Source organism: Ancylothrix sp. D3o (assembly GCF_025370775.1).
In the GTDB taxonomy this organism is placed as follows: domain Bacteria; phylum Cyanobacteriota; class Cyanobacteriia; order Cyanobacteriales; family Oscillatoriaceae; genus Ancylothrix.
Window position 1 is genome coordinate 1 of sequence record NZ_JAMXEX010000007.1, and the last position, 115,343, is coordinate 115,343.

Here is a 115,343-nt window from a genome sequence, read left to right on the forward strand (position 1 = left end):
TGCTTTTTGCAGTCGCTCTATCTGTTGGGAATTGAGATGATTTTGGGCTGGCATTTTTCTACAAAGTGACTAGACTATATTTTAATTATACCCTATTTAAATGTACAACAGCTTATCTCATCACTTATTTAGCCATTTCGCCGAATTCTACCCTTTCTTTTTTCTGGCAAAAACTTGCTAGAACCAGCAGTAAAAATGCGCCAAAAAATACGCAACCTTCAATATCACGCCGACGAAGAATTCAAACAATATAGCCCCCAAATCCCAAGTACAACCCAAAACCCCTGACCAAAACAGAAAACCCATCAGTGGAGCAGGCATCTTGCCTGCTTTATATCTGCGGTTTAAAAAAACCCCCCATCAAAGCCAACCGGCCCAGAGACCAAAAGATAAGCTAATCTTAAAACTAGACCCAAAAACAAACCGGCCAGCAAAAACAGCCGGTAAAAGAGTCTAAAAACCGGGAAAAAACAACCCCGGTGCCACTTACATGACCTATTGACGAGCGAACTCCCACTCATGTCATCACATACTCTGCCGGATAAAGCAGTAGCATGGCAAACCTTGCCAGTAGACAAAACCCTAGAACAACTTCAAACCGACAGCGAGGCCGGCCTAAGCGCCAGCCAAGTATCCGAACGCCAGACACGCTACGGCCCCAACGAACTCCAAGAAACAGCCGGACGTAGCGCATGGCAAATCCTCCTCGATCAGTTCACCAACATCATGCTACTGATGCTGATCGGAGTCGCCATAGTCTCAGGCGTTTTAGACTTCTTGGATCTTCAAGCCGGCAAACTCAAGCCCGGAGAAGTACCCTTCAAAGACACAGCCGCGATTTTGATCATCGTCATCCTCAACGGAGTCCTGGGCTACCTGCAAGAAAGCCGCGCTGAAAAAGCCCTCGCAGCCCTCAAAAAACTCTCCTCACCCCTAGTGCGAGTGATCCGCGACGGCAGAACCCAAGAAGTCGCAGCCAAAGAAATCGTCCCCGGAGATGTGATGCTCCTCGAAGCCGGAGTCCAAGTCGCAGCAGACGGACGCCTCATCGAAGCCTCCAACCTGCAAATTCGAGAAGCAGCCCTCACCGGCGAAGCCAACGCCGTCAACAAACAACCCCAACTGCAACTCAAAGAAGACACCCCCCTAGGCGACCGGCTAAACCTCGTTTTTCAAGGCACCGAAGTAGTACACGGACGCGGCAAAGTCATAGTCACCGGCACCGGAATGCAAACCGAACTCGGACGCATCGCCGCCCTCTTACAAGGCGTGGAATCCGAACCCACCCCATTGCAACAACGCATGGGCCAACTCGGCAACGTCCTCGTATCCGGCTCACTTGCCCTCGTCGCCATCGTCGTAGTTTTCGGCTTAATACAAAGCAACTGGAACCTCAACGTCCTCAAAGAACTTGTTGAAGTCTCCCTCAGCATGGCCGTAGCCGTCGTACCCGAAGGCTTACCCGCCGTTATTACCGTCACCCTCGCCCTGGGTACGCAAAGGATGGTGAAACGCAACGCCCTGATCCGCAAACTCCCCGCCGTCGAAACCCTTGGATCAGTCACCACCATTTGCTCCGACAAAACCGGCACCCTCACCCAAAACAAAATGGTGGTACAGCGCCTCGAAACCGCCAGCCACACCATCACCATCACCGGCGAAGGCTACGCGCCCGTCGGAGACTTCCGCACCTCCGACCTCACCATCAGCCCCGAACAATACACCGACCTGCAAACCCTCCTGCTCGCCTGCGTCCTGTGTAACGATGCCGTCTTGCAGATGGACAAAAATCAATGGAGCATTCTTGGCGACCCCACCGAAGGCTCCCTCCTCTCCCTCGCAGGCAAAGCCGGCCTCTACAAAGAAGAATGGGGCCGCAAACTCTCCCGCGTCGGCGAGTTTCCCTTCTCCTCAGAACGCAAACGGATGAGCACCATCTGCCAAAACGCCTCCACCGTTTTGCGTTCCCTCGCCTTTGACGGCCCCGATGGGGATGCCCCTTATATCATGTTCACCAAAGGCTCCCCCGAACTGATCCTCGAACGCTGCTCTCACATTCTCATCAACAATCAAGTACAAAATCTCACAAACGCCCAACGAGAAAGGATTCTCGAACAAAACAACCAAATGGCAGGGGCCGGTCTCCGCGTCCTCGGCTTTAGCTGCAAACCTCTTTACGAAGTCCCCCCAGAAAGCCAAGACGAAACCACCGAACAAAAGCTAGTCTGGCTTGGCTTAATCAGTATGCTCGACGCCCCGCGCCCGGAAGTCCGCGAAGCCGTCGCCAAATGTCGCGCCGCCGGCATCCGTCCCGTAATGATCACCGGCGACCACCAACTCACCGCCAGCGCCATCGCCCAAGACCTCGGCATCGCAGAGGCCGGTGCTCGTGTCCTGGTCGGCCAACAACTCGAAAAACTTTCCCAAAAAGAACTCGAAAAAGAAGTCGAGCACGTCAGCGTCTACGCCCGCGTCGCCCCCGAACATAAACTTAGAATTGTCCAAGCCCTCCAAACAAACGGCGAATTTGTCGCCATGACCGGCGACGGAGTAAACGACGCCCCAGCCCTCAAACAAGCCGACATCGGCATCGCAATGGGCATCACCGGCACAGACGTCAGCAAAGAAGCAAGCGACATGGTATTGCTTGATGACAACTTCGCCACCATCGTCGCCGCCACCGAAGAAGGCAGAACCGTTTACACCAATATCCGCCGGTTCATCAAATACATCCTCGGTAGCAACATCGGCGAAGTCATCACCATCGCCGCCGCCCCACTTCTAGGCTTAGGAGGCGTTCCCCTTTCCCCCCTCCAAATTTTGTGGATGAACCTCGTTACCGACGGCGTACCGGCCCTCGCCCTAGCAGTCGAGCCTGCCGAGCCAAACGTAATGAAACGCCCCCCCAACAACCCCAAAGAAAGCATCTTTGCGCGTGGTTTGGGTTCCTACATGGTGCGTATAGGCATCATTTTCGCCATCCTCACCATCGTCCTCATGCAATGGGCCTACTACCACACTACTCAACTGCCCTCCCCCGCCGGCCTCAGCCCGGAACGTTGGAAAACAATGGTCTTCACCACCCTTTGTTTAGCCCAAATGGGACACGCCCTCGCCATTCGTTCCAACACCCAACTGACGATAGAAATGAACCCCTTTACAAACTTATTTGTTTGGGGCGCTGTCATCGTCACCACCGCACTACAACTAGCACTGGTTTATGTCAAACCCCTCCAAGCCTTTTTTGGCACTCATGCTCTCAGCGGCATAGAATTATTAATTTGCATTGGTTTCAGTGCCTTAATGTTTGTCTGGATTGAGTTGGAAAAACTCTTTATCCGCTGGTATCGTTCCAGGAAATAACACCCAGATACAAAAATGATTGGTAATTGGAAAATCCCATAATAAACCCCTCCAATTACCATCACTACCAACACAAAAAAACCACCTATATAAACAAAAACCCATAACAAAACCGATAACCCATCTGCGTTTATATGCGTTTATCTGCGGTTTAAAAAATCCCCAAATATAAAATCGAATGTATCTCAAACATTTACACCTGCGGCAGTTCCGCAACTATCTTGACCAGGAGGTAAATTTTGCCGCCCCAAAAACAATTTTAGTAGGCGATAATGCCCAAGGAAAATCAAATTTATTAGAAGCCGTTGGCTTACTTTCAACACTCAAAAGTTATCGGGCCGGTCGGGATAAAGAATTGGTCAAAGATGGCGAAACCACCGGCCAAATTTATGCTAATCTTTACCGCCAAAACGGGCCGGTCGAACTTGCTTTAACCCTCCGTACCACCGGCCAGCGTACCTGCACCGTTAACGGCAATTCCCTACGCAGGAAACATGACTTTTTAGGAATTTTAAACGCCGTCCAATTTTCCAGTTTAGACTTAGATTTAGTCCGAGGAAGCCCCGAAAATAGACGCAATTGGCTAGACAGTTTATTAGTGCAACTCGAACCAATTTATGCCTATGTTTTACAACAATATAATCAAGTTTTACGTCAAAGAAATGCCTTATTAAAACAAATCCACAATTCCGAAATTCGCCGCGATCCCACCGAACTTGCCCTCTGGGACGCCCAACTAGCAACCACCGGCACCCGCGTCACCCGCCGCCGCGCCAGAGCAATTGAAAGACTCGCACCTATTGCCGAAATTTGGCACTCGGCCATCAGCGGCAGAATCGAAAATTTAGAAATAAAATATACCCCAAATTTAGGCGCAGTTTATGACAATTCTCTCCGTGATGACCCCGAAAAACTCAAACAAGCCTTTTTAGAACAAATACAACAAAAAGCCACCGCAGAATACCATCAAGGCACAAGTTTAGTAGGGCCACATCGAGATGAAATAGAACTAATTATCAATCAAACACCGGCCAGACAATACGGTTCTCAAGGTCAACAAAGAACCCTTGTTTTAGCCTTAAAATTAGCCGAATTAAAACTCATAGAAGAAGTTGTGGGAGAACCGCCGCTGTTATTGCTTGATGATGTTTTGGCAGAGTTAGACCCCCGCCGGCAAACGCAATTACTTGAAGCAATTCAAGAGCGTTTCCAAACCTTAATTACCACAACCCATTTAGGCACATTTGATACTTCTTGGTTGCAGGATTCTCAGGTGTTATCTGTACAGACCGGCCACATTTCTACTCCCTAGGCTGTTGCTTTGCCCAACAACAGAGAAAGCCCACCAGCATAATAATGGTGGGCAGAACAACAACCTAAAAATACCAATTGCCCAAATTAAAATCGTTCGGTTTCTGGTGGTGGAGCACCGGCACCCGGTTGATTTAAAAATAGGTTTTTAGCAGAGTCGTTTTGGTACACACAGTTAATTTCCGGTTGACTTTCTAAAACGCCGGTGAACCCAAAAGTATTCATCCGGTTTTTACATTCATTACTTTGTTGTTGAGTGATAAGCTTGCGCTGTTCCAAAACAAACCAGTTATTTGTCCGCAACACACAACCCGGTTTCATACTAGGCTGGGCAACATAAACATTAAAAGGATTTAATGTTACAAAAATCCGAGCATCCATAACCACCGCACTAGCACCAAATTGAATACATACATCGGGGTTAGGCGCACTGCGGTCAATAAATTCGCGGGAGGCGACATTTTCGGGGCCAACGTTTGCCGTAGAACTAAAGGCAATACCAATGCCAACACCTAAAATAAAAATGCCAGCAAACAGTGCCAAAGAAGTGTAATTAAAAAATGAATTACCAGATTTACGTTTCATATTCAGCAACTCGACTCCAGTTTATTATAAGAAAAAAGCGCGGTTTGCCTGTACTTTAAAATTTCCAGCCCCGGCCTATTCTGTTTCCCTGATACTATTTTAGATTTTAATTGTAAAGATTTAAGACACTTTCTCCCCTACGGGGGTAGGGGGGGAAAGAAAATCTAGCGCTTACTCAAACTCCCCGTTAGCTAAAACGCAAGGGTATAGGGGAGTGCCGGTGAATCAAAGTTCGCTTCGGACGGTTAAAACTTGGGGAGGCGTTGCATCGGGAGGATAGAGAAAGTCAACTTGCACTAAGCGGCGATCTCCGGGGGGCATTTTTAAAGTAACTAATGCTTGTCCTTCTTGTCCTCGCCGCTGCACTAAATGCACATAACGGGTTTGAGGCGTTCCGCGTTCGTCGTTGTAGCGCACTCGGACTGTGCCGCGAAAAAAGATTTGCCCATCGCGGGGTTGTAGATACAATAACCCATCTTTCAGTTGATCGGATTTTAAAGGAGTGGAAATCGAGACACTTACCGTCTGAGGCCGGTTTGTATTGTTGTATAAAGGCATTGTCAGGTTATACTCTATGGCATAATTGCCATGCGCTTGATAGGCTGTATCAGGATAACGCGCTAACATTTCGGCACTTTGTATCTGGCCGGTGCCAAGGGTAATTTCGTGAAGGGTACTCAATCCATAGGAAAACGCCTCGCCCCGTTCAGGCACACTTAAATAGGCACTATTGTTTTGATCAGTAATTTGGCTTACCCATCGGGAACCGACAGCAACACCGGCCACCCGACCATAGACAATATCCCCACTTGTGTCATTAAGCGGAGTCGGTCGTCTATCTCGCGGGCCGGCCAGTCCGCCATTAGTTAGCAAGCGCTGCCATTCCTGTAAAGTTGGGGCTCGTTCGCTGCCATCCGGGTTGAGGGGCGAAAACATGGCTAAATTCGCCACATAAACCGGCCCCGAAGAATTCAGACGCATCAAAGTTGACCGGCCATTAGACACCGGCGCCACTTTCCCCAAGGGTAGGGGCAAATTCATCAACATTCCCCACCCACCAGGGGCCAGGGTTATTGTGGCCGGCCAGTTGTTTTGCCGCACACCCCGCAAAACATCGCTCATTGCCCGACTCCCCGGCCCCGAAAATACCGTACCATTGGGGTTATCTATTGCATCAGCTAATTCGACAAACAAAGCATCAGGAGAAGTGAGATAACTTGCCCCCTGCAACACCTGAAAAGTTATCGGTTCAGGGTTTGGGTTATATAAAATTATTCCTTGATACAAAGTCCGTAATTCAGCGGCGGTGCGGGCGCGAGCAATGTGGTGAGAAAATAAATCAAACCGGCCCTCAAAAGGGTAATTTAAGTGCGCTTCAGGAACCCGCATTCCATTAGCAGGAAAAGTAGAAAGCAAAATACCTTCATTGAGAACTAACTCAGGACTATTGCTGTTAAACACCGGCACAGTGTCCAATTTTCCGGGTAAAGCGCGTATTTCCGTTGGTTCCACCACTTCTTGGGGCGGTACCCGTTCCATAGCCGGCAACTCATCAAGGGGTGGTAGCGCTTCCGGCGGTGGTAACGGCGGAGTCGGTGGGGGTGCCGGTTGAGGAACAGTCGGCTGAGGAACAGTCGGTTGAGGCGGCACCGACATTCCCCCTGGGGGGGCGGGTATAATTTGAGCAACCGTTACAACAGGCAAAAATGGCAGCATTTGTAGGCTTGAATAAACAGCAGGAAGTTTTTTATCAAAAATTCAGATATGATTGCTGAGCACCCGAATAAAAGCATAAAGCAATTGCAAATTTTATGCTTTGCTAGATTCAAAACTGCTGCAATTATTGTGCCAGCAGCAAGAATTTAAAATTTTTTGCTCTTGCATTTGTTTCTTTAATGGCTGCCGATATGTCTTGGAATTCACGATTCATTTTTTCTCAACAACTTTCTTCTCTCTCGACCGTTATTGCCGGTTTTGGTTTCCTCAGCGTTCTATATTTTGCCACACCGGCCACCGCCAACACCCCCACAAGTTATTGTCAAGGAGAAGGCAACTCAAAAGTAATCAACGGTCGAGGCGTTTGTAGTTTCCCTTCTGGCAACCGTTACAGCGGCGAATTTCGCAACGGTATCCGCGAAGGCCAAGGCGTTTTTACCTACATCAATGGTACCGACTGCGAAGGAGAATTTAGAGAAAATGCCCTCAACGGCAGAGGTACTTGTCTGTTTTCTTCGGGAAACCGTTATGAAGGCGAATTTAAAAATGGTTTGCCCCAAGGCCAAGGCGTTTTTACATCCTTAGATGGTGTTCGTTGTCAAGGTGAATTTCAAAACGGACAGCTTAATGGCAGAGGCGTTTGTCTCTTTCCTTCTGGCAACCGTTATGAAGGCGAATTTCTCAATAATAACCGGCATGGTCAAGGCGTTTTAACCTTTACAGATGGCACTCGCTGTCAAGGAGAATTTCGCAATGGGCAACTCAATGGCAGAGGCGTTTGTCTCTTTCCTTCTGGTAATCGTTATGAAGGCGAATTCCGCAATAATAACCGGCATGGTCAAGGCGTTTTCATCTACAGCAATGGCACTCGTTTACAGGGAATTTGGCAAAATGGAAATTTAGCAAGGCCCGCTCAACCGGCACCCAGAAGATAATTTGATTTTTGGGCAACTTCAAAAGTTGCCCCTACTGCCAGCTTGCTAACAATTTTCCAAAAATGTTATCATCAAATATGCAAATTAAATTAGAAAAGAGCAATATTATGAAAGCAACCGACATATCCAATGCACAGACATTAGGTGATTGGGCTTATTTAGCAATTGAAAAACATTTCCAAAAAACCTTAGACCACGAAGCGGCTGTTATGAAAGATACAGACCCAGAAGAACTGCATCAAATGCGAGTAGGAATGCGCCGGCTACGTTCCGCAATTACCGGCTTTTCCAGTGCTTTACAATTACCAAAAGCCGCCGCTGAAGAAAACATCGGAAAAATTGCTCGCCGGTTGGGAGAATTGCGAGATTTAGATGTTTTGATAGAAGCTCTACAAATGGAATATAAACCCCATTTACCAGAACAAGAACAAGAAAATCTTGATACAATTGTAGAAGTTTTGATAAAACAACGTCGCAAAGTATTTAACAAAGTCTATAAAACCCTCAATGGTAAAACCTATCAAAAATTAAAAAATCATTTAAAAAACTGGCTAGATAAACCGGCCTACTCAGGCGTTGCTGAGTTTCCAGTTCAGTTAGTGTTACCCGACTTACTCGCCCCACAAATCAGCCGGTTATTGTTACATCCGGGGTGGTTAGTGGGGGGAAGTTTAGGCGATTTTCATGCCGAACCTCTCAACGATGCAAAACCAACAACTATCGAGGCTGAACTTGCCCAACAAGGGCCGGTTTTGCACAGTCTTCGCAAGCAAGTTAAACGAGTCCGTTATCAAATGAGTTTGTTTACCAAACTTTATGGCGAAGAGTATGAAGAATATGTCGAAGATATGAAAGATGTTCAAGAAGTATTAGGAAACATTCAAGATAGTTTAGTTTTAGCAGAAATGCTTTCAGAAATTTTGGATAATCCCCTCGAAAACGAATTGCCAACTTTAGCAAAAAACCTCACTCAATCACGTCAAAAAGCTTGGGAAAAATGGCAACCTCTCCAGCAACGTTATTTAACCACAGAAACACGCAAAAGTTTCCATTTATCCCTAGTTAATTGTTCGTAGTCATTAGGCATTTCTGCTTGGGATGAATGCCTTTTTTTCCTGTGACTAATGACGAATGACCCATGCCAAGTGGCCATTACCCATATTTAGTTTATTGATTACCTTAGCTTAAGGTTCGCCGTTTAAACTAAAAGACGAGATTTGCAATCTCGTCCGTCTTTGCTGGGGTAAACAGGCATGGTTCCAATTTGCAATAGCCTTATAGAAATTGATAGCCCAGATGAAACCGAGACTCGCCGGTTACAGCTTTATGGAAAAGGTGAATTAATAGATACCACAACTCAACGCATTTGGCAAGTTTGTAAAGGAATTGTTCAGTTAAGTACCCTTTACCCCACCGGCGAAGAAGCATTACTAGGATGGGTTGGCCCTTCGATGTGTTTTGGCCCTTGGTTTACATACCTGGAAACTTATCAAGCAAAGGCGGTTTCTGATGTTTATCTGATGTGGTTTTCTCCAGCAGAAATTGAATCTTCTCCCCAACTTGCAGCCCAACTTTTGCCCCAAATGAATCACCGTTTACGGCAAATGGAAGCATTACTAGCAATTGGCGGTTTGCGTCGTGTGGAAGATCGTTTAAATCAGTTATTGTTATTACTTAAACAAGAAATGGGACAGCCCGTTTCAGACGGTACTTTGTTAAATATTCGTTTGACGCATCAAGATATTGCAGGCGCTATTGGTACTAGCCGGGTTACAATAACTCGTCTCATGGGACAGTTAAAGCAACAAGGTTTGATTGGTTTTGATTCTAAGCGTAAGATCATCTTAAAAGAACCGGCATTTTTGGCAGCAAGTCAGTGTTCTGTCTTACGCCGGTAGCAGAAGGGCTTTGATTTTTTTCCTTCTTTTTGGAGGGGCGGTTTTTGTCTAGTTAGGCCGGTGCCGGTGGAACGTCTGTACCCTGGAACGTCTGGCGGAACTACCCACACCGGCCCACCCACAACACTGTAAACTTATGTAAAGTGTTGTTTCAAATCGCCACCATGATTTCCCGTCGCAAATTTTTAAGCCTTGTTTTAGCAAGCTGTCTCGTATTCTTTAGCTGGATTGGCTATACTCCCGCAGCCTCAGCCTTGGGTGGAAAATTACCCCCCCTCAACGAACCGGCGCCCGAATTTACCCTTCCCACCAACACCGGCGATGGGGAAATTTCCTTAAACGACTATCGCGGTAAATGGTTGGTACTCTACTTTTACCCCAAAGACTTTACCTCTGGCTGCACCCTGGAAGCACGCCGGTTTCAGCAAGATTTATCAAAATATCAAGCAAAAGGCGCTGAAATTTTAGGCGTAAGCGCCGATGACATCGAATCTCACGCCGAATTTTGCGACTCCGAAGGCTTGAAATTTCCCCTCCTCGCAGACACCACCGGCAGCGTCAGCAAAGCTTATGGATCTTGGTTAGGCTTTTTCTCCCTGCGCCACAGCTTTATTATTGACCCTAAAGGCAATCTCCGCGAGATTTTCCTTAATGTTAGCCCCGCTGTTCACAGCAATGAAGTTTTAGCACGTCTCGACGAACTCCAAAAAGCTGATTCATAATATGGGGTAAATCTCAATCAAAAACCGGGTTTCTACAACCAACGCCAAACTTAGAAACCCGGTTTTTTTAAAAAAAATTGACGCATTTTTTATTGCCATGACAAACAACCAATTCGACCCGCAAAATTCACCCGAATTTGCTGAACCTGTCGCCCCCCAAAAGTTAGATTTACAGTTAAATCTTCCACCGGCCATCGATTTTGTAGAAGAAAAACCCAGCGAATTAGAAATCGAAAATCCTGCCTCTACCAGCAAAAATAAGCCGGTTTTGGGAGTAGGTTTTTTGCTCAGGGTTTCCACCGCCGCCAGTCATTTTTTCGCAGAAGCAGCCAAAATTGACCGCGATTCTATTACCGATTGGCAAATGAAACCGGCGCGCATTTATACAGGCTTGACATTTACCGGTTTTAGTGCATTAGGATTAGTTTTATTAATGTTTTATATCAGCCGGTTTCATCCAGAATTTGCCAGAACAGAGTGGGTTAAATATTTTTGGTATCAATATATTTTGCTAGTAAGTTTAGGAGTAGCAGGAATGAGTATGCTGGGGAGAGAAGCCCTACGCCGGCCACTAAAAGAGCAAAATTATCTTGATGAGCGAGTAGATTAAAACTATAATTTTGCCAACCCAAAAAAACAAAATAGGAGCGCCGGTCGCCAGAAAAGCGGTTTGGCGCTCTTGAAAAACAAAAAATGCGCTACGAAAAATGATTCTGTAAGCGGTCGGACTTTTAGCGCTGCAACTAAACTTTTTTCAAGTCTGGTAAACTGGCGTGTAACTTCAGACAATTTCGCCCATCAACTTGCAAACAATATTCAACACGATCCATAAGCCGGTTCATAATCAACCAGCCATAACCGCCATCTTGCAAATCTTCAGGCGAAGGAGCCATATAAGTTGATAAATCATAACCTTGACCGTGATCCCAAACTTCCAGAGCGATATCACGATCCTTGAGTTCTAAACGAAGAACCACCGGCAAATTTGGCCTATCCCTGTGAGCGTGACGCACCACATTAGAATAGGCTTCAGCGAGAACCAAGCGTAAACGATTGGATTGTCTAGGCCAATCCGTATGACCGCTCAGATCAAGCTCTAAACTGCCCAGCAGCCAGTTTTCAACAATGGTCAAAAACCGTAAATCGCTTGGCACATGAAGCTCACTTCTCATAGCTTACAGAACCTCCAGAGAAAGCATTGTTTGATCGTCTTCCTGCTCAACCGCTCTTTCACGAACGCGAGCCAGTAAATTATCGAGATCCAAAGGCGTCGGCTCAAGAAGCAACATTTCCCACAGCCCATCCTGTTGAAGCATAGCCCCCGCACGAGAGCCGATAGAGTTTTCTTCATTGATAGTGGCTTCTGTGATGCCATCGCTTGTCAGCAAAAACACATCACCACCTTTCAACTCTACGCTACCTCCTTTGCCTCTCCACACCGGCAGAATCCCCACCGGAATGCCCCGCGTTTTCAGAAAATTCGGCTCTACCGTTTCTTTAGCAGCCAGAGCAGTTTGCGACCACAGCAAGGGATAAATATGGCCGGCATTGGCATAGGCTAACTGCCCAGTAGACGGCGAATAGCGAGCCAAAACCATTGTAATAAAGCAGTTATTGCTCACTAAATCTTCCGACAAGATACTATTGAGGTTCTGCATAACCTGTTCTGGATCAAGCCTGGTTTCTTGAGACAATTCTCGCCGCATCACCGAAATGGCACTAGCCATAAACAACGCCGCCGGAACACCTTTTCCCGACACATCCCCCACAGCTACCCAAATATCCCCCTGCGGGTGAGCATAGACTTCAAAGAAATCTCCGCCAACCTCACGGGCTGGATAACAACAAGCCTGCACCTTGACGCTTTCGAGTTCTGGCCAGCTTTGCCGAAGCAAATTCATTTGAATTTGTCGCGCCACTTCTAGCTCAGCCCGCATTTGCTGTGCTTGCTCTTGGGAACGCTGATACAGTTTGGCTTGGGATAAAGCTAAGGCTGCTTGTTCGGCAACGCCTTCAATGAGTTGAATATCATCACTTGACCAAGCCTGAGCCTGAGCATCCTGAGCAAGGCACAAAACCGCCAGAAACTCTTTTTGGTAGTGTAGCGGCACCACCAATCTTGTGATGTGATCTTGGCTTTCTTCAGCTAAAGAAACTTGACGCTGGCGGCTATCTAGGGCGGCATGAATCATTTGCTCATCGGTTGAAATCGGCGTTTGCGCCTCAGATGCCTGATAACTAAACGATTCAGTAAGCAGCTTTTCTCCCTCAATGGCTCGCAACACACAGGTACTTGCCTGAAAGCTGCGTCCGACGGTTTCGGCAATCGTCCCCAGCATACTCCGGTAGTCCAAAGACTCCCGAATCGCACTCATCACCTCATTAAATAGCAATTCCCGCCGCAACGAACGCTGTAACTCGTTGGTGCGTTGTTTAATGACTTTATAGGTTTCTGAGGCTTGCTGGACTACTGCTTTAAGTTCGTCTGGCTGCCAGGGCTTTGTGATGTATTTAAAGACTTGGCCAGAGTTAATTGCTTCGACCAAATCTTCGACATCTGTGTAGCCGGTTAATAATATGCGGATGGTATCGGGATACCGTTCGACGGTTTTTCCCAAAAATTCTGTACCGTTCATCTCTGGCATTCTTTGGTCAGAGATAATGACGGCCATTTCTCCATGCTGATCGAGGGCTTCGAGGGCGGTAAAGGCACTGTCTGCCCGATATACTTGAAAATCCCGCCGAAATGTCCGATAAAGCAGGTCTAGGTTGTCTGCCTCGTCATCAACGACTAGGAGTTTTAGTTTGCTCCGATTTCCTTGGCTCATGCAAGACCCCACCCGGCTAATCCATCAATTCGCTTTTTAGGTGACGCTCCCAACATTAGATTTTTTCTCCCTAGCCCGAATTTGTCATGGTGTATGAATGAGCGCCCCTCAATTAAAATACAGCTTTCCGCATCTGCACAACTGCCAAACTTCCAACAAATTAAGAAAAATAACAGGTTTTTCGGTTTTACGAGACATTTGTTTTCAATTCGTATTTTTGTTTAGGCCAGGTATCTTGACATCGGATTTTAGATTTTGGATGCCTAGATTTTAGATTTTCAAAAGGCCGTGAGCCATGAAACTGACGCCGTTTAGGGCCGTTTTCGGGTGAGGGGTTTAACCCCCTATCCTATATATCACGGACTGCTTTTTTCCGCTATCCGCAGTTTGGCAGAGCGAGAGCGGGGGTTGGTTGCCTGTTCTTGTTCTTGGGGCAAGATCGGCTTTTTGGTGAGCACGCGCAATTGTTCATTTTCCCTTAGCCGGTGTTTTACAATCCGGTCTTCTAAGCTGTGAAAGCTGATAATACCTATTTTTCCCCCTGGTTTTAGCCAATTTGGCGCTACATCAATAAATTTTTCGAGGGAGGTTAATTCAGCGTTGACGGCTATCCTTAAGGCTTGAAATACTCGCGTTGCTGGGTGGATTCTACCATGTCGATATTTGGCCGGCACGCAAGAGGCTATGGCTTCGGCCAGTTGGGTTGTTGTGGAAAAGGGCCGGCTACTGACTATTGTGCGTGCGATCCTCCGCGAGAGTCTCTCTTCTCCGTAGGTGAAAAATATATCGGCGAGTTGTTTTTCTTGCCATTTGTTGATGATTTCGGCTGCTGTCAGGGGTTGTCGGTTGTCCATCCGCATATCGAGTGCGGCGGTGTGCCGAAAGCTAAACCCTCGTGCCGGTGTGTCTAGTTGCCCGGAACTTACGCCTAAATCGGCTATGATTCCATCAAATTGCTCGCTTTGCCCCGGATATTCACAAAAATTTCCGCGCCATATCTTGACATTTTCGCCGAATTGTGATAAATAAGTTTGAGCAGTGGCAATGGCTTGTTCGTCGCGGTCTATGGCGGTGACACGGACATCGGGGGAGGTGGCGAGGATGAGGCTGGTATGACCACCGGCCCCCAGGGTGGCATCAAGGTAGTGTCCGCCTGGGTGGATATTTAAAGCTTCGATGAGTTCTTTGGCAAGGACGGGGATATGGACAAAGGCCGGTGGAGTTGGAGAGTCTGTCATTTTTGGTAAATTAACGCCGCTTCTATTGTGCGTTGTTTGGAGGCTGTGAATACAAATTTGTCAATGGCGGCTATAAGCGATTAAAACTATCTTGCTCAAAGTGCTTTGCCTTCAGCCAATATAATGAGGAGAAGCTAAATAAAACTCAACATAAAGCTGAGACAGAACACCGGCGCTGTTTTTTGCCGTAGATGGGAAAATGGTGGGGCCGGTGCAAAAACTGATAAAGGGGAGAATGCAATAGCGATGCCGAGACTAGAGACAAGAACAGAACCCATGATTTTGAACATGGGGCCACACCATCCCTCAATGCACGGGGTGTTACGCTTGATTGTGACGTTGGATGGCGAAAATGTCCTCGACTGCGAGCCGGTAATTGGCTATTTGCACCGGGGAATGGAAAAAATCGCCGAGAATCGTACTAATGTGATGTACGTTCCCTATGTGAGCCGGTGGGACTATGCAGAGGGGATGTTTAACGAAGCGGTGACGGTGAATGCACCGGAAAAATTAGCCGATATCGCGGTGCCCAAACGTGCCAGTTATATCCGCATGGTTATGCTGGAGTTGAACCGCATTGCTAACCATTTGTTGTGGCTTGGCCCCTTCATGGCGGACGTTGGCGCACAAACTCCGTTCTTTTACATTTTCCGCGAACGCGAATTAATTTATGACCTCTGGGAAGCAGCAACCGGCTACCGGATGGTAAATAATAATTACTTCCGTATTGGCGGGGTGGCGGCTGATTTACCCTATGGTTGGGTAGATAAGTGTTATGACTTCTGTGATTACATGATGCCGAAAGTTGACGAGTATGAGCGGTTAATTACAGATAACCCAATTTTCCGCCGCCGCGTTGAAGGCATTGGTACTATCAGTCGTGAAGAGGCACTTAACTGGGCACTTTCTGGGCCGGTGTTGCGCGCTTCTGGGGTACAGTGGGATTTACGCAAGGTTGACCACTACGAATGTTATGACGAGTTAGACTGGGATGTGCAGTGGGAAACAGCGGGTGATTGTATGGCTCGCTATTTGGTGCGTATCCGCGAAATGCGTGAGTCTGTGAAAATTATCCGTCAAGCTTTAAAGGGTCTGCCTGGTGGCCCTTATGAAAATTTGGAAGCCAAACGGATGACCGAGGGGCCGAAGTCTGAGTGGAACAGTTTTGATTATCAGTTTATCGGTAAAAAGATTGCTCCTACTTTTAAGATTCCCAAAGGTGAACATTATGTGCGCGTTGAAAGCGGGAAAGGTGAGTTAGGAATTTTCATCATGGGGGATGATAATGTTTTCCCCTGGCGTTGGAAAATTCGGGCTGCTGATTTTGTCAATTTGCAAATTTTACCGCAGTTGTTGCGCGGGATGAAGGTTGCAGATATTGTGACGATTTTGGGCAGTATCGATGTGATTATGGGTTCGGTTGATCGTTAATTTTGAACCGCAGATGAACGCAGATGGACGCAGATAGGCTATTTGTGTGCATCTGTGGTTAACTTTTTTTAGAAGCAGAAAACCCATCCGCGTTTATCTGCGTTGATCTGCGGTTAATAAAAATATGCTCTCAGAAATAATTAGCCAAAAAATATCAGAAAACTCTCAGGGAAGAATTTCTTTTGCTGAGTATATGGAGTTGGTTTTATATCATCCTGAACAGGGGTATTATGCAACAAATAAGGTGAATATTGGAGCGGATGGAGATTTTGTGACTTCGCCGCATTTATGTAAGGATTTTGGGGAGTTGTTGGCGGTTCAGTTTGCCCAAATGTGGGAAGTTTTGGGGAAACCCGCTTGTTTTCAGTTGGTGGAAATGGGGGCCGGTCAAGGGTTATTGGCGGCGGATGTTTTGAAGTTTTTGCATAAGCATCATTTTGATTTTTTTGAGTGTTTGGAATATTTGATTGTTGAAAAGGCTGCCGGTTTGATTGCGGAACAAAAGCAGATTTTAGATAAGTTGTCAAGTAATTTTGGGGCTAAGATTCGTTGGTGTGGGTGGGATGAGATAGAGGAGAATTCGATTACCGGCTGCTTTTTTTCTAATGAGTTGGTGGATGCTTTGCCGGTGCATTTGGTGGCGGTAGAAAATCAAAAATTACGGGAAGTTTATGTGAGTTTTGAAGGGGGGGATTTCACGGAGGTGGTGGGGGATGTTTCGACACCGGCAATAGAGGATTATTTTAAGTTTGTTGGGGTTGATATTTGTGGTTATGAAGATGGGTATCGTACGGAGGTAAATTTGGCGGGGTTGGAGTGGATGAAGTTGGTGGGGAGCCGGCTTTGTCGGGGTTATGTTTTGACGATTGATTATGGTTATACTGCGGAAAGGTTTTATCATCCCCGCAGAAATGAAGGTACTTTACAATGTTATTTTAAGCATTCTCATCATAATGATCCGTATGTTAATGTGGGGTTTCAAGATATTACGGCTCATGTGGATTTTACGGCGTTGGAAAAACAGGGTTTTTTGTGTGGGTTGGATAAGGTTGGGTTTGTGCAGCAGGGGTTATTTTTGATGGCTTTGGGGTTGGGTGAAAGAATTGCTGCTTTGTCTTTTGTTGGCGAGGTTGAGGATATTGGGAATGTGTTGCGCCGGCGGGAGGTTTTGCATAGTTTAATGAATCCTATGGGGTTGGGAAATTTTGGGGTTTTGGTGCAGTGTAAAAGTTTGAATGAAAGCGAGATAAATGTGGGTTTGAAGGGGTTAATGATGCCGGTGATGTAGCGGGTTTGTTAGATTGGTAAATGCGGTTTTTTGTGAGGTTGAAAAAAAGGTTTTAAAAAAGCCGGGGTTTGGGGAAACCGGCTTTTTGGTAATGTTTTTATTTTAGTTAAATTCTTCGGAGTCTGGGAGATGATATCGTTTACGGAAGTGCTGGCAAACTTGATAAGATTTTGTTTGGAATGGCTGGTCGTTTAGCCAACAGTTTCCTACTTCTGGTTGTCGGCGACTCCAGAAAGCGCAGTGTTGACAGTTTTTTCGGTTTAAGGAGATTTTTGTTTCGGCTTGTCTGGTTTTAGAAAACATTGTTAATCGGGGGATTTTAAATAAGCTGGGACTACTTTTAGTGTGACGCACTCTTAGCGTCAATGGCCTATGGCAATTGGTATATCATTCTTTACTAGCTGAGATTGGCTACATCCGTATATTTTTTGATTGGGTGTGTCTTGAGGAGTATTACTTTTTGCGGATGTAGGAAATAGGATGAGGATAATTCAAAGATTTCTCAAGGCTTTACACTAGCTTTGAGTTAAGAAAATATTTATTAGGGGTTTTAATAATTGCTGTTATTATAAATACTTTTATTTAGCAAGATGATTTCAATATTATTTTTATTCAAAAAATATATCTCCCCTTTGCCAGAAAAAAGGGGAGTTTCTCATCTATTAATAGCGAATTCGCGGATCGATGTAGGCGTTTAAAATGTCGATTAAGATGCTGGCAATTACGACTATTGCTGCAAAAAATACGACAATTCCTTGTACGGTTGGATAGTCGCGGGAGGAGATGGCTTCATAAAGCCGGTTGGCTAATCCTGGCCATGAAAATGTGACTTCGGTTAAGATGGCTCCTCCGAGTAGGGAAGCTAGGGTTAATCCGAGTACGGTGATAACTGGAATTAAGGCGTTTTTTAGGGCGTGGGAAACTAAAATTCGCCCTTCTGGAATGCCTCTGGCTCTGGCGGCTTCTACATAGTCGGCTTGTAGGGTTTGCTTGAGGTTTACGCGGACAATTCTTTCAAAAATTCCGCTGATGAGAATTCCGAGGGTTATTGATGGTAAGGCGAGGTGATGAAGGGCGGTAAAAAATTGGGTGAGGTTGCCAGAAAGGAGGCTATCAAGGGTGTAAAGGCCGGTGATTGTTGGGGGTGGGGTGATGGTGACGGGGAAACGGGTTCCTAATGGAAACCAGCCTAATTGTACGCCGAATATTAGTTGTAAGATCATGCCGGCCCAAAAGGCGGGGACTGAGTAGGTGATGATGCCAAATAATCGGCCTCCAGCATCCCAGCCGGTGTTGGGTTTTGATGCTGACATCATGCCTATTCCTATGCCAACAGTTAGGGCAATTAGCATACTAAATACTGCTAATTCTACTGTGGCAGGAAAGTAGTCTGTGATGATTTTCCAGACGGTTTCTCCGCGTGTTGTTATTGAGGTTCCTAGGTCGAAGTTGAGTAGTTGTTTGAGGTAGTTTAGGTATTGTAGCCAGATGGGGCCGGCTAGTCCTAATTGTTCTCTCATTATTTCTTTGGCTTCTTGGGAGGCTTTTGGCCCTAATATTGCATCGATTGGATCTCCGGGGGTTGCTCTCAGTAATAAAAAGACTACTGTGATTATTGTGAAAAGCATTAGGGGGGCTAATAGTAGTCTGAGTATTATGTAGGATTGTAGGGCTTTTGATCTTGACATGGGGGTTTTTTTTGGATGCTGGGGTTTATATATTTAACCGCAGATAAACGCAGATAAACGCGGATGAATAGGATGGTTTTTGATGGGTATTTGGCTCTGCCTCCTCTGAAAAAGCGAGGCAGAGATTGGGGAGGAGAGGTTTATTTTTTCATTGTCCAGAATGGGATGCGTTGGGTGGGTTCGATTGTTATTCCTTGAATTTGTTTTTGGGCAAATAGGTATTCTTTACCTTGCCATAGGGGAATATAGGGGATGTCTTTGGCGACAATTTGTTGCAGTTCTTGGAATATTTGTTTGCGGGTTTGAGGGTTTTGTTCTTTTCTTTGTTTGTCTATGAGTTCGTTAGCGCGGGGGTTGTAGTAAAAGGAACCGGCTTGTTTTGTTTCTCCTTCTTCACAGCCTTTTTCTGCTGTTCCTTTGGTGCATTCCATGAAGGGTTGCAGGTAGTTGTCGGGGTCTAAAAAGTCGGGACTCCAATCTAAGATAAATAAGGGATAAATTCCTTTGGCTAGGTTATCGTAGGCGGTGGCTGATTCGACTCCGTTTAATTGCAGTTGTAAGATTCCTCCGAGTTTTCTTTCTATGTCGGCTTTGAGGGTGCTGGCTACTAGGCTGTCTGTGGTGAGGTTTGAACGATACCAAAGTTCGAGTTTTAATGGGTTTTGGGGGCTGTAACCGGCCTGTTTTAAGGCTTCGGTTGCTTTGTTTATATTGGTGTCTCCATTTTGTTCTTTAAACACCGGCTGATAGATGTCTTCCATTGTGACGGGAATGAGGCTATAAAGCGGTTCAATTTGACCGCGAAATACTCGGTTTTGCAATACGGGCCGGTCGATGACTGCGGCTAAGGCTTGTCTTACTGCGAGGTTATCTAGGGGTTTGCTTTGCAGGTTTAGGTTGAGGTAATAAATGCCGTTGCTGCGTTGGGAAAAAACTTGCCAGCCGGTGGAAGATGCTTGTTTTTCTAAGTTGGAAATTTGGTCTAAATCTAAGGTTTGATAAGCTACGTCAACGGCGCCTGTGCGGAAGGATGTAAAGAGGTTTGATGAATTGCTTAGGCGTTGGATATCTATGCCTTTGTTGAGGGGTTTTTCTCCCCAATATTTCTCAAAGGGTTCGAGTTTGATGTTGTCGGTTCCGTAGCTGGTTAATTTATAGGGGCCGGTGCCTACAAATGTGTCGGGTTTGAATTTGCCGGTGCCGGTTTCGTAGGCTTTTGGAGATACTGGACAGGCTCCAAAAAATGTTAGTAATGATGTGAATGCTGCAAAGGGTTTTTTGAGTTTGATGGTTAATTCGTAATCGCCGGTGGCTTTTATTGAATCTACTCTACCGGCAAATAATGAGGATGGCCGGCCTCCATTTTCTATTAGCCTATTGAGGGAAAATGCCATTGCTTCGGCATTAAATTCTGTGCCATCGTGGAATAATACGCCTTTTCTTAAGGGGATGGTGTAGGTTAATCCATCAGGGTTAATTTTGGGTAGTTCTGTGGCAAGTTGAGGGATGATTTCTGTGGTGCCGGTTTTGTAGGTGTAAAGCCGGTCTCCTAAGTTATAAAGTAGGGTGCCGGATGCTATTTCGTAAGCGTCTGCGGGGTCAATAGTTCGCAGTTTTGATGTCATTCCTATGGTGATTCTTCCTGGTTGGCCTGTTGTTGCTTGGGGGGTGGTTTGCCGGCCACAACTCACTGCTAATATGCAGCAGATGCTGAATAATGTTAGGAATTTGACAATTTTTTTTAGGGGTTTGTATGGATGAGGTAAGTTCATGGGTTTAAGGTTAGGGGATTTAACCGCAGATAAACGCTGATAAACGCAGATGTGTTTTTGGTTTGGCCAAAAAAGTCCATCTATGAATGTATCAGGTTTCACGCCTCAAGTTACACCTTTTCGTTAAAGTTTTCAGGAAACATTATCTAGTCCATATTTCTTGTAACTATTTCTTATCTACTGTTCGCACCAAGAGAAGGCTACGCTAACATCTGCGTCCATCTGCGTTCATCTGCGGTTAAATTTTTATCTTTTCTCAATTCCCCACAGTGGTAACTGTTGAGTTGGATCTAAAACCACTCCTTGAATATTCGCTTGGGCGAAGGCATGATCTTTGTTTTGGAACAGGGGAATATACGGCACATCTTCCGCTACTATTTCATCAATTTGTCTTAAAATCTGGTTGCGTTTTTCTGGATTTAATTCTTTTCGCTGCCGGTCTATTAACTGATTCATTTGTTGACTGTAATAAAATGATCCTAGGTTTTGACTTGCTCCATTTTTGCAGACATTCCCAACAGCTTGCCGGCAATCTAAAAAGGGTTGCACAAAGTTGTCTGCATCAAAAAAGTCTGCATACCAGTCTTGCAAAAATGTCTGATATATGCCTTTTCTCAAGTTGGCAAAGGCTACCGGCCTCTCTACTGTATTAATTTCCAGTTGTAGGATTCCATTTAATTTGTCTTGGGCGATGGCTTTGAGGGCGTTTCCTAATAACTCGCGGTTGGGTGATGGCGATGGATACCATACTTCTATTTTGAGGGGATTCTGTTGACTGTAACCGGCCTTTGTGAGGAGTTGTTTGGCTTTTTCGGCATTTTGGCTATAGCGTTCTTTAAAAACCGGCTTGCTTGCTTCAAATTTGCTGGGAATCATGCTATATAATGGCTCTGATTGCCCAAACCGGACTCGCTCTGCTAATAGTTCTCTGTCTACAATTAAGGCTAAGGCTTTGCGAATTTCGGGGTTATTTAAGGGTGCTTTGCTAATATTTAAGACCCAGTGTGTAACGTAATTTCCGCTGGCAGATGTTACTTGCCAATTTTTACTTTTTGCTTGTTGTTCGAGGGTGCGAATTTGTTGGCTGTCTAGTTCTTGGTAGGCTATATCTACTCCGCCGGTGCTAAAGGCGTTATACAGGTTGCCGGCGCTGTTATAAAATTGTACATCTACGCCTTGATTTTTGGGTTTTTCTCCCCAATATTTCTCAAATATATCTAATTTTAGGGAGTCGGGGGCATATTTTGTTAATTGATAGGGGCCGGTGCCTACAAAACTGGTGGGTTTGAATTTGCCGGCCCCAAGTTCATAAGCTTTTGGTGATACTGCACACATCCCATTAAATGTTAATAAAGCTGTGAAGGCTGAAAAAGGTTGCTTGAGTTTTATGGTGAGTTCGTAGGGTGCGGTGGCTTGTACAGAGGCGACAATATCTGTTAGTAAAACTGCTGGGTTTCCCTGATTTTCCATGAACCGGCGCAGGGAAAATTCCATTGCTTTTGCATTAAATTCTGTGCCGTCGTGAAAGATAACATTTTGACGCAATGGGATGGTATAAGTTAAGCCGTCTTTGCTAATTTTTGGTAATTCTGTTGCTAGTTGGGGGATGATTTTTGTGGTACCTACTTGGTAAGTATAAAGCCGGTCTCCAAGATTGTTTATCCAGGTGGCTGAGGCTTGTTCGTAGGAGTCGGCGGGGTCAAGAGTACGCAGTTTTAAGGTGGTGCCAATGCTGAGGCGTTGTGTTGTGGCGGTTTGGGGGGTTTGGGAGGCCGGTTTTGGCTGGCAACCGGCCACCACCAGAATGCAAGCACAAATACTCAAAAGCAAAAAGCTGAAGCGAAATAAGTTGATTTTTTGTTTTGCTTTTGATGGTTTCATTGTGGGGTAGGAGGTGGCTTAAGGGGTGAGCATTTTTCTAGTAAACCATAGTCAGCTTCTAAAAACCCCGTTTCTTTAAAAAAGCGGCTTTTTGCCGTCTCACAGTGAACTGAAAAACGTTCTAAAATATTAAGTATTGCGGTTTGATATCTTAAATCGGCCTCGCTACTGGGCCATCATCTCAACGAATCTGCCAGAGCCATTATTTGAGTTGGCTTTTATTCCTAAAGGTTTATCTTTATATGGTAATTTAATCAATTTGTTATTTAGTTTTCATCTAGCAAATCTATCTTTTGGGAGATACAAACAAGCAATCCTATCATTTAAAACTAATAGTAGGTGAGCAGGTTATTCAGGGTTGTAACTGAGTAAAAATCTGTTAAAAAGCCTATCACAATATCAAGGCATAAAATAGGAGAATTTCATTATGGCTACGAATTTCAAGCAATCCCTTTCCCGTTTCGCTCGTGTTTTCTTTGCTTTTTTTGCTTGTGCAATGTTGGTGTTTTCTGCGGTATCTCCCGCCTATGCTGTTACCAGCAACCCCCGCGATGGTGAATCCAACTTGATGGAAATTGAGAAGAAATCTCAAGAACTTGTTTTGTCTGATCCCTACGGCTTGGAAAAAACGAGCAAAGAAGCCAACAAAGGTATTAATGAAGTCCAAGGGGATGCCGACAAAGACAAGATGTTTAACCCCTCTAACTCTAAGTCTACCTCCTTTGAAAGCAAAGTTAAAGGATTGGTTGATAATATCACCAGCAAAGACTAATCAAGTTACCTCCCTGCTGGAATTTATATCTTAAAAAACCCTTTCCTAATCCCAGCTAAAAATCAATAAAAAACCCCGGTCTATTTTGGATGAGCGGGGTTATTTTATTTTTACTTTAACAAAAAATAAACAACGATTCTTCTATATTGCCTTGCCGGTACTTGACTTTTTTAAGAAATATGCTAAAATCATCCTTACAAATTAATAATTAGTCAGCCTAATCGTTTCCTGTGGTGGCTGTAATGTGGGCCTAACAGGACGCGAGCGGAGGAACCAATAACTATTTAGGGGCGTATCTCTTGTTTCATACAGAGAAGGGTATCTCTCAACTCTAGCCCGTCAGCTAACTTCGCCGGCATTGAGAGGAGACTGAAAAGAGAGCATTTATACAATCCCTATGCCGCTCGTCAGCTTTCCTCACTACATTTCTGTTTGCTGAAACCAGCTTAAATTACCCTCGCAAAGGAGAGGATTTTTATATTATCCCTAAAGCCAAGCTAGGGATAACTTCTCATAGAATTTTATCTTTGAAACTCGGCAAACTTTCACCTATTTAACTTAGAGGAATGCTGTGTTAACTCTACAAGCAATTTTAGCAACTTCTATCTTTGTGGCGGTCATATTTCTGGTAATGACAGAGTGGCTTCACCTGACAATTGCTGCTTTTTTAGGGGCATTGCTTTTGGTGTTTTTTAACATCCTTACTTTTCCAGAAGCAATTAACTATATCGGCCAAAGTCACGGTACTTTAGCTTTATTTTTTGGTGTCATGGTATTGGTTCGCGCTTTTGAACCAACGAAAATTTTTGATTATTTGGCAACGCAAATGGTGCTGCTGGCAAAGGGAAAAGGCAAGCGATTACTATTAGGAATAGTAGCAATTACTACGCCAATTTGTGCTGTTTTACCTAATGCGACAACGGTGATGCTTTTGGCTCCTTTAATTCCGCCAATGGCAGAAGAAATAGGCGTTGATTTTGTGCCGTTGCTGATTTTAATGGTGTTTGTTGCCAATAGTGCCGGTTTGCTGACTTTGGTGGGAGATCCAGCCACGTTTATTGTCGGAGATGCGATTAATATTAGCTTTACCGATTATTTGGCAAAATTAAGCTTAGGTGGAGTTCTTGCCGTTGCTACAATTACCCTGATGTTGCCTTGGTTATTTCCGCAAATTTGGCGAAAAAAATTAGACGATCTCGATCACTTACCCCACCCAAAAATTAATCATCCTAGAACTTTAACAGTTGGGGCGATTATTATTACTTTTGTCTTGGTGTTTTTTGTGGTGGGAGAGTCTTTGCCGGTGCCGGTGTCTCCCGCCGCTGTTGCTTTGTTGGGAGGTGCTTTAGCCTTAATGCTGGCTCATCACAGCAAAATTGATACTGTGAATAATATTTTACGCGATGTAGATTGGAGTACATTGCTGTTTTTTATGTCAATTTTTGTTTTGATTGGCGGGTTAGAAAAAACCGGTGTTATCAGTAGTATGTCCGGTGTTTTAGCTGTGTTGTTAGGCAAAAATATCTTGTTGGGTTCAATGGCATTACTGTTTTTTGTGGGTCTTCTTTCCAGCGTTATTCCCAACATTCCCTTGGTGGTGGCTATGGTTCCCCTCTTAAAACAATACGTTGTTAATGTTGGTTTAGCACCGGCTGCCGTCCTTGATCCAAACTTTTCTGGGCAATTTCCCCCCGAAGTTTTACCCCTATTTTATGCCATGATGTTCGGCGCTACTCTCGGTGGAAACGGTACGCTTGTTGGTGCTTCTTCTAACATTGTCGCTGCCGGTATTTCCGAACTACATGGCAAACGAATTTCTTTTCAAAATTTTCTGCGCTATGGTATTCCCGTGATGTTCATGCAGCTTTTGACCTCTGCATTATATGTTACATTACGTTTTTTAATCTAAGTAAAAATGCTGAATTTTGCAGTCGAAAGGTGGGCTAATTTCGCCAAAAAACCTATCTAAAGATAGGTTGACGCTCCTCAAAAGATCAGTTAGAATAAGCGAAATAAAAATAGTCAGCCTAATCTAACGTTTCATCCTTAATAGGGTGAACTTAGAGCGGAGGAACCAATTTTAGGGGTTAATCTCAAGCGAGTTTAGAAAAGGAAAAAATCTCAAATCTACAAGCTTTCTGTTTCCTTCTCTACACTCGCCAGAAGGGCATCTCTCAGCCCTAACCCGTCAGCTAACTTCGCAGGCATTGAGAGGAGACTGAACAGAGAAATTTCTATTAAAAATAGATAAATCTCGTCAGAGTCTCCGGTTGATATTGGTCAGGAAAATTCTGCCCCAGACTCAGAGGAGGAATGTATGGCATTTAATATTAGTTTATCCATGCTTGCGGTAGCGGGAAAAGTTGCTTGGAAAAAAGCAAAACCAATTGTGATGCGGGATGTATTTTTGCTTCCGTTGGCAGGTTTTACCGGCATTATTTTATTGTGGTGGATAGTTGCTCTTTTCAACAGTGAATTAATGCCTACTCCCCTCCAAGCATTAATTGCTAATTGGGATTATATCAGTAACCCATTCTATCAACGAGGGCCAGGCGATTTAGGCATTGGTTGGTTACTTATCGCCAGCATTCGCCGTGTTTTACTCGGATTTGGATTAGGGGCTCTTGTTGCTATCCCTTTAGGCTTTTTAATTGGAATGTCAAAAAAAGCCATGATGGCCTTAAATCCAATTATTCAAATCTTCAAGCCGGTTTCCCCCCTAGCATGGCTACCCATTGCCTTAGCTATCTTTAACCTTGCCGAGCCTTCAGCAATTTTTGTGATATTTATCACCTCCTTATGGCCGACAATTATTAACACCGCCTTGGGAGTTTCTAGCGTTTCCAAAGACTATTTAGACGTGGCGCAAGTCCTCGAAATGCCACGCTGGAGACAAATTACTAAAATCATTTGGCCGGCTAGTTTACCCTATATCTTCACCGGCCTGAGAATCAGCTTAGGAATAGCCTGGATAGTCATTGTTGCCGTCGAAATGCTCACCGGCGGAATTGGCATCGGATTTTTTGTCTGGGATGAATGGAGCCGGTTAAATTTAAGCTCCGTTTTTCTGGCCATATTTGTAATTGGATTAACCGGCCTAATTTTAGATTGGGGAGTAGGCAAACTTCAAGAACTCATCACCCACCGACGCACCGTAGCAAGCCGTTAAAAAATCCTCAAAAAATTAAAGCAAAAAAATGAATCAGCCTCCTCAATATAGCCGGCGAAAATTTCTCACAGGAATTACCGCAGCAACGGCAGGAATTGCCCTATCTTCCTGCGCCATAAACGCCGACCGCTCAGCCAAAGGAATCACCGACGAAGCAGCCGCAATAGAACCCGTAATCAAAGCTGAAGAACTCGAAAAACCAGACCTAACAATTGGCTATGTTCCTGTTAACGACTGCGCTCCCTTTGCTATTGCTTGGAAAAAAGGATTTTTCCGCAAATATGGCTTAAATGTTCGCCTCAACCGTGAAGCAAGCTGGGCCACATCCCGCGACGGAATTATCTTCGGACGCCTCGACGCTTCCCCCGTTGTCTCCGGCGCCGTCACCAACGCTCGCATCGGTGCAGAAGGCGCACGCCACGCTCCTTTATGTGCAGCAATGACGATTCACCGGCACGGAAATGCCATCACCATGAATCGAAAAATGTGGGATTTTGGCATTCGTCCCTGGTACGAATACAAACAAAAATATGGCGAGAGAGCCTTAGAAGAATTTGGCAAACAATTCCGCGCCTATTTTGACAGCCAAACCCCAGAAAATCGCGTTTGGGCTGTAGTTTTAAGCTCGTCGATTTATGAATACTTTATCCGCTATTTATCCGCAGCAGCCGGAGTAGATCCAATCAAAGAATTTCGGATCATTATTGTTCCGCCGCCGCAGATGGTAACAAACGTGCGAATAGGTGCCATGCAAGCTTATATGGTGGCCGAACCTTGGAACACTCGCGCTATTTATGAAAAAGCTTCTAACGGCGATGAAGGAATAGGATTTAGCTTTGCTCAAGGTAAAGAAATTTGGCTGGGGCACCCAGATAGACTTTTGGGGGTGATGGAATCTTTCATCGCAAATTATCCTAAAACTTACCGAAGTTTGCTCAAAGCAATGATCGAAGCTTGCCGGTATTGTGGCGATCCAAATAACCGCGCCGAAGTGGCAAAATTGCTCACAGAACGCTCCTTTACTGGGGCAAAACCGAAAAAGGGGCCGGTGGATAAATTCACTGCACCGGCCATTGTTGGCGATTATAACTACGGGGGTTTTGATGGACAAAAGCGGATTATTTCCTCTGATGATGGAACCATATTTTTTGACATTCCTGATAACATTCCTCACCTTCCCAACGAAAACTCAACCTTTATGTGGCGTTCTCGCAGTTTGTGGTTAATGACTCAAGCTGCTCGCTGGGGACAAATTAAAGAAATACCCAAAGATGCCGATAAAATTGCCGAAAAAGGTTGGAGAACCGATATTTACCGAGAAGTCACAAAAGAGATGGGAATTCCCTCGCCAGACGAAGACTTCAAAATCGAGTCTCCAGAGCTATTTATAGACAATAAAGGCTTTGATCCGAGCGATCCTGTTGGCTATCTCAAAAGCTTTGAAATTCGCGCTAACCGGCCCCAAAATTTCTTTTTTTCTTAATTTCACTTTATCTTAGCAAAAACCATGACTTCCTACACCTACAGCAACGTAAACGAACAAATCGGCTCTCAAAATGCTTTTCTGGAAATAGACAACGTTACCAAATCTTACACCAATGCAGAAGGCAAAGAATCTGTAATTTTAGATGGTGTGAGTTTAAATGTTGCTGAAAATGAATATATTTCGGTAATTGGACACTCTGGCTGCGGCAAATCTACGCTGTTAAAAATAGTGGCCGGTTTGGAAAAAGCCACAAGTGGATCAGTGCGATTAGATGGCAGAGAAATCCGCAAACCAGGGGCGGAAAGAATGATGGTTTTTCAACATTATGGATTGCTTCCTTGGCTGACGGTGCGCGAAAATATCCGCCTGGCAATTGATGAAGTTTTGAAAAATGCTACCAAAGCCGAAAAAATAAGTCTTGTCAATGAACACCTGGCAATGGTAAACTTAACACCAGCAGCCGATAAGTATCCCGATGAAATTTCTGGGGGCATGAAACAGCGGGTTGGAATTGCTCGCGCCTTAGCAATTCGCCCAAAAATGTTATTAATGGATGAACCTTTTGGCGCACTGGATGCACTGACACGCGGAAAGTTACAAAAACAGGTGCTAGATATTTGGGAAAACCATCGGCAAGCTGTAATGATGATTACCCACGATGTAGATGAGGCAATTTATATGTCAGACCGCATCGTAATGATGACCAATGGCCCCGCCGCCACAATTGGGGAGATATTAGAGGTGCCTTTTTCCCATCCCCGTGATCGCCATGAATTACGAGAATCAAAGGAATATTACGAACTTCGTAATCATGCCTTGGATTTTCTGGATCGCTACTTCAACTCAGAAGATTAAGCTAAAATAAAATTAGCTTCAATAAGTGAGCCTGTGTCTGCCCGCGTCGATGTAACTGAGACTACAAAAAACAGTTACTTTGATCTAGCCATACCATTTTGGAGTTTAGAGAAAAAAATCGAAAATCTAAAATCCAAAATTTAAAATACCCAGGCTCACATCGCCTCAGTCCATTCTTTGATTTGAGAGAGGTTAAAGCTGTGAAGATCAAGCCAATGTTAGCGCGTCTGGAAAGTGCAATGGGTTGCCGCGATTTAATCGAGCAAATGCTATTGTTACCAGAACCAGCTAACCCAATTTCAGACAAGGAAAAAAACCCAAAATCGATTAATTTAGTTGTTGGCTACAGCAGTTCGCCTCGCAGTCAAACGGCCCTTGATCTAACTTTGTGGATCGCCCATCAAACCCGCCTCGCCACACAAAAACAAGTAACTGTTCAAGTGGTTTATGTAGTTGATGAAAGCTTGTCTCCAGAATCGCCCAATTTTTTCAGTTCTAGCGATGAACTAGAGGCATTAAATGAAGAAAAATTTTTAGAAACTGAAGTCAGAAATGCGGCAATTTCTGCCAAGTCTGTAGCCGTGCAAAATAAAAATAAATGGCTGACGGCAAGCCGGCAAAAAGCAACTTCAGATCGGCGCAACTACAAAACCAAGTTTTTTGGCGGCAATTCCTTGGAACAAGCCGACAGAATTTTATGGCAAGCACGGTGTTTAGCTGAAGAGTGGCGAGGTTCATTTAAAGCTCATTTACGTTTTGGCAATCTTGCCGGTGAATTGCGAAAAGTTGTAGAGGAAGAAAGCGCAGAATTACTGTTTTTGGGTTGTGATTCTTCCACCCATGCAATTGTACAAAAATTGGGCAAAAACTTTCCCTGTGCCGTTTTAGGTATTCCTAAAAGCATGAATACGCAAGACCCCTTTGCTTCTTGTGCAAGCAATGCTTTGGTTTAAAAGATTGCCGGTCACATAACTGGGGTACACGAAAAGCCCGGTTTCTTTAAGTAGAAGCCGGGTTTTTGGCAGACCGCAATATCTCCTGTGGTTAACCTGTGGCAAGCAAGCAAAATTGTTAAAATTTAATAAACCTAGCCAAAAATAGACAAACTTGTGCCGATAATCTATGCACCTAAAATTCTCCAGAGACATTGAGAAACTGTTAAAACAACTTTCCGACAAACCCCTAACCGTCTCCGACATTCTGGCAGAAACATCAGAACGCGGATTTAGCCTCGTGATCGGCTTGTTGGTATTGCCGTTTTTATTCCCGATGCCGCCTGGTTTCACGGCGATTTTAGGGGCCGGTTCCCTGTTATTAGGGTTGCAAATGGCCTTGGGCCGGCGTACCCCTTGGTTGCCTAAAAAAATCGCCCGTTTTCGATTTCCCCACAAATTTGTTTTATTGTTATTAAGTAACCTCAAACGTGGCACCGGCTGGATAGAAAAGATCGCTAAACCCCGGTGGAAAAAACTCGCCGACCACCCTTATGCTTGGAGGTTTAACGGCATCTGCATTGCATGGCTAACCATCTTATTAATGTTGCCAATTCCCTTTACAAATCCCATTCCCACCCTTGCCATTTTATTATTTGTTATTGCCACAATGGAATCGGATGGTTTGCTCATTTGCTTTAGCTACATTCTAACCGGCTTAATTAGCTTGTTATTCATTTTAGCCGGTGACTTTTTGGTGCAACTTATCAACAGAATACCCAGTTTAATGCAATAAAATAATCTGGAGCTATGACCAATAAAACCTCGCCCTAAAAACTCTGGGGCGGGTTTATATAGCATTTTTCTATCTGCTGACCCCCCCTTGACCTCCCCCGGGGGGTTGTTTTTGTACTTGATGAGATTGAAAAACGCTATAAGGAATTCAGCCCAGGTCTAATTTTTGGATCAAGCTGATATCGATAATATCTGAGATTGATGGCGAATAGGAATCTGAATAGTAAACTCTGTCCCACTGCCTGGTACAGAAACACACTCCAAGATTCCCCCGTGTTTTTCCACTATAATTTGCCAACTAATTGACAATCCAATCCCCGTACCCTTACCAGGGGGTTTTGTCGTAAAAAACGGGTTAAATACATGGCGGCGAACTTCATCCGATATCCCTGGCCCATTGTCTTTAATTCGGATAGTTACGCCATTGTTACTGGTGACTTGTGTGCTAATACAAATAACACTGGGATTCTCTTCAATTTCTTTTGGTGATCTTTGTTTGTTCCACTCCTCAAGAGCATCAATTGCGTTTACCAGTATATTCATAAATACCTGATTCATTTCTCCTGCATAACACTCAACTTGTGGCAGGTTTGATGAATACTCACGCACTACTTTAATTGCGGGATAGTCTGACTTAAATTTCAGTCGGCTATGTAAAATCATCAGAGTGCTATCAATGCCTTCGTGAAGGTTAACAACACTCATTTCAAATGCTTCTTGCCGTGCGAAGTGGCGCAAAGATAAAACAATTTCCCGAATGCGATCAGCGCCTAATTGCATCGATTTGAACATCTTGGGAAAGTCGTTTTTAATAAAATCTATCTCCTTTACTTCGCTTTCTTCTTGTATCTCTTCAGGAGGATTGGGATAATATTTTTCGTAAAGCTCAAGGATATTGATTAAATTTTTTGAATATTCCAAGGCATAAGTAAGATTCCCATAAATAAAATTAACTGGATTATTTATTTCATGGGCAACACCGGCCACAAGCTGACCCAGAGCAGACATTTTTTCACTTTGAATAAGTTGGCGTTGAACCTGGCTGAGTTCGCGCAGGGAATTTTCAAGTTGTAGAGCCTTCTGGCGCTCGCGCGCTTCCGATGCTTGCAAAGCGGCTTCAGCAAGTTTGCGTTCAACAATCTCCTGTTTGAGCCATTCATTTGCTTGGGAAAGTTCAATTGTTCGGGCTTCTACTCGCGCCTCTAGTTCTTGTGCCAAAACTTGCAGATCCGCCTGCGCTCTCTCACGCTCAACAATTTGCGCCTGAAGCTTTTTAGTTAAATTACGCAGATTGAGGTGTGTGGTAGCTCGAGCTAAAACTTCTTCATGTTGGAGAGGTTTAGTAATATAATCAACAGCCCCTACATTAAAACCTTTGACTTTGCTTTCTGTATCGTCTAGCGCCGTCATAAAAATTACGGGGATATCTTTAGTTAACTCATTTGCTTTCAGGTGTTGACAAGTTTCAAATCCGTCCATTTCCGGCATCAAAACATCTAACAAAATTAAATCCGGCTGAGAATATTGAACTTTTTTTAAAGCGCTAGGCCCACTGCGAGCTACCCAAACAGTGAAGCCAGCACTACTCAAAAAATCTAATACTGAACCCAAATTAGTCGGCGTATCATCAACAATTAAAATGTTTCCTCGGTCTAAAGATTGGCTATTCATTATTATTCCTCATCTAAATTGTTGTACAAATTCTATTAACTTGTCTTCTTCAAAGCTTTTAGCTAATTCTATCAAGTGATTGGCAAAAGCTGCATAACGCCTATCCATTGCTTCCAGCTTCTTAGCGCGCTGCTCAATAGTGAGGAGTTCACCTTTCATAGCTAAATCGAACAAAACTGCAACTTCTTCGGAAGGGGGAGCAATTATTTCTTGGGGTTGGATTTGGGAAGGGGGCGCACTGAAGATTCCTTGAGAAGTAAAAGTTGTTTTATCCTCATAAATCCATTGCAAATTTAAATGGTGGCCCAAGCATTCTAATAACTCTTCTGCCCGAATTGGTTTAAGGAGAAAAGCGTTGCAACCAGCTAGACAACTTTCTTGGGCATCAGAAGATAAAATGCTCGCAGAAGTTCCAATCAAAATTACATTTTTTAAGTGAGTATTTTTTCTTATTTGCCTTACCGCTTCAAAGCCATCCATTACGGGCATTACTAAGTCTATTATAATACAGTCTGGCTGAAATAATAGCGCCTTATTCACGCCGTCTTGACCATCGCTGGCTTCCATCAATTCAAACCCAATAGGGGCTAAAAGATTTACGAGTACAGACCGGTTTTCCCAGCGATCATCAACGACTAAAACTTTCTTTTTAGGGCCAGAAAAACTCTTGATAACTTTTTCAGTTTCTTTTTGATCATCTTCCCAGTTTTCAGGAATAGGCAACTCTAAATCAAACCAGAAAATACTGCCTTTCCCTGGAGAGCTTTTAACTTTCAGTTCACTACCCATCATCTCAACTAATTGCCGACTAATTGCTAACCCTAATCCTGTGCCCTCTGTTTGGCGAAATGACCCGCTGGTTTGCTCGAAGGGCAAAAATATTTTTGATAATTCTTCAGGTTCAATGCCAATCCCTGTGTCTTCTACTTGAAAACGAATTTTTGCAGTTAGGGCTTGCTGCTCGGCGATTGGTGATGACAAAGATTGCCCAGTTTCCAATCTTTCTACTTTAAAAGTAACGCCTCCTTTATCCGTGAATTTGACGCCATTGCCGAGTAAATTGATGATAATTTGCCGTAATCTTTTTTCATCGGCGCGGACGCAAATGGGAAGTGTAGTGAGCGGTTCGTAAATTAAAGAAATCCCCTTTTGTTGAGCGCGGACGTGGCAGATTTCAGCAATACCTTGAAGGAAGTCAGACAAATGTAAATCGCTGAGGTAGAGTTCCATTTTCCCAGCTTCGATTTTGGAAAGATCGAGAACATCATTAATCAGAGTTAACAAATGTTCGCCACATCGGTGAATAATTTCAACTCCTTTATTTTGCTGTTGATTTAAGTTTTGATCGCGTTTAAGGATTTGAGCATAACCCAAAATACCGTTGAGGGGGGTGCGAAGTTCGTGGCTCATGTTGGCAAGAAATTGGCTTTTAGCACGGTTTGCCGTTTCTGCTGCTTGTTCGGCTCGCTGGCGCTCTTTTATTTCTACTTCTAGGCGGGCATTTTTTTCTTGTAATTCCTGCGTTCGTTCTTCTACTTTTCCCTCTAAATTGTGGTTATATTCGGCTAATTGTTGGTTAGCTTTTTCTAAATTTGCATAGAGTTGGGCATTTTCTAGGGCAATAGCAGCCTGTGCTGACAGCATCCGTAACACTTCCACTCGCTTCTGGGTAAAAGCGCCCGCCGTCAGATTATTTTCTAGGTAAAGAATTGCGGTAAGTTTGCCTTGATAGATAATCGGCGTACACAGGATAGATTTTGGTTTTTGTTGGGTAATGTAGGAATCGGTATTAAATATTTCTTCGCGGCTGGCATCGTTTAGCACTACATCTTTTTGAGTTCTAGCAACATAATTTAGCACTGAGAGAGGTAATTTTTGAGTCGTGGAAACAGGCAAAGATTGCAGCACTTGGACTTCATCTTTATTCCCCGCTGCTTCGATGACAAATTGACCTTCTTTTGGCAAAATCAGCGCACCCGTTTGAGCACCGGCATTTTCGATCAAAATTTTCATTAACTTATCGAGCAAGTTTGGGAGAATAATTTCGCCAGAAATTGCCTGTGAAGCTTTCATTACGGTTGCTAAGTCTAAAGCCTCGGAAATCCCCGCGCCTGTAGCCGTAATCGTTCCCTGGAGGGTTTTGAGCGTCGCCTCGCCTGTGTTGCTGCTGAGCTTTTGGTTGAGGATGCTGGCGAGTAATTGCGGATATCGTTCCTCTAAATCTTCGACTTTAGCTTTAGCACCCCAGCGAATATAGCCATAGTAAGCATCCGTCATATAAGTTTTAGCAATCTTTTCTCTGCCAAGGAATAACTGAAACTCTGCTGCCAATTCATTCGCTAAAGCTTCTTCTTGAATATATTCCTGCTCTTTTGCTCCTTTAATTGCTCGTTCGTAATAATCAATTGCTTTTTCATTCTGCCCCAACACCCGCGCTTTTTCTGCTACAACTAAGTCATGCTTATGCTGGCAATTCATCGGAGCATGAATTGCCCATTGTTCCATTTTTTCTTGATTTTTATCCACAATATTTAAGTATTGTTCTCGTTCGCGCTCTGAAACATTGGGAGATTGAGCTAAAACTGCAAGAGAATAGTAGAAATTGTGTTCCGCATCTATTATCAAACCGCGCACGCCATCTATATACTTTTCTGCTAAAGCGACGTTGACAACAGATTGCTCGTAATCTTTAAACAAATAAAATCGCATCGCTTTGGACAGATAAATCATAAAAATAAACATATAATTATTGGTGGCAAGCGTCGATTGCAAAATCTCTTCTTCATTCAGTATTTCGCCATTACTGAGGCGGTATTCTTCCTGGGATGCGTCGAGTAAATGTAATGTGATTATTCGCAACGACTTGACGTAAAGACTGTGCAAGCTTTGTTTCAATTTCAGCATTGAATCGAGGTGTTGCGCTTGCTTCTGATTTACAAAGTCTAGCGGTTCCCCAGTAAAAAATATGTGCTGACAGTAGTATAAAGAGTTATAGCCATTCCACTCTATATCTCCGTTTTCCAGCGCGGTTTGAGCCGCCTCCAACATTGGGGCTACGGTTTCCCTAGCGTGTTCTTTCCAGTGTCTGACATGACCGTTAAAGAGAAGGCAAACTTTACCATAAATCGAGCGAGCGTTAAATTGATCGACTAGCTTCATCCCTAGTTTCCCAAATCGATATCCAGCCTCAACGCCTGTCGGCGAACTGCACAACAGAACACCATTAAGCGCATATCCAACTGCGGCGCTCGCAGAGTTCCCGTATTGAATACTCAGCTTGAGCATTGTAAATGGAAACTTTGGAAATAAATCAGGCTTTACAGTATAAGCCGCCGGAGCAGTTATCATTAGTATCCTCATCGCCGCTAGGAGTTCGGGAGAGGTCATTTCTGGCAGATCGGCCAACTCCTCAAAATCGATTTCTCCAGGTGGTTCTTCAGCAAGGGATACGCCCAGCATATCGAGAACTCGCAGCGCGATATCTACTGTTTTTAGCTGCTGGTTTTGCTGGGTACAAAACAGCATTTGCAGTTCTTGAACCCTGACGCGATCAAGAACAGTTTTTGCGTGCTCTAGCACTACTTCAGAAAGAATTTCTGCCCGCTCGAAATTGATGTTTAGGTATTCCGCAGCCGCCGCTTCTACATACAAGTCTAAAGTCAAATCGTACTTGGTTTCCCAGCTATTTTTCTCTAGGAGTTCTAGCCCCACAGTTAAATACTTAACGGCAGTTTCATACGCCGTTGCTGCTTTGGCTTTCTGTCCGGCTATAAGATTGAGCGACGCCAGTTCATATTTTTCTGAAACAGTGGTCAGTAAGTTCGTGCCGTAATTCAGTTGGTTGACTAAAGCAAAGATATTTTCTTTTCGCTCTTCTGCTGTCGTATTTTGCAGCAAGAGTTGACCGATTTTTAGGTGGGTCTGTTTTTTCTGGTCATCGGGAATCAAAGAATAAGCAGCTTGCTGCACTCGGTCATGTAAAAACTTGTAGTCAACTTTGACATCTGTTAAGCTCAACCCGCCCGATTCTTCCTGGCTGAATACAAGTGGAATTTTGTACTCATTGCTCAAAGGCAAAATCAACCCAGCCTGAAGTGCTGACCACAACTGTGCTGACGTAACTAAGGAAGATTTCTCATTGACAACGCTCAAAACTTCTAAGTTAAAGGTGTTGCCAATACAAGCGGCTAGTTTTAAAACGTTCTGTGTATCTTCTGATAATTTGCGAATATTCCGAGCGACCAGTTCAACCACATTTAAGTCGGTAATACCAATGGCTTGAATTTGCTCAAGATTCCACTGCCACGCCGCTGAATATAAGTCATAAATCAACAAGTCTTCTTGATAAAGTGTCTTCAGTAATTGTGTTAAAAAGAACGGATTTCCCCCCGTTTTATTGAATAGTAATTCCGCTAGCAGCTTGGAATTAATTGCTTCATTTAAGGTATCGGCAATTAATGCTTCGATGTCAACAAGTTGTAACGGACTGAGTACGATATTATTAACCGTCGCACCTGCTTGTTGAATTTTTTCAATGGTTTGAATCGTCGGATGGGTGGGATAAACTTCGTTATCTCGATAGGCACCAACCAGTAATAAATATTGGCTATCAGTATCAGTTATCAACAGTTCGATTAATTTCAGCGATGCTAAATCTGCCCACTGCAAGTCATCCAGAAACACAACTAAGGGATGTTCTTTCGTAGTAAATACGCCGATAAATTGTTTGAATACTCGACTAAAACGGTTTTGCGATTCGGTTGCACCGAGTTCTGGTATAGATGGTTGTTTTCCTATAATTAATTCTACTTCGGGAATCACATCAATGATGATTTGTCCGTTCGCACCTAAAGCGGATAGCAGTTTTTCTTTCCAAATCTGGATTTCGGCTTCTCCTTCGGTTAGTAGTTGCAAGATTAAGGACTGGAAGGCTTGAATCAGAGAAGCGTAGGGAATGTTGCGCTTGAATTGATCAAATTTCCCGGCGATAAAATAGCCCCGCTGTCGCACAATTGGTTTGTGGACTTCATTCACTAAAACGGTTTTGCCGATGCCAGAATAGCCAGAAACAAGCATTAATTCAGTGGTACCACTGGCAACGCGATCAAAGGTTTCGAGAAGTGCAGTTACTTCGGTGGTGCGACCGTAGAGTTTTTGCGGTATATTTAATTGCCCTGCTTTATCTGCACTTCCAACAATAAAATCGGAAATCGAGCCGCTAGATTTTAGATTTATTAAGCAGGTTTCTAAGTCAAATTTTAGCCCTTCAGCGCTTTGATAGCGGTCTTCTGCATTTTTTGCTAATAATTTCATCACAATCGCTGAAATTTGAAGCGGGATTTCGTGATTTTGTTGATGAGGGGGAATGGGTGTTTTGGCAATGTGGCTGTGTACTAATTCGAGTGGATCTGTGGCTTGAAAAGGTAACTGTCCTGTGAGAATTTCATAGAAGGTAACACCAAGTGAATAAAAGTCAGTTCGGTAGTCTATTGTGCGGTTCATTCTGCCGGTTTGTTCTGGCGACATATAGGCAAGTGTACCTTCGAGTAAGTCTGGATGCGAAAGTGCTGCGTTTTCTTGTCCTAGGCGTGAAGCGATGCTGAAATCAATAAGTTTAACTTTTTCTGTAATTGGGTTGATAATAATATTTTGGGGTTTTATATCTTTATGAATAATGTTATTTTTATGCAGTTCTGCTAAGGCGCAGACAAGCTGGATGGCAATAGAAATAAACTGATATGTTGCAAGTGTTTTCCCATTCATCCACTTGTTAATAGCCTCCGAATTTGAATCTTCTAAAATTAATGCTAAACCATTTTCATAGTTTTCTAAACTCAGAGGTTTGATAATGGTTTCTACGTTCAAGCTGTGCAGAATTTGATATTCGTTTCGTAAGCGGGTGATGTCAGAAAGAGTGGGATATTCAGCTTTTAAGGTTTTGATGATAACGCTTGAAACTTCGGAGTCTTTGCGGGCACGATCCACACAGGTTCTGACTCCGTTGTGGAGGGTTTCAATGAATTGATAGCCGGCTAAATTGATAGTCATTGTTATTTTACTTTTCATAATAGAATTGACGGTGAGAACAAGGATATTTTAAAAACTACTTGTAAAGAAGTTGTTTGCTGAACAGTTAGAGTGTTTTTTAGCAGACCGTTTCTTTTCTAGGAAACAGTAGAAGAGTTAAGGGCAGTAAGTCAACAAGGTTTCTCTATAGCTAAAAGTCGGCTAGGGGAAAAAGGTTGTACTTGCCTTTACGGGACTCGTACTGATTTATTTAGAATGTACTTAAAACTATAAAAAATATCAAAATGTAATAAAATTTAATTTAGATGCTAGTGGTTACTCTCTTTGCATAAATTGGCTACTGCTTATACAGACGTTATTTAATTATACTTTTGTATCGAAAATCTATAGAAAATTTAACATTTATTTTTGCCAAATAATTTAAAAAACTTCCAATGACTTTAACAAATCCGCTTTTGTAGAAAAATTTTATAGTTATAAAACTACTATAAAACTGTAATTTGTTTTAAATTTATGCTCTCTGATCGCTTTAGGGTAGAGGGCATACATTTTAACTACCAAGGGCTGCCAATCATTGTAAAACCTGACCAATAATAAGGATGAGAAAGTGAGCGACTATTTTTAAGATTTAAAGATGGGGGTAAAACAATACCGCCACGAGTATCAGAACCCCGCAACTCGCCATTTTCAATGGTAACTTTTCCGCGTAACATTGCAAGCTGCGCCTCACGCAACGCCTCTGCTTTAATGGGAGTCGCACTTAAATGATCATAAAACTCATTCATTAATCCCAAAGTTCCCTCATCACTGACATACCAAAGCGACGCCAAAGCAGACTTTACTCCAGCAGCAACTGCCAAACCGGCAAACCCTAATTCTGCTTTTTCATCTCCCACTGCTGTACGACAAGCTGACAAAACCAATAACTCCACCTGCGGAGAATTTAAACGCAACTGTCGCAGATCATCCAGGTTTAATTTATCATCCCATAATTGAATAAAAGACTGTTGTAAATCTCCCCTTTGGAATTCTGCATGAGTTGCTAAATGCAATATTTGATAAGGATGGTTTTGGCGTTGGTCAACAATATTATTGCGAGTAAAGGCTTCATTTAAAAATGCTTTTCCTCCTCGTTCTTCTGTAATTGTTTCTAACTCTAACGGTACTGCCGGCAAAGCATTAAGACTCTTAAATTCCGAGGCTCCAAAAGCCAAAACAGGGGAGCTTTGGATGGCTTGATATCGCGTATCCATCAAGCTGACAGAAGGAATTAAGCCCATGCTATATTTTTCGATTAAAAATTGTTGACCATCATTAAGAGCCGCTACCGGCAAAGTTCGCAACCCGCTGTCCATACTAAACAGCAATGTGTTAACTTTATTCGCTTGCAGTTCTTTTTCTATTGGGGCAATTAACCAGTTATAAAGCTGCTGGGATGGCTTCATATAACTGTTAGTATTTCGGGTTTTAGGATCTGTCAAAGCATTGGTAAATTGCCATGCTGTGAGCAGCAGTTGTTCTTTTGGTGCTTGGGGGATGGTATGGCGCACCGGCTCGCCTTCTGGGGTGAACAAAATTAACTCTAATTCATTTTCAAGAGCCGTCACATAAATAATCGCTGAACGGTTGCCGGTTTGTTCGGCAATTTTGCTTAAAGCATTGCGAATACTGTCAACTGTCACGGGTGCAGTGGGGGCATCTTTGCCGAGATAACTTGAGTATTCTTCTGTGCGGTTTTGCTCTAATTTTTCGATAGCTTGGTTGGTGTTACTTGCCAAAGCATTTTGGCTTCCACCGCTCATAATATTTAAGCCGGTAATTTTTCGGGCTATACTTTCAGCGCTAGTTTTATCTGGCAGAGTGGTAAAAACTTTGCCCGGTTTGGAGGCTGTATTTTCATCAATATTTAGAATATTTCCGCCGCGTAAATTGCCGCCAGAAAGCATTTGAGCAGTGTTGATGCCGTTTTTGGCTTCGAGGTTTATAATGCCGGTTGTTCCCTCACCGGCAACGCTTTGAACAATGCCGGCATTAATTGCACCGGCACGGCTGGTAATATTAATATTTCCACTATTTTGTCCGGCAATAGAACTCACATTTCCCACCGTGACATCGTTTTGTGCTTCTAAGTTAATATTGCCGCTATTTGCTAATTGAGAAATTGAGGAAATATTGCCGGTTGTCAATGCTCCTTGTTGACTGGTGGCTGTGATATTTCCTGAGCCAGTTTTGCCTTGAGTTTCTAAATTGCCGGTGGTGACATTTCCTTGAGCCGCAACATTAATATCGCCCGAATTACCATTTGTTGAAATTGAAGAAATATCGCCCGTTGTCACGGTTCCATTGCTGCTTGTAACGCTGACATTTCCGGCGCCGGTGTTGCCGGTTGAAGAAACATTGCCGGTGGTAACATCGCCGCCCGCATCTACAGAAATATTGCCACTATTTCCTTGTTGAGAGTTAGAAGAAACATTAGCAGTGATAACATTTCCCTGAGAATCAACAGTAATATTCCCAGAACCGGCAGAGCCAGATGAAGTAATATTTGCACTATTGATATTCCCAGAAGTGGTAAATGTATTGAGTTGAATATTTCCAGAAGTGCCGTTAGGTGCGAGGGTTTGAATATTAGCAGTGTTAATACCGGCACCACGACTAATAATCGTCACATCGCCGCTTTCTAAATTTCCATAAGTAGTAACATTATTGAGTGCAACATTTTCAGAAGCTTCTATTCGCACATCCCCGCCGGTGCCTTCGGATGAATAAGTTTGTAAATCATTTCCTGCTGTATTAATGGCACCATTATTACTGGTGATATTAATATTTCCGCCTTGCGTTGCGCCTTGAGATTGAATACTGTAGGCAGTGCCGGTGAAATTAATATTACCAAACGCATTAACTGTCACCGAGCCGGCACGACCTAAATTAGAATAAGATTCAAGTAAACCCGCGCTATTAATTGATCCATTATTGCTAAGAATAGCGATATTTCCGCCGTTGCCGGTGCCTTTTGCGTAAGAACTAATTTCACTAGTATTAATATTCCCCGCCGCCGTCAAACTCACAGCACCTCCATTACCAGGATTAGGAATATTTGCATTTATACTCTCTTCAACGGGATTGAGAGCAGAAGATACCAAAGAACCGGCAGAAGTATCAATACCTCCATTGAGACTATTTAATGTAATATTTCCCCCGTGTAAACTATTACTATAGCTAGTAATGCTTGCCGTATTAATGAAACCATTTGCTGTTAAATTGACGGCTCCTCCTGAACCAGAATTAGAGGAAGAAGCAAGCAATCCCCCTGTGGCATTAATATCCCCATTACTACTTGTAATAGTGATTACACCTCCATTTCCCGTGTCTGAAGAAGTCCAAATATAACCTGTTTCAATGTCTCCCCTCGCGGAAATGTTGACATTTCCTCCCTGATCAAAAAATGACTCGCCTCTCAATTCATGTGCAGTGGTATTAATTGTCCCATTTATGCTAGTTAAATTGATATTTCCACCTTTTCCCAAAGCAAAAGAAACGATACGTCCGGTGTTAATATCTCCTGATGCAGTAAAGTTAATTTCGGCTGCATCCCCGCTAGGAGAAGAAGCATCTATCTCAGCAGCAGTTGTATTAATAGAGCCGGAAATACTTGTTAAAGAAATGGCACCAGAATTTGTAGAGCCAGTCGTTGAGATGTTATTTTTTAATGTAATATCCCCATTCGCTGTCAGCGAAAAATTACCGCCGCCAGAAGTAGAAATTCCCCCCATTGCCGGAATTCCTCCTAAGGTTACTCCCCCAGATGGAGAATCAAAATAAGCGCCATTACTGCCGGTTTTCGCGGCTAAATTTGTGGCATTAATTCGTAGGGGTTCAGTAGCTAAACCAATTCCGCCACTACTGAGGGTTAAAAACCCCGCATTTCCCGCAGAAATTAAAGAGTTTGGTGAGGCACGAAATACATTTCCGCCACTGGCATTTACTTCAACTGAGCCGGTGGTATTGAGATCAGCCAACGTGATATTTCCTACTTCTGAAAGCGTACTTAATTGAATTAAAATATTACCAGTACCGCTATTTAAACTGGTTCCTGGCACCATTGTAATATTTGCTGTTCCTGGTTGACGCCGGTTGATATCTGCACCCTTATCATTTGCTTGCAAATAGATATTGCCCCCACCCGCAGACGTATCAATATTTGCATTAATATTAATATTCCTTCCCGCTCGCAATTCTAAATTTGAAATACTGCCAGAAACAATTGGTTGATTAATGCTAATATCATTGTGTGCTTGCAAAGAAACAGAGCCAGAAGACGAATTAATTTGAGAAGCATCGGCACTGCTGTCACTGTCAGGATTGGGTGTTAAAATATCATCACTTCCACCAGGAGAAATATTGAGATTTCTTGAACCATTGAAACTGCCGGCAAAAATACTCCCAGCATTGGAAGCAATACTAATTTTACCAGGCGTACCACTAGCAGAAGAAGCATCTAAATTACTTGCTGCCAAATTGACATTGCTGCTATTGCTAGTCAGGCTAATATTCCCCCCTTGCAGCATACCAGAAGTATTAATATTTCCTACAGTTAATAACTGTTCTGTAGTAATTTGAACATTTCCGCCATTTCCCGTAGAAGACGAAGCATTAATAAACTCAATATTGGCAGTGCCGGTGGTGCTATTTACAGTAATATCGCCCCCTTCGCCACCATTTCCAAAAGCCATAACGGCGGTATTAACATTTCCTGTGGCTGTAATATTTACATTGCCGGCATCCCCATTAAATGCTCCATTACTGACTCCATACAATATAGTAACATCCCCACCGCTATTGATAGTAATATTGCTAGATTTTCCTTCGGTTACCTCCGCATAGACAGTTTCTGTTTCAATATTTCTCCCCGCATTTAAGTTAATTTCTCCGCTTTTTGTGCCACCCGTAGAAATAAAATAAGCACTTAAAATATCACCAGCGGCTGTAATGTTAATATTTCCACCTTCGCCGTTTATAAACCCACCCTTGTTAGCAATTCCATCTCCATCAATAAGATTAATATTTCCCCCACTATTGAGGTTAATATTCCCCCCTTGACCGTTCTCTGCGCGAGCGTCAATTAGATGTGATATAATATTTCCAGCAGCATTTATATTAATATCACCGGCTCTTCCCTCGGCAGAAGAAGACGATACTTTATCACCGGCAGTTGTATCAATTAAACCCGCCGTTGTTGTTAAACTAATATTGCCCCCACTGCCAGTAGAATTATTTTGGGTCAAAACATTATTAGTTAAAATATCACCACTTGCATTAATTGAAATAGTGCCACTATTTCCTATGTAAGAACTTGCATCTAAAATACCCGCAGTTGTATTTACCGTACCCCCACTATTGATAGTAATATTGCCTGGGGTGCCGGTTGGCGTTGGTGCGCTATTTTGTGGAGTTTCTTCATAATCGGGTATAGTTAGAATAGTATTTCCTGCCAAAACCGCACCATTTGTTGTCACATCAGAGGTAGCATTTAAACTAATATTACCGCCTAAGCTTACCTGGGAATTAGAACTTAAATTCCCCGTAGAAATTGCCCCATTGGTAGCATTTAAACTTATTGAAACTCCCGCCGCTGTCGTCGAACTTGTATTAATATTCCCCGCCGTAATATTAGCCGCTGAAATCGTTAAATTTCTGCCTTCTGCTGTAATTGATTGGGTGGTATCCATTGCAAAAGCACCCACACCATTATTATCCGCATCCGCCTTAAAAGAAATTGCCCCTCCAAAGGGAGAAAATGTTAAAGAAACCCCATTATCCAGCGTAATATTATTCGTCGCTTCTAAACTTACGGTGCCGGTGATTGCTTCCAAATTTGTCTTAGAAATTGTAAACGTAGAACTCGAACTATCACCAAACAAAATTTGCCCATCTGTTAACTGCGAATCATCAGCACCCACCCCATCAACAATCGTAATATTTTCGGGATCTAAAAGCAAATTTCCCACATTGCCATTCACCGCACTTAAATTAACATTGCCGCGAAAAATTAAATTTTCTTTTCCCGAAACTTCCACAAATCCGCCATTTCCAGAAAAAGCACCCCCGCGAGCACTGATATTTCCAAAAAATCCGGTATTTTGATTGCCCCAAACCATCACCCGTCCGCCATTTCCGCTTTCAATAGCATCTGCTTGTAGCGTAGAATTTGCATTAATTAATGTGTTTAAAGCATTGGGAACATTTCCTAAACCCCGATAATCTCCACCGGCTAAAATTGTCCCCCCGCCATGATTTCCAGAAACATTAATTTTGCCATCCACAACCGCCACATTGTTGCCTAAAATATTAACAGTTCCGCCTTGTTTGTTGTCAGCAGTTATCACAGAACCGCTGGCAATTGTTGTAGCCGGCAAATTAGGAATAGTTAAATTAGCATGAGTTAAAATCGCCTCGCCTTTTTCATTTACTCTTAAAGTATTTGCACTTTCAAAAGGAGAACCTGTCAGCAATTGTGGTAAAGAAAGTGGGTTAAATTCTGTGCTATTAGTAGCATTCGGTGTAATTTCTAAATTTAATATATGACCGGCTTGAGAAATCCGCACGCTATTATTACCAGGAATTGCCGAAAGCGTAATATTTCCCCCTGGCGAAGAAAGGGTGCCGGTGTTAATTACATTTCCGCCTAATAACGTTAAATTTGAACCCGGAGTTAAGCTTAAATTGCCCAAATTTACAATACTTCCAGGTTGGGAAACAGCAAAATTAAACCCCGCAGGAGTCCCCACCAAAGCTGTATAATTATTATTGCCAATGGCATTAAACAAACCCTGATTCAAATTAATGCCAGCCGCCGTAGTCACAGTAAAATCTGCCGGCACATTTAAAGCCGCATTTGGCCCAAAAACAATCCCCGCCGGATTCATTAAAAATAAGTTAGAATTTCCCCCCGATACTTGAATTAAGCCATTAATATAAGAAGCATCTCCGCCATTAATTCTGCCCAAAATGTTACGGATATTAGGATTAGAAATAAAATTTGCAATTTGTCCCTCACTGAGGTTAAATTGCGTAAAACTGTGAAAAAGATTTGCACTATCTCCAGAAAAACTACCGCCGGTGATATCAAATGAATTATGATGAGGAGAAACTACTGTGCCGGTGCCATCATTTGCCGGTTGAATAGGTTGCGCCATTGCCGGCAAAACAACACCCCCCACCAGGGTAAAAATCGTTCCCCATTCAAAGCTTTTAACAAAGAAAGATTTTAAAATTTTCATGTTGTGCTGCTCACAAAAAATCAATAAAACACCTAATCAGTTTGTTTATAAATAAGCTTTTCCGCTTCTCCATCAAAACCAGGAATAATAGCTGCCTTACTGAAGAATTAGCTAAATTAAAGCTTATGAACAGATGCACACCATAAAATAAATTTATTTAATTATCTCATATGCCAAACTAATTGTCACTATCCCCAATAAACTAAAAACCAGAGAAAAATCATTGTGTAGCCTTAGAACCGTGAAATAACCTTATAAAAACTCTGGCAAAAAAACACACCAAGCCACCGCCGGATCGAACGGCCCCACTTGTGTAGCTACAATTAAGACAATTCGTCAATGCCGGCAATGGCGCGAAAACCATGACCACCCTGTATTGCACTCAGAAACACCAAAATCCCGACACAAACCGTTTTTGCAGCCAATGCGGCGAAAAACTAAACATTCCCACCCCTACAAAGCGTTATCGCATCATCCGCGAACTCGGACAAGGAGGCTTTGGCATAACCTATTTAGCCGAAGACAATAACCGTTTCAAAGAACTCTGCGTTTTAAAAGAATTTGCCCCCCAAATACAAAACCCCCAAGCGCTTAAAAAAGCCGAAGAACTCTTTCAAAGAGAAGCCGGCGTCCTTTATCAACTGCAACATTCCCAAATTCCCAAATTTAGAGAACTTTGCTACGAAGTTATCAACAACCAAGAACACCTCGTTTTAGTACAAGACTATATCCCCGGAGAAACCTACCGGCAAATTCTTTATTCCCAAAAAACCTTTAGCGAAAATCAAATTCTCAACTTCCTGCATCAAATGTTGCCGGTACTGCAACATATCCACGCACACGGAGTCATTCACCGCGATATATCCCCCGAAAACATCATTCTTAGAACCACAGATAAATTGCCAATTTTAATAGATTTCGGCGGAGTAAAAACCGCCGCCATTTCCGCAATTTCTGCCGCCAATCAACCCCTAAAATTCTCAACCCACATCGGCAAACCCGGTTACGCACCCGAAGAACAACTCCAACACGGAAAAGCCTATCCCAGCAGCGATTTTTACTCGCTTGCAGTTACCACCATTGTCTTACTTACCGGCAAAGAACCCAAAGACCTTTTTGATAATTATAATGCCAAATGGCAATGGCGAAAACATACAAACATCAGCCCAGAATTAGCAGTAATTTTAGATAAAATGATCAGCAGGCATCCGGCAGATCGATATCAAACCGCCAGAGAAATTTTGCAAGCCTTACCACCCACAAATATTGCCCCTCAAAACAACAATTCCACTCAAATAAAAACCTTAGTTGTCGCACCGGCAGCCCCCCAGCAGCAAGCCGTACCGATACCTGTCGCCCCACCCCCAACCCCAGCACCCCTAAAGCTTCCAAACTTCAACTTCTTACCCATAATCTTTGCACCCTTCCACTGGACATTAAAATTAATCAGTAAAACAGCCTTCCTTAGTGCCGGCGTTTTATTACTAGCTGGAATCAGTGCCTGGGCTGGGTATAAATTAGTTTCTTGGACACCACCAACCTTACCGAAAATATCCAACACCAGCACAGAACAACCGCAAACCTTACAAGCACGACTAAAAGCCCTCAACCTCTCCGAAGTGCAATTTTATGCAATGGTAGACGCAGAATTTTATCAAAAACATCCAGAACTCAACAAACGCCTATTAACAAACAAACCAAAAGACGAAAAATTGCGTCAAGAATGGGTAGAAATTGCCGAAAAAACTCTCAAAAAACTCGAAGAAAACAACTAGCCAATATTTCGTTTTATAGAAAGAGATTTACACCAGCATTTTAATGAAAAAAACCTCCCCTCATCTCCCCCTATATGCCCCAGCTTTTGTCAAGAGATCCTGATAACCTATCAAAAAATAATTATAAAAAATCCCCTCAAACAAATATAATCAATAGCGACAGACAAAAAGCTAGAAATAGCCTTAACTTGGTGTGAGGAGAACAGCAAATGAAAAAATACCCTTGGATGGCATTACTAACCGGCCCAGTAGTAATAATCAGCGCCGCAATATTAGCCGCCACAACTGCCACCGCCACAGAAACACCCGGACTGCAACTAGCACAAACCGAACCCAGCATCGAAAACTTCCCCAGCGTAGGCGACCTCAACAACCCCACCCCAGAAGCAGAAGACGCAATGGGACAACTGCGTTCTGTCAACGAACTCTCCGACGTGCGACCCACAGACTGGGCCTACGACGCCCTGCGAAACCTGGTAGAAAGATATGGTTGTATTGTAGGCTACCCTGACCGGACATTCCGAGGCAACCGTGCTCTCACTCGTTACGAATTTGCAGCCGGTGTAAACGCCTGCCTAGAAGCCATCACAGCCCAAATACAACCTGGAAACAACTTCGTTACCCGCGAAGACCTCAACACCCTCGAACGCTTATTAAACGAATTTCAAGTTGAAATAGCCACCCTACGCGGACGAGTAGACTCCCTCGAAGCGCGTACCCGCGAACTCGAAGAAAACCAATTTTCCACCACAACAAAACTGGCCGGTGAAGTCATTTTTGCAGCCACCGACGGCATTGGAGAAGGCAGCAACAGCGTCCCCTCCCTACAACAAAGGGTACGTTTATTTCTAAACACCAGCTTCACCGGCAGCGACCTCCTCGTCACCCGTCTGCAAATGGGGAACAGCCAAGCCCTCGACCACAACAACCGAAACAACGGCATCCCCAATCAATTCACCACCAGCGAAGGCTTCCAAACCCATCAAGTCTTCGGCAACACCACCAACAACGTCCTCCTCGACTGGCTATCCTACACCTTCCCCGTCGGTGACAAAATTAAAGTCACCCTCGAAGCCACCGGCGGCGTCTTCGACGACTTCACCCCCACCCTCAACCCCCTCTTTGAAAACTACGACGGCGGAAGCGGTTCCATCAGTACCTTTGCCCAACGCAACCCCATCTATCGACTTGGTGGCGGACAAGGTATCGGCATCAGCTTCAAACCCAGCAGCCAACTTGAACTAACCGCCGGCTACCTCGCCTCCGAAGGTTCCTCCCCAGTCCCCGGTAACGGCTTCTTTAACGGCAACTACTCAGCCTTGGGCCAAATCACCTGGACACCAAGCGACCGCTTTGGAGTAGCCTTCACCTATAACCACGCCTATTTCGGCCCCGGTAGCTTTGGCTTTGACAACGGCGGCGGCAGCCTCGCCACCGGCAACCTCCCCTTTGCCGGAACTGCGGTTGCCAACACCATCGGTGCCAACAACCCCGTCACCAGCAACTCCTACGGCGTACAAATGGCCGTCCGAGTCAGCCCCCGCTTCCAAATTAACGGCTGGCTTGGCTACACCGATGTTTATCTCCGCGATAGCGACGCCAACGGCAAAATATGGAACGGCGCCATCGCCTTTGGTTTCCCCGACTTAGGCAAACAAGGCAACTTGGCCGGTATTGTCGTCGGCGTTGAACCCTACCTCAAAGAATTAGATGGTTTGCAAAACTCTTTTGCCACCGATGTTCCTTTGCACATTGAAGCGTTTTATAAATACCAACTCACCGACAATATCGCCATCACTCCGGGGGTTATTTGGTTAACAGCACCCAACCAAGATAACAACAATAACGATGCCGTGATTGGTACCCTCAGAACCACTTTCAATTTCTAAACTTTTTGCTGGCCCAGTTATGCTGCGTTCCTCTGCGGTTTATTTTTAACCGCAGATAAACGCAGATGTTCGCGTTCGCGTTAGCGGCGCGTAGCGCTAGCGTCGCGTTAGCGAAACGCGGATTTATTAAAAAAGTTAAAATCTTACAAATTTCTCTTGCTGAAGTTATTTTTTTATGGGAAACTAACTTCAGCTTAGGAAACTTCACCGGCACGACGAACCGATCTGGAAGTCTTAGCGAAAGCAACCCCATTGAAAACTATAATTTTACCGTTAATCAAACCTCCGATTTTATCTTAGGACTCCGCAACCTCACCGCCGATGCTGATGTAAGCGGAGGACGCGCTTTAAACAATAATGGATTTATCGAATTTGACGAAGAAATAGATACATCTGAACAACAAGGAACAGTTGATGAATCTCTCAATCTTAAACTTACCCCCGGCAATTATTTAGCTAAAGTTTATCTCTTTGAAGACGGGAAAAATACACCTGACAATCTCGACTTATCCTTAAATTTTTTGGCGACTCCCACCCAAGCTTTAGGCAAATCTTTGGCCGGTGCAACAAATGTAGGAACCTTAAACGGAATTGATCCCCTCACCGGCACCCTAAACAACGCCAAACCAAGCGATATTTACCGCTTCAACTTAGACGAAAACCGCGACTTTAGTATTTTCTTAGATGGAGTGGGCAATAATACAAACCTGCAACTTATCCAAGACTTCAACAATAACCAAATAATTGATAGCGGCGAAGTCATTAACACCGCCACAGCATCTTATACAAATAGCGGTGTTATTGCCTATAACCGGCACCTATTTTGTGCGTGTCCAATCGCCAACCGCAACCAATTATAACCTAAGTTTAGAAGCCCCAGGCAGCGGAAACACCGGCAACAAATTCGTCCCCGCAATTTCTGCCAATAAAAGCATCCAAGACGAATTATTACTTTCAGCGAGTTTCAATTCTTTAATTCCGGGGGCTGTTCTTTCTGAGTACCAACTAAACGATGTTGTCGAAAATCAGCAAGTCATTATTAGCTTAACCTCTACAAAATTTGACCCAGCCTTACAACTAATCAACACATAAAACGGCCAACTTCTTGCCCAAACCAATAACAGTAATGGCACAAATGCAGCCATTATCTTTACAGTTTAGCCCAACAGAAATTATCGCTTTTTAGACACCAATTTTGCAGGATAATGCAAAAACACCGGCGCATTTAACTTAACCACAACTAGCTCAACTCTCAGCGGAAACCTTGGTTTAGGTCAAACCCAGAACGGTGCATTAGCAGCTAGTGATTTAAACAATGATAATAATTCCAGCGACTTTTCTAGCTTATTCGAGTCGCGTGTACATCCGCTTATTTTTTGAGCCTCAAAAACTTTGTAACTCTTACTAATTCTAGCCCACCGGCCTAAATTTCCAACCACTACCAAATCCACTTGATACAATTGTTTCAGCCCTTACATCGCCCAAATTAAATGAAACCTGTTTTTTGCACTCAAGGACACGAAAACCCCACCGGCAGCCGGTTTTGCCTCCAATGTGGCGAAAAACTCAACCCTGCCAACACCGGCATCCTCAGTCAAGGAATGATTCTCGGCGAACGTTACCGCGTGCAGCGAGAAATAGGACGAGGTGGCTTTGGACGCACATATTTAGCCGAAGACATCAACCGCTTTAACGAACATTGCGTCTTAAAAGAATTTGCCCCCCAAGTTGCCGGCACCTACGCCCTCCAAAAAGGACAAGAACTCTTTGAAAGAGAAGCCGGCATATTATATAAACTCCAACATCCCCAAATTCCCCGCTTCCGCGAAATGTTTCGGGCAAACTATAACAACGAAGGACATTTATTTTTAGTTCAAGACTATGTAGAAGGACAAAATTATCGCACCCTCCTCCAAAACCGGCGCGTTCAAAATCGGCTTTTCACCGAACCCGAAATCACACAATTTTTTATCCAAATTTTGCCCGTTTTAGCCTACATTCACAGCCAAGGCGTCATTCACCGCGACATATCCCCAGACAATATCATCTTAAGAAATAGTGATTTATTACCCGTATTAATCGACTTTGGCGGAGTCAAAGAAATAGCAGCCAACCTGCAATCAGAATTTGTTGGTACCCAACCAGCCACCCGCCTCGGCAAAGTCGGATACGCCCCTGACGAACAAATGCAAATGGGCAAAGTTTACCCCCACAGCGATCTTTATTCCCTCGCCGTCACCGGCCTAGTTCTCCTCACCGGCATCGAACCCCAAAACCTCAGAGATCCTCAAACCCTACTTTGGAACTGGCATAAACACACAACCCTCAGCCCCACCTTTAGCGCCGTCCTTGATAAAATGCTGGCCTACCGCCCCGGAGAACGCTATCAAAATGCCGGTGAAGTCCTCAACGCCCTACAAAACTTTTCTACACCCACACCCCAACCACAAAACCTCACTCAAAACCTCACTCAACCCATCGCCCCACAACAAAAGCCGGTGGCCAATATTTCCCCCCAACCCAAAACAAACTCCAACGGAAATTTATTAGTTATGGGTGGCATAATTGTAGCCATGACAAGTATCGGATTATGGGCCGGCAACTATTGGGTAGACAGCCAACGCCAGCCAAATAATACTGACAATATCACCCCAGACAATACCGACATCTCCAGCCAATTTTCCCCCCAAGAACAACAGCGCAAAATTGCTTTGCAACAGCAACGAAAACTTTTACTAATTGATTATAAATTTTACGTCCAGTTAGTAAATCAAATTTACTTTGACCAATATCCCGAACAAAAAGGCACTACCTTAACTGATAAGCCACAAGACGAAACCTGGCGCGAGAGATGGGATAACATTGCTCAAGAAACGTTAAAAAAACTCCAAACAATAAGCGAACCGGCCCGCCGACGAATGGGAAGTTATAAGCGCAGCGATCCAGACCGGCGCAAAATCGAAATTAACAAAAAATTCCTCGGCAGTCGATCCCTCAATGACTTAACCGATGTAAAATTTTTCAGCTTATTTCCCGAACAAAGAAACAACCAGAATTTTATTAATACACCCATTGGTCAAGTATGGCAAGCCATTGCCGAAGAACAAACACAAAATATCTTAAACGGAACCGCAATAGAAGAAATAAAATTTCAAGCTGGCACCACCAGCACAGCCCTTAACGACACTCTACAACCCGCAACCGGCAAAGCTTATATTGCCAAACTCAATAAAAATCAATTCATGCAATTAAATTTAGAACCACAACCAGAAATACAACTTTCTATTTACCCACCCTCCGGTAAAACCCCACCATTATTGCAAGACTCCCCTCAATTAAACTGGTCTGGAAAATTACCCGAAAACGGTTATTACGAAATCATTATTGTATCCCAAGCCACACAGCCAGTTTCCTACCAACTCACCCTCAGCGTCACCAATAGCGCCCCCTAAACCTTACCAAAAAAACACAAAAGCAAAAAAATTTCAGGCATTTTTCGCCCCCAAACAACAAATCTCTGCCCTCTCTCCGTAATTTTACTGAGTCAGTCGGCCCGGAACTCAGCTAATATCGTAAAAGTCTGGTAAAGTACGCAACTCAAAATTACGGTAATTAAGGAGAATTGCTATGCTGCTCATTCGCGCCGAAGACTTAGAAAGCGTTGGTATTGCCTGTGGTACAGCCACTCAACTCACTTTTCAAAATACCAGCTTCACCAAAGGCCGGTCATTCGCAAAAAGCGAACGTCAAGCAGCTATTACAACTTGCAACCAGTATCTTAAGGCAGATATTTTATGCCTAATTGTGGAAAATCCAACTCACTTTACCCTCTGGCCCGAAAAAAAAGATGTCAATCTTTCCTCACGAGACTCCGCCCTTTCTCCTAGCAAAGCCAGTAAATATCAAAATACTTTGACATCCCCCACTTCCCAAGCAAAAAACTCTCGCTACCACCAAACCAATTTAATTAACCCAGAAAATAATTACCATCCCTCTGCATCCCGCTTTGCACAAAATAAGCATTAATCAATTGTGGTTGGTCATTTGTCAATTGACAAAAGACAATTGACCAATGACAATTGACCCATAACAATTGACTCTTGACTATGTTTTTTCCCATTCCCCTCGGCACTACTTTACAAAACCGCTACTGCCTAATAGACTTAAACCCCCCGGAAAAATTTTACCGCAGCTATTTGGCCAAAGACCTACAACAGCAAAACCAACTGTGTACTGTCCTCGAAATAACAACCCCCGAAATAGCAGACCGGCCAGCCTTTAAAAAGCAATTCCAAGACGAAGTAGAAAACCTTTACCGTCTGCGACACCCCCAACTCCCCAAAATTTACAGCAGCTTTGAAGAAAACGACCGGCTTTTTTTAATCCAAGACTATATCGAAGGCAAAAGCTATTCTCGCCAAATTAAACAGCAGCAAACTCCTTTGAATGAAGCAGAAGTCATCCAAATATTACTGCAAATTTTGCCACCGCTAGAATATCTCCACACTTTCGGTTTCACTCACGGCCAAATTTCTCCAGAAAATATTATTCAACCGGCCAGCATCGGCAACCTGACGCCAGAAACAACACTTTTGCCGGTGTTAATAAACTTGAATTTAGTCCCCCAACTCCTTCACCGTTTACTCCCAGACAACCCCGAAACTTACCCCCAAAGCGATGTCGGTAGAGACCTTTATGATCTTGCCATCACCGCCACCACTTTCCTCACCGGCATCCCCTATCCAGAATTAATCGATAAGGCCGGTCAAATGCGTTGGGACTGGCAAACCCTCACCCCCATCAGTATTGAATTTGGGCAAATTCTAAATCGCAGCCTCAGCTACCAACCAGGAGTACCCTACCACAGTGCCAGCGAATTACGCCACGCCCTACAAAAATTATCTCAGCCCCCCCAACCCACACCCCAACTTTCCCCTCAACCGCGCCCAAAAAAGCCGACAACTGTTGCTCACAAATGGGGAAACCCTTGGGCATATTTATTCAGCCTGCTTTTAGTAGGAGGCGTTGGCGCTGGGACATGGGCTGCATTGAATTTATTACTTAATCCTAATTTTCCCCCCATCCCCACTTGGCAGATGCCAGGGAAAAGCACATCGAAAGCCACTCCCTCGAAGATCGCCCCCACCCCACTACCCTCACCCACCACTTCACCGGTTGTCTTAAAATTATCTCCCCAAGGAAAAACCACCCTAGAAGGCAGTCTCAAAGATCAGCAAAGCATTATTTATAAAATTTCTCTAAAAGCCGGTCAGCAGTTAAATGCTTCCCTCGCTGACAAAGCAGTGGCGATGACAGTTCTCAATTCCAACCGGCAACCCCTAGACGCCCAAGCATTACAAGTACAGCGCTATACAGCCCCATTGTTTTCTGGAGGCGATTATTTTATTCAACTGGTGCCGGCCTCGAATACCCCTCAGTCGAAATATAAACTAGATGTCAATATAAACAATTATTTTCCCAAAAAAATCTGCCAAGAACCATCAAACCTTAAAGCAGAAAATTGGTATCCAGTTTTTGTAGACTACACAAAACAAAACTTAGAAACAATACAATCAAAATATTGCCGCAACACCTTTATTATTCCCGCCACAGCAACAACCGGCCCCTCAGTACAAGTAGCAGCATTTGGATCAGTTGAACAAGCAAAAGCCTTTGCCGAATTAATGAAAACCCAACTTGGTAGCGCCCTGGTTGGCAAACCAACAAAAACCCCAAAAATATCCTGTAGCGACGCTTCAACGGGGAACGAAAAAACATGGTATCCCGTGTATCTGGAATACAGTAAAGAAAAATATGATCAAATTCTCTCTTATTGTCCCACAGCATCCGTAACAGACAGACCGGCCCGCCAAGGCACCTATATTGAAGTGGCGGCATTTTTGGATCGTTCCAAAGCAGAACAACTCGCGGCTTTTATTAATCAAGAAATCGGAGGAGCAGAACTTGGAGAAGCAAGCAACCGGAATGCAGCAGAATCAAATGCAGAAAAATAAACCATTCATTTGTCAAAAATCACTACTAAATCTATTGTCTCGTTCCTTCTCCTCTTGTCTTGCGCTGGCGGAGCCGGGTGGTAGTTGTCACGAACGCCTTCATAGAATAGGATGATGAAGCGGTTTCCGTGGAGCAGGTCAAATATGGATAGCTTGGGGAATGAGTCATTTTCCGGTCAAAATAAACGATTCATGTAAATTCATTCAAATTAAGGGGGCGCAATCTATAAAAGTCCCTATAAGGGATTGAAAGCACAGGCAACAGCAATGAGTGACAGCATGGCATTTGTAGCAGGCGCAGCCGTTGCTGGGATTGCGGCGCTCCTCTTGTTTCGCGGAACTGGTAATCCGCTAGAAAATTCTCCACCTCCCAATTTAGTACCGTCCCCTCCGGCGGCGGTTCAGCCACAACCTACACCCCTGCCGGTGCCGACAACACCGACACTCAATCCGGTGCTTGAGCAGCAACGCCTTGATATAGAAAAACTCAAAGCTCAATTAGAACAGCAACGCAACGATGCTGAGCAGCTACGCCAACAACTTCGCAATCAACAAATAACCCTTGAAGCGGTGCGATCACAGGCATCCGTCAATGCGTTAAACCCGCCACCAATCGCGCCACCGGCACTTCCGACCACCCAACCACAGCCGGCAAATAATTCTTCAATTGGTTCGGCAATGTTGTGGGCGCTGGCCGGCATGATTTTAACATTGGTGATTGGCATTGTCGTAGTGGTAGCTTTTGCCTTATTTGCCCAGCAACAACGGCCCAGCCGTACAGTGCAAGTCATTCAACCCATGCAGTATCCCCCTTCGCTTCCGGCCAGACGCCGGCAACAGTTTCAACCACCTCGAATGCGAGATAGCTCTGAGCGTTCGCTTCGCTATCGGGAGCGATTTGATACAGAAGATTTTGAATAATTTGTCATTTCTAAAATCTAAAAAGTGTGTTAGTGAAATGCCGGCCAAATAAAAAGCCTCCCCTGATTTGGGGGAGGTTTTTTTGTGTCAAATTTTCGCTACAAATTTCTAAAAGTTGGTTGGTTTCGAGTCACCAGTCACCTGTAAGCAGTCACTAATCACCAGTCCCCAATTAAGCTTAGAAATTCATTTCGGCGGCTTGGACTTTCTCGACTTGTTTCTTCTTCAAAACCAAGAAGATTTGAGTAATCGTCACAATGCCAAAGAAAGCTAATAAACCTTGAATGCGACCAGAACTTTGCAAGACAATTTCGGTGTCAATTTGACCAAAACCGCCAACGTTGGGGTTAGCATTTAAAGGTGAACCGGCAGCAATTTCTTGCCCTTCAGAAACCACCAACTCAGGGCCGGCGGGAACGTTATCAACAACGGTTTTGCCATCAGCGGTTTGAATGCTGACTTGATAACCGCCTTCTTCTTGCTGGGCAATTTTGGTAATTGTACCGGCAGCAGAAGCGTTATAAATTGCATTGTTGGTTTTTTCGCCGGTGGGATAAATTTGACCGCGACCGCGATTTCCGCCAACGTGGATAGGATATTTCCCGTAATGGATATTTTTATCGGTTTCGGGATTCGGAGACAGCACCGGGAAAATTAATTCTTGGTATTGTTCACCGGGGAGAGGGCCAATGATAACAACGTTATCTTGTCCTTCGGCGTAAGGTTGATAATAAAGCCCTTCGATTTTTTCCTTCATTTCTTCAGGAATGCGATCTTCGGGGGCAATTTTAAAGCCTTCGGGTAACATCAAAACGGCACCGACATTCAGGGGCCCTTTGCTACCATCGCCCAAAACTTGCTGGTTGTTGGTGTCGTAAGGAATTTTAACGACGGCTTCAAATACGGTATCTGGCAAAACTGATTGAGGAACTTCAACTTCGGTGGGTTTGGCACCGAGGTGGCAGTTGGCGCAAACAATGCGACCGGTTGCTTCGCGGGGCGTTTCTGGGGCTGTTTGCTGCGCCCAAAAGGGATAGGCAGCAGCGGACTGAGGCAGGGCTAGGTCACTGGCTAAGAAGATGACGACAGTTGCAGCGGCGAGTAATACGCTTTTGACAACGGCCTTATATCCCAGCAACATCACCGACAAACGAGTTCTTTTCATCTCTAAAAATGGCAAGATTTCAGCAATAACGGTCAAATGATTTGTCATTGGTCATTGGTCATTTGCCTAATGACTATAGACAAAGGACTAATGACGATTTTTTAGGCCCACCAGGGGTCATCACCTGTACGGAAGTCGGTTTCTGTCCAGGGTGTGAAGGCAACTTTGTCGTCGGCGACGTTGGCGTGGACAAGAGCCAACGACAGGGGGGCCGGCCCGCGTACCACTTTGCCGGTGCTGTCATACTGGGAACCATGACAGGGACACATGAATTTGTTTTCGCTGGCGTTCCAAGGTACCACGCATCCCAGGTGGGTGCAAACGGCGTTGATGCCATAGTTGGCAATGGCTGAGGAGCTTTCCACGACTATATAGGTGGGGTCTCCTTTTAGCCCTTGCGCTAGAACACGTTCGCCGGTGTTGTGGGTCTCCAAAAAGTTGCTGAGGCTGATGTCATTGCCCAAGGCATCTTTGGCTGTGACACCACCGCCGCTGCCGCCAGAGGAGGGGGGAATGAAGTATTTAACGACGGGATAGAGTGCGCCCAATGCGGTGCCGGTGAGGGAGCCAAACATGAGCAGGTTCATAAACTGCCGACGACCCATGCTGGGTACGTCTGATGATCCAGAAACTTGAGCCATGACCTATGCTGAGCTATCTGTTAAGTTATTTGTCTAATTCAACCATTTAACCATGCTTTTTTGGCCTCGACTGCAAGCAGTCTTTGATGCCTCAAAGTTGGTGCTGATACTGCTATTGCTTTCACAATGCAGGTTACAGCTTTTCTGTGAGTATTATTGCATTTTTTTAAGACTCGACGTTTTTCTTAATAAATGTAAATTTATTTTGAGATATTTTCACACTCTGGTATAATTACTTTTTTTAATTATTAGCTTAACTGACTTGCCCAAAAGCAATGAAGGCTTGACGGACACCGGCTAGGAGCCGAATTGCTGAAAAGTATGCTCCCAAAGCATTTGAGTTGAAGGATGTTAACGCTTGACTACAATAGCGTTTTACAATCAAACATGGTTGCTGCCAAACCGACGGGCAAAAAATCTAAAATCTAAAATCTAAAATCTAAAACTAATATGACCGGCAACGACTTACGCGAACTGTTGCTGAATAAGTGGGGACGCTCTTATGATGTCCAACTGCGCCGCACTCAAGGCAAAATTTTTGTGCAGGTAATGTGGAAGTACCTCGAGCAAGTTTCGTTTCCGATGACGGAGCCGGAATATGTTTCTCATTTGGATACGATTGCTGGTTATTTACACGCTTGGGGTGCGGTGGAGCAGGTGGAGCGCTATATCCGCCAAACAAGGGAACGTCCCCGCTTGGGTAAGGCGGTGAGTATTCCGATTGATTTGGGTGAGCGTGCTTCGGAATGGTTGCTGGAACAGTTTTAGGTGAGATTTTTTCAGCCTCTCATCCATAACATAAGCTTTTAAGGCAAACAAATTTCAAAAAAATGTCGCTGCTATAGCCTGGTTTGTCCTCAGAATTTTAGCGTCCAAGGAGCATGACGGCGCCGGTGCCGCCGAAGTATAAGCCAATAACAGCACCGGCCAATAACATTTGAGTAATAGGATCTGTGGACGGGGTGAGGACGGCACCTAAAACTGCTCCTCCAAGTAAGACGTAACGCCAGCCGCTTAACATTTGTTTTGAGGAGACAATGCCGAGTAATCCTAGTAACATTTGGATGACTGGTATTTGAAAGGCTAGGCCGGTGCTGAGCATTAAAAGTAAGACGAATTCAAAATAGCGATCAATTGATAATAATTGCTCGACTACTCCTTCTCCATAGTTGATTAAAAAGTTTAAGGCTGCGGGTATAAGGGCTATATAAGAAAATGCAAGTCCTGCTACAAATAAGATGCTGGAACCAAAAACAATCGGGGCTAAAAACCGGCGTTCGCGTCTGGTTAAACCAGGAATGACAAATTGGATGATTTGGTAAAGTATGAAGGGTGTAGCGAGTAATATTCCACTATAGGCGGCGGTTTTTACGGAGACGAAGAAATATTCGCCTGGGGCTATTTGAATAAATTTAACGTTTTGGGCCGGCACTTCTAAGAATTGGACAATGGGTTTGACGGCAAAAAAGCTTCCACCGGCTGCAATAACTACTGCTAAGACTGAGTAAAAAATGCGTTCTCGTAATTCTTCGAGGTGGTCAAATAAGGACATTTCTACATCGTCGGGAATGTCGCTGAGGTAATCATCTTCTGGGAGTGATGTAATGTCTTCGGATGTGCTTGGTGATGCTAGGGCGAGGGTGGTAGGGGATGCTGGGCTGATTGGGTTTTCTTCACTTTCATAATTTTCTAAGTTTGTGGGTTCTAAATAGCTGTTTTCTAAGGCTTCTATGGTGCTTTGACTGATGGCCGGTGGTAGTATTTCTGGTATTTGTTCTTCTTCCTTATTTTGTTCTTCGGAAAAATTTTCCACTTCCCCAATATTGTTATTTTCGGGGGATAAAATTTCTTCTTTGGTTTCGCTGTTTTGTTCGGTCGAAATAAGTTCTGATTCTGAGATATTGTTTTCTGGCGTAATGTGATTTTCTGGAATTTCTAAATTTGTAGGAATTGGTGCCGGTGTGGGTGGGAATGTTGTTGTGCTGTAAGCTAAGGCTTGTTCAAGGGCTACGCTGTTAATTAATTCGGCGATTTTTGCTTGAATTTGAGCGTCTGCAATTTGGGCGGGATTGTAATTTATGATGATGGATGCGGCGGTGCGGTTGATGCGGGTGCCGGTGATTGAGGAAAGATTGTTAAGGGCTTTTTCTAATCGTTCTGTGTAGTCTGGATCTTCGGAAATAAGGGGGATATTGAAGCGAATTCGTCCGCGAATGGCGTGGACGATTTTATAAGAAATGTTGGGGGCGGATGGTGAGGAGTTATTGTAGGTTTGAGACATGATTTGATAGAGGATAATTGTAGTTTTTAGGGATTTTGAGTTGGGCGAGAGGGAAGGTTAAAATTTTGGGGGGTAAGGGTGTCTTGTGTTAGGGGTAAACCCCAATATTGGAGCCGGTTTTCTAACCATCCTTCTGCTTTCCAGGCTTGGATTGCATAGTTTACTTCTAAGCGTAAGTTAGCATATTGGAGCCCTTTTGGCATGGCGATGCTAAGGGGTTCTGCTGTGAGCAAGGTGGGTAAAATATGATATTCTGGGTTTTCTTGTACCCAACCGGCTAGAATGCTGGCATCACCGGCAAAGGCGGTGGCTTGTCCTTGTTCGATGAGGGTTTTGGCGTTTTGGTAGGAGTCGGTGCCGAGTAGTTTGGCGTTGGGGATAAAGTATTTGATGTTGGCAATGGTGTCGGAGTTGTTGAGGACGACGATTGTTTGGTTACTGAGATTTTGGAGGTTTTTGATGTTGGGGTTTTTGGTGATGATGCCGGCGCCGTCTAGGTAGTAAGGGATGCTGAATTCTACAAGCCGGCCTCTTGTTTCTGTGGCGGTGAGGCGGGCAATTGTGAAGTTAACTTTTTCTTCTAAAATGACTTTGAGCCGGTCTTTATTGGAAACGGGGATAAGTTCTACAGCATCGGGGTTTCCATAGAGTTCTTCGGCTAATTTGTGTGCAATATCTATTTCTAAGCCTTGGAGGGTTGCGGTGTTGTCTCGAAAGCCAAGGGGACGGATGTTGTCTTTAATGGCGATTTTGAGTTGGGTTGGTTTTTGCTGAAAGGGGGTGCCGGTGGCGCTGAGAAAGGGGTAAAAAGTTGTTAAAAAGCTAAAGAATAAAGCAATTAAAAATAGGCTTAGAAAGCTAATCGATGAAAAAAGGGGTGTTTTGATTTGTTGGGGTTTGATTGTGGCCTGGAAAACCCGAAGTTTCTTTAAGAAAGGGGGGTTTTTAAAGATAGCGTATAGGAAATGTTTTTTCATAGAAACGCTAATAAAAAATATTCCCAGACTTGTGCCTGGGAACGATAGAAAGCCGAGAGTTTTATTTAGCTTGAGCGGCCATTTCAACGACTTTGTTAAAGCTTTCTGCATCAAGGACTGCGAGTTGAGCCAGCATTTTACGGTTGAGTTGAATGTTGGCTTTTTTCAACTTGCCGATGAGTTGGCTATAGCTCATGCCGTGCTGACGGGCTGCGGCGTTGATGCGGGTGATCCAGAGGCGGCGAAAATCGCGTTTGCGACGTTTGCGGTCGCGGTAGGCGTTGCGTAACGCCTTCATTACCTGCTGGTTGGCTGTACGGAACAGTGTGGAGTGGCTGCCGCGATAGCCTTTGGCGATTTTGAGAATTTTATTGCGGCGTTTGCGGGCTACATTACCGCGTTTGACTCTGGTCATGGGTGGGTTTCCTTAGATTTTACAAATACGGGAGCATTCCGCGCACGTTGTCGGCATCGCGTTCATCAACGAGGGCCATTTTGCCGAGGTTGCGTTTGCGGTCTGCGCTTTTGTGTTCGAGAAGGTGGCTTTTGAAGGCTTTCCGGCGCATGATTTTGCCGCTGCCGGTGGCTCTAAAACGCTTGGCGGCTGCTTTGCGGGTTTTTAGTTTAGGCATGGTCTATTAATATTTAGACACAATTCCCTATCTTATCATGGATTAGGTTTTTTGGCAAATGCTCAAGTTGGGGGTCGGCATCTGTGGCGCCGGCGTTCCCTGTAGAGCAGGCGGGACGCCTGCACCACTGGCGTCTACAGGTTTGGATGAGGTGGGGCCGGCACCAGTCCCCTTAATTACGGTAGGCTTATAAATAATGGCCTGATTTTTTGATTTCCCAGAGTTTGGATGGAGTTTGGTTGATGCTGAGATTAGAACATATTAGTAAGGTTTACCCCACCGGCGAAGTGCTTAAAGATGTGAACTGGGAAGTCAAACCTGGGGATCGAATTGGTTTGGTGGGGGTTAATGGTGCGGGAAAATCTACGCAACTTAAGATTATTGCCGGTGAAGTCGAACCGAGTTCGGGTGTGGTAATTCGACCGGCTAGTTTGCATATTGCTTATTTAACTCAAGAGTTTGATGTTGATCCAACTCGGACGGTGCGCGAGGAGTTTTGGACGGTTTTTAAAGAAGCAAATGATGTGCAGCATGGACTCGCACGGGTTCAGCGAGAAATGCAAACGGCGACGCCTGAAGAGTTGGATAAATTGATTCACGAGTTGGATAGATATCAGCGCAAGTTTGAGGCGTTGGATGGGTATGGTTTGGATGCGCGAATTGAGAAAATTTTGCCGGAGATGGGTTTTGAACAGGAGGATGGCGACCGGCTGGTGAGTGCGTTTAGTGGCGGCTGGCAAATGCGGATGAGTTTAGGAAAAATTTTGCTACAAGATCCTGATTTGCTGTTGCTGGATGAACCGACTAACCATTTAGATTTGGAGACGATTGAGTGGTTAGAAAATTATCTGCGGGGGTTAATGATTCCGATGGTAATTGTGGCGCATGACCGGGCTTTTTTAGACCGGCTTTGTACGCAAATTGTAGAGACGGAGAGGGGGGTTTCTACGACTTATTTAGGTAATTATTCGACGTATTTGCAACAAAAAGCTGAGAATAAGATGGCGCAGTTGTCGGCTTATGAACGGCAGCAAAAGGAGATTGAAACTCAGCAGGCTTTTGTGGAGCGTTTTCGGGCGAGTGCGACGCGGAGCACGCAGGCAAAAAGCCGCGAGAAGCAGTTAGATAAGATTGAGCGTATTGAGGCTCCGATTTCTGATGTGCGGACGTTGAAATTTCGTTTTCCTGATCCGCCTCGGAGTGGTCGAGAGGTAGTTATTATTGAGGATTTGGTGCATTCTTATGATGAAAAGATTTTGTTTTTGGGTGCAGAGTTGTTGATTGAACGGGGCGACCGGGTGGCTTTTTTGGGGCCAAATGGTTGTGGAAAATCGACGCTTTTGCATTTGATTATGGGGATGGAAAAGCCGACGGATGGGACGATTAAGTTGGGGGATCATAATGTGATTCCTTCGTATTTTGAGCAAAATCAGGCTGAGGCTTTGGATTTGAGTAAGACTGTGATGGATACTATCCATGATGAGGTTCCTGATTGGAAGAATGAGGAGGTAAGGACTCATTTGGGCCGGTTTTTGTTTGCTGGGGAGATGGCGTTTAAGAAGGTGGAGGCTTTGAGTGGGGGTGAGAAGGCTCGTTTGGCGTTGGCTAAGATGCTTTTGAAGCCGGCAAATTTGTTGATTTTGGATGAGCCTACGAATCATTTGGATATCCCGGCTAAGGAGATGTTGGAGGAGGCTTTAAAGAGTTATGAGGGGACGGTGATTTTGGTTTCTCACGACCGATTTTTTATTTCGCAGGTTGCTAATAAGATTGTTGATGTTCGTGATGGGGAGTTGCGGTTATATCGGGGGGATTATCAGTATTATTTGGATAAGGTTGCTGAGGAGAAGGAGAAGGCGAAGTTAGATAAGATTGCGGCGGAAAAGGCTGCGAAGGCTGAGGCGAAACGGGTGGCGCAGAAGGAGAAGTTGAAGGGGAAGAAGGGTAAGTAATTTTTGATTGATTTTTAGATGGGTAAGGCTCGCTTTGGCGGGCTTTTTTTTTTGTTTTTTGGGGATTTGAAGTGAGGGAAGTTTGATGTATAATGAAAATCAAAGAGTCTTGATGGAGAGTTTATGTCTAATTACACTGAGGTGTTAAATCAAGTTAAAAATCGGAAGATATTTGAGCAATTTCGGTTATTAGAAGAGTTGAAAAGTTTGGTTGCGGATGGTGTTGAGTTTGTTGGTGTTTAAAGGCGCGTTGATGGGGGAGTTTGTGAGGGAGGTTGAGATTGTTTAGTTAAAGAAGATAAAATGAGGGAATAAACTAGGAGAAAAAGAAATGAAAAACAAAGTTTTAACGGCAATTATCCACAAGGAAGAGGATATGTATGTGGCAGAATGTCCTGAAGTGGGGACAGTGGATCAGGGGGAGACGATTGAGGAGGCGATTGCTAATTTAAAAGAGGCAACTCGGCTTTATTTGGAGGTGTGTAGTGTAGAAGATGTCAGTCCGAGATTTGTGACGGCTATTGAGGTTAGCTATGCCTAGATTACCGCGAATCTCTGGTCAAGAAGCTGTGCGGACGTTAGAACGGTTAGGTTTTATTCGGGTGAGGCAAACGGGGAGTCATGTTGTTTTAAGAAAGGCTGTTGAAGGGGGAGATTTTTCTTGCGTTGTGCCATTACGAAAAGAGTTAAAAGTGGGGACTTTGGCCGGTGTTTTAAGGCAGGCACAAGTTAGTCCTGATGAGTTTATTGATAATTTGTGAGGTGTGTTTATTGGGGGATAATTTCTATTCTGCACATACTAGCCGGTTTTTTGGTTGGGGAATAGGCCGATTTTTTTCTGTGGCGGTTTCTATCCATTCTTGCATGATGATTTCTACGTTTTGCAGTGCTTGTTGATAGGTTTCGCCATCAGCAGTACAGCCAGGAAGTTCTGGGACTTCGGCTATAAATGCTTGGTCTTCTTGACTCCAGTAAATGTGTATTTTATAGCGTAGCATTGTTTTGATTTTTGAGTTGGGGTGTAGGTTGGGTCGAGCTAAAGTTTAACTCAACCTACAGGCTATCTGCTGGTTATTTTTTTGTGGCGCATCCAGTTTGCTAAATTTGCGAGGTGGTGTTTTAATTTTTGTTTGATGGCCGGTTGTTTTTCGATGTATTTGGCAATTGTGGGGCCGGTTTTGTAGTAGAGTGTAACTAGGTTTTTGCCGAGGGGATGAGGTAGGAGTTTTTCATCTCGAAAACTGCGGAATGTGTCGAGGTCAGGGTGTGTTGAGGTTGAGTAGGCTGCTGTGGCGATGAAGCATGAACTACTGCTAGTGCTACCTTCTGAACTCAAACTAGATACATCTGTGGAGGTGGAGTATCTATTACTGCTGCTACTTTCTGAAAAGAAACGATATACATTGAGTGAACAAAAATTGTCAAAATTCAAGCTTAGGTTTTTAAAAGTTTCATCACAATTATTATTAGATTGATTTTGCGCTTCTACTGCTTTATCTCGTAAGCTGTGATTTGCTATAACATCTACCATATTAATATTTTCCAATAATTTTTGATAACTTTGTATTTGTTGTACATTTAAGTCATCTTCGCTCTTCACTATCGTGGCCACCAAAATATATAATTTTTGATTAAAAAATAATGCTTCGCTATGGTCTTCCATCTCAAGATAAGAAAAAACTACTTTTTGAATGATCCCAGCCATGTAGAAAATAGCTGATATTTTTTTTTGTTGGCTGTAAGAATACCTATCCACATAGAATCCAGAACCTGGCGTTTCTATTAACTGGAGAGACTTATAAAAATTTTCTATAGCTTTAGCATATTGTTGAAGCGCTAGGGGATAGTTTTTATTTTCCCTGTTATTGTCTGCTTGCGCCAAGTAAGTGTTCAAGTTATGCTGATACTCTTCAAGAATTGTCATTGTTTCTACCTATTGTTTAATATTTGTACGGCTTGGTGGGGATTGATAGCGAAAGCCAATATCAAAAAGATATCGGTTATCCGGTTATACAAACCTAGAAAATATATTTTTTTATTATCATGTATTATTTCTTGTCTCCTAAAATCATCACAGGGAGTTTTAAAGGTAAATAAATTAAATAGTACAATATATATCGCACCGGCATAAAAACCAATAAAACCATTAATTTTGTAAAAATCTCTCCAAAAAATTTATCAAGGAAAAATGGTAATATCATTATTGGAAATATGATAATTAATTCCAACAAGAGGCAAATTTTTGATGTATGTTTAGCGATTTGCCTGATAGTTTTTTCTCCATCCGGCAATTCAGGGTCGATTTCATCTAAGCTAGGGCTATAACAAAATTTTTTCCACCATTCCATATTTTTTAATCCTTTAGTAGCTTATTTTTTTAAGTTTTTGGTGCCAGGCCGTAGGTTGGGTTGAGGAACAAAACCCAACTTAGATGATATGGTTGCTGTTGGGTTTCGCTGTCGCTTAACCCAACCTAACGATTATCTTTTATGGAGGTGAATCCGTATCAATTGCAGTTTCTTGCTTGCAGTCATAGCAGGTGTAAATCACCCTTGTTGTGTATTGATTTATGTCTCTCGAACTGACATATCCCATCTTGGTACTTCCACAGTGTCCACATACAGGACCAGCTACGTCATTTCTTTTATTCATTTGTTCTTATTCCCGTGCTGTAACGAAATCTAAGGATATCGAGAATTGTTAGGAGTTTTTTAATGCTTGTAATCTTGCCCGCAAATCTTCTAAACTGCTTTTCTGGCCTGATGTTAAATCAGCTTGGGCCAAATAAGCGGCAATTTGAGCAATTAGAGCATCTCTTGTGCTGGTAGACATAGAAGAAGCTTTATATACTTCTTTGCCGATCTTCTCAATAAAGCTTGTTACTTTTTCATCCATTTTTACAGTTGTGCCTCTTTCTTGACTCACTTCCACCCCACTATATACAAGCAACCAAACCGGCACAATCAGCAATGTCACCATTTCACCCCCACCCCCCCATCAGAAATGTCAGAAAAAATGTCACCAATGCCATAAAGATCAGGTATAATACGCAAAACCAAGCATTTCCCCTACCCCAATGGACATCACCGAAGTGCTAAACCTCGCAGATGCACTAATGTTTATGAAAACCGGCAAGCACTTAGACCATCTACAAAAAGCCGTAATTGAGGGAACATTTGAAGGCAAAACCTATCAAGAAATCGCCGACGAAACTTATCAAAGTGAAGGTCATGTAAGGAACACCGGCTCAGAACTCTGGAAACTCCTATCAGAAGAATTAGGAGAAGAAATTAATAAATCAAATTTTAAAACAATCATTAAAAAAGTGGAATTTAACCATAACACCGGTCATGTAACAGTTAATACTCTCAATTTCTGGACTGAAACTAAACTAACACCCACCGGCACCCATCCATCCCAAAAAAAACCAACCGAACAACATCTAAACCTCAACGACGCACCGGAAATATTATCCTTTTACGGACGCGAAAACGAACTCATCACCCTACAAAACTGGATACTCGAAAAACACAGCCGGCTGATTGCAATATTAGGAATGAGGGGAATTGGAAAAACCACCCTCGCCATTCAACTCATCGAACAAATAAAACCCCAATTTGACTACATCATTTATCGTAGTCTGCGCTTTTCTTCCACCCCAGAAACAACCCTCACCAACCTCCTGCAAATCTTCTCTCCTCCAGAAATTCCTAACAACATCGAAACCCAACTTTCCCAACTCCTCGATTACCTCCGCAAATATCGCTGTTTGATTATTCTTGATGATGTGCAAATGCTATTCACCGCTGCACAACCGGCAGGAAACTATAAAACCGGCCTCGAAAATTATCAACGATTCTTTCAACTCATCGCCGAGGTTTCCCACAACAGTTGTCTGCTGTTAATTAGTTCCGAAAAACCGCGAGAAATTACCAATTTTGAAAAAGAAAATAAACCTTGTCAGGCTTTAGTTTTAGGCAGTTTAGGAATTGCAGCTAAAGAAATTTTAAAAGAACAAAATTTAACCGATGAAGAAAGCTGGGAAAGTTTAATTAATATTTATCAAGGAAACCCCCTTTGGTTACAGCAAACCGGCACCCTCATCAAAGAATTATGCGGCGGTAGATTAGGAGAGTTTTTGCAATTTGAAATGCCGGTTATTTGTGAATCTTTGACAGCAATTTTAGATGATGCTTTTCAGCGTTGAACGGAAGAAGAGAAAGCTATGCTTTATCAGATTGCCGGTGAAGCAGAGCCGGTTAGTTTGGGGCAAATTTTTAAGAAAATGCAAGGTTCATCTACGGCATTATTTAACCTTATTTATTCGCTGAAAAGCCGGTTTTGGATTGAGGCAATTGAGCGGGATAAAATGACTTTTTTTGCAGTGGGTGCGGTTGTTAAAGAGTATTTGAAAATGCAGCGGTGATGGGTGCCGGTGATGGGTGCCGGTGATGGGTGCCGGTGATGGGTGCCGGTTTCAACCGGCGACAAATTGATTATATGAGCCAGTTTTTAATACCATCAAATTTTATTTCCCTATTCTTTCCTTAGCATTATCATAAGCTGGATCATGTTCCCCAAAGCTCACAACAAACACCCGTCTAGGTGACGGAGATTCATAAATGCGGTAAATGAGGCGGTAGGAAATTCCGCCCCAGTCTATCTCTAACGCCCAATAACCTGTTAATTTCCCCTTTTTCTGATTTGTGGTAAATCCACCACAATTATAGGGATCTGCCTTTAAAATTGGCTTATAGATAGCCTCATAATCTTGTCTCAACTCAGTAGGAAGCTGAGATAAATCTTCAGTTTCTACTAGCTTATGAGTCTGTAAAAGATACTTGGATTTGATAACCACGTTCTTTCAACCGTTGATTAATTGTTTCTACATCAATTTCTTTGCCTATTTCGCCATCAGTTATCCACTGCGAAGCATCGTCAAAATCTATAGTTGCAATTCGCTGTAATGCTTTTCCCTCAGCCGAATCAGGATTTATCTCGATACTATCAGGTTCTACAATGATGCTATTTTCTGGAGCAGAAGTTTCCTCAATCGTAATAACATATCGTTGATTAACCGGCAACTCCACCGGCACCTCTGGGCGAAAAACTTCTCCATCAAATATCACCGTTACTTGTGTGCTCATAAATTCGCCGACTCCATAAAACTGAACTTTTCCTAATTATAGACCCTACCAAATTCTCTCTAAATTCAAAACAAAACCGGCCAAAACTGGCTCCCCAGAAACACAACTTGGATTTTCCAAAACTTCCACATCAAAAAGGGGCCGGTAAATTTCCACACAGCGATTTTCTATATCAATTAACCAACCCAAAGAAGCCCCATTCTCTATATATTCTCGCATTTTATTTCGCAGCCTTATCAAACAATCGCTATCAGAACACAATTCCGCTACAAAATCAGGACAAAGAGGAGCAAATCTCTCCTTTTCTTCCTGAGTTAAAGCATCCCATTTAGCGCACTCTACCCAAGAAGCATCAGGCGATCTAACAGCCCCATTTGGCAAAGTAAAACCTGTCGAAGAACCAAATCCAACACCTAGATTTTTTTGACAATTCCACTCCCCTAATTGACCGATTAAATCAGCATTGCGAATGCTAGTTAACCCCCCAACAAGGGGCATCAGCACCAATGTTCCGTCCGCATTTCGCTCAAATTGGATTAATTCGTGACTCTGACAAAGCTGGAAAAACTGCTCATCAGTTAAATCAATAACCGGCCTAAAATTAATCGTTAAAGCCGTCATATTACCACCTTCCCATCAAAAACTTCTTTCACCCATAGCCTAGCCCCCATTATAACAAAACAAAAAAAACCGGCTCCCTAAAGAAACCGGCCTTATTTAAATCAAGACAAAATCAAAAGAAAAGATTACTCAATCCCCTCAATCTTATCCTCAACCTCTTGATACAACTGGCGCAAACGGTCTAAATTATCATCCGTAGTTTCCCAATAACCACGACCATTTGCTTCCAACAAAGTCGTCACCATCTTGCGGAAAGAATGAGGATTCAAATTCAGAAGACGCTTTTGCATCTCCTCATCCTTCATAAACGTATCATTCGCATCCTCATACACCCAATTATCAACAGCACCGGCAGTCGCAGACCAACCCATCGTATTCACCAAGCGCTTAGAAAGTTCCCGCACACCTTCATAACCATGCGACAACATCCCCTCATACCACTTAGGATTCAAAAGCTTAGTCCGCGCATCCAAACGCACCGTTTCTGATAACGTCCGAATTTGAGCATTAGCAGTTGTTGTATCCGCCATATAAGACGCCGGCTTCTTCCCATCCCCACGCAAAGTCGCAATAAGTTTCGTAGGATCAGAATCATAATAATGGGAAACATCCGTCAAACTAATCTCAGAAGAATCCAAATTCTGGAACGTCACCTCAGCCGTTTTCAAACTTGATTCAAACAACTTGCGGCTTTCCTCAAATGTCCCCGGATTATCAGAAGAAAACGCAAAACCCTTGCGAGCCAAATACATATCCTGTAAATCTGACTCTTGTTCCCAAGTGCTATTTTCCACCGCCAAATTCACATTAGAAGAATACGAACCCGACGCATTAGAAAATACCCGCGTTGCAGCTTGCCGTAAATTAATCCCCATCTCCTCAGCCTGCTTCATAGCGTGCTTACGGATAAAGTTCATTTCTAAAGGCTCATCCGCCTCCGCCGCCATCTTCACAGCCTTATCTAACAAAGCCATTTGATTGATAAACAAATCGCGGAAAACACCCGAACAATTAATCACCACATCAATGCGAGGCCGGCCTAATTCTTCCAACGAAAGCAACTCAAGCTTATTCACCCGTCCCAAAGCATCCGGCACCGGCTTAACACCGATCATCCACATAATTTGAGCAAGCGATTCTCCGTAGGTTTTGATATTATCCGTACCCCACAAAACGCAAGCAATTGTCTCAGGATAATTCCCACCATTCTCATCACGTTGGCGAGTCAAAAGCCGGTCTACAACAATCTTCGCAGACTTCACCGCCGCCGCCGTCGGAATTGATTGCGGATCTAAAGCATGAATATTTTTACCCGTCGGCAAAACATCAGGATTACGAATTGGATCGCCACCCGGCCCAGGTAAAACATACTCACCTTCTAAAGCCCGCAACATAGCCCCTAATTCGTTATCTGCACAAACCTGCTGCAAGCAGAATTCCAGATACTCAAACAAAGGCTTAATTGCTTCCGCATCCACCTTTTTATAACCGGCCTCATGGAGCGCAGTAATCCAAGGTTCCTTTTTACCCATATTAAAGAAATTGAGTTTAGAAACCAAAGAAACACGCCCATCAGCATCGGTTTGTTCCTTCACCAAAGCACCCACCGCCGCACGAGTTGTCAGGGTGATATTTTGCAGCAATTCTACATCCGCAAGAATGCCTTTATCGCTGTTTTGATAAATCTCCTCAATATCGCGTCCTAAACTGTTGGCAATAATCCGAGGAAGCGCTAAAAGTTCGTCTTCTTGCCGGTCTAAAGCTGCAATATTTACCAGCGTTGCAATAGCTTCTTCTGCTGTTGGTGGTTTACCAATAACGTGCAACCCACAAGGCAACAAGCGAGATTCAATTTCCATCAACTTGCGATAGACAATGCCCACGATATTATCGCGTTCTTCGCTTGACATTTCGACGGCATCTTTTTCAGGCAAGGCGATATCTTTGTCTAAATTCACCAACCGGCATTTATCCATAATTGTGTTCACAATTGGAATGCCGCGCCCGCTATCTTTCAATGTTTGATAGGAACCAATTAACTCACTTAGCTCCTGCAACCCTTTGTATAAGCCTGCATTTTCTGCCGGTGGTGTCAGATAGCTGATGGTTTCCGCATAGCTACGGCGTTTAGCAATTGTTGCCTCACTTGGGTTATTGGCTGCGTAGTAATACAAGTTAGGGATATTGCCGATCAAATTATCTGGGTAGCAATCTCCAGACATCCCCATTTGTTTACCAGGCATGAATTCGAGTGAGCCGTGTGTGCCAAAGTGTAACACTGCATCCGCACCCCAAATGCGCTCTAAATAAGTGTAATAAGCTGCAAAGCCATGATGGGGACTGGCAGAACGCGAGAACAACAAGCGCATCGGATCGCCTTCGTAGCCGAAGGTTGGCTGGACACCGATAAAGACATTGCCGAAGTGTTTGCCAAAGACAAGCAAGTTTTGCCCGTCGCTGTTGAGGTTGCCCGGCGGTGGCCCCCAGTTTTCGTAGAGGCGTTCGGCGTAGGGGGTGAGTTTTTCGTACTCCTCAACGCTCATCCGGTAGGCAATATTCAACTCTGGGCTGCTGTATTGCGCTTGGGCGTCGTGGATGACTTCCTGCATCAAGGCTTCGGCGGACTCTGGCAACTCTGGGACATCGTAGCCGTTGCCTTTGAGGGCTTCCAACACTTTGTATATCGAGCCGAAAACGTCTAGGTAGGCGGCGGTTCCGACGTTGCCTTTGTCTGGCGGGAAGCTAAAAACGGTGATGGCAACTTTTTTATCTAATTTGGGTTTGCGCCGCAAATTGGCCCATTTGAGGGCGCGTTGAGCGATGGCTTCGATGCGATCTTGCAAGGCGATGGCTTTGCCGGTGGCGCCGTCACGTCCTGATAAAATGATCGGCTCGATGGCTCCGTCAAGTTCGGGAATGGCTATTTGGAGGGCAACTTGGATCGGGTGTAAGCCGAGGTCGCTGTTTTCCCATTCTTCGGTGGTTTGGAAGACGAGGGGAAGGGCTACCATGTAGGGCCGGTTAAGGCGTTTGAGGGAGTCGATGGCTTTGGGATGGTCTTGCCGGGCCGGCCCTCCTACGAGTGCAAAGCCGGTCAGGGAGACAACGCCATCAACAAGAGGCAAGGGGGCTACGCCTTTTGGCGCGACATCCCAGAAATAGGCATCAACCGGCTTAGAAAAATCTAAACCGCCGGCAAATACGGGGATGACTCTGGCTCCCATTGCTTCGAGTTCTTGTACCATTGCCACATAGTGGGCATCGTCGCCGGTGACTAGGTGGGTGCGTTGCAGCACAAGGCCAATCGAAGGAGCGAGCGGGTCTTTGGCATCGGCAGAAATGTCTGAGCGGGAGTTGTGCCAGTTCAGGTATTCTTTGACGTCTTCAAACATTTTCGGGGCCAAGGGGTGCCAGATGCCCATGTCAGGATAGGTGACAGGATCTTGGAACTTTACGGTTTGTTGGCCTTTGTAAACGTATTTATCGGCCAGCATCAGCAGGAAGTTTTCCAGGTTTTCGGAAGAACCGCCTAGCCAATACTGGAAACTGAGCATGAAGTTGCGGGCATCCTGGGCTTTATCGATGGGTAGATATTTCAGGACTTTGGGCAAGGTTTGCAGCAGCTTCAGCATTCCGTCTTGGAAGGAGCCGCCCGACTGCTCTTTGCGCTTCCGCATGAATTGGGCAATGGCGCTTTTTGATTGGCCCAGTTGCGCTAGGGAAAAGCTGCCCATTTTGTTTAAGCGCATGACTTGTGGCATGGAGGGGAAGACGACGGCGACATCAAGGTTGTCTCGATGGGGTTCGACGGCGGCCACAACTTTTTCGGCTAGGTCTTCGATAAAAATTAGAGATGCTATGAAGACGTTGGCGGCGGCGATATCGCGCTTGAAGTCCTCTAGGTTTTCGGGGCTTCGCAGTTCTTCGATCAGGTAGCCAGATATTTCGATAGCTAGGTTGGGGTTGTTGGCGTTGATCGAGCGGACTGCTGCGGATAGGGCGCTTTGATACTGGGCTTCTAGCACGACATAGACCACCTTGAGTAGAGATCGACCGTTGATGTTTTCGGGCGCAATGTGTCGGATGGTGGGCTTGACGTGAGTGAACATTCAGGTAGGCTCCTTTTGATGCGCGTTCTCTTGTCTTTGGATTTGTCGGCAGGATGAGGTTTTGTTTGGTCTTGGGGAAGGATGATGATAATGGATTAATCCGTTAATTTGGCCTTCCCTTTTGGCCTTTTTTTCTCAACCCTGACTTAGTGGCATATAGGTTTTTTTACCAGAAAATGCTGTCCAGATGGGGCTTTAACGGCTTTTCTGACACAATTCGATAAAAAACCCTGAAATAATAATTTACAAAACTTTACGAAATCTGCAAATAATTAATCATTATTTTGTTACAAGATTTAACTTGACTTTTGTCTCCGCATTTGTTTTAAAATTTCTACAACTTTTTGATGGCCTTCTTGTGCGGCCCAAACAAGGGCGGTTTTTGTGGTGTTGTCTTTGGTGTCTAAGTCGGCGCCTTTTTCGAGTAATATTTGCACTACTTCGGGATGGCCGGCGGCGGCGGCACTGATGAGGGCGGTGGAGCCAAAGCTGGTTTGGGTGTTGATTTCGGCACCGGCTTCTAATAATTGTTTTACGATGTCAAGATGGCCGGCAAAGGCTGCTCCCATTAAGGCTGTCCAGCCGTCGGAGTCGGCGCTGTTAACGTCTGCACCGGCCTCAATTAAGATTTTAAGGATATCCAGATGGCCGGCTTCGGCGGCGGCGGTTAGGGCGTTTAAGCCGTCTGCGTTTTGTTCGCTGACATTGGCTCCGCCTTGCAATAAGGTTTCAACTGCGGAAAGATTGCCGGTTTTTGCTGCTTCAATTAATTGGCTCATTTTGCATTCTCCTCTACAAACCACAACCCAAGCAAAAATTAGGGTGATGAAGCCTATTTTCTCATTTTGAGGGCCGGTAAAAACTATCGAGATTTCTGCTGATCTTTCTTTTGGTGGATGCAGTACAGTCGGCCCCAGCTTTAATTTTATAAAAATTGATTACAGAGTGCGTTTTTTGAGCTTGCCGGTGTTTAACTAGCCCAAACATTTTTATACCACTGTCGTCAAACGTAGGGAAGATTGATATTCCCTTTTTTTCTACGACTATACAAACTTTGACGTTTTTTCTCAGTCATCCTGTTGGGTAATTTTCAAGCAGTATCCTTAACTTTAAAAAGCAAAAAATAATGTCGAAGCATCCTAATAAATTTATCGCCTTAAAATTTCTGCCTTCTTTGATGGTATTGGCATGGGCGGTAGTGTGGTATTTGCCAGGGGAAGCGAGGGCTGATTTTAAAGTAAAAAAAGCCAGAAACAGCAATGTTTTTGGTAATAATCTTTCAGCCAATCCAAACGTAGAAACAGAGCCAAAATTAAGTGGTAGCCCTACACCGAGCCCAAAAAAACAGCCATCGCAAGACTTGTTTAAAAAACCTCCCTTGACGCAACCGCCAAAATTACCTGGATTACGCGGGGATATTTTGAGAAGCCGGCCAACAATTTTAACCACAGCCCATCATTTACAGCAAGGAGAAGTTATTTCTAGTTTGCGCTATCGGCAATTTATTTTACCGGGGACTGATGCGGAAAATGGTTTGACAGGACAGCCTACTTTTGGATTTAGTTGGGGGATAACTGATAATTTAGAAATTACGGTCGATGCCCAAACTTTTGACAATTCCCAACCAGGAAAACAAGGTGCTTTTTTAGCTAACCGAGCCAGCGCTGAAGGTAGCAGCAATTTCTTTCAACAATTTACTTTCCAAGCCAAACAAAGGTTATGGCAAAATTCCACAGGAAATCAAGCTTTAAGCGCTGTATTGTCTGTGCCTACGGGTGTGCGTTATTACGAATTCATTGATCCTAGTAGCGGTGCATTGGTTGAGGGAAAAAATAACGATAATTTGGTGGTTTCGGTGGAGTTGCCTTTTACGGTAGCAGAAAATCGATGGCAATTGACGCTATCTCCAAAACTGGTATTTTTTCCTGAAGATAATGCTATGTATTACCGGCGGATGCCTATTGAGGATAGCGGCTCTTTTGGGCTAAATTTTGGGTTAGCAGGAGGCATCAGTTATGAAGTTAATCCTCGCCTGATTGTTTGGGGTGATATGTTTATTCCGCTGACGGGAAATAACACGATTAATCGAGATACGGGTTTCCCGGCCCGAAGTGTGGCTTTTAATGCCGGTTTGCGTTATTTAGTAAATCCTCGCTTGGCAACAGAGTTGTTTATTTCTAATGCTTTGGGAAACACTGGCCCGGCTTCAATTTTAACAGATCGAGAGAATATTGCTGTGGGGGCGGGGGTGATATTTTTACCTGGTTTTACGAGCGCAAACCGGCAATATCCTCGCAGTTTTAGCAGCCGGTTGCAACCTCCACCGGCATCGCTGGCAGGGTTTAGCTTTTTTGATGGGGGGACGGTGGCTCAAAATCAATTACTCCCGAACTTACAAGTCGGAAGTCAAGGGATTTTAACGGCGATTCGTTACGGTTTGCTGGATGATTTGGAAGTGGGAATTTATATGGATTTAATTTCCGGGGAGGTAGATGAATCGGAGTTAGGTTTGAGTGGAAAAATTAGATTTTTGCATCAAGCGGATGGTGATTTATTTACGTTGAGTGGAGCTTTGAATTTTGGTAAAACTACGAATTCTTTCTCGAATTTTCTCAGCGGGAATCCCAACGAGTTAAGCGAACGTGGGTTAAAAGAAAGAGGGTTTAGTTTTACGAATGAAACTTGTTTAGATAATGGAGGTGAAATTGGAAATAATGGCGAGTGCTTTGTTATTAGTTTGGCTTTTTCGCTGCATTACCAGTTTGAAAATGGCAGTGCAGTTTGGCTAACTCCGACGTTGGGTTTTGTGCAGCGTAATGGATTAGAAATTGCGGGGTTTAATTTGGGTGGTTCGGTGCTTTTGTCGCGGAATTTAAGTTTAATTGCGGAGGCTGGGCTTAATTTTACGGAGGGGAATGCTTTAATAGGAAATGAGCGGGAAAATGTGATTCCTTGGAGTCTGGGTTTGCGCTGGGATGCGGGTTCATTTTTGGGGAGTTCACCGGCGCTGGGAAATCTTGGGCCGCAAGTTGAGGTGTATTTAACAAATCGGGTGGGGTATTCTGTTTTTCAAAGTTTGAGAGTGCGGGAAGATAATTCGCTTGGGGTTGGATTTGGGTTAGTCTGGCCGGTGCAATTTTAAAGTGCAGTGACCGGCCTCCTTCTGGCCGCTGAGTTTTGCAAAACATCAGGCGAGAAAAAAAATTTTTGTAAATTTCGGGAATTGTTTAAGGGGCTGTTGGTTTAAATGATAGTAGGGATAAAATGAGGAATGAAACCTGCTTAAAATGTTCAATTTTTTTGATAATTAACTGGAAATTTTTACTAAGTTACAGCCATGAAAATTAAACCGATTGTGTTAGCGACGCTAACTAGCTTATCTTTAGCCGCCAGTTTTCCGACTCGGACTTTTGCTCAACCGCTTTCGGGTTGTACAGCCCGACTGGTTTCTGAGGATCGAGACGCACAAATTAACGTGCGGGAAGGCCCAGGAAGACAATATCGTTCTCCTCACTATGGTGTGGTGGGGGATGAGGTGATTATTTTACAAGGAGGCAGCCGAGAAGGTTTTGCGATAGAAGAAGATAGAAACAGTATGCTTTGGGTAAAAGTTGAGTTTCCTAATAGTGGCGCTAGAGGTTGGGTTCGCCGGGATTTTGTGAGCCGGATTTCTTGTTAAAGTTGAGGACAATAACAAAGGGATTTATAAAAAAAAAGGCAGTTATTACAACATTAATAACTGCCTTTTTTTGTCTGTTTAGACTATTTGTGGCTGGTGGAGATCAATAAATCTTGTATTTGGCCGGCATCTTGTGAATAAAAAAAGCGAGATTTAGTTGCACTGGTTGGCTGCTTTTGGAGGGTTTTTGCTAAAAATAGCAATAAAGACACCCGCTAAAAACAGTGAAAGTGTGAGGCCGATTTTTAAAAAGGCTGTCATTTCTCCAGCCAAGGATTGATGATGAGTTGAGCGCATAAGTTTATCCTCTTTATTGTCGAGATTGCTGAAAGAGAATGAGCAATTTTTTCTGAGGTTTGACCGAGTGTTTTTCCAATGAGCTTTACAGTTGCTTTATATAATATACCGTTTTCTTCGGAAAATTTAGCTCATTGTCGGCTCACTTTTCCGATGCACTTGGTAGTTCAGTTTACGGCTCAGCATGGGCTTTACCGGATCAAAGGGGATAAATATTTAATTTTTTATATAAAATATATTTTTTCCTTGCTGCGGGCTAACTTTTTATTAAAACTTGTCTGCGCCTGTTCGTAAGGATTGCGTTCTATAAGAAGTCGGCTTTTTTAAAGTTTTGATAAAGATTATTCTGATTTATTCTTAAGTTTGTCTTTTGGTTTGCCACGAGACAGACTGTGGATTTTCCAGAAACCAAGGGTATAATAGACCCAGACGGTTGTTGAGAGTAAATCTCTCTCTAAGTTTCAAGAAAATAAAACTCAGCAGAAAGCTATGCTAGAAACCATACGTCCGAGAACTTTACGTTTAGAAGCTTCAACACACTGTCAGCTAAAATGTCCGGCTTGCGAAACCACGCAAGGTATTACGAAAGAAAAATTAGGCTCTGGCTTTTTAAAACTGGAAGACTTTAAAAAAATCGTTGATGAAAATCCCTGGATAGCGCATATAGAATTATCGAACTGGGGGGAAATTTTTTTAAATCCTGATATTATCGGCATTATGGAATATGCCTATGAAAAAAATGTGGCGCTGACTGCGAGCAATGGTGCTAACTTAAATACGGTAAAACCGGCAGTTTTGGAAGCAATTGTGAAATACAAGTTTCGCCACATCAATTGTTCGATTGATGGAGCCTCGCAAGAGATTTATCAAATGTACCGGGTGAATGGAAATTTTGATCGGGTGATTGAAAATGTGAAAACGATCAACCAGTATAAAAAAGAATACGGAACTGAATTTCCTTTTTTAAACTGGCAATTTGTGATTTTTGGCCACAATGAGCATGAATTAGAAACAGCGCAAGAAATGGCGCAAAGCTTGAATATGAAATTTAAACCCAAATTATCTTGGGATGAAAAAATATCGCCGGTAAAAAATGCTGAGTTGGTAAAACGAATCACCAAGTTAAATGCAGCCTCACGCAGTGAATATTACGAAAAAAACGAAACCGGCTATATGCAAAAACCAATTTGTGGTCAGCTTTGGACCGGCCCCCAAATCAACTGGGACGGACGGATTTTAGGCTGTTGCTTCAATCAATGGGGTGATTTTGGCAATGCTTTTGAATCGGGGCTTGAGTCGGGTTTAAATAATGAAAAAATTAACTATGCTCGACAAATGCTTTTAGGGAAAGCAGAACCACAAGAAGGAATTCCTTGCACGACTTGCGGACATTATAAAAGAATGCAAGAAAAGGAAAATTGGTTAAGTGAAAGCGAAGTTGGACAAACCAAGGCACCGTTTTATAAAAAATTGGCGTACCGTTTGGGATTGGGAAGATTGGCAATTTATATAACAAATCATTCACGTTTGGGAGAAAAGATATTTCTGAAATATTTTAATCCTCTGACAAGGTAAAGATTTAAACCTGGGAAAGGCTGTGAAGAAAATTTAGCCTTTCCCATCCAGTATGCCTATGTATAGGGAATTTTAGGATTTTCAGGCATGAGGCTTAACTGATAGCTGCTAAACTTTTTTCCGCTGTTTGATCACAATCTAGGACTTTGAGAGCGAAGTTTTCATTTGTCACCGGCATCTCAAAAGTTGAAAGATCATCGGCCTTTTTGTGCCTTACGGGTTTGCCTTCAACCCTGCGGATGATCTTACCTTTTTCTATTAAAGTGCCGGTGTTAGAAAAGCAATTTACCTCCTCTAAATCTAGCGTCCCCGCGCGGGTAATTTCTAAGGTTCCCGTATTGAAAAAAAAGCTTTCAATTTTGACATTACCTTGGAGATTCAATTGGGAAGTATTATATAAATCAAGCAGATTCATTTCTTCAATGCCGGCGCTAAAAAGTTGGGGTTTGTTGCCGTCAAAACGAAAAATCGGCGTTCCCTCAATTTTGCCTCCGGCTCTAATAAAATCGCCTTTAAAACTATAATAGCGAGTGTAATTGCTGTTAAACTTTAGCAAACCGCCTTTCAAAATTGTATTGCCCGACACTTCGCCACTATCCCAAATAACTTTACCTCCGGAAATCGTTAAATTTCCCTGAGTAGAAAAACAAGTTTTCAGAGTTCCATTTGCAATCGTCAGATCGCCGCCGCACAACAAACTTACCTCAAAAATTCCGCCTTGAATCAAGACATTTTCAGCAACTATTAAATCATTCCATCCAGAGAGACAGCCGATGTAATCAGCCGCAATTATCAAGCCTTTAATTTCGGCATGAATATCAACAACAACATTTTTTACGCAACTGCCATTAAAAATAACAAAATCTGTCGCTTCCGGTACACTTTGCCCTGACCAATTGAGAGAATTACTCCATTTCTGATCTCCACCTTTACCATTCCAATAGCGTGTTTTACCGCGTATCTCTCTAAAATTTGGCCCATCGACCACGGCTGGGACACTATTTTTTCCTGACATATTTTCATTGGACGGTTGAAAGCTGCTTAGCATTTTTCTGTTTCCTTCTGCACTCGTAGCTTTGGATAATTTAAACACACCCATCTTAAAAGATCAGGACAGGTATCACTTTAAAAGTTAGTTTTTTTTGGCCTTTTTGGTCGAGACTCCAAAAAACTTTTTACATTTTAAACCTAACTTCTACAATTTCAAAGACAAAGCTATACTGCTTTAAAGTTCCCTTCCTTGTATGATGCCCAAAACGTCAGCAATTTATAGCTCATCATCGGCTCAGTTTTTCGGCTCAGTTAGTGGCTCATTTAGCGGCTCATTGGATGTCAAAACCTGAGCTATTCATACTGCACTAACTTGATAAAGTATAAAAAAGTCATCATTTAGAAGCAACCGGCATAAAAATAAAAAATATAACCTCTTCCCAAGTCGTTCATTACCCGATATGGCCAACAGTTTAAAAGCAACCGTCCTCGCCGCCTCCCCAAAAGGGTTACAAATTGTTGACGAAGCCAGAAAAAAGAAAGGCTGGAAAAAAGCAGCCATTGCTTGGTGCCAAGCGGCTCATACCACTGAGGCGACTTTAAAGCGATTTTGGCGCAGTATTCCTATTCGCCAAGATTCATTTATTGGTATTTGTCAAGCGGTTGGGATTACAGACTGGAAACAAATTGCTGATAATTTACCCGAAATTGTTGCTCATAGCGATTGGGGAGAAGCACCCGACGTAACGGCATTTTATGGGCGCAATAAAGAACTTTTTGCCCTCAAAGAATGGGTGGGGAGAGAAAACTGCCGGTTGGTAGCAATTTTAGGCATGGGAGGTATTGGCAAAACTGCTCTTTCTATCAAAATTGCCCAGCAAGTTCAAAATCGTTTTGATTATGTTATCTGGCGCAGTTTGCATCAAGCAACTCCTTTAGAAGAATTATTAGCTGATTGGTTAGAATTTTTATCAGAAGGCAACGTTGCTGCCGGAAACTACGACATCAGCGAAAGCATTTCTCGCCTCATTGAATGCTTGCGGCGGTATCGTTGTTTACTTGTTTTAGATAATATTGAAGCAATTCTGAGCAGCGGAGATTTTGTCGGACATTATAGAAGCGGTTATAAAGGTTATGGCGAACTTTTTAAACGTATTGGAGAAACTCCTCATCAAAGCTGTTTGATGTTAACAAGCCGCGAAAAACTCCGAGAAATTGCTTTGCTGGAAGGCGAAACTCTGCCGGTGCGTTCCTATCAATTGGGAGGTTTAGGTGATGAAGCGCGAGAGATTTTAAAAGAAAAGCGTTTATCCCAAGAGGAAAAATGGGTAATTTTAATAAACATCTACCGAGGGAATCCTTTTATGTTGAAAATAGTTTCGGCTTTTATTCAAGAAGTTTTTGATGGCAAAGTAGGGGATTTTTTGAAACTTGGCACAACCCAAGTTACCCGCGACATCAGCGATTTTATTGAAGTCCAGTATGAGCGTATATCGGAATTGGAAAGGCAAATTCTTTTTCAGTTATCTCAGGAAAAAGAGCCGATTTCTTTAAGTGAATTGCAAGAAATGGTTGCTGTTTCGGCGATTGAGCTAACCAATGCTGTAGCTTCTTTAGTGGGCCGGTCATTGATTGAAAAAAGTGCAGGCCGGTTTACCTTACAGCCGGTGGTTATGGAATATGTTACCAGTTTAGAGGAATAAGTTTTTTAGCTGATTTTATCGTAATGAAAAATCCCTAAAGTGTTTATTCAAGAATCGAAAATTTGGGCAGCAAAAATCTAAAATTTAAAATGACTTAAGTGAGTTACTGTATTAATCCCAAATGTACCAATCGGCTGAATTTAGACAATCTGGCAAACTGCCAGACTTGCGGGAATTCCCTGCTTATAAATAATCGTTATCGGCTGCTTAAACCCCTGCGAGAATTAGATGAATTTTGCCCTACAGAAATTTTTGAAATAGAGGATCAAAATACCCGCAAAGTTTTAAAAATACTAAAACGCCCCAAATGGAGCGAAATGTTTCAAAGAGAAGCAAGAGTTTTGCAACAGTTAAAACATCCGGGGATTCCCCAAGTTGAAATTGACGGCTATTTTACTCTTAAAATTAGCCCAAAAGCAAAAGAATTACATTGCTTGGTGATGGAAAAAATCGAAGGATTAACCTTAGAGCAGTGGGTAGAAAAATATGGTAAAATACCCCAAAAAATCGCAGTAGATTGGTTGAAACAACTGGTTGAAATTCTCAAAGTTTTACACGAAAAAGACTTATTTCACCGCGATCTTAAACCTTCAAATTGCATGGTAAAACCCACAGGCCAATTAGTCTTAATAGACTTTGGTAGCGTCAGGGAAATCACCGGCACATACCTGGCAAAAGTAGGAACTGACCGCCAAATTACCGGCATTGTTTCCCCTGGCTACACCCCACCCGAACAAGCCACCGGCAAAGCCGTTCCCCAATCAGATTTTTTTGCTTTGGGGCGAACTTTTGTACATTTACTAACAGAAAAGCACCCGGTAGAATTATCAGAAAATCCCCAGACCGGCAAATTAATGTGGCACGAAGCAGCCCCCCAAGTTTCGGCGGAATTTGCTAATTTAATTGACAATTTAATGGCTACAATACCCGCAAAACGTCCTGCCAATGCTCAAGCCATTTTAGAACGTATAGAATTTATTAAAAATAATAAAATATCTTTCCTAAAAGCTCAGCGATGGCTGGCAAGAACCGGCCTATTATTTTTGGGATTTGCCGGTATTGCTGGCTTCAGCGACAGCGTAGCCAAATATTATTATAATCGCGGTTTAGAAAACCATATATCTCGGCAAACAGAACAAGCCGAAATTTATTACCGGCAAGCCTTAAAATTTAACCCAAATTATGCAGAAGTGCATAACGCATTAGGCTTTATTTGTCAAGATCGGCAAGACTTAACTTGTGCCCGTTTTGAATACGAAAAAGCTATTAGCCTCAACCCCAACTTAGCCATCGCCCACTTTAATTTAGCCACCACTTGTGAAGAACTTTTAGACAGGGAGTGCGCCCGCCAAGCTTACCAACAAGCAAGTAAAAATGGCTTAATTACTGCTGATAATAACCTCGCCCGTTTATATCTGCTTTCTGAAGATTATCAAAGTGCCGAAAGACTAATTTTGCAGGCATTAAAGCAAACTAAAGATAACCATATTAAATATTCGCTTCTCAAAAATTTAGGCTGGGCAAAACTCGGTCAAAAACGCTACATTGAAGCCCAGGGAACTTTAAAACAAGCAGTGCAACTCAACTCTCAGCAAGCAGGCGCATATTGCTTATTAGCGCAAGTTTTGGAAGCACAAAACCAACTTCAAACGGCAAAACAGCAATGGGGAAACTGTTTGAGATATGCTTCAATCTACAATCAAGATGAAGCAGCCTGGATTGACATGGCCAGAGAACGCTTGAACTCGGCAAGAGAGGAAAAATGAAACGCACATTTTCACTGGCAATTTATCTTAGTTTGATATTATGTACTGTCACCCACAGCAGCCGGCCCAATCCGGTTATAGCACAACCTATAAAACCGGCATTCTCTGCCACTGGAGGCTTACAACTCATCGAAGTCAGCGGGGAAGTTTTTCTGCATCGTGTTGGCGAAGAAAGCATCAGACGCCTTAACCTCAACAGCGAAATTTTGCCAGGAGATTTATTAATTGTGAGAAGAGGTGCTAAAGCAACGATCCGCTGCCCCAACGGGCAAAAATGGCCTTTACCAGAAGGCGTTTCTGGCGCTATTAACGGCTGTCGAATGGGTTCCACCGGCGATCCCCGCCTTCCAGTACCCCGCACCCTTGTGAGCGAAAATAACCCCTTTATTATCAGCCCCCGACAAACCGCCTTACTCAACGACCGGCTGGTTTTGCGGTGGAATCCAGTGGCTGGGGTGAAGACTTATACAGTTAAACTGCGTGATAGTGCCGGTCTGAAATGGGAAACTGAAGTGAGCGAAAATCAAATTATATATAATGGCTCTCCATTACAGCCCGGAGAAAGATATACTCTAAGTGTGCGAGCAGAGAGCCCCACCACCTCCGAAAACGAATCGACAATTTTTTGGCTATTGGACGAAAAAACCGACCAAGCTGTGCGAGAAAAAATTGCAGCCGTTGACCGGCAGGCATTACCAAGCGACGCAAAAGCCTTAGCAAAAGCCAATATTTACAGCAAATACCGACTGTTTGCCGCCGCCATTGAAGTTCTCGAAACCTCAGCAGCCGGTGGAAACTCAACCGCCTCTTTTTCCCAAATGTTGAGCGCGCTTTATGAACAAGTAGGCTTAAATAGCGGATTTGTTGCTCGCAGATAGGATTTTTGATATTTAATTTTTGATGGGTGCATATTAGATTTTGGATTTTAAATTTGAGATGCGTTAATTCCTTAATTTTGGATTTTAAAAGCCTCTCCCCCATTAGGTTGTAGCGTTTTGCTCTCTCTGTTTTTGCACAGAAAATGCTATCAATAGCATTGAAAGGTCGTTGTAATACCGCTTAATGAAGTCCCAATCTCCCCTCCTCCGCTCACTTTTGACTATCTTTTGGCTGATTTTTTTGAGTAATTCTCACACTTTAAAAACGGCGGCCACCCCCCTCTCATTTACTAAAAGTGAGAAAAAAAGTCAAATACCGATAACAATTGCTAAAAACAATTATTTTCAAATCAGCCAAACAACGGCCAACCAACTGCCCTCTATCAAGGCAGAAACATCAGCTATCTTCTTATTTCCAAATTCCCCATTAATTACCGAAAAATTTAACACAAAAAATAACCATTTATTAAACCCAAACTTCAGCCCCTCAAACCCCCATAACTCCACTCAAAAGCCCCCCCAGACTGAATTAAACGAAAATTATCAAGCCGATGCCGGTGAACCCCCCAGCCTGCGTTTTGCCCCCCAATCAAAACAAAATTTTGCCCCAAGCATTTCCGTTTCCATGCCCTTTGCAAATGGCTTTTCTTGGGGGAATGCCGGCATCGGTTTAGGCTTACAATCTCGCACCCGCTATACCAACAGCCCCGACGGAGGTTTAGGCATTGGCATAGGTTTAGGAAACCCACAAACCCACCTTGGTTTTGATGTCGTCGCCTCAATTTTAGATTTGTCAGATTTTGGCAGTCGCGGCTCATTAAGCTTTAAAATCCACCGAAATTTCGACAATGATTTAGCCATAGCCGTTGGCTTACAAAATGCAATTATTTGGGGTTATACCGATGCCGGCACCAGTGTTTATGGAGTCGTTACAAAAACCTTTCGCACCTCAGCAAATACCAGTGATTTTTTAAGTTCCATCGTTGTTTCTGCCGGCCTCGGTGGCGGACAATTTCGACCAGAATCCGACATAAATAATAATATAGAATCAGTCGGCGTTTTTGGTTCCGTTGCCCTGCGCGTAGTTGAACCCCTCAACGCTATTGCCGAATGGACAGGGCAAGATTTAACCTTGGGATTATCTTACGTTCCCTTTGCCAACACACCTTTAATCATTACCGGCGGCGTAACCGATCTCACCGGCAATGCAGGAGATGGTAGCCGATACCTTTTAAGACTTGGTTATTTATTTACTTTTTAACTTCTATGAATTCCCTCAAAACCTTCTTCAAACTAGCTTTAATTACCTGTTTTATTATCCTGATCATTCATCCTTTATCCGCAACCACCCCTCGTTTCCAAGCCCCACCAAAAAATAGCCATATCGAAACTATTTCTCCAATAAGAAATACCTCTTTTTACCCCAAAAAAGTAAAAAATGAGCCTCCGTCTCCAACCAAAACAGAACTGTTAATTAGCCAAAATGGCAATATGTCTGATGGCACCGGCCCAACCTTAACAGAAAGTGGTATTTTGCCTTCAGAACCCGGTCAAAATATCTCCCGTGCAGATTTTGAAACCAGTATTCAAACCGCCGCATCAATTGACGCCGCCTTACAACTTTTTGAGCAATACCAATCAGCCGAATTTGGGCAATATTTCAATAAACGCTTAATTGGTAAAACCCCAACAATCAGCCAAATTAGGCAAATTTTGTGTCAACTGGGGCGAGTCACCGGCACAAAGCCGGCCTTAATTTATGTCGGATCTTTCTCCGAAGAATTGCGAATTTTATATGTTGTACCAACACAGACAAATAATTGCAGCCTTAACAAAGAAGAAAAAGAAAAAGCCGGAGAAAAAATCATTACTTTAACCAATAAAAACCAAATCAAAGAAATTGTAAGCACTTGGCGAGAAGAAATTTCCCTTGCTCCCCTCAGTCAGAATTACGGTTCCTTAGAATCATCTCAAAAAGTCTATAATTTGATAATTAAGCCCCTAGAAAGTATTTTTCAAAACAACCAAATCGACACCTTAGTATTTACAATGGATGCCGGTTTGCGGTCAATTCCTTTAGCCGCCTTACATGATGGCAAACAGTTTTTGATCCAAAAATATAGCCTCGCTTTAATTCCCAGTTTTGGCTTAACGGACACAAGATATATAGATGTCCGAAACTTACCAATTTTAGCAATGGGAGCCTCAGAATTTGAAGATGCCATTTCATTACCCGCCGTGCCGGTGGAACTGGCAAAAATTTTAACACCCCCCTGGAGAGGAATCGCCTTATTGAATGAAGATTTTACCTTAGAAAAATTAAGAGAAGTTTATCAAAAACAGCGGTTTCGGATTCTTCATTTAGCCACCCATGGTAAATTTGTCCCAGGCGATGTTAGTCAATCTTTTATTCAGCTTAGAAATGAAAAATTGCGTTTAGATCAAGTTGGAGAAGTTGCCGAAGAGTTAAAATGGCCGGCACCGCCGCCGGTGGAAATGTTAGTATTAAGCGCTTGTGAAACCGCATTAGGAGATCAACCAGAATTAGGATTTGCCGGTTTAGCAGTTCAGGCCGGTGTAAAATCCGCTGTAGCGAGTTTATGGCAAGTTGATGATGTCGCCACCTTAGCATTAATGAGCGAATTTTATGGGCAATTAAGCAAAACTCCCCTAAAAAGTCAAGCCTTAAGACAAACACAACTCGCCATGCTGCAAGGGAAAGTTCGCATAGAAAATAACCAGTTATTCTTATCAGAAGGAAAGCCGGTAAATTTACCCCCCAATGTAGCCGGTACCGAAAAACTCGACTTTTCTCACCCCCATTATTGGGCTGGGTTTACCCTGATTGGGAATTGGAATTAAGTTTTTTATAAAACCATTGATTAGCAAGCCAAAAACAAAACCCCCAGAAGGGGGTTTTAATTGTATAGCAGCCGGTTGAAATCCATCGCCACTAAACCGGCCAATTACAAAACTAAGACATCACCCAATTAACCAAAGTCCGAACCCCATAACCCGTAGCCCCTGGCGGATTATAACCACTCTCCTTATCAGACCAAACCGGCCCCGCAATATCCAAATGAGCCCAAGTAGTTTTATCCACAAACTGCTTCAAAAACATCGCCGCCGAAATCGAACCACCCGGACGCGGGCCCGTATTCTTCATATCAGCAACAACCGACTTCATCCCCTCAAAATACTTTTCCTCCAAAGGCATTTGCCACACCTTTTCACCAGCCACTTCCGCCGCAGATTTCAACTCACCGGCCAACTTTTCATCAGGGCTCCATAAACCCGAATAATCATCACCCAAAGCAATCACACAAGCACCCGTCAAAGTAGCCAAATCCACCATCGCATCAAGCCCCAACTTATCAGCAAAAACCAAAGCATCCGCCAAAGTAAGCCGGCCTTCCGCATCCGTATTATTTACCTCAATCGTCTTCCCATTAGAAGCCGTCAAAATATCACCAGGGTGCATCGCCTTTCCACTAATCATATTTTCCGTCACAGCCGAAATAAAATGAACTTCCACATCCGGCTTCAACAAACCAATCGCCTTAGCCGCCCCAAGAGTAGCACCGGCACCCCCCATATCCACCTTCATCATCTCCACACCAGAACCAGCCCCCTTAATATTCAAACCCCCAGAATCAAAAGTTAAACCCTTACCAATAATCCCCAACTTCCGGCGAGGCTCACCTTCAGGCTTATAAGTCAAATGAATAAACTTCGGAGGCAAATCAGACGCCAAAGCCACCCCCAAAAACGCCCCCATCCCAAGTTTTTCGCAGTCTTCTTTCTCCAAAATTTCCAACTCTAAACCATGTTCCGCAGCAATAGCCTGCGCCGTTTCCGCCATCGTAATTGGCGTACAAGCATTCGCCGGCGCCGCCACCAACTGACGAGCCAAAAACACCCCCGCACACACATTGCGGGCACGACTAATCGCCGCCTCACTTCCCGCCAGACCCAGCAAATCAACTGACTCCAGCCGTGAACCCTTATCCTCAGATTCAGATTTAAACCGATTATCTTGATACAAACTCAGTTCGACACCTTCAACAATAGCCGCCGCCGTCTGGTCAGCAGAATCTTGAAAAACCGGCAAACTCAGCGCCAAAGACTTACTTTTTTCCTTTTTCGCCAACTTTGCCATAGTAGCCGCCGCCCGCCGCAAAGTCTCCAACTTCAAAGACTCAGGCTTCCCCAGCCCCACCAAAATCACCTTACGGATAGAGCTACCCTTGGGAGTCCGCGTCACCGCCGAACTGCCTTCCTTGCCCTTAAATTCTGCATCCGCAATCAAATCGCTAACAGAACCGGCCAACTTTTCATCGAGTTGGGCCATTGGGCCGGTTAACTCCACAGCATCCTCAAACAAACCAATACCCACAGCATCGCCTGACCAATCCAAGGCGCTGATTTCAGTCGCTCGAAATTCCATCACTTCGTTTTACTCACTCAACACTTTTTTACATTCTCACAGATCAAACGGCACAGAATAACTTGTTCGATGCAGATATAGCCGTTTTCAGTTGTATGAATTAGAGTCCTTATGCTCTAAAAAGCCAGTGCGCGATAAAATTAGCGCCTCATTATTCTCTTTCTCTGGCTCTCGCTGACAACGAAAAAGCAGAGCCTACCATACTCCATTTGGGATCGCCACCGCTCCCCACCCTATCAGCAGATAAAATTTCCCCACACTCCTCCTATAAATGGCCATTTTTTACATTTTGCAGCCATTGTCATAGAGAAAGACGCTTGAAAAGTTGGTTATTGGTTTGCCAAGCAGAAATTCTTTAATTTCCTCGCTTTTTTTAAAACTTTCACCCCAGCTTTGTCTCCCCAAAAAGTATTTATACTCAATTGTCACCCAACTAAAACCTATGACAAACTTCGAGATAAATAAGGCGATGGCTCTTCCCCCTCGATTCCAGAACAGTTAAGATGTCAGCATTCAACCCGAACTCTTTAAAAACAGAGGATTATTATGAAGGATCAAAGATAAACCTGACTAAAGCCAAAATTTCAGCCCCAAAGCTCTTGACAAAGAGCAGCAATTACTCAACGACTCAACCCTAAATAGAAAACCGAAACATATTCAAGGCGAAAACCACCCATGTTCAAGAAGCGACGCAAACCAAATCTTCTACTGGCAATTGGTACCGGCATCGGTGTTTTGTGCATCGGGGTAGGCTTGCCGGTGATGTACCAAAACGGCTTTTTTAATTCCACAGAGAAAAAACTCGCCCTCGTAGACACCCATAACAAAGATTCAAAAGTTTTGCCCCTCTTGCAGTTATCACGCGAACAACGAGCCAGCGAGTTAGAAAATCTGGCTCAAAACGACAAAACGATAGATCGTAGCCGTGCACGTTATTTGCTTGCCACAGACCTCCTTGAGGAAAAGCAAGGAGCCAAAGCCCTCAAATGGCTGGAAAACCTCGAAAAAGACTACGGATTGCTCAGCGGCCACATTGCCCTTAAACGCGCTCAAGCATTAGAACTTACAGGAGATAACAACAAAGCCATTCAAGCTTGGCAGGACGTCCTCAAACACCACAGCAAAGAGCCAGTAGCCGCAGAAGCCCTTTATGTTCTTGGCCAACAACAATCAAAATACTGGGATCAAGCCCTCAAAGACTTTCCCGCTCATCCCAAAACCGTTGAAATTGCCATGCAGCGACTGCAAAAAAATCCCAATCAACGAGATTTAATGATCAAAGTTGCTCAATATGGCCACTATCACCCCGGTATTATTTCTGTCCTCGACCGATTAGTAAAAAAATTTGAAACAGACTTAACCCCTGAAGAATGGGAAATCATCGCATTTGCCTATTGGGAAAAACAAATTTATGGAAAAGCCGGTGCAGCCTATAGCAACGCCCCTCGCACGCCCCGCAATGCCTATCGGGCCGCTAGGGGCTTACAATTAGGAGATAAAACAGATTTAGCTCGCATTGAGTATAAAAAACTCCTCAAAGAATTTCCCGAAGCTCCCGAAACCGGCCTAGGTTTATTACGTTTGGAAAAAATGGTCGATCCCAAAGAAGCAATGGCCTATCTTGACCAAATAATCGCCCAATTTCCAGATAAAGCCGCCGAAGCCTTGCTCCATAAATCCAAACTCCACGAAGAATTAAAAAATGGCAAAGCTGCTTCAGAAACTCGTCAAATATTATTAAATCAATATAGTAATTCTGATGCTGCCGCAGAACTGCGCTGGACACTCGCCAAGCAACGCGCCAACGCCAAGGATATTAAAACTGCTTGGGAGTATGCCCAAGCCATTACCAAAGAAAATCCTAACAGCGAACTCGCTCCTGAAGCAGCTTTTTGGGTAGGCAAATGGGCAAAAAGTTTAGGCCGCGACACCGAATCTAAAAAAGCCTTTGAATATTTGCTCGCCCAGTATCCAGAAACTTATTTTGCTTGGCGGGCTGCTGTTTTTTTAGGGTGGAACGTGGGAGATTTTACCACAGTTCGGCAGAAGTTACCAGAGGTTACTTACCCCCAATTTCGCCCCTCTTTACCCGCCGGCTCGGATACTTTAAAAGAATTATATAACTTAGGTCAAGATCAAGATGCTTGGAAGCTCTGGCAATTAGAATACACCAACCCCACAGATCCAACGGTGGCCCAACAATTTACAGATGGTTTAATGCGTTTAGGCGTAGGAGATAATCTGGATGGCATTTTTATGATTTACAGTTTAAAAAATCGGGAAAAACCCGAAGAACAAAGCCAATATCAAACGCTCAAAGCTTCCTCGGCTTACTGGCAGTCCTTATATCCTTTCCCTTATTTGGATATTATTGTGCCTTGGGCAAAAAAACGGCAGCTAAATCCTCTTTTGGTCACATCTTTAATCCGCCAAGAATCGCGCTTTATGCCTAAAATTAAATCGGGAGTCGGGGCCGTTGGTTTAATGCAGGTAATGCCCGAAACAGCCGCAGAAGTCGCAAGGAGTGTAGGGTTAAAGCAATATAAGCTTGAGAATCCTGAAGATAATGTCCAATTAGGTACGGCTTATTTAGACTACACCCACAGAGAGTATAATAATAATTCCCTGTTGGCAGTGGCGAGTTATAATGCCGGCCCTGGTAATGTCTCGGATTGGGTGGCAAAATACGGATTCAGCGATCCTGATGCTTTTGTCGAAAAGATTCCGTTTAATGAAACTAAAGATTATGTTAAAAAGGTGTTTGAAAATTACTGGAATTATTTGCGATTGTATAATCCGGAAATAGGCCAGCGGTTGCAAGCCCATGCAGCAAGTTTAAAAACCGCTTCCCGGCAGTAATTCGATGGGCCGGCTTGAAACCTAATTAAAGCACTCGCCCAAAACCAATATCAGCAAAATTACGGAGGAATTAACAGCTTTTTTAATTTTAAAATACTCTGTATTCCTCTCGCTAGGCTTTTTATGACGACAGATGCTCCAGGGTGCGCCAATCTAACCAAAACACTAGCCGAGTTAAGTGCCAAATGCGAAACTGGCAAATTAACTCTCTTGGGAAATGACCGGCAATGGCATCTCTACTTTATTTTGGGCCGGCTTGTTCACGCCACCGGCGGCGATCACCGCGTTAGGCGTTGGTACCGAGCTACTAAGCAATGTTGTCCCGATTTTACGGCAGATTTTAGCCAAATTTCTGGCTCTAATCTTTGGGAGTATCAATTGTTACAAAAAGGCATCAGTCAAGCTAAACTTAGCCTCTATCAAGCAAAGGCTGTAATTGGGTCGATTTTAAGAGAAGTTTTTTTTACAATTCTCGCTGAAGATAATTTTACCTGCCAATGGTCAGCATCTTTTCGGCAGCCAACGGCTCAAAAACTCCCTAGTTTGCCTTTGTCTTGTAAAGAAGTAGAGCAAGTTCTCCAAAAAACTAAAATATTGTGGCAGCAATGGCAAGAAATGGGTTTGAGTCATCTTGCCCCAGATCAAGCCCCCATTTTATTAAGAAACAGTGGTTTACTTAATAATCCAAGTACCCCGCAAACTATCCTCAGTCTCAGCCAACTTTTTAACGGTCAAAATACTCTCTGGGATCTGGCACTCCGCAAAAAGCAATCGGTGACTGTTCTCACCCGAACTCTACATTATTTCGTAGGCCAAGGTATTATTGAAGTCCGCACTGTTCCTGATCTTGCCTCCCCAATGGAACAGCTACGCTTGGTTGAAAATGCCTGCAAGACACCCAAACCTTTGATAGCCTGCATTGATGACAGCCCAGTGGTTTGCGCTTCCTTAGAGGCGATCTTAGTGCCCGCCGGCTATCGAGTCCTAAAAATTCAAGACCCTCTGCGCCAAATGTCTAATATGGTGGAGCAAGAGCCGGCTTTAATTTTTATGGATTTGATTATGCCCGATCCCACCGGCTATGCACTTTGCTCTTTTCTCCGCAAAACTTCTGTGTTTCGGAACACTCCCATCGTCATCCTCACCGGCTATGATGGCATGGTCGAGCGTGCCCGCACAAAGTTTACCGGCGCAACAGATTTTCTCTCCAAACCTCCAGAACCGAAAAAAGTTCTCGCCGTTGTCCAAAAGCATCTCAAAGCTAACTCAGCTTCTCCTCTCCCCTTCACCGGAAGAGTCGCCCTCGCTTGAAAAATCTGTGAGGTTTTATTTTAAATTTGCACGCTCTTTTTAAGAACGCTTATCTTAGCCTACTAGAGAGAATCAATATTTAAAGCCACGAGTTTCCCTCTCTAAATTGAGAATTTAAAATATAATATTTTTTGGAATCGGTCTGGACGCATCGCCCTTGGCAACTGCAACCGATGCTCACCGGCCCTCACTCTAAAGATGAAGCCGGTGTAAATTGGCTGTCGAGTCGGGGATGCCGGTGTTGTAGTCTGGAAGAAATCAGAGTCTCACAGTTTGTGTAGTTATGGACACTCCTCTTCCAATTTTGTATCTGTTGATATTGCTCGTTTTGCTCTCCGGGGCTGCTTGGTTCATTTTTCGGCAAATCTTTAAAACTCGCAAAGTAGAAAGCACCCTGTCTCGCTTGCAAAAAAAACTTAGAGACGAAAAAGGCACATCTCAAGAATATTATGAGTTGGGCTGTATCTATTTAGATAAGAAATTATTCTCCCAAGCAGTGGTAATCTTGCAAAAGGCTCTCAAAGCCCCAGACTTAGAAGGTGAGGAAAATATTGCCCTTGTTTACAATGCTTTAGGTTATGCCTATGCTGCACAAGAACAGTATGATTTAGCCATCCGTCAATACAAGGAAGCCTTGAAAAACAAGCCTCAGTATGTTACGGCTTTGAATAATTTAGGTTTTGCTTACGAACGCAAAAAATTAATGGCACCTGCCTTGGAATGTTACGAAGAAGTGTTGTTATCGGAACCCGACAACCCTACTGCTAAAAAACGCGCTCAGTCTTTACGCCGCCAAGTGGTTCCGTCAACTTAAAATAACCCAGGGGTGGGTTTTTTTCACCCCTGATATTTGTCTGATTTAGTTATTTAAAAACTGCCGAAACTCGGCACAAAACACGGCAATTTTGCCTTTTTATCTCCTATGCCTGAAAATAATTCACCCAAACCAGCCCAAAAACTTAGCCCCGAAAAGTACGCCCGCCTTAAGGCTGAAGCCGCCGCCCCCTATCGAGGATTACGAAAATTTATTTATGTTAGCTTTGCTGCGTCTGGGTTTATCGGTGCTGTGGTATTTTTGGCTCAGTTAGCAGCCGGTCGAGACGTTGCCACAGCGTTACCCAACTTTGCCCTCCAAGTGGGAGTCGTGGCGGCGATGGTTTGGCTGTTTCGCATCGACCGGCCCAAAGAAGGCCAAAATTCTAACTCAAAACGGTCATAAAACTTTACCAAAAAATTGCGTTTAAAGCCCCGCCCTTCGACAAAACGTCGGCGTGAGCGATGATTCGGAAATCAGCCTTGAAACAATTAAAAACTAAGGTGTACCCCACCTAATCTCAAGTTTTTGGGGAGATTCTCCTCTGCTCAGATGGGGAAACAAATGTCAGGAAAAGAGATCAACGAAAGAGGCAACCTCAACATTGATGTTAAGAATCTCCGTGCGTTCACGCCGTTGAGTATGTCAAAATCTTGATAATCCGCAAAGAAAATAAAGAAATTATTAGGAAAGTCAAGATTTAGTGATGACGCTGCCATAATAAGAATATAAGCTTTCAAATGGGGTCAGCCGATATAAAGACCCTAACTTTAAAAATCTGCCATAAATTCAAAGCGCCAACTTCTACCGATAAGAAGATTGGCGCTTTTAAAATTTCTACAAAATAGGGTTGACAAATCAGCTTTCTTGTGCTAAGGTGCTATCCGAATTGAAGTAAAAAAAGGGAATGGGGATTTAATAAGCTAAAGTTTCCAAGGTTTCGCGCAGGTAGCGGCGGACTTGGCAATCTAAGCCAATCTCGCAGAGATCGTCATCAAACTTATGTTCATTTTGCCAGCGCTGAAACCCAGAACTCAAGGCAATGGCTTGTTTAAGGCCGGCCCAAATGTTATCATCGCTCGTAGATAAACTTGATGGTAGTGTGGCATCAGGCAACAGGTCAAAGGAAGATTTGGCCATAAACATCTCACTGATTGAAAAAAAAGCAGACACTTTGAGGATAGCCACAAAGCACCCTCGCCATGACCACCGGCAACAAAAGTCTGAGGAGGTCATATATAGGCATTTAATATATTGTACTCACTAAAGTTTTTTAGTGCTGAAAGTTACCAGCAATTTTATATTTTTTTAGGGGTTGGAAGCATTGGTTTTTGGCGGGTTCAGCATAAGTTTTTGCATAGTGCTTATTTCGGCTCAAAACCAAAAGCGATCTCAAGAAAAACTATCTTTATTTTTTTAAAAAACAGTAGCCTTTGATACTAATTTCCAAAAAATTTTGTATTTTCTCAGTTTCAGGAAGAGTGCGGTGTTTGAGGAGGAGTAGGCGGCGCTTCTTGTGGCTGAGGAGTTGCCGGTACAGCAGTGAAGTTGCTTGTCAGAGGGGGTAAAACGCGCCCCAGTTGCCAGCCAAAAATTGTAAAATCGCGGCGAATCATATCTGCTGGATAGGTTTCAGTAGTTGCAAAAGCAGCCTCATTAGTCAACATTAAAATTGCCACACTTACCGGCAACAGCAAAAACAAATTACAGCCCAAAAAAGCCAGCGCCGCCACCAGTAATCCCAGCAAGCGGACTTGCGGTAAGGGGGTAGTCAAAGCAGCCACCGGTGCCCATTGGTAGAGGAACCACAGAGGCACAAGCAGGAGAGCCGCCGCAACCACAGCCGCGATGCGCTGAACGTTAGTTTTAAGCAAAGTTAATAAACGAAGCTGATCCGCGCTCAGGCGATCAGGGTTAGTCGCCACAAACAAAGCAGCAAAAATATAAAAAGGACGCCACAACTGCATTGCCAAAACCGGCCCAGTGCCAAGCAGCCCAACGAGCAGCACCTCTAAAAAAGGAGGCAACAAAGGTGTGCCGGCGGCCAGCCCAAACAAACAGAAAAGCACACACAGAGGAAGTGCGAAAAAGCCGGCCAAATGAATCCACAAAAACGGTTCAGTCCAAAAAGAACGCATTTGAAAGAATGGGGAATAGGGAATGGGGAGTTAAGAGTTGGGAGTTGGGAATTGTAGGGGCGGGTTCTTCAAAGATGTTAGTTAGCCGCCTAGATATCGATGAATCGGCCCCTACAAGGGTTTTAAATCCTAATCCCTCAATCGCCAACGCCTTAATTAGGTGAAAGGGTGCGGCGTTTCGTCACCATGCGGAAGGCTTCAATAATGTCACCTTCAGCCCATGTCTGGAACTTATCAAGGCTAATACCGCATTCAAAGCCGGCATTGACTTCCTTAACATCCTCTTTCATCCGCCGTAGCGAGTCGAGGACACCTTCATAAATGACATTGCCATTGCGGCGTACCCGCACCTTACAGTTACGGATAATTTTGCCAGAAAGGACATAGCAACCGGCCACAGCGCCCTTACTGATCGGGAAGACGGCCCGGACTTCCACAGTCCCCAGCCCTTCTTCGACCAATTCCGGCTCAAGTAAACCTTCCATAGCCCCTTGGATGTCATCCAAGAGGTTATAGATAATGTTGTAATCGCGGACATCCACACCTAGCGCATCAGCGGCTTGACGGGCGCCAGAGGCAAAGGTGGTGCTAAAGCCAACAATCACAGCGCCAGAAGCCGCCGCCAGATCCACGTCGGTTTCTGTAATTTCGCCTGGGGCAGAAAGCAGAACGCGGACTTGGACTTCGTTTTGGGGTAACTGTTGCAGTGAACCCAAAATTGCCTCCACCGAGCCTTGGACATCAGCTTTAAGGATAAGATTAAGTTCCTTAAGCTGGCCTTCTTTGGCTTGTTGGGAAAGGGCGCTGAGGCTGACACGCCGAGAGGACATGGCTTGCTGCAAGCGTGATTGACGGTTTTCGTCAAAGCGGGCATCCGCAACAGCACGGGCTTCTCTTTCGTTTTGGAAGACCTCAAACTCATCACCGGCGGCGGGCACTTCACCGAGGCCAAGAACTTCCACTGCAAAAGAGGGGGAAGCGGCTTCAACGCGGCTGCCAGCATCATCAATCATGGCCCGGACTTTACCCATTGTCGAACCGGCCACCAAGATATCGCCGACGCGGAGGGTGCCGTTTTGCACCAGCAGTGTTGCCACCGGCCCGCGAGCCTTATCAAGGTGAGCTTCAATAACGGTGCCTTTAGCGGCGCGGTCTGGGTTAGCTTGAAGTTCTTGGACTTCTGCCACCAAGAGAATCATTTCTAAGAGGGTGTCGAGGTTTTCGCCTCTAATAGCGCTGACCGGCACCATAATCGTATCGCCGCCCCATTCTTCAGCGAGCAGGCCATACTCGGTAAGTTCTTGCTTAACGCGGTCGGGGGAAGCACCTTCTTTATCAATTTTGTTGATTGCCACGACGATAGGCACTTCGGCTGCTTTAGCGTGACCGATAGCTTCAATGGTTTGGGGGCGAACGCCGTCATCAGCGGCCACCACCAAAATTGCGATATCCGTGACTCGTGCGCCTCGCGCCCGCATAGCCGTAAAGGCTTCGTGACCGGGGGTATCAAGGAATACAACTTGTTGGGTTCTTCCGTTGTGTTCGACATCGACGTGGTAGGCGCCGATATGCTGGGTGATCCCACCGGCTTCTCCGGCGGCGACTTTTGTTTTGCGGATCGTATCGAGCAGGGTGGTTTTGCCGTGATCGACGTGGCCCATGACCGTGACCACCGGCGGACGGAGGTGGAGATTTTTTTCTTCAGCCCCTACCATTTGGGTAGACTTGCGGGCTTCTGACTCTTCGATACCGGTTTCTACTTCGGTGCCTAATTCTTGGGCCACAACCGTAGCAGTTTCCTGGTCTAAAGTTTGGGTGACGTTGACCGCCATGCCTTTGAAGAACAGGGTTTTAACGATTTCGGTTTCTGCGACTCCCAGAAGGTTCGCCAATTCTCTAACGTTGATACTGCCGCTGAGAACAATTTTTTCTGGACGTTGGGGCTTGCCTTGTTGCTCTCTGCCTTTTTGGCGGTTGTTTTTATTGCTAGAAGCTTCTCCGACTGCCGCTGCTTTTTTGGCTTTGCTGGGGGCGGCTGCCGTTGAAATTGCCGGTTTTGCTCGCATCGGTGCTTTTTGTTTGGCCGGTCTAGCGATAGAAAGGCTTACTTGGACGGTTTCTGGCAAATCTTCCAAGTCGCCATCAAGGTCATCGTCATCTTCTTCGATGGGTTTGGTACGCCGTTTTGCTTTTGTACCGGCCTTACCTTTATCAGAAAAATCTTCTACTACTTCTTCTTCGGCCTCGCGTTTTTTGCCTTTCTTCGGTTGTCGCGGCGGATTTGGCCGTACCAATAAGGCGACTTCGCCATCTGTGCCTTCGCCCTCTTCTGAACCTTCAGATCCTTTGGGTTTTTGGTCTAATTCTCCGCCTGGAGCGTTTGGCCGAATTAGCTGCGGTCTGGGCAAGATTGCTTCGCCTGGGGTGCTTGCGCCTCCTGCCGAACTCCTCGACCGGGTTGGTGCGCCCGTGCTGCTCGGACGAACGGCTATGCGTTTTGGCTTGTCTGCGTTAGCACCAACACCCACCGCCGGAGCCGGCGCTGCTGCTGCTGGCTGTTGGCTTGTTTGTTCTGCTATTTCGAGTTCCGCTACTTCTTCTGGGCTTCCAGGTTTTTGACGCTGCTTGAGTACCGGCCTTACTCCCGTTGATCCCGGATCTTTTGAGTTATTCGGTCTTACGGGTGGCGTTGTCAGTTTGGGGCGTTCTTGCCCTCCGCCCTCCCGCGTTTGCCTGGCTGTTCTTCCCTGTGAAGTTGCTTCTGGGGGTGAAGAAGTTTTTTTTGCTTCGGGAGGGCTAAAGTTGTCGCCTCCGCTTGCAGTTTCAGCGAACTCTTCTGGGGCCGACATGGCCTCTGTTGGCTCCCCGGTGGGAGTCTGAGTTGCTTCCTCGCTTTGGTCTTGTCTTGAGGGCCGGTTCAGCATTTTCGGCTTTTCTGGTTGCTGTACCCGTTGTGAGGTGGATGCTGTAGGGGAAACTAATACTTGAGAAGAGTTCGATCCGCTTTCTGTTCTCGTTGTTTGTTCTATTGTCATAGTTGGCGCGGTTTGGGCTGGGCGCGGGCTGTGGGTGCGGATCTCCAAAATTTCTTGTTTTTTGCGTTCGCTAGGGCGTTCAGCGGATGTTTCTGCGTGATGCTCTGAGCGAGGCTTGTTTGGCTGTCTAGCTGCCGCCGGCTTGTTGAAGTCGGCGTGAGGGTGAGGGACTGGGTGTTTCTCTGCGTGAGCCCGTATCCGCTCCGCCTCCGCTTCTGTAATTGTACTGCTATGGCTTTTAAATGCTATGTTCAAGTGTTCGCAAAATGCCAAGATGTCTTTGTTATCCAAATTCAATTCCCGTGATAAATCGTAAATTCTAACTTTGCCGTTGTTCATCCACTTCTCCCTCAAACAATCCAACCGATTTTCAAGGCAGGTGACCTACTGCCGAAAAGCGACTGCCAGAACCATTGTTCTGTGAGTTTAACTTCCCAATAAACTAGAGCGCATCGATAGCGCTATTTGGATGCTTGGAAAGTTAAGAACTGCACTTGGCAGTTTGCTTGAGGCTTGCATCCCCCACAAGCTGGCCACGACTGTCCCTTTTGAGACACTTTGCGACTTTCCTAATCTAATCTTGCACAAATCTTTTCGGATCTGGGGGCAGATATTAATTAAATCGTGATTAGGGGTCTGTGTCTGCTGATTCAAGGGTAGCGTATCGCGATGCCCGCTTATGGCCCTTTTAGGGGCTGTTATTTGCTCAGCACAGGTGGGGGACTTGCAGATCCCTGAATTTCAGGCTCCTGCTTGGCGGACAAACGCTGCGATAAGCTTTGGTAAATTTCGCTTGGGACGTTTGCTTTGAGCGTTCTTCCCAGTCGATTTTTCTTTTGAGCGGCTTGGAGGCAACTCAAAAGCGGGCAAAGATAGGCTGAACGCCCCTCGCCCTGGTCTAATTGTACCTGATGGGAAGGATAGACTCGGACAATTCGCCAGAATTCTTTTTTATCGGCAATTCGCCGGCAGCTTACACAACAGCGCAGGTTTGGTTTCATCCGCTCGGATTTTTTTTGTTAGCTTTTTTTACAAAAGCTCTTTGGTTGCTAAGATCCCTTTGCCGGCGCTGTCTTGGCTGCTTGTTACTGTGATCGCATGGTTGAGATTTTCTTTAGACAAATAAATCTTCCAAGCGACAAACTGAACTAAAAGCTTTTTTGCCTTTCAATGGTCTCTTCTCAAATGGTATGACATTTGATCACTGCCGGTGCGCCGGTTCAGTAAAACAGTCTAATTTATAGAGGCCGATTTTTTTCTAATAAGCTTGTTCGGCCACACTAAATGAGTCGTCTTCTGATTCTTCATCGTCTTCGACGTCTTGATAGGCGCTTTCTTGAACGGCTGCAAATTTGAGGGTTTCGGCTTCGTAGTCATATTTGGCAGTGTCTTTGATGTCTATTTTCCAGCCGGTTAAGCGTGCGGCCAATCGAACGTTTTGCCCTTCTTTTCCGATGGCTAAACTTAGTTGGTCTTCGGAAACTAAAACGTGGGCTTGTCGGCCTTCGGAAGCTACGAGGCGCACTTCGTCTACTCTGGCTGGGCTGAGGGCGTTGGCAATATAGGTGGATGGATCAGGCGACCAGCGGATGACGTCTATTTTCTCGCCGCGCAGTTCGTTGACAACGACTTGAATGCGTGATCCGCGTGCGCCAATACAGGCTCCTACTGGATCGACGTCTCTTTCTAGGGTGTCTACAGCGATTTTAGTTCGGGGGCCCACATGGCGTCCGGGGGGGTTGGCTTCTCTGGCGACGGCGACGATCCGCACGACTTCATCTTCAATTTCTGGGACTTCGTTGGCAAATAAGTAAACGACCAGGCCGGCATCTGCTCTCGATACAATTAGTTGGGGCCCGCGTTGTGGCCCATCAATGACTTTTTTGAGCAGAATTTTAAAGGTGGCGTTGGCTCGGTAGTTATCGTTTGGTAGTTGTTCTCGTTTGGGCAGTTCGGCTTCGACTTCTGGTTGGCCAAAGCTGCTACTAACGGCCATAATTACCGATTGTCTCTCAAAGCGCAGGACTCTTGCCTGCAATACGGTGCCTTCTAAATCTTGAAATTCTTCTTGAATGAGTTTACGTTGTTGGTCGCGCAGTTTTTGGGCCAAAACTTGTTTGGTTTGGATGGCTGCCATTCGCCCAAATTCTCCCTGATCAGGGGTGACGTCTAATATAACTGTGTCGCCTAGTTGGGCTTCGACGGCGACTTCTTGAACTTCTTCGAGGGATATTTCGTGATCGGGGTTGCTGACTTTTTCGACTATTGTTTTTGTTGAAAGGATGCGAAAGCCTTCTTCTTCTACATCTAGGTCTACTTCAAAGTTATCAAAGTAGGTTTCGTCAAAATGCCCGTCTAGGCGTTGGGTGCGCCGAAAACGTTCGTAACCTTTGAGCAGTGCTTCTCTCAAGGCTGCTTGGACGGCGTGTTTGGGTAAACTGCGTTCTTTACTAATATTTTCGATGAGGTCCTTTAGACCTTTTAAGTCCACCATTGACATAAGCTTTCTCTCCTTTACAACTGCTCTTTCAGTGGGATGAATTTGTTTTTTTGGGAGGGAAATTAGCTTTTTTTCACTTTTTCCCTCGCCTGGTTAGCGGCTTTGTATTTTGCCAAAAATTACTCGGTGCTTACGAGTTGAACTTTGAGGATCAAATCGCGGGGTATGGCTTGGATGCGTCCTTTTTGATTTAAGTAAACGGCTGTTTCATCTCGCCGAATCAGTTTACCTGTCAATTCTTTGTGACCGGCAAAGGGTTCTGATGTTGAAATGCTAACGGGAAATCCTTTGAAGGATATAAACTCTTTGTCGGTGGTGAGGATGCCCGGTATCCCTGGACTTGATATTTCGAGGATGTAGGCATCAGGGATGATTTCTTGTGCATCTAAGCTTGCTTCTAAGATTCGGCTAAAATGCTCACAATCATTGAGACTGGTATCGTCTTGTAAGTTACGAATGTCTACTCTCAACACCGGCGGGCTGTGGTTGGTGTGAAAAACGGCTCCTACCACTTCTAAGCCGAGGCGTTCGGCTAGGGGGGTGGCGAGGGCGATGATTTGTGGTATCAGAGGATGCGTCATCGGAGTGGTTGAACAAAAAAAAGTGGGCCAAATCCCACTTCACTTAACTAAATCTGGATGATGTGTTTTTAAAACCAAAATCCAGAATGTTTGACGGTACGGGGTTTTCCCCTGTTGAAACCGGGGGCCTACAGCCACCCTGCGCCTGGGGCCGGCAATCACAGGCGGGACGCCTGATGCCACAGGGGGCAGGCCCCCTACACGGTTGTTGTGTCAATGGCTTTGGATAATTGCCGCAATCGGTCTGTGGGCTGAGGGCTGAGACCGGCAACGCTTAAACGAAGAGGTTGACACAATAGCATTTTTATGCTAATGAAAACTTTTTGTGAGCAGTTTTTTGTTCGCTCTGTTTTCAGTGTACCGCATTTGGGATGAGATGGGGGGCGACTTTAGGGGGGCCGGTTTATACTTTGTTCTTGAGAATAGCGAGCGAGAAGAAATGAATATTGAGCTACCGGCTTGCTAGTCGCCGTAATTGTTGAGTTTGAGCCAATAGTTTCTCGTTGTCGGTTTCTGCTGGGGTGCGTTGGACATAATTAATTTTAATTTCTTCGAGCAAGTCGGAGGCTAGGTTTTGTAATTCAGTGAGGGTGTTTTGCTGTTGCAATTCTGTTCGCAAGGCTTGGCTAAAATGCTCTACGAGCCGGTCGGAGAGTTTTATGGCGATGGGGTCGGGGGGGGCTGTTGTAATAGAATTGTAGGCGCTTTGAGGGGCTTCGGTGAAGATTTTGGCGAGTTCTGTGGCTAAGGTTTCTGTAAGTTGATCGGGTAAACCGGCCAATCCGGGTAAGCGTTGGATTTGTTGAGAAACTGGTAGTTGATTCACTGCATTACCAATATTATGCCGAATCAATTCTTCTAAGTCGGGGCGAATTTGGGGTAAGGCTTTACAAAGGGTGACTTGCAAAAGGCGTTTAAAAATTTCTTCTATTTCATTGGTATTGTTGATATCAATATAACGTTTATTCGTGCTTTTTAATACTGAGCGAGCTAGTTCTCCACTTTCAATACCGGCCTGAATTTGATTGATAACTTGAATAACAACTACTTCGGTTATTTCTTCAGCAACGCTACCAAGAAATAGGCGGCTAATTTCGTTGCGGAGGGGTTCGAGGTCGGGTAATTTGGCTTGATTGAGTCGAATAACGACGGGGATAACTCGTAATTCTCGCCAAAAAGGTAAAATTAGGAAGAGGTCATACCAGCGCAATAAAAAAGCATCAGGGAACCATTTTAAGTTGGGGTTGCGGCGAGATATCCACCACGTCCGAAAAAGTAATTCGATTAAAAAGATTCCGATAAACCAGCGGTCAATTTTCCAAAACCTATCTATAAATTCGCCATTTTCGCCCATTTGGCGATAATAGTTACTTTTGATGATCGGTTCTATTTGGCTTTCAAAGAAGGTAATTTCGTTACGCCAGCCGTTTTGGGTGAGATATTCTTGGCTCCAAAACATTTGAAACGAGGATTTTGAGGAGGCATCTTTTGTGCCAAAAATCCGCCGTCGCATGACGTTTTTAATTTTTTCTAAGCTGCCGGTTTTATTGGCGATTTGAAAGGGGTTTTCATCAATGATGGTGATGCTTTGTTGGCGTAGTTCTTGGAGGATGGTGGCGGCTTGAGGGGTTTGTAATCCGTTTTCGGCGACTTCTGATTTTAGTTTTTCTACGGTTTCTAAATATTTTTGGGTGTCTCTATGGGGTTCGATGCCTTTATAGGGGTCATAGAGTTGAAAAAAATCGGTTTTTTTTAAGGGTTCAGCTATGGTGCTTAGTGTCCAAAAACTGCGGAGGTAAAAGTCTCGCCAGGGAACGTAGCTGAGGTCGAATAAGATCAAGCCTAAGTTAGTGACGGCAAGTAATGCCATCAAGCGTTCTAACCACAGAATATTGCGAGGGAGAGGGTGGGGATTTTTTTTAAGTTTTTGCATGGTTGTAGGAATAGGGGTAAAAGAAGTGTTTTTATCTTTTTAAGGTAATTGTATTTAGGGGTTGGTGATGGGAATTGGGTAATTTTTATCTACGGAATGGGGGAGAATTTGGGGGCTAGGGCTAGGGCTGGGGCTAGGGCTGGGGTGGGTGATCGGTTGGTTCGAGGTCGTCTTCAAAATGGGGGGGTTTTAAGGAGGATGGGGGGGGATGGTTGGGGGAATTTTGGCGGTAGGGGTCGCTGGTGTAGGCGTCGGGAGGGGGTAAGCGGTCTCGAATGTCCAGGGGGGGTTTTTGGCCGGTGTTTAGTCTAGGGGCTGACCGACGGGCTGTGTCGGGGTTGTTGTTGGGCCGGGTGAAGGTTTTCCAGGCTGTCTGAAAGCCGGTGAGGAAGCTTTTTGTTGTAATTTGTACTTTTTTGACTTGTTGTTTGGCGGTACCCAGACTTTGATCGACTTGTTTTACGACTTGGGAGGCGCTTTCGACGCCTTCGGTGACGTCATCGGTGAGTTCGGTGATTTCCAGGCCGGTGAGGCGAATGGCTTCTAGGGTGGGGGGAAGTTCGCGGGATAGGGTGTCTGCTAGTTTTTCGATGCTACGGGCGGCTCTCCCTATTTCTTGCAAGGCGGGTATGGCTGCTATTAAGACGGCAGTTAAGCTGGCTGCAACGAGCAGTATGGAGAGTCCGAGCCAAAAAATAGGATCTATCACAGCATTATTTTGGTGAGTGGGGAATTTTTACGGAAGGTTTGGTTTTGGGGGGTGGTTATGGTGTTTATATTTCGCTTGGGTCGGTTAGTGAGTTTTTGACTAGGTGGGGGGGTGTTTTTAATTCTGAGTTGGGTGGGGATATTGATGAGCCGGGGTTTTGTGTTTGTATTTTGGTGTCTCGTTCTAGGTTGGAGGCTTCGATGCCGGCGGCTACTGCTTCTCTGAGCCGGTTTAGGGTTTGTTCCCACTGGGTTTTGGCGGTTTCTGAGAGGCGATCTGCTTGCAGTTGGACGCTGGTGCTGAGGTCTTCTGCTAGTTCTGGTAGGGCGTCGGCGGATTTTTTGAGGAGTTTGCGGGTTTCGCGGCCAGATCGAGGGGCGAACAGGAGGCCGGCTACTGTTCCGAGGGCGGTTCCTAAGAGGACTCCGCCGATAAATGTTCCTGTGTTGTTTTTGGACATTTTTTGTTTGTTTATTGTTAAACCTATTGTAAGCGGGGTTGTAGAGGCTGTTTTAATTAGGTTTTTGGGTTTGGGTTTTTTTTGTTTTGTTGGGTTATCTTTTTTTTAGGTTTTTTCTGGCTTTGTTGCTGCGCCTCCAGAGGTTTTGGGTGAGGCTGAAAAGGCTAAGAATTTTTTGGATTTGTTGCAGTTGGGTTTGAAGTTTTTGGTATTGTTTTCGGGCTTGCCGGGTGCCGGTTTGTCCTTTAATGATGTTTTTTGGGGCTGGGTGTAGGACGTTGTGGGTGCTGCGTTCGGCTGCGTTTATGTTGTGGGTTACTTTGGCTAGGGTTCTGCGAAGTTTGATTAGTTGCCATGCGATGTAAAGGCAGCTTAGGGTGATCAGGATGTTTGCGGTTATTACGGCTGTTATCATTTGCCGGTTTGGGTTGGGGGGTTTCCTGCTCGATTTTATCGATTCTTTGGGGGGGTGGCTATGTGCAGTTGGGGGGATTTTTTAACCGCAGATGTATAGCAGGCAAGATGCCTGCTCCACTGTAGGGAATGGTTTTTTGATGGGGGGTTGGTGGGAATTAAAAAAAAACCCCAAACTTTTTAGGGTTTGGGGCTTTTGTTTATGCCAAGAGGCGGATTTGAACCGCCGACACGAGGATTTTCAGTCCTCTGCTCTACCGACTGAGCTATCTCGGCTTGGCTCTGTTCCTTGAGCCTTAATTAATCTAACAAGGTTGTTTTGGTTTGTCAAGGGGTTTGGGAAAAATTTTTTTTTGAGGTTTGATCACATGGGGCGGAGGCGGTTTAGTCGTAGTTTGAAGTTGCCGATGCCGGTTTCTCCGAAGGCGCGGACTCGTATGATGTAGGTGCCGGTTTTGGTGATGCGGGAAAATAGGAGGGAGTTGGTGCTTCCGTCTGGCCCATCGTCGTTTTCGGCTATGGTGGCGCCGTCTTGGGCGAGGAGGGATACTATGGCGTCGAAGTTTTCGGAGCTTAGGTCTATGGTGATTTGGTCGCCTTCTGTTAGGTTGATGATGTAGTCTCTGGCAAAGCCTCCTGTGCCGGTGGGGATGTCTTTTTCTGTGAGGCTGTCTGTGAGTTCGTTGTTGGGGGGTAGGTTGATTGGGTTGTAGAGTTTGGTTTGGGCGTTGGCTGTTTTGATGTTGATGCCGGTGCTGAGGATGAGGGTGCAGGTAAGGGTGATTAATTTCTGTTTCATTGAGGGCGGTTGTGGTTGCAGTCTGCTTGTGTGCTGGAGTTTGAGGGTATGATGACGCTGGGCTTTTGTTTTCTGATTATAGGTTAGGCGGACGGTTGAGATGGTGAGGTTTGCTGTTTTGGGCCGGTTGTTGAAGGGTGGAAATTTTAGGGATTTTTTGATTTTGGGTTTGGTTTGGCTGGTTTGTGGGCTGCATGACCGGCTATGGTTTGCTTTGGATCGCTCGGTTCCTGCTTGGGATCAGGCTGAAAATTTGACGGGGGCTTTAAATTATTGGAATGCTTTGCTGCATCCAAACTGGTTTTCTGCTGGGTGGTGGCGGGATTTTTGGATGCTTTCTTCTAAGATGCCTCCTTTGACTTATATTTTAACTGCTATTTTTCATTTAATTTTTGGAACCGGCCCGCAGCAAGCGACTTTGGTTTATTTGTTTTTTAGTGGGGTTTTGTTGGGTTCTGTTTATGGGTTGGGTCGGGTTTTGTTTGATGGGCGGGTTGGTTTATGGGCGGCGGGTTTATGTGTTTTGTTTCCGGGTTTGGTTCGGTTACGTCTTGAGTTTTTGTTGGATTATCCTTTGACGGCGATGGTGGCGTTGACGTTTTTTTGTTTGACGCTTTGGCGGGGGTGTTTTGGCGATTGGTTGGGTTTGGGGGCGGGCACTTCGTCACGGGCGATAGCTGGGAATTTTATAAGGTTTTTTAATTATCAATCTGCTGTTAGAAATCCTGAAGCATGGGTTTTTGCTTCGCTTTTTGGGCTGTGTTTTGGGTTGGCTTTGTTGGTGAAGCAAACGGCTTTATTTTTTGTTTTGATTCCTTTGTTGTGGGTTGGGGTTGGGGTGCTTTGGCACCGGCAATGGGGGCGTTTTTTTCAGTTGTTGTGGTCTTTGTTTTTGACGCTTTTGGTTTGTGGGCCTTGGTATCGGACGAATTGGTTATTAATTTTAACTTCGGGGAAAAGGGCTACGGTTGATTCGGCTTTTGCTGAGGGTGATCCGGCTTTAAATACTTTGGGGGCTTGGCTTTTTTATGGTCAAGATTTGCCGAATTTGCTTTCTTGGCCTTTGTTGTTGGTGCCGGTGGTTGGGTTTTTGTTATTTGTTATTAAGTTGCTTTTTAGAAATGCGGAATTTAGTAATAATTTAAAAGAAAAGAGAAAGGAGAAAGCAGAAAATACAAAAAAATCTTTAATTTGGTTGTTGGTGTTTTTGGTTGGTTCTTATTTGCTTTGTTCGCTGAATGTGAATAAGGATTCTCGGTATGTTTTGCCTTATTTGCCTGTGGTGGCTTTGTTTCTGGCTTATGGGTTGATGCTTTATCCGCGACGATGGGGCCGGCGGGTTCGGTGGGGGACGGTGGTTTTGGGTGTGGTTTTGATGTTGTTGAATGTTTGGCCGGTGGGGGGTTTTGTTGGTAGGAATTTTGTTAATTTTTTAAGTCCTCGTGGTGAACATTTGGCTTATTTTGGCGCAAAATGGCCTCATCAGGAGGTGATTTCGGAGATTATTAATTATTCGCCTTTTTTGGAGGCAAATTTAGGGGTTTTGCCTTCTACTCCTGAAATTAATCAGCATAATTTTAATTATTTTGGAGCTTTAGAAAGTTTCCAAGTTTATGCGCGTCAGGTGGGGGTTAGGGTTAAGGATGTGGGGCGGGATGCGGGTTCGATGTCTTGGTTTGTTACTAAGACTGGTGATCAAGGTTCGGTGCCAAAGCAGGCGCAGGCGGCTATTGTTAAGTTGGTGGAAGATGGGGGGGATTTTGTTTTACATAAAAGGTGGCGTTTGCCGGATAGGAGTGTGTTGAAGTTATACCGGCGTCGGGTTGATTTTGTTGATGTTGAGGTTGTTAAAAATGAGTCGGTTTCTGGTGGTGTCAGGTTGGCAAGTGTGCGGGTTCCTGATGTTGTTTTGCCTGGGTTGCCGGTGCCGGTTAGTTACGAGTGGTTGGGAAGTTGGGATGAGTTGCAAAAGGGTATTGTTTTGCTGAGTTGGAAACAGGTTGTTTCTGGTTCTAAGGAGAATTTGTCTTTTTTACATGATCATGCGATTGGGTTGGGGATGTTGCATGATAAGGCGAAGGTTTCTAAGTCTGAGGTGTTTTTGGTTCGGGAAAATTTGGCGATGTTACCTCCGCCTAATTCGAGGGGTGTTTATGTTTTGGAGGGGAGGTTTTTAAACCGGCAAACTGGAAAAAGTTATGCAGTTAATGTGCCGAATGTGCGTTTAAGGGTGGATGCGAAGGCGGCGAGAGTGGAGGCGCCGGAGTTGGATCTTGTGACGCAGATGCGGGTTATGGCTGTGTCTTTGCGGTTGGGTGTGGCTGGGTTGGGGCCGATTTTTGAGGAGGTGGCGCGGATTAATCAGTATGATCCAGTGCAGGATTATACAATGGCGGGTGATTTGGCGTTGAGTTACCGGCTGCGGAATGAGGGTGCAAAGCGTTCTTGGGCTTATGCTGTGGGGTTTTCGCGGGTTTTGCGGCAGGATGTGAGGGGGGCGATTCGGGGGCTTGAGGAGGTTGTGAGGTTGGATTCAGAGAATGTTTATGCTTATGGTTATTTAGCTTTTGTGCATTTGTATAATTGGGATGGAAGGCGGGCGGAGAGGGCTTTGAAGCCGGCTTTTGATGTTGATGCGAATGTTGTTGAAATTAAGGCGTTGCGAGGGGTTGCGCGTTTGATGCAGGGTAATTTTTTGGGCGCTTGGGGGGATTTGCAGGTTTTGCGGGGGTTGGGGGGTGGATAAGTATCTACACGAAGAAAGTCGCCGGTTGAAACCGGCGACTACAGGAAGAAAGTCCTACGGACTACAGAAGAAAGCTTTGTAACCCCGGAGGGGTTTTATTCATGTAGACGCCGGTTTTAACCGGTGGCTAATATGGGTGGCGTTTCAGGGGCGTTTATGTGTGGGAGTTGTCAGAATTGGAGGCCGGTGTTTTTGGGTTTTAGAAGCAAATTTCTCCATTATCTAGCTTGGTTTGAAGTTTCTGTTTAACGTTGTCCGTTGATTTAACATCCTCTATTAGTTTGTGGAGATCAGTGTGGCGCTTATCTTGCCGAAGCTCTATGATAAGGTCGATTGTATTTTGCCTCATTCCTACGCCTCTAAATGCTTGCACCAGTTCTTCTTTGCTGGCAGTATTGATATTCACCGGCTTTGTTGGTGGTACCTGATTTCCTATTGGCTGAGCTTTTTTTGGTTCAGCTTCGTCAATTTCCCCGTCTAAGGGAGGTTCCGGGTGATCAATTTTGTACAATTCCGGGTTATCAACTTTGTGCAAAATTTGATCAATCGAATCTAGTAGAAGCTTTAATTGTTTATCTGCTTGGATAAATTCAATGTTCTTAATCTCTAATTTCTTGAGCAAAAGCGATTGACATGAAGGTGCAATTATAAAAGCCAGATCGGGAGGATTGCCATTAACCGAAAAAGGTGTAAATTTAGCATCTTTTAACCACTCATCAAAAGTAGTTAAATGTTTACTCAAAAGGTCATAGTTTTTTGCCTCACCAAATGCTTTAGCTACTGCGTATCCATTATGCAATAACTCTACATAGCAGTCGAAAGCGTGGGTTATATGGCCGTTAGGTGTATCACAAGTGATGGAAGTTGTGGTAGGATATACCTTAACTTCATACTGCTTTTGCTTTAAAAATGTTGCCCATTTCTCTCGACATTTTGCCTCTACTAAATCCCGTGCTTTATTCTCATATACATTAAAGTTTTTGTCAAAATGATTAAAATATTTTTCGTGAATTTCTTTGACTTTACCTCCATATTTTTGGCAAAAATCTCGTAAAGTATGACAATCTTTTCCTGGTTCTACATTTATTGCTTCTATTTCTTGCCATGCTTGCTTAAAATCTTGGCAACCACTATAGGCATCTTTTATCCTTTTAGTAATTTGTTCTTTAATTTTTTCGCACTCTTCTCTACGGAAAGGTACTAACATGACTGTTGAGCCAGATATTTTAGCTGCTAAAGCAGCATCGCTTTGAATAAACTTATCTACATCATCAGAGATACCAACCACATACATCATTAACTGGACTTTCCCTTGATACTTATCAAACGAGCGATTAATTAATGCTCTAATGATTGCTCTTGCCCCTGCCATATATTCTGCGTGGCTTTTTAAGGCATCAAGCTCATCAATGAGATAAACAAATCTAAATGCTGGCTCTTTTTGCTTAACGCCATCAATCAATTTGAAGAAAAGTTGTTCAAAATTTACACCATGTTTTCCTAGTAAATATTCAGTGAATAGCTCACTAAATTTGTTATCCGAGCTAGTTGATTGTTGAAGTTGAGCAAATTGCTCAGTTTTGAGTATCTCTTTGAGAAAATCCTCGCAGCTTGTTTTAACGTTTTGCTTAATTTGAGAACCATTTTTCAATAATTCCCACAAGGTTTGCACCAAAATGTGACAGTATAATTTGACGCCAAAACTTTCCTTTCCCGCTATCGCTAATAAATCATTCAAGGAAAAATTGACAACGACTGAATTAACGCTGTGTTTTGGTTCTACTCTAATTAATTCTCGAAAGTAATTGAGCAATGCAGTTTTACCACTACCGGGTGTAGCCGCAATAAATCTGAACGTGAAAAAGCCCTCTTCAAAATTATGTTTAATATCATCCTTGAGCAGTTCAGTTAAATTAGAAATAGGCCAACCAGACAAGCTGTTTGCTGTGTTATATTGGCCATCAGTCCCAAATTTTCTAACTTCTCGCTCAATCCATATATCTTCAATAAACCCATTACCTTGGCTAACTTGGTGAAGGAAGTCGCGTAAAATTCTTTTTTTTCCAGCATCTTCAGGCATAATCTACTCTATCCAATTAATAAGATCATCTTCTCTTCCAGCAACCACTGAAATTTCACCTTGAGATTTCAGTTTTTCAAAGAACTTTTCAAGCAGAGTTTCAGAAATAGCGTTTTCCTCAATAAACTGCCGAAATAGCTGTTTTTTCACAATGGCAACTACACCCCGTAACTGTTGCTCTTTTCTTTGTTGAAAATAAAGTTTTTTAAACTTCTCAACAAATGTCTCAAAGTCCATCTCCTCAGCCGCAGCCGAGGAAACTACAGTCTCAGGAGACAGTAATTTGAAGCAACTCAAAAGAGCATTTAGCATTTTTGGCCCTTTCGCGGACTCAAATTTATAATCTGTGGTTTGCAAATTTGCTACTAAGGCTTTTTTCCCCAACTCTGTCACCGCAAGCCGGCTTGCTTTCAGAGATTCTAGTAACTTTTGCTGACACAAATCTTCACAAATTTGATCCGCTTTTTTCTTCACATCTGCCGGCAAATTGCCTTTAACATCACCCTTTTTTACCGTCCCGTCTGTCGAGTAAGCAACCGCGAAAAGCAGATAAAGCATTTGTTCGGTGGAAAGCTTAGCCATAAGTTCCTCTCTTCCCCTTAATCCGGGGTTGTGTGTGCTTGAGTCTTCAAAAAATCACTCTGGCAAACTTATAACACAATCCACCGGCCTCTGGCTGAGTAACATTGCTTAACATTAGTCCCATTCATCACCTATTGCCATTGTCTCTGCAAACAACACTTAGACTATTATAAAGTGCTGTTCTCGCATTAAAAAAACTTTAACAAATCTTCATTTTTAGCTTTATATTTAGCAGCCCATAGGCTCTTTTAATATTCTTTTTCTGGAGAAAAATATTTTCTAAGTCGTCCGTTGAAACCGACATCTACATGAATACAACCCCTTCAAGATTAGAAGTTTATTATTTAGACACCGGTTAAATAGCGTCTACATGAATAAAACCCCTCCGGGGTTAGAAAGCTTTATTATTTAGTCCGTAGGACTTTTTTCGTGTAGACGCCGGTTTCAACCGGCGGCGAATAGGGGTGGCGTTTAACCGGCAGCGAATAGGGGTGGCGTTTAACCGGCAGCGAATAGGGGTGGCGTTTAACCGGCAGCGTTTTTCGTGTGGATGCCAATTTTAACCGGCGGCTTTTTTTATTCCGCTTTTTCTCTAACTTTAGACACAGACTCTATCCCCCCATTTCCCGCTTTTAGAAAGAGGCATATTTGCACGCCTTAGCTTAAAATTTCCCTACCAAATAACCAATAAACTTAAAATATCAGGAGCAAAAACTTTGAAATCAGCACTTATTTTACCCCCCAGCACAGAAAAACCCAATTATCAAACCGGCTCAATTTTTTTCGTCGGAACTGCAACCGTTATTTTACGTTACGCCGGCTTTACAATCTTAACAGACCCTAATTTTCTCCACCAAGGCGATCACATTCATTTGGGTTACGGCATTACATCAACTCGCACAACAAACCCCGCGATAGAAATGGAACAACTTCCACCCCTTGATTTTGTTCTACTTTCTCATGTACATGATGATCATTTTGATCGCGTTGCTGAAGCAAACCTCGATAAAAAATTACCAATTATCACCACACCTCAATCCGCTGTTTATCTAGCAAAAAAAGGCTTTTCCTCACCGCAAGCGCTCAAAACTTGGGACACAATAAATATTAGCAAAGGCGACGCCAAACTTTCTATAACTGCCATGCCAGCCACACATGGCCCCGGCATTCTTGGTGCTTTATTACCGCAGGTGATGGGAAGTATGTTAGAATTTCAATTACCTTCTGGTGAAATTGTTTTTCGTCTCTACATCACCGGCGACACTCTCATTCACGAACACCTCAAAGAAATTCCCCAACGCTACCCCAATATTGACCTCGCATTGCTACATTTAGGCGGAACAAAAGCTTTAGGAATTTTGGTAACAATGGACGCAAAACAAGGCGTACAAGCCATCGAAATTATCGCCCCCCAAACGGCAATTCCTATTCATTACAACGATTACACAGCCTTTAAATCTCCCCTCGAAGATTTTATGGCAGCAGTCAAAGCAGCCGGTCTTGAAAATAAAGTAAAATATTTAAGTCATGGCGAAACTTATCAGTTTCAAGTGTCGGGAATTCCTGCTAACTTTGCCGGTTAGTTGATGTTTCTTTTAAAGCTGGGGTGAGTAAGTTTCTGGAGAAAATTGTCAGATTTCAAATTAATCTATTCCGCTAATTCACTCTCCCACTCACCCGTTTCGCCTGGGTAAAATTTCTCGTCTAAAATTGCTGCAAGAGTGTAAAGACATTCGGCGGGAAAAGTGCGTTTTGGTAAATCAGTTTCTCCAGACGCTAAAGCTACACTTTTGTTGAAGTAAACTTCCTCTACTGCTTCTGCTAGGTAAGGTTTTAAACTGGGATTTTGCTTTAATAATCTCCCAATATCAAAGCGTTGTACTCGAATTGTATTCAGCCAACTACGACTACGCCTCTCTGGTTGATACTCCCATTTCAGCAAATGTCCGATTAAAATACTAAGCCGGTTTTCTAATTCCCGCCGTTCTTGTTTACCCAAAGATTCAACCTCCTCTATCAGATTTTCTAAATCAATAGCATGGAATTGACGGTTACGAAGTAACTGTGCTTGTTCTTGTGTCCACGCATAAAAATCAGTCTCATAAAGACCGGAAGTAGACGTTTTTGGGCCGGTTTCTGAAGTGTGCATAAAATTTTTCCTTTCTTGGGTTTTTCACTGTTTTTAATCTTCCCATTCCTTAACCAAATCACTCGCTTCTCCGGGGTAAAACTCCTCGTCTAAAATTTCTGAGAAACTGTAAAGACACACTGTGGGAAATGTGCTTTTGGCTAACTTTGTTTCTAATTTTGCCAAATCTCTACCATTTTCGTAAGCTTCTCCCACAGCTTCTTCTAAGTAAGGTTTTAAACTGGGGTTTTCTTTTAATAGCTTCAATGTATCGCGCCGTTGAATACGAATGGTGGCTAACCAACTGTCGCTACGCCTTTCTGGTTGATACTCCCATTTCAGCAAATGTCCGATTAAAATACTAAGCCGGTTTCTGAGTTCCCGCCGTTCTTGTTTTCCCAAAGATTCAACCTCCTCAATTAAATTTTCTAAATCAATAGCATCAAATTGATGATTACGAAGTAACTGTGCTTGTTCTTGTGTCCACGCATAAAAATCTGTCTCATAAAGACCGGCCTTTTCTGTGGGGGGATGACTTTCTGAAATCTGCATAAAAAATTTCTCCCTTATTTAAAAACCCTATCACTGCCCATTTTAACGCAGCTTTAATAACAAAAAACCCGGCCTCTTTAATCAGAAACCGGGTTACTTTGCACCATAACATAAATGCCAAATCGCAAAGATTATTCGCCTTTAGTCATCACCAACACCTCACCTTTAAGCATCCGAGTCGCCGCCTCAAGCAACGCCTCTTCCAAATAAGGCTTCGTGAAATAACCGCGAGCACCCAAAGACACCGCCATTTGCCGGTGCCGGTCTGCACCACGAGAAGTTAACATAGCAATTGGTAAATTCGTCAGAATTGCATCTTTTTGCATCCGAGACAACAACTCCAAACCATCCATACGCGGCATTTCGATATCGCAGAACACAATATCGCAAGGCAAACCAGAGCGTAATTTTTCCCACGCCTCCTGACCATCTCGCGCTTGTTCCACCCGATATCCCGCCTTGTTGAAGGTCATACTCAACAACTCGCGTACCGTAATAGAATCGTCCACAATCAGCACAGTTGGCTCGTTCTTCTCGATAATCTCCACCGGCACCGAGTTAGCAGAATCATCCCAGAGATTACCACCGGCCTCCTTGCGA

The 115,343-nt window shown here is 44.1% G+C and carries 90 protein-coding genes, 1 tRNA gene, 1 pseudogene and 2 riboswitches (1 of these 94 running past the window's edge); of the genes and pseudogenes, 45 read left to right on the forward strand and 47 right to left on the reverse strand.

What is annotated here, in order from left to right:
- The first annotated feature begins 519 nt into the window (after nucleotides 1-519).
- Both NG798_RS14090 and recF read left to right on the forward strand, forming a co-directional pair.
- Nucleotides 520-3,363, forward strand: a complete 2,844-nt coding sequence (locus NG798_RS14090; protein ID WP_261223960.1) for a cation-translocating P-type ATPase — start codon at nucleotides 520-522, stop codon at nucleotides 3,361-3,363.
- A gap of 178 nt (nucleotides 3,364-3,541) precedes the next feature.
- Nucleotides 3,542-4,675 carry a DNA replication/repair protein RecF gene (gene recF / locus NG798_RS14095; protein WP_261223962.1) on the forward strand — a complete coding sequence of 378 codons (1,134 nt, stop codon included), beginning with the start codon at nucleotides 3,542-3,544 and terminating at the stop codon, nucleotides 4,673-4,675.
- An 86-nt stretch (nucleotides 4,676-4,761) separates the two neighbouring features.
- Here recF and NG798_RS14100 read toward each other — a convergent pair whose 3' ends face one another.
- Together NG798_RS14100 and NG798_RS14105 are read right to left on the reverse strand one after the other, a co-directional pair.
- Nucleotides 4,762-5,259, reverse strand: coding sequence for a DUF3172 domain-containing protein (locus NG798_RS14100; RefSeq protein ID WP_261223964.1), 498 nt, complete (start codon nucleotides 5,257-5,259; stop codon nucleotides 4,762-4,764).
- 225 nt (nucleotides 5,260-5,484) lie between these two features.
- A complete protein-coding gene (locus NG798_RS14105; RefSeq protein ID WP_261223966.1) occupies nucleotides 5,485-6,975 on the reverse strand; it encodes a DUF3370 domain-containing protein in 1,491 nt (496 codons plus the stop codon).
- Between the two features lie 191 nt (nucleotides 6,976-7,166).
- On the opposite strand from NG798_RS14105, the gene NG798_RS14110 reads away from it, so the two are divergent.
- The 5 genes from NG798_RS14110 (at nucleotide 7,167) to NG798_RS14130 (ending at nucleotide 11,140) form a co-directional block, all read left to right on the forward strand.
- The gene (locus NG798_RS14110; RefSeq protein ID WP_261223968.1) at nucleotides 7,167-7,910 is read left to right on the forward strand and encodes an MORN repeat-containing protein; all 744 of its coding nucleotides are present in this window, start codon (nucleotides 7,167-7,169) and stop codon (nucleotides 7,908-7,910) included.
- A gap of 107 nt (nucleotides 7,911-8,017) precedes the next feature.
- The gene (locus NG798_RS14115) at nucleotides 8,018-8,986 is read left to right on the forward strand and encodes a CHAD domain-containing protein (RefSeq protein ID WP_261223977.1); all 969 of its coding nucleotides are present in this window, start codon (nucleotides 8,018-8,020) and stop codon (nucleotides 8,984-8,986) included.
- A 177-nt stretch (nucleotides 8,987-9,163) separates the two neighbouring features.
- Nucleotides 9,164-9,808: a Crp/Fnr family transcriptional regulator gene (locus tag NG798_RS14120; protein WP_261223979.1), complete on the forward strand. Its 645-nt coding sequence runs from the start codon at nucleotides 9,164-9,166 to the stop codon at nucleotides 9,806-9,808.
- A 164-nt stretch (nucleotides 9,809-9,972) separates the two neighbouring features.
- Nucleotides 9,973-10,530 (forward strand): peroxiredoxin, encoded by a 558-nt coding sequence (locus NG798_RS14125; RefSeq protein ID WP_261223987.1) that lies wholly within the window; start codon nucleotides 9,973-9,975, stop codon nucleotides 10,528-10,530.
- A gap of 97 nt (nucleotides 10,531-10,627) precedes the next feature.
- Nucleotides 10,628-11,140 (forward strand): hypothetical protein, encoded by a 513-nt coding sequence (locus NG798_RS14130; protein ID WP_261223988.1) that lies wholly within the window; start codon nucleotides 10,628-10,630, stop codon nucleotides 11,138-11,140.
- Nucleotides 11,141-11,273: 133 nt separating this feature from the next.
- On the opposite strand, the gene NG798_RS14135 is transcribed toward NG798_RS14130, so the two are convergent.
- The 3 genes from NG798_RS14135 to rsmH all read right to left on the reverse strand — a co-directional run bounded on the left by NG798_RS14135 (nucleotide 11,274) and on the right by rsmH (nucleotide 14,596).
- Nucleotides 11,274-11,702 (reverse strand): anti-sigma regulatory factor, encoded by a 429-nt coding sequence (locus tag NG798_RS14135; RefSeq protein WP_261223990.1) that lies wholly within the window; start codon nucleotides 11,700-11,702, stop codon nucleotides 11,274-11,276.
- Nucleotides 11,703-11,705: 3 nt separating this feature from the next.
- Nucleotides 11,706-13,358, reverse strand: a complete 1,653-nt coding sequence (locus NG798_RS14140) for a SpoIIE family protein phosphatase (RefSeq protein WP_261223999.1) — start codon at nucleotides 13,356-13,358, stop codon at nucleotides 11,706-11,708.
- 356 nt (nucleotides 13,359-13,714) lie between these two features.
- Nucleotides 13,715-14,596, reverse strand: coding sequence for a 16S rRNA (cytosine(1402)-N(4))-methyltransferase RsmH (rsmH, locus tag NG798_RS14145; RefSeq protein WP_261224001.1), 882 nt, complete (start codon nucleotides 14,594-14,596; stop codon nucleotides 13,715-13,717).
- Nucleotides 14,597-14,842: 246 nt separating this feature from the next.
- Between rsmH and NG798_RS14150 the strand changes: the two genes are divergently transcribed.
- A complete protein-coding gene (locus NG798_RS14150; protein ID WP_261224003.1) occupies nucleotides 14,843-16,027 on the forward strand; it encodes an NAD(P)H-quinone oxidoreductase subunit H in 1,185 nt (394 codons plus the stop codon).
- A 124-nt stretch (nucleotides 16,028-16,151) separates the two neighbouring features.
- Nucleotides 16,152-17,315, forward strand: a complete 1,164-nt coding sequence (locus tag NG798_RS14155) for a class I SAM-dependent methyltransferase (RefSeq protein ID WP_261224005.1) — start codon at nucleotides 16,152-16,154, stop codon at nucleotides 17,313-17,315.
- A gap of 662 nt (nucleotides 17,316-17,977) precedes the next feature.
- Here NG798_RS14155 and NG798_RS14160 read toward each other — a convergent pair.
- The 3 genes from NG798_RS14160 to NG798_RS14170 form a co-directional block, all read right to left on the reverse strand.
- A complete protein-coding gene (locus tag NG798_RS14160) occupies nucleotides 17,978-19,003 on the reverse strand; it encodes an ABC transporter permease (RefSeq protein ID WP_261224006.1) in 1,026 nt (341 codons plus the stop codon).
- A 140-nt stretch (nucleotides 19,004-19,143) separates the two neighbouring features.
- Nucleotides 19,144-20,775 carry an ABC transporter substrate-binding protein gene (locus tag NG798_RS14165; RefSeq protein ID WP_261224406.1) on the reverse strand — a complete coding sequence of 544 codons (1,632 nt, stop codon included), beginning with the start codon at nucleotides 20,773-20,775 and terminating at the stop codon, nucleotides 19,144-19,146.
- 246 nt (nucleotides 20,776-21,021) lie between these two features.
- Nucleotides 21,022-22,656 (reverse strand): ABC transporter substrate-binding protein, encoded by a 1,635-nt coding sequence (locus NG798_RS14170; protein ID WP_261224009.1) that lies wholly within the window; start codon nucleotides 22,654-22,656, stop codon nucleotides 21,022-21,024.
- Nucleotides 22,657-23,083: 427 nt separating this feature from the next.
- Here NG798_RS14170 and NG798_RS14175 point away from each other — a divergent pair, with 427 nt between their 5' ends.
- From NG798_RS14175 to NG798_RS14205, 7 genes are all read left to right on the forward strand, one after another.
- Nucleotides 23,084-23,428 carry a low temperature-induced protein gene (locus NG798_RS14175; RefSeq protein WP_261224011.1) on the forward strand — a complete coding sequence of 115 codons (345 nt, stop codon included), beginning with the start codon at nucleotides 23,084-23,086 and terminating at the stop codon, nucleotides 23,426-23,428.
- A gap of 204 nt (nucleotides 23,429-23,632) precedes the next feature.
- Nucleotides 23,633-23,801, forward strand: a riboswitch (cyclic di-AMP (ydaO/yuaA leader).
- Between the two features lie 198 nt (nucleotides 23,802-23,999).
- Entirely contained in the window at nucleotides 24,000-25,337 is a 1,338-nt protein-coding gene (locus NG798_RS14180; protein WP_261224014.1) for an ArsB/NhaD family transporter, read from the forward strand.
- 105 nt (nucleotides 25,338-25,442) lie between these two features.
- Nucleotides 25,443-25,650: riboswitch (cyclic di-AMP (ydaO/yuaA leader) on the forward strand.
- 95 nt (nucleotides 25,651-25,745) lie between these two features.
- Nucleotides 25,746-26,597 carry a nitrate ABC transporter permease gene (gene ntrB / locus NG798_RS14185; RefSeq protein WP_261224015.1) on the forward strand — a complete coding sequence of 284 codons (852 nt, stop codon included), beginning with the start codon at nucleotides 25,746-25,748 and terminating at the stop codon, nucleotides 26,595-26,597.
- Nucleotides 26,598-26,625: 28 nt separating this feature from the next.
- A complete protein-coding gene (locus tag NG798_RS14190) occupies nucleotides 26,626-28,080 on the forward strand; it encodes an ABC transporter substrate-binding protein (protein WP_261224017.1) in 1,455 nt (484 codons plus the stop codon).
- A 24-nt stretch (nucleotides 28,081-28,104) separates the two neighbouring features.
- Entirely contained in the window at nucleotides 28,105-28,938 is an 834-nt protein-coding gene (locus NG798_RS14195) for an ABC transporter ATP-binding protein (protein ID WP_261224019.1), read from the forward strand.
- 200 nt (nucleotides 28,939-29,138) lie between these two features.
- On the forward strand, nucleotides 29,139-29,891 hold the full coding sequence (locus tag NG798_RS14200) for a universal stress protein (protein WP_261224020.1): 753 nt from the start codon (nucleotides 29,139-29,141) through the stop codon (nucleotides 29,889-29,891).
- 169 nt (nucleotides 29,892-30,060) lie between these two features.
- Nucleotides 30,061-30,666 (forward strand): exopolysaccharide biosynthesis protein, encoded by a 606-nt coding sequence (locus NG798_RS14205; RefSeq protein WP_261224022.1) that lies wholly within the window; start codon nucleotides 30,061-30,063, stop codon nucleotides 30,664-30,666.
- A gap of 170 nt (nucleotides 30,667-30,836) precedes the next feature.
- Here NG798_RS14205 and NG798_RS14210 read toward each other — a convergent pair whose 3' ends face one another.
- From NG798_RS14210 to NG798_RS14220, 3 genes are all read right to left on the reverse strand, one after another.
- Nucleotides 30,837-32,336, reverse strand: coding sequence for a response regulator (locus NG798_RS14210; RefSeq protein ID WP_261224024.1), 1,500 nt, complete (start codon nucleotides 32,334-32,336; stop codon nucleotides 30,837-30,839).
- A gap of 9 nt (nucleotides 32,337-32,345) precedes the next feature.
- Complete coding sequence (locus NG798_RS14215) at nucleotides 32,346-38,384, reverse strand: hybrid sensor histidine kinase/response regulator (protein WP_261224026.1); 6,039 nt, start codon at nucleotides 38,382-38,384, stop codon at nucleotides 32,346-32,348.
- A gap of 533 nt (nucleotides 38,385-38,917) precedes the next feature.
- Nucleotides 38,918-45,643, reverse strand: a complete 6,726-nt coding sequence (locus tag NG798_RS14220; protein ID WP_261224036.1) for a CHAT domain-containing protein — start codon at nucleotides 45,641-45,643, stop codon at nucleotides 38,918-38,920.
- A 362-nt stretch (nucleotides 45,644-46,005) separates the two neighbouring features.
- Here NG798_RS14220 and NG798_RS14225 point away from each other — a divergent pair, with 362 nt between their 5' ends.
- The 8 genes from NG798_RS14225 to NG798_RS14260 all read left to right on the forward strand — a co-directional run bounded on the left by NG798_RS14225 (nucleotide 46,006) and on the right by NG798_RS14260 (nucleotide 56,242).
- Entirely contained in the window at nucleotides 46,006-47,418 is a 1,413-nt protein-coding gene (locus tag NG798_RS14225) for a serine/threonine-protein kinase (RefSeq protein WP_261224038.1), read from the forward strand.
- Nucleotides 47,419-47,627: 209 nt separating this feature from the next.
- The gene (locus tag NG798_RS14230) at nucleotides 47,628-49,307 is read left to right on the forward strand and encodes an iron uptake porin (protein WP_261224041.1); all 1,680 of its coding nucleotides are present in this window, start codon (nucleotides 47,628-47,630) and stop codon (nucleotides 49,305-49,307) included.
- A 65-nt stretch (nucleotides 49,308-49,372) separates the two neighbouring features.
- Nucleotides 49,373-50,167: a hypothetical protein gene (locus tag NG798_RS14235; RefSeq protein WP_261224043.1), complete on the forward strand. Its 795-nt coding sequence runs from the start codon at nucleotides 49,373-49,375 to the stop codon at nucleotides 50,165-50,167.
- Nucleotides 50,133-50,399, forward strand: a complete 267-nt coding sequence (locus tag NG798_RS14240; protein ID WP_261224045.1) for a hypothetical protein — start codon at nucleotides 50,133-50,135, stop codon at nucleotides 50,397-50,399. The genes NG798_RS14235 and NG798_RS14240 overlap by 35 nt, the downstream gene beginning before the upstream one ends.
- A gap of 398 nt (nucleotides 50,400-50,797) precedes the next feature.
- Nucleotides 50,798-52,759, forward strand: a complete 1,962-nt coding sequence (locus NG798_RS14245) for a serine/threonine-protein kinase (protein WP_261224047.1) — start codon at nucleotides 50,798-50,800, stop codon at nucleotides 52,757-52,759.
- A gap of 175 nt (nucleotides 52,760-52,934) precedes the next feature.
- Nucleotides 52,935-53,333: a hypothetical protein gene (locus NG798_RS14250; protein ID WP_261224049.1), complete on the forward strand. Its 399-nt coding sequence runs from the start codon at nucleotides 52,935-52,937 to the stop codon at nucleotides 53,331-53,333.
- An 80-nt stretch (nucleotides 53,334-53,413) separates the two neighbouring features.
- Nucleotides 53,414-55,321, forward strand: coding sequence for a protein kinase (locus NG798_RS14255; RefSeq protein WP_261224408.1), 1,908 nt, complete (start codon nucleotides 53,414-53,416; stop codon nucleotides 55,319-55,321).
- 267 nt (nucleotides 55,322-55,588) lie between these two features.
- On the forward strand, nucleotides 55,589-56,242 hold the full coding sequence (locus NG798_RS14260) for a hypothetical protein (protein ID WP_261224051.1): 654 nt from the start codon (nucleotides 55,589-55,591) through the stop codon (nucleotides 56,240-56,242).
- Between the two features lie 178 nt (nucleotides 56,243-56,420).
- Here the strand turns inward: NG798_RS14260 and petA are convergent, their stop codons facing one another.
- Nucleotides 56,421-57,407 carry a cytochrome f gene (gene petA, locus NG798_RS14265; RefSeq protein ID WP_261224410.1) on the reverse strand — a complete coding sequence of 329 codons (987 nt, stop codon included), beginning with the start codon at nucleotides 57,405-57,407 and terminating at the stop codon, nucleotides 56,421-56,423.
- Nucleotides 57,408-57,508: 101 nt separating this feature from the next.
- Entirely contained in the window at nucleotides 57,509-58,048 is a 540-nt protein-coding gene (petC, locus tag NG798_RS14270; protein ID WP_261224053.1) for a cytochrome b6-f complex iron-sulfur subunit, read from the reverse strand.
- A 450-nt stretch (nucleotides 58,049-58,498) separates the two neighbouring features.
- Between petC and NG798_RS14275 the strand changes: the two genes are divergently transcribed.
- Entirely contained in the window at nucleotides 58,499-58,816 is a 318-nt protein-coding gene (locus NG798_RS14275; protein WP_261224055.1) for a DUF3067 family protein, read from the forward strand.
- 97 nt (nucleotides 58,817-58,913) lie between these two features.
- Here NG798_RS14275 and tatC read toward each other — a convergent pair whose 3' ends face one another.
- The 5 genes and pseudogenes from tatC to rpmI all read right to left on the reverse strand — a co-directional run bounded on the left by tatC (nucleotide 58,914) and on the right by rpmI (nucleotide 61,938).
- Entirely contained in the window at nucleotides 58,914-59,654 is a 741-nt protein-coding gene (tatC, locus tag NG798_RS14280) for a twin-arginine translocase subunit TatC (protein ID WP_261224412.1), read from the reverse strand.
- Between the two features lie 420 nt (nucleotides 59,655-60,074).
- A pseudogene (locus tag NG798_RS14285) lies at nucleotides 60,075-60,329 on the reverse strand (HMA2 domain-containing protein); the annotation flags it as partial.
- Between the two features lie 26 nt (nucleotides 60,330-60,355).
- On the reverse strand, nucleotides 60,356-61,306 hold the full coding sequence (locus tag NG798_RS14290; RefSeq protein WP_261224058.1) for a transporter substrate-binding domain-containing protein: 951 nt from the start codon (nucleotides 61,304-61,306) through the stop codon (nucleotides 60,356-60,358).
- A gap of 61 nt (nucleotides 61,307-61,367) precedes the next feature.
- Nucleotides 61,368-61,721 (reverse strand): 50S ribosomal protein L20, encoded by a 354-nt coding sequence (gene rplT / locus NG798_RS14295; RefSeq protein ID WP_261224067.1) that lies wholly within the window; start codon nucleotides 61,719-61,721, stop codon nucleotides 61,368-61,370.
- Nucleotides 61,722-61,740: 19 nt separating this feature from the next.
- Nucleotides 61,741-61,938 carry a 50S ribosomal protein L35 gene (gene rpmI, locus NG798_RS14300; RefSeq protein WP_261224069.1) on the reverse strand — a complete coding sequence of 66 codons (198 nt, stop codon included), beginning with the start codon at nucleotides 61,936-61,938 and terminating at the stop codon, nucleotides 61,741-61,743.
- Nucleotides 61,939-62,180: 242 nt separating this feature from the next.
- Between rpmI and NG798_RS14305 the strand changes: the two genes are divergently transcribed.
- From NG798_RS14305 to NG798_RS14315, 3 genes are all read left to right on the forward strand, one after another.
- On the forward strand, nucleotides 62,181-63,890 hold the full coding sequence (locus tag NG798_RS14305) for an ABC-F family ATP-binding cassette domain-containing protein (protein WP_261224071.1): 1,710 nt from the start codon (nucleotides 62,181-62,183) through the stop codon (nucleotides 63,888-63,890).
- A gap of 331 nt (nucleotides 63,891-64,221) precedes the next feature.
- A complete protein-coding gene (locus NG798_RS14310; protein ID WP_261224073.1) occupies nucleotides 64,222-64,431 on the forward strand; it encodes a type II toxin-antitoxin system HicB family antitoxin in 210 nt (69 codons plus the stop codon).
- A complete protein-coding gene (locus NG798_RS14315) occupies nucleotides 64,424-64,651 on the forward strand; it encodes a type II toxin-antitoxin system HicA family toxin (protein WP_261224080.1) in 228 nt (75 codons plus the stop codon). The genes NG798_RS14310 and NG798_RS14315 overlap by 8 nt, the downstream gene beginning before the upstream one ends.
- A 24-nt stretch (nucleotides 64,652-64,675) precedes the next feature.
- Here NG798_RS14315 and NG798_RS14320 read toward each other — a convergent pair whose 3' ends face one another.
- The 4 genes from NG798_RS14320 to NG798_RS14335 form a co-directional block, all read right to left on the reverse strand.
- Entirely contained in the window at nucleotides 64,676-64,888 is a 213-nt protein-coding gene (locus NG798_RS14320) for a type II toxin-antitoxin system HicB family antitoxin (protein WP_261224090.1), read from the reverse strand.
- Between the two features lie 62 nt (nucleotides 64,889-64,950).
- Nucleotides 64,951-65,814 (reverse strand): CFI-box-CTERM domain-containing protein, encoded by an 864-nt coding sequence (locus NG798_RS14325; protein ID WP_261224100.1) that lies wholly within the window; start codon nucleotides 65,812-65,814, stop codon nucleotides 64,951-64,953.
- A 124-nt stretch (nucleotides 65,815-65,938) separates the two neighbouring features.
- Nucleotides 65,939-66,238, reverse strand: coding sequence for a hypothetical protein (locus NG798_RS14330; protein WP_261224102.1), 300 nt, complete (start codon nucleotides 66,236-66,238; stop codon nucleotides 65,939-65,941).
- Nucleotides 66,239-66,590: 352 nt separating this feature from the next.
- Nucleotides 66,591-66,869, reverse strand: a complete 279-nt coding sequence (locus NG798_RS14335) for a hypothetical protein (RefSeq protein ID WP_261224104.1) — start codon at nucleotides 66,867-66,869, stop codon at nucleotides 66,591-66,593.
- Between the two features lie 97 nt (nucleotides 66,870-66,966).
- Here NG798_RS14335 and NG798_RS14340 point away from each other — a divergent pair, with 97 nt between their 5' ends.
- Together NG798_RS14340 and NG798_RS14345 are read left to right on the forward strand one after the other, a co-directional pair.
- Nucleotides 66,967-68,097 (forward strand): ATP-binding protein, encoded by a 1,131-nt coding sequence (locus NG798_RS14340; protein ID WP_261224106.1) that lies wholly within the window; start codon nucleotides 66,967-66,969, stop codon nucleotides 68,095-68,097.
- Between the two features lie 18 nt (nucleotides 68,098-68,115).
- The gene (locus NG798_RS14345; protein WP_261224108.1) at nucleotides 68,116-68,316 is read left to right on the forward strand and encodes a hypothetical protein; all 201 of its coding nucleotides are present in this window, start codon (nucleotides 68,116-68,118) and stop codon (nucleotides 68,314-68,316) included.
- A 102-nt stretch (nucleotides 68,317-68,418) separates the two neighbouring features.
- On the opposite strand, the gene NG798_RS14350 is transcribed toward NG798_RS14345, so the two are convergent.
- The 5 genes from NG798_RS14350 to NG798_RS14370 all read right to left on the reverse strand — a co-directional run bounded on the left by NG798_RS14350 (nucleotide 68,419) and on the right by NG798_RS14370 (nucleotide 74,546).
- Nucleotides 68,419-68,748, reverse strand: coding sequence for a type II toxin-antitoxin system RelE/ParE family toxin (locus tag NG798_RS14350; RefSeq protein WP_261224110.1), 330 nt, complete (start codon nucleotides 68,746-68,748; stop codon nucleotides 68,419-68,421).
- Nucleotides 68,711-69,037, reverse strand: coding sequence for a hypothetical protein (locus NG798_RS14355; RefSeq protein WP_261224111.1), 327 nt, complete (start codon nucleotides 69,035-69,037; stop codon nucleotides 68,711-68,713). The genes NG798_RS14350 and NG798_RS14355 overlap by 38 nt, the downstream gene beginning before the upstream one ends.
- Nucleotides 69,038-69,082: 45 nt before the next feature.
- Nucleotides 69,083-69,658 carry a Uma2 family endonuclease gene (locus NG798_RS14360; protein WP_261224113.1) on the reverse strand — a complete coding sequence of 192 codons (576 nt, stop codon included), beginning with the start codon at nucleotides 69,656-69,658 and terminating at the stop codon, nucleotides 69,083-69,085.
- Nucleotides 69,659-69,783: 125 nt separating this feature from the next.
- Nucleotides 69,784-73,767: a magnesium chelatase subunit H gene (locus tag NG798_RS14365; RefSeq protein WP_261224115.1), complete on the reverse strand. Its 3,984-nt coding sequence runs from the start codon at nucleotides 73,765-73,767 to the stop codon at nucleotides 69,784-69,786.
- Between the two features lie 296 nt (nucleotides 73,768-74,063).
- Nucleotides 74,064-74,546, reverse strand: coding sequence for an ankyrin repeat domain-containing protein (locus NG798_RS14370; RefSeq protein WP_261224117.1), 483 nt, complete (start codon nucleotides 74,544-74,546; stop codon nucleotides 74,064-74,066).
- A gap of 347 nt (nucleotides 74,547-74,893) precedes the next feature.
- Here NG798_RS14370 and NG798_RS14375 point away from each other — a divergent pair, with 347 nt between their 5' ends.
- The 3 genes from NG798_RS14375 (at nucleotide 74,894) to NG798_RS14385 (ending at nucleotide 79,318) form a co-directional block, all read left to right on the forward strand.
- Nucleotides 74,894-76,909: a hypothetical protein gene (locus NG798_RS14375; RefSeq protein WP_261224118.1), complete on the forward strand. Its 2,016-nt coding sequence runs from the start codon at nucleotides 74,894-74,896 to the stop codon at nucleotides 76,907-76,909.
- A 195-nt stretch (nucleotides 76,910-77,104) separates the two neighbouring features.
- Nucleotides 77,105-77,446 (forward strand): SH3 domain-containing protein, encoded by a 342-nt coding sequence (locus NG798_RS14380; protein ID WP_261224119.1) that lies wholly within the window; start codon nucleotides 77,105-77,107, stop codon nucleotides 77,444-77,446.
- A gap of 786 nt (nucleotides 77,447-78,232) precedes the next feature.
- Nucleotides 78,233-79,318: a radical SAM/SPASM domain-containing protein gene (locus NG798_RS14385; RefSeq protein WP_261224122.1), complete on the forward strand. Its 1,086-nt coding sequence runs from the start codon at nucleotides 78,233-78,235 to the stop codon at nucleotides 79,316-79,318.
- A gap of 94 nt (nucleotides 79,319-79,412) precedes the next feature.
- Here NG798_RS14385 and NG798_RS14390 read toward each other — a convergent pair whose 3' ends face one another.
- Entirely contained in the window at nucleotides 79,413-80,366 is a 954-nt protein-coding gene (locus NG798_RS14390; protein ID WP_261224124.1) for a hypothetical protein, read from the reverse strand.
- Nucleotides 80,367-80,769: 403 nt separating this feature from the next.
- Between NG798_RS14390 and NG798_RS14395 the strand changes: the two genes are divergently transcribed.
- The 5 genes from NG798_RS14395 to NG798_RS14415 all read left to right on the forward strand — a co-directional run bounded on the left by NG798_RS14395 (nucleotide 80,770) and on the right by NG798_RS14415 (nucleotide 87,517).
- Nucleotides 80,770-82,011 carry an NB-ARC domain-containing protein gene (locus tag NG798_RS14395; protein ID WP_261224126.1) on the forward strand — a complete coding sequence of 414 codons (1,242 nt, stop codon included), beginning with the start codon at nucleotides 80,770-80,772 and terminating at the stop codon, nucleotides 82,009-82,011.
- Nucleotides 82,012-82,109: 98 nt separating this feature from the next.
- Nucleotides 82,110-83,777, forward strand: a complete 1,668-nt coding sequence (locus NG798_RS14400) for a protein kinase (RefSeq protein WP_261224134.1) — start codon at nucleotides 82,110-82,112, stop codon at nucleotides 83,775-83,777.
- Nucleotides 83,774-84,655: a fibronectin type III domain-containing protein gene (locus tag NG798_RS14405; protein ID WP_261224135.1), complete on the forward strand. Its 882-nt coding sequence runs from the start codon at nucleotides 83,774-83,776 to the stop codon at nucleotides 84,653-84,655. The genes NG798_RS14400 and NG798_RS14405 overlap by 4 nt, the downstream gene beginning before the upstream one ends.
- Before the next feature lie 184 nt (nucleotides 84,656-84,839).
- The gene (locus tag NG798_RS14410) at nucleotides 84,840-85,916 is read left to right on the forward strand and encodes a hypothetical protein (protein WP_261224136.1); all 1,077 of its coding nucleotides are present in this window, start codon (nucleotides 84,840-84,842) and stop codon (nucleotides 85,914-85,916) included.
- 5 nt (nucleotides 85,917-85,921) lie between these two features.
- Nucleotides 85,922-87,517 (forward strand): CHAT domain-containing protein, encoded by a 1,596-nt coding sequence (locus NG798_RS14415; RefSeq protein WP_261224137.1) that lies wholly within the window; start codon nucleotides 85,922-85,924, stop codon nucleotides 87,515-87,517.
- Between the two features lie 112 nt (nucleotides 87,518-87,629).
- On the opposite strand, the gene NG798_RS14420 is transcribed toward NG798_RS14415, so the two are convergent.
- Nucleotides 87,630-89,102 carry a leucyl aminopeptidase gene (locus tag NG798_RS14420; RefSeq protein ID WP_261224138.1) on the reverse strand — a complete coding sequence of 491 codons (1,473 nt, stop codon included), beginning with the start codon at nucleotides 89,100-89,102 and terminating at the stop codon, nucleotides 87,630-87,632.
- 675 nt (nucleotides 89,103-89,777) lie between these two features.
- Between NG798_RS14420 and NG798_RS14425 the strand changes: the two genes are divergently transcribed.
- The 5 genes from NG798_RS14425 (at nucleotide 89,778) to NG798_RS14445 (ending at nucleotide 94,491) form a co-directional block, all read left to right on the forward strand.
- Nucleotides 89,778-91,961 (forward strand): transglycosylase SLT domain-containing protein, encoded by a 2,184-nt coding sequence (locus NG798_RS14425; protein WP_261224139.1) that lies wholly within the window; start codon nucleotides 89,778-89,780, stop codon nucleotides 91,959-91,961.
- A gap of 123 nt (nucleotides 91,962-92,084) precedes the next feature.
- On the forward strand, nucleotides 92,085-93,272 hold the full coding sequence (locus NG798_RS14430; protein ID WP_261224140.1) for a response regulator: 1,188 nt from the start codon (nucleotides 92,085-92,087) through the stop codon (nucleotides 93,270-93,272).
- A gap of 131 nt (nucleotides 93,273-93,403) precedes the next feature.
- Nucleotides 93,404-93,553: a hypothetical protein gene (locus NG798_RS14435; RefSeq protein WP_261224141.1), complete on the forward strand. Its 150-nt coding sequence runs from the start codon at nucleotides 93,404-93,406 to the stop codon at nucleotides 93,551-93,553.
- Between the two features lie 2 nt (nucleotides 93,554-93,555).
- The gene (locus NG798_RS14440) at nucleotides 93,556-94,086 is read left to right on the forward strand and encodes a tetratricopeptide repeat protein (RefSeq protein ID WP_261224142.1); all 531 of its coding nucleotides are present in this window, start codon (nucleotides 93,556-93,558) and stop codon (nucleotides 94,084-94,086) included.
- Between the two features lie 108 nt (nucleotides 94,087-94,194).
- Nucleotides 94,195-94,491, forward strand: a complete 297-nt coding sequence (locus NG798_RS14445) for a DUF3493 domain-containing protein (RefSeq protein WP_261224143.1) — start codon at nucleotides 94,195-94,197, stop codon at nucleotides 94,489-94,491.
- A gap of 510 nt (nucleotides 94,492-95,001) precedes the next feature.
- On the opposite strand, the gene NG798_RS14450 is transcribed toward NG798_RS14445, so the two are convergent.
- The 12 genes from NG798_RS14450 to NG798_RS14505 all read right to left on the reverse strand — a co-directional run bounded on the left by NG798_RS14450 (nucleotide 95,002) and on the right by NG798_RS14505 (nucleotide 106,655).
- Nucleotides 95,002-95,226, reverse strand: a complete 225-nt coding sequence (locus NG798_RS14450; RefSeq protein WP_261224144.1) for a hypothetical protein — start codon at nucleotides 95,224-95,226, stop codon at nucleotides 95,002-95,004.
- A 332-nt stretch (nucleotides 95,227-95,558) separates the two neighbouring features.
- Nucleotides 95,559-96,224: a low-complexity tail membrane protein gene (locus NG798_RS14455; protein ID WP_261224147.1), complete on the reverse strand. Its 666-nt coding sequence runs from the start codon at nucleotides 96,222-96,224 to the stop codon at nucleotides 95,559-95,561.
- A gap of 152 nt (nucleotides 96,225-96,376) precedes the next feature.
- Nucleotides 96,377-99,598: a translation initiation factor IF-2 gene (gene infB / locus NG798_RS14460; RefSeq protein ID WP_261224149.1), complete on the reverse strand. Its 3,222-nt coding sequence runs from the start codon at nucleotides 99,596-99,598 to the stop codon at nucleotides 96,377-96,379.
- A 359-nt stretch (nucleotides 99,599-99,957) separates the two neighbouring features.
- The gene (locus NG798_RS14465; protein WP_261224160.1) at nucleotides 99,958-100,260 is read right to left on the reverse strand and encodes a YlxR family protein; all 303 of its coding nucleotides are present in this window, start codon (nucleotides 100,258-100,260) and stop codon (nucleotides 99,958-99,960) included.
- Nucleotides 100,261-100,517: 257 nt separating this feature from the next.
- Nucleotides 100,518-101,759 (reverse strand): transcription termination factor NusA, encoded by a 1,242-nt coding sequence (nusA, locus tag NG798_RS14470; protein WP_261224170.1) that lies wholly within the window; start codon nucleotides 101,757-101,759, stop codon nucleotides 100,518-100,520.
- A 119-nt stretch (nucleotides 101,760-101,878) separates the two neighbouring features.
- Nucleotides 101,879-102,340, reverse strand: coding sequence for a ribosome maturation factor RimP (gene rimP, locus NG798_RS14475; protein WP_261224172.1), 462 nt, complete (start codon nucleotides 102,338-102,340; stop codon nucleotides 101,879-101,881).
- Between the two features lie 451 nt (nucleotides 102,341-102,791).
- Nucleotides 102,792-104,273 carry a hypothetical protein gene (locus NG798_RS14480; RefSeq protein WP_261224174.1) on the reverse strand — a complete coding sequence of 494 codons (1,482 nt, stop codon included), beginning with the start codon at nucleotides 104,271-104,273 and terminating at the stop codon, nucleotides 102,792-102,794.
- A 133-nt stretch (nucleotides 104,274-104,406) separates the two neighbouring features.
- On the reverse strand, nucleotides 104,407-104,982 hold the full coding sequence (locus tag NG798_RS14485; RefSeq protein WP_261224177.1) for a DUF948 domain-containing protein: 576 nt from the start codon (nucleotides 104,980-104,982) through the stop codon (nucleotides 104,407-104,409).
- Nucleotides 104,983-105,046: 64 nt separating this feature from the next.
- On the reverse strand, nucleotides 105,047-105,442 hold the full coding sequence (locus NG798_RS14490; protein ID WP_261224179.1) for a YtxH domain-containing protein: 396 nt from the start codon (nucleotides 105,440-105,442) through the stop codon (nucleotides 105,047-105,049).
- A 94-nt stretch (nucleotides 105,443-105,536) separates the two neighbouring features.
- Complete coding sequence (locus NG798_RS14495; protein ID WP_261224181.1) at nucleotides 105,537-105,857, reverse strand: hypothetical protein; 321 nt, start codon at nucleotides 105,855-105,857, stop codon at nucleotides 105,537-105,539.
- A gap of 202 nt (nucleotides 105,858-106,059) precedes the next feature.
- Nucleotides 106,060-106,132, reverse strand: a tRNA-Phe gene (locus tag NG798_RS14500).
- 88 nt (nucleotides 106,133-106,220) lie between these two features.
- Nucleotides 106,221-106,655 carry a PPC domain-containing protein gene (locus NG798_RS14505; RefSeq protein WP_261224183.1) on the reverse strand — a complete coding sequence of 145 codons (435 nt, stop codon included), beginning with the start codon at nucleotides 106,653-106,655 and terminating at the stop codon, nucleotides 106,221-106,223.
- A gap of 100 nt (nucleotides 106,656-106,755) precedes the next feature.
- Here NG798_RS14505 and NG798_RS14510 point away from each other — a divergent pair, with 100 nt between their 5' ends.
- Complete coding sequence (locus tag NG798_RS14510) at nucleotides 106,756-109,401, forward strand: glycosyltransferase family 39 protein (protein WP_261224192.1); 2,646 nt, start codon at nucleotides 106,756-106,758, stop codon at nucleotides 109,399-109,401.
- 199 nt (nucleotides 109,402-109,600) lie between these two features.
- Here NG798_RS14510 and NG798_RS14515 read toward each other — a convergent pair whose 3' ends face one another.
- The 3 genes from NG798_RS14515 to NG798_RS14525 all read right to left on the reverse strand — a co-directional run bounded on the left by NG798_RS14515 (nucleotide 109,601) and on the right by NG798_RS14525 (nucleotide 112,620).
- Nucleotides 109,601-111,481 (reverse strand): hypothetical protein, encoded by a 1,881-nt coding sequence (locus NG798_RS14515; protein WP_261224194.1) that lies wholly within the window; start codon nucleotides 111,479-111,481, stop codon nucleotides 109,601-109,603.
- 3 nt (nucleotides 111,482-111,484) lie between these two features.
- A complete protein-coding gene (locus NG798_RS14520; protein WP_261224197.1) occupies nucleotides 111,485-112,063 on the reverse strand; it encodes a hypothetical protein in 579 nt (192 codons plus the stop codon).
- A 404-nt stretch (nucleotides 112,064-112,467) separates the two neighbouring features.
- Nucleotides 112,468-112,620, reverse strand: coding sequence for a hypothetical protein (locus NG798_RS14525; RefSeq protein WP_261224199.1), 153 nt, complete (start codon nucleotides 112,618-112,620; stop codon nucleotides 112,468-112,470).
- Between the two features lie 159 nt (nucleotides 112,621-112,779).
- Between NG798_RS14525 and NG798_RS14530 the strand changes: the two genes are divergently transcribed.
- Complete coding sequence (locus tag NG798_RS14530) at nucleotides 112,780-113,646, forward strand: MBL fold metallo-hydrolase (protein ID WP_261224201.1); 867 nt, start codon at nucleotides 112,780-112,782, stop codon at nucleotides 113,644-113,646.
- Nucleotides 113,647-113,711: 65 nt separating this feature from the next.
- Here NG798_RS14530 and NG798_RS14535 read toward each other — a convergent pair whose 3' ends face one another.
- From NG798_RS14535 to NG798_RS14545, 3 genes are all read right to left on the reverse strand, one after another.
- The gene (locus tag NG798_RS14535) at nucleotides 113,712-114,212 is read right to left on the reverse strand and encodes a DUF29 domain-containing protein (protein WP_261224203.1); all 501 of its coding nucleotides are present in this window, start codon (nucleotides 114,210-114,212) and stop codon (nucleotides 113,712-113,714) included.
- A 33-nt stretch (nucleotides 114,213-114,245) separates the two neighbouring features.
- Entirely contained in the window at nucleotides 114,246-114,743 is a 498-nt protein-coding gene (locus NG798_RS14540) for a DUF29 domain-containing protein (RefSeq protein ID WP_261224205.1), read from the reverse strand.
- 131 nt (nucleotides 114,744-114,874) lie between these two features.
- On the reverse strand, nucleotides 114,875-115,343 hold the end of the coding sequence (locus NG798_RS14545) for a response regulator (protein WP_261224208.1). The gene runs 4,523 nt beyond the window's last position; 469 of the gene's 4,992 nt are visible here — the last part of the coding sequence; the start codon falls outside the window, past its right edge — the gene reads right to left on this strand; it ends in the stop codon at nucleotides 114,875-114,877.

What these genes read in the sequence shown, in the direction of transcription:
- NG798_RS14090 (WP_261223960.1), top strand. Translation starts at nt 520, where the DNA reads ATGTCATCACATACTCTGCCGGATAAAGCAGTAGCATGGCAAACCTTG.
- recF (WP_261223962.1), top strand. Translation starts at nt 3,542, where the DNA reads ATGTATCTCAAACATTTACACCTGCGGCAGTTCCGCAACTATCTTGAC.
- NG798_RS14100 (WP_261223964.1), bottom strand. Translation starts at nt 5,259, where the DNA reads ATGAAACGTAAATCTGGTAATTCATTTTTTAATTACACTTCTTTGGCA.
- NG798_RS14105 (WP_261223966.1), bottom strand. Translation starts at nt 6,975, where the DNA reads ATGCTGCCATTTTTGCCTGTTGTAACGGTTGCTCAAATTATACCCGCC.
- NG798_RS14110 (WP_261223968.1), top strand. Translation starts at nt 7,167, where the DNA reads ATGTCTTGGAATTCACGATTCATTTTTTCTCAACAACTTTCTTCTCTC.
- NG798_RS14115 (WP_261223977.1), top strand. Translation starts at nt 8,018, where the DNA reads ATGAAAGCAACCGACATATCCAATGCACAGACATTAGGTGATTGGGCT.
- NG798_RS14120 (WP_261223979.1), top strand. Translation starts at nt 9,164, where the DNA reads ATGGTTCCAATTTGCAATAGCCTTATAGAAATTGATAGCCCAGATGAA.
- NG798_RS14125 (WP_261223987.1), top strand. Translation starts at nt 9,973, where the DNA reads ATGATTTCCCGTCGCAAATTTTTAAGCCTTGTTTTAGCAAGCTGTCTC.
- NG798_RS14130 (WP_261223988.1), top strand. Translation starts at nt 10,628, where the DNA reads ATGACAAACAACCAATTCGACCCGCAAAATTCACCCGAATTTGCTGAA.
- NG798_RS14135 (WP_261223990.1), bottom strand. Translation starts at nt 11,702, where the DNA reads ATGAGAAGTGAGCTTCATGTGCCAAGCGATTTACGGTTTTTGACCATT.
- NG798_RS14140 (WP_261223999.1), bottom strand. Translation starts at nt 13,358, where the DNA reads ATGAGCCAAGGAAATCGGAGCAAACTAAAACTCCTAGTCGTTGATGAC.
- rsmH (WP_261224001.1), bottom strand. Translation starts at nt 14,596, where the DNA reads ATGACAGACTCTCCAACTCCACCGGCCTTTGTCCATATCCCCGTCCTT.
- NG798_RS14150 (WP_261224003.1), top strand. Translation starts at nt 14,843, where the DNA reads ATGCCGAGACTAGAGACAAGAACAGAACCCATGATTTTGAACATGGGG.
- NG798_RS14155 (WP_261224005.1), top strand. Translation starts at nt 16,152, where the DNA reads ATGCTCTCAGAAATAATTAGCCAAAAAATATCAGAAAACTCTCAGGGA.
- NG798_RS14160 (WP_261224006.1), bottom strand. Translation starts at nt 19,003, where the DNA reads ATGTCAAGATCAAAAGCCCTACAATCCTACATAATACTCAGACTACTA.
- NG798_RS14165 (WP_261224406.1), bottom strand. Translation starts at nt 20,775, where the DNA reads ATGAACTTACCTCATCCATACAAACCCCTAAAAAAAATTGTCAAATTC.
- NG798_RS14170 (WP_261224009.1), bottom strand. Translation starts at nt 22,656, where the DNA reads ATGAAACCATCAAAAGCAAAACAAAAAATCAACTTATTTCGCTTCAGC.
- NG798_RS14175 (WP_261224011.1), top strand. Translation starts at nt 23,084, where the DNA reads ATGGCTACGAATTTCAAGCAATCCCTTTCCCGTTTCGCTCGTGTTTTC.
- ntrB (WP_261224015.1), top strand. Translation starts at nt 25,746, where the DNA reads ATGGCATTTAATATTAGTTTATCCATGCTTGCGGTAGCGGGAAAAGTT.
- NG798_RS14190 (WP_261224017.1), top strand. Translation starts at nt 26,626, where the DNA reads ATGAATCAGCCTCCTCAATATAGCCGGCGAAAATTTCTCACAGGAATT.
- NG798_RS14195 (WP_261224019.1), top strand. Translation starts at nt 28,105, where the DNA reads ATGACTTCCTACACCTACAGCAACGTAAACGAACAAATCGGCTCTCAA.
- NG798_RS14205 (WP_261224022.1), top strand. Translation starts at nt 30,061, where the DNA reads ATGCACCTAAAATTCTCCAGAGACATTGAGAAACTGTTAAAACAACTT.
- NG798_RS14210 (WP_261224024.1), bottom strand. Translation starts at nt 32,336, where the DNA reads ATGAATAGCCAATCTTTAGACCGAGGAAACATTTTAATTGTTGATGAT.
- NG798_RS14215 (WP_261224026.1), bottom strand. Translation starts at nt 38,384, where the DNA reads ATGACTATCAATTTAGCCGGCTATCAATTCATTGAAACCCTCCACAAC.
- NG798_RS14220 (WP_261224036.1), bottom strand. Translation starts at nt 45,643, where the DNA reads ATGAAAATTTTAAAATCTTTCTTTGTTAAAAGCTTTGAATGGGGAACG.
- NG798_RS14225 (WP_261224038.1), top strand. Translation starts at nt 46,006, where the DNA reads ATGACCACCCTGTATTGCACTCAGAAACACCAAAATCCCGACACAAAC.
- NG798_RS14230 (WP_261224041.1), top strand. Translation starts at nt 47,628, where the DNA reads ATGAAAAAATACCCTTGGATGGCATTACTAACCGGCCCAGTAGTAATA.
- NG798_RS14235 (WP_261224043.1), top strand. Translation starts at nt 49,373, where the DNA reads ATGTTCGCGTTCGCGTTAGCGGCGCGTAGCGCTAGCGTCGCGTTAGCG.
- NG798_RS14245 (WP_261224047.1), top strand. Translation starts at nt 50,798, where the DNA reads ATGAAACCTGTTTTTTGCACTCAAGGACACGAAAACCCCACCGGCAGC.
- NG798_RS14250 (WP_261224049.1), top strand. Translation starts at nt 52,935, where the DNA reads ATGCTGCTCATTCGCGCCGAAGACTTAGAAAGCGTTGGTATTGCCTGT.
- NG798_RS14255 (WP_261224408.1), top strand. Translation starts at nt 53,414, where the DNA reads ATGTTTTTTCCCATTCCCCTCGGCACTACTTTACAAAACCGCTACTGC.
- NG798_RS14260 (WP_261224051.1), top strand. Translation starts at nt 55,589, where the DNA reads ATGAGTGACAGCATGGCATTTGTAGCAGGCGCAGCCGTTGCTGGGATT.
- petA (WP_261224410.1), bottom strand. Translation starts at nt 57,407, where the DNA reads ATGAAAAGAACTCGTTTGTCGGTGATGTTGCTGGGATATAAGGCCGTT.
- petC (WP_261224053.1), bottom strand. Translation starts at nt 58,048, where the DNA reads ATGGCTCAAGTTTCTGGATCATCAGACGTACCCAGCATGGGTCGTCGG.
- NG798_RS14275 (WP_261224055.1), top strand. Translation starts at nt 58,499, where the DNA reads ATGACCGGCAACGACTTACGCGAACTGTTGCTGAATAAGTGGGGACGC.
- NG798_RS14290 (WP_261224058.1), bottom strand. Translation starts at nt 61,306, where the DNA reads ATGAAAAAACATTTCCTATACGCTATCTTTAAAAACCCCCCTTTCTTA.
- rplT (WP_261224067.1), bottom strand. Translation starts at nt 61,721, where the DNA reads ATGACCAGAGTCAAACGCGGTAATGTAGCCCGCAAACGCCGCAATAAA.
- rpmI (WP_261224069.1), bottom strand. Translation starts at nt 61,938, where the DNA reads ATGCCTAAACTAAAAACCCGCAAAGCAGCCGCCAAGCGTTTTAGAGCC.
- NG798_RS14305 (WP_261224071.1), top strand. Translation starts at nt 62,181, where the DNA reads ATGCTGAGATTAGAACATATTAGTAAGGTTTACCCCACCGGCGAAGTG.
- NG798_RS14310 (WP_261224073.1), top strand. Translation starts at nt 64,222, where the DNA reads ATGAAAAACAAAGTTTTAACGGCAATTATCCACAAGGAAGAGGATATG.
- NG798_RS14315 (WP_261224080.1), top strand. Translation starts at nt 64,424, where the DNA reads ATGCCTAGATTACCGCGAATCTCTGGTCAAGAAGCTGTGCGGACGTTA.
- NG798_RS14320 (WP_261224090.1), bottom strand. Translation starts at nt 64,888, where the DNA reads ATGCTACGCTATAAAATACACATTTACTGGAGTCAAGAAGACCAAGCA.
- NG798_RS14325 (WP_261224100.1), bottom strand. Translation starts at nt 65,814, where the DNA reads ATGACAATTCTTGAAGAGTATCAGCATAACTTGAACACTTACTTGGCG.
- NG798_RS14330 (WP_261224102.1), bottom strand. Translation starts at nt 66,238, where the DNA reads ATGGAATGGTGGAAAAAATTTTGTTATAGCCCTAGCTTAGATGAAATC.
- NG798_RS14335 (WP_261224104.1), bottom strand. Translation starts at nt 66,869, where the DNA reads ATGGTGACATTGCTGATTGTGCCGGTTTGGTTGCTTGTATATAGTGGG.
- NG798_RS14340 (WP_261224106.1), top strand. Translation starts at nt 66,967, where the DNA reads ATGGACATCACCGAAGTGCTAAACCTCGCAGATGCACTAATGTTTATG.
- NG798_RS14345 (WP_261224108.1), top strand. Translation starts at nt 68,116, where the DNA reads ATGCTTTATCAGATTGCCGGTGAAGCAGAGCCGGTTAGTTTGGGGCAA.
- NG798_RS14355 (WP_261224111.1), bottom strand. Translation starts at nt 69,037, where the DNA reads ATGAGCACACAAGTAACGGTGATATTTGATGGAGAAGTTTTTCGCCCA.
- NG798_RS14360 (WP_261224113.1), bottom strand. Translation starts at nt 69,658, where the DNA reads ATGACGGCTTTAACGATTAATTTTAGGCCGGTTATTGATTTAACTGAT.
- NG798_RS14365 (WP_261224115.1), bottom strand. Translation starts at nt 73,767, where the DNA reads ATGTTCACTCACGTCAAGCCCACCATCCGACACATTGCGCCCGAAAAC.
- NG798_RS14370 (WP_261224117.1), bottom strand. Translation starts at nt 74,546, where the DNA reads ATGAGCCAATTAATTGAAGCAGCAAAAACCGGCAATCTTTCCGCAGTT.
- NG798_RS14375 (WP_261224118.1), top strand. Translation starts at nt 74,894, where the DNA reads ATGTCGAAGCATCCTAATAAATTTATCGCCTTAAAATTTCTGCCTTCT.
- NG798_RS14380 (WP_261224119.1), top strand. Translation starts at nt 77,105, where the DNA reads ATGAAAATTAAACCGATTGTGTTAGCGACGCTAACTAGCTTATCTTTA.
- NG798_RS14385 (WP_261224122.1), top strand. Translation starts at nt 78,233, where the DNA reads ATGCTAGAAACCATACGTCCGAGAACTTTACGTTTAGAAGCTTCAACA.
- NG798_RS14390 (WP_261224124.1), bottom strand. Translation starts at nt 80,366, where the DNA reads ATGCTAAGCAGCTTTCAACCGTCCAATGAAAATATGTCAGGAAAAAAT.
- NG798_RS14395 (WP_261224126.1), top strand. Translation starts at nt 80,770, where the DNA reads ATGGCCAACAGTTTAAAAGCAACCGTCCTCGCCGCCTCCCCAAAAGGG.
- NG798_RS14405 (WP_261224135.1), top strand. Translation starts at nt 83,774, where the DNA reads ATGAAACGCACATTTTCACTGGCAATTTATCTTAGTTTGATATTATGT.
- NG798_RS14410 (WP_261224136.1), top strand. Translation starts at nt 84,840, where the DNA reads ATGAAGTCCCAATCTCCCCTCCTCCGCTCACTTTTGACTATCTTTTGG.
- NG798_RS14415 (WP_261224137.1), top strand. Translation starts at nt 85,922, where the DNA reads ATGAATTCCCTCAAAACCTTCTTCAAACTAGCTTTAATTACCTGTTTT.
- NG798_RS14420 (WP_261224138.1), bottom strand. Translation starts at nt 89,102, where the DNA reads ATGGAATTTCGAGCGACTGAAATCAGCGCCTTGGATTGGTCAGGCGAT.
- NG798_RS14425 (WP_261224139.1), top strand. Translation starts at nt 89,778, where the DNA reads ATGTTCAAGAAGCGACGCAAACCAAATCTTCTACTGGCAATTGGTACC.
- NG798_RS14430 (WP_261224140.1), top strand. Translation starts at nt 92,085, where the DNA reads ATGACGACAGATGCTCCAGGGTGCGCCAATCTAACCAAAACACTAGCC.
- NG798_RS14440 (WP_261224142.1), top strand. Translation starts at nt 93,556, where the DNA reads ATGGACACTCCTCTTCCAATTTTGTATCTGTTGATATTGCTCGTTTTG.
- NG798_RS14445 (WP_261224143.1), top strand. Translation starts at nt 94,195, where the DNA reads ATGCCTGAAAATAATTCACCCAAACCAGCCCAAAAACTTAGCCCCGAA.
- NG798_RS14450 (WP_261224144.1), bottom strand. Translation starts at nt 95,226, where the DNA reads ATGGCCAAATCTTCCTTTGACCTGTTGCCTGATGCCACACTACCATCA.
- NG798_RS14455 (WP_261224147.1), bottom strand. Translation starts at nt 96,224, where the DNA reads ATGCGTTCTTTTTGGACTGAACCGTTTTTGTGGATTCATTTGGCCGGC.
- infB (WP_261224149.1), bottom strand. Translation starts at nt 99,598, where the DNA reads ATGAACAACGGCAAAGTTAGAATTTACGATTTATCACGGGAATTGAAT.
- NG798_RS14465 (WP_261224160.1), bottom strand. Translation starts at nt 100,260, where the DNA reads ATGAAACCAAACCTGCGCTGTTGTGTAAGCTGCCGGCGAATTGCCGAT.
- nusA (WP_261224170.1), bottom strand. Translation starts at nt 101,759, where the DNA reads ATGTCAATGGTGGACTTAAAAGGTCTAAAGGACCTCATCGAAAATATT.
- rimP (WP_261224172.1), bottom strand. Translation starts at nt 102,340, where the DNA reads ATGACGCATCCTCTGATACCACAAATCATCGCCCTCGCCACCCCCCTA.
- NG798_RS14480 (WP_261224174.1), bottom strand. Translation starts at nt 104,273, where the DNA reads ATGCAAAAACTTAAAAAAAATCCCCACCCTCTCCCTCGCAATATTCTG.
- NG798_RS14490 (WP_261224179.1), bottom strand. Translation starts at nt 105,442, where the DNA reads ATGTCCAAAAACAACACAGGAACATTTATCGGCGGAGTCCTCTTAGGA.
- NG798_RS14495 (WP_261224181.1), bottom strand. Translation starts at nt 105,857, where the DNA reads ATGATAACAGCCGTAATAACCGCAAACATCCTGATCACCCTAAGCTGC.
- NG798_RS14505 (WP_261224183.1), bottom strand. Translation starts at nt 106,655, where the DNA reads ATGAAACAGAAATTAATCACCCTTACCTGCACCCTCATCCTCAGCACC.
- NG798_RS14510 (WP_261224192.1), top strand. Translation starts at nt 106,756, where the DNA reads ATGGTGAGGTTTGCTGTTTTGGGCCGGTTGTTGAAGGGTGGAAATTTT.
- NG798_RS14515 (WP_261224194.1), bottom strand. Translation starts at nt 111,481, where the DNA reads ATGCCTGAAGATGCTGGAAAAAAAAGAATTTTACGCGACTTCCTTCAC.
- NG798_RS14520 (WP_261224197.1), bottom strand. Translation starts at nt 112,063, where the DNA reads ATGGCTAAGCTTTCCACCGAACAAATGCTTTATCTGCTTTTCGCGGTT.
- NG798_RS14535 (WP_261224203.1), bottom strand. Translation starts at nt 114,212, where the DNA reads ATGCACACTTCAGAAACCGGCCCAAAAACGTCTACTTCCGGTCTTTAT.
- NG798_RS14540 (WP_261224205.1), bottom strand. Translation starts at nt 114,743, where the DNA reads ATGCAGATTTCAGAAAGTCATCCCCCCACAGAAAAGGCCGGTCTTTAT.